At 67.8% G+C, this 100,876-nt stretch carries 92 protein-coding genes and 2 pseudogenes (1 of these 94 cut by a window edge); 30 read left to right on the forward strand and 64 right to left on the reverse strand.

Going from position 1 to position 100,876, the window contains the following annotated elements; genetic code table 11:
* From RCH12_RS06500 to RCH12_RS06535, 8 genes are all read right to left on the reverse strand, one after another.
* Positions 1-858 carry the 5' portion of an NAD(P)-dependent alcohol dehydrogenase gene (locus RCH12_RS06500; protein ID WP_327016376.1) on the reverse strand. Its footprint begins 111 nt before the window's first position, so only the first 858 of its 969 coding nucleotides appear in the window; the start codon lies at positions 856-858; its stop codon lies beyond the left edge, outside the window.
* Positions 855-1,103 (reverse strand): helix-turn-helix transcriptional regulator, encoded by a 249-nt coding sequence (locus RCH12_RS06505; protein WP_103431556.1) that lies wholly within the window; start codon positions 1,101-1,103, stop codon positions 855-857. Before RCH12_RS06505 ends, RCH12_RS06500 begins: the two co-directional genes overlap by 4 nt.
* The gene (locus tag RCH12_RS06510) at positions 1,097-1,525 is read right to left on the reverse strand and encodes a hypothetical protein (RefSeq protein WP_327016377.1); all 429 of its coding nucleotides are present in this window, start codon (positions 1,523-1,525) and stop codon (positions 1,097-1,099) included. The genes RCH12_RS06505 and RCH12_RS06510 overlap by 7 nt, the downstream gene beginning before the upstream one ends.
* A gap of 202 nt (positions 1,526-1,727) precedes the next feature.
* Positions 1,728-2,636 (reverse strand): alpha/beta fold hydrolase, encoded by a 909-nt coding sequence (locus tag RCH12_RS06515; RefSeq protein WP_327016378.1) that lies wholly within the window; start codon positions 2,634-2,636, stop codon positions 1,728-1,730.
* 49 nt (positions 2,637-2,685) lie between these two features.
* The gene (locus RCH12_RS06520; RefSeq protein WP_327016379.1) at positions 2,686-6,150 is read right to left on the reverse strand and encodes an ATP-binding protein; all 3,465 of its coding nucleotides are present in this window, start codon (positions 6,148-6,150) and stop codon (positions 2,686-2,688) included.
* Positions 6,147-6,890, reverse strand: coding sequence for a DUF4194 domain-containing protein (locus RCH12_RS06525; protein WP_165789128.1), 744 nt, complete (start codon positions 6,888-6,890; stop codon positions 6,147-6,149). The genes RCH12_RS06520 and RCH12_RS06525 overlap by 4 nt, the downstream gene beginning before the upstream one ends.
* Positions 6,883-8,409: a DUF3375 domain-containing protein gene (locus RCH12_RS06530; protein ID WP_327016380.1), complete on the reverse strand. Its 1,527-nt coding sequence runs from the start codon at positions 8,407-8,409 to the stop codon at positions 6,883-6,885. Before RCH12_RS06530 ends, RCH12_RS06525 begins: the two co-directional genes overlap by 8 nt.
* Before the next feature lie 121 nt (positions 8,410-8,530).
* On the reverse strand, positions 8,531-9,112 hold the full coding sequence (locus RCH12_RS06535) for a hypothetical protein (RefSeq protein ID WP_133163876.1): 582 nt from the start codon (positions 9,110-9,112) through the stop codon (positions 8,531-8,533).
* A gap of 175 nt (positions 9,113-9,287) precedes the next feature.
* On the opposite strand from RCH12_RS06535, the gene RCH12_RS06540 reads away from it, so the two are divergent.
* Positions 9,288-13,115 carry an SCO7613 C-terminal domain-containing membrane protein gene (locus RCH12_RS06540; RefSeq protein ID WP_327016381.1) on the forward strand — a complete coding sequence of 1,276 codons (3,828 nt, stop codon included), beginning with the start codon at positions 9,288-9,290 and terminating at the stop codon, positions 13,113-13,115.
* Positions 13,116-13,188: 73 nt separating this feature from the next.
* On the opposite strand, the gene RCH12_RS06545 is transcribed toward RCH12_RS06540, so the two are convergent.
* From RCH12_RS06545 to RCH12_RS06555, 3 genes are all read right to left on the reverse strand, one after another.
* Complete coding sequence (locus RCH12_RS06545) at positions 13,189-14,862, reverse strand: FAD-dependent oxidoreductase (RefSeq protein WP_327016382.1); 1,674 nt, start codon at positions 14,860-14,862, stop codon at positions 13,189-13,191.
* Positions 14,863-15,039: 177 nt separating this feature from the next.
* Positions 15,040-18,294 carry a lamin tail domain-containing protein gene (locus RCH12_RS06550; protein WP_327016383.1) on the reverse strand — a complete coding sequence of 1,085 codons (3,255 nt, stop codon included), beginning with the start codon at positions 18,292-18,294 and terminating at the stop codon, positions 15,040-15,042.
* Between the two features lie 99 nt (positions 18,295-18,393).
* Positions 18,394-18,987, reverse strand: a complete 594-nt coding sequence (locus RCH12_RS06555) for a hypothetical protein (protein WP_327016384.1) — start codon at positions 18,985-18,987, stop codon at positions 18,394-18,396.
* A gap of 121 nt (positions 18,988-19,108) precedes the next feature.
* Here RCH12_RS06555 and RCH12_RS06560 point away from each other — a divergent pair, with 121 nt between their 5' ends.
* Positions 19,109-19,771, forward strand: a complete 663-nt coding sequence (locus tag RCH12_RS06560; protein WP_103432314.1) for a histidine phosphatase family protein — start codon at positions 19,109-19,111, stop codon at positions 19,769-19,771.
* Between the two features lie 8 nt (positions 19,772-19,779).
* Here the strand turns inward: RCH12_RS06560 and RCH12_RS06565 are convergent, their stop codons facing one another.
* From RCH12_RS06565 to RCH12_RS06580, 4 genes are all read right to left on the reverse strand, one after another.
* Positions 19,780-20,139 carry an MmcQ/YjbR family DNA-binding protein gene (locus RCH12_RS06565; RefSeq protein WP_327016385.1) on the reverse strand — a complete coding sequence of 120 codons (360 nt, stop codon included), beginning with the start codon at positions 20,137-20,139 and terminating at the stop codon, positions 19,780-19,782.
* Positions 20,140-20,189: 50 nt separating this feature from the next.
* Complete coding sequence (locus RCH12_RS06570; protein ID WP_327016386.1) at positions 20,190-21,188, reverse strand: LLM class flavin-dependent oxidoreductase; 999 nt, start codon at positions 21,186-21,188, stop codon at positions 20,190-20,192.
* Between the two features lie 41 nt (positions 21,189-21,229).
* Positions 21,230-21,691, reverse strand: a complete 462-nt coding sequence (locus tag RCH12_RS06575) for a methyltransferase family protein (protein ID WP_103432317.1) — start codon at positions 21,689-21,691, stop codon at positions 21,230-21,232.
* Positions 21,692-21,838: 147 nt separating this feature from the next.
* On the reverse strand, positions 21,839-22,753 hold the full coding sequence (locus tag RCH12_RS06580; protein WP_327016387.1) for a hypothetical protein: 915 nt from the start codon (positions 22,751-22,753) through the stop codon (positions 21,839-21,841).
* Positions 22,754-23,367: 614 nt separating this feature from the next.
* On the opposite strand from RCH12_RS06580, the gene RCH12_RS06585 reads away from it, so the two are divergent.
* Entirely contained in the window at positions 23,368-24,540 is a 1,173-nt protein-coding gene (locus tag RCH12_RS06585) for a globin domain-containing protein (RefSeq protein ID WP_327016388.1), read from the forward strand.
* Here RCH12_RS06585 and RCH12_RS06590 read toward each other — a convergent pair.
* The 5 genes from RCH12_RS06590 to RCH12_RS06610 form a co-directional block, all read right to left on the reverse strand.
* Positions 24,537-26,210, reverse strand: coding sequence for an alkaline phosphatase D family protein (locus RCH12_RS06590; RefSeq protein ID WP_327016389.1), 1,674 nt, complete (start codon positions 26,208-26,210; stop codon positions 24,537-24,539). The genes RCH12_RS06585 and RCH12_RS06590 overlap by 4 nt on opposite strands.
* On the reverse strand, positions 26,207-26,785 hold the full coding sequence (locus tag RCH12_RS06595; protein ID WP_327016390.1) for an SRPBCC domain-containing protein: 579 nt from the start codon (positions 26,783-26,785) through the stop codon (positions 26,207-26,209). Before RCH12_RS06595 ends, RCH12_RS06590 begins: the two co-directional genes overlap by 4 nt.
* Positions 26,786-26,804: 19 nt before the next feature.
* Entirely contained in the window at positions 26,805-27,446 is a 642-nt protein-coding gene (locus RCH12_RS06600) for a PadR family transcriptional regulator (RefSeq protein ID WP_442784563.1), read from the reverse strand.
* A 283-nt stretch (positions 27,447-27,729) separates the two neighbouring features.
* Positions 27,730-28,176, reverse strand: a complete 447-nt coding sequence (locus RCH12_RS06605) for a DUF6325 family protein (protein ID WP_088455864.1) — start codon at positions 28,174-28,176, stop codon at positions 27,730-27,732.
* A gap of 144 nt (positions 28,177-28,320) precedes the next feature.
* Positions 28,321-30,009 carry a long-chain-fatty-acid--CoA ligase gene (locus RCH12_RS06610; protein WP_327016391.1) on the reverse strand — a complete coding sequence of 563 codons (1,689 nt, stop codon included), beginning with the start codon at positions 30,007-30,009 and terminating at the stop codon, positions 28,321-28,323.
* Between the two features lie 189 nt (positions 30,010-30,198).
* Here RCH12_RS06610 and RCH12_RS06615 point away from each other — a divergent pair, with 189 nt between their 5' ends.
* The 4 genes from RCH12_RS06615 (at position 30,199) to RCH12_RS06630 (ending at position 35,129) form a co-directional block, all read left to right on the forward strand.
* Positions 30,199-31,023: an alpha/beta fold hydrolase gene (locus RCH12_RS06615; RefSeq protein ID WP_327016392.1), complete on the forward strand. Its 825-nt coding sequence runs from the start codon at positions 30,199-30,201 to the stop codon at positions 31,021-31,023.
* Positions 31,024-31,086: 63 nt separating this feature from the next.
* On the forward strand, positions 31,087-32,925 hold the full coding sequence (locus RCH12_RS06620) for a DEAD/DEAH box helicase (RefSeq protein WP_088455861.1): 1,839 nt from the start codon (positions 31,087-31,089) through the stop codon (positions 32,923-32,925).
* A gap of 116 nt (positions 32,926-33,041) precedes the next feature.
* Positions 33,042-34,031 carry a serine hydrolase domain-containing protein gene (locus tag RCH12_RS06625; RefSeq protein ID WP_327016393.1) on the forward strand — a complete coding sequence of 330 codons (990 nt, stop codon included), beginning with the start codon at positions 33,042-33,044 and terminating at the stop codon, positions 34,029-34,031.
* 75 nt (positions 34,032-34,106) lie between these two features.
* A complete protein-coding gene (locus RCH12_RS06630; protein ID WP_327016394.1) occupies positions 34,107-35,129 on the forward strand; it encodes a TerC family protein in 1,023 nt (340 codons plus the stop codon).
* Positions 35,130-35,232: 103 nt separating this feature from the next.
* Here RCH12_RS06630 and RCH12_RS06635 read toward each other — a convergent pair whose 3' ends face one another.
* Genes RCH12_RS06635 through RCH12_RS06650 form a run of 4 tightly spaced genes read right to left on the reverse strand, consistent with a single transcriptional unit; the run spans position 35,233 to position 37,646 of the window.
* Positions 35,233-35,919, reverse strand: coding sequence for an NUDIX hydrolase (locus RCH12_RS06635; RefSeq protein WP_103432325.1), 687 nt, complete (start codon positions 35,917-35,919; stop codon positions 35,233-35,235).
* A gap of 41 nt (positions 35,920-35,960) precedes the next feature.
* Positions 35,961-36,185 carry a response regulator transcription factor gene (locus tag RCH12_RS06640; RefSeq protein ID WP_327016395.1) on the reverse strand — a complete coding sequence of 75 codons (225 nt, stop codon included), beginning with the start codon at positions 36,183-36,185 and terminating at the stop codon, positions 35,961-35,963.
* Between the two features lie 40 nt (positions 36,186-36,225).
* Entirely contained in the window at positions 36,226-36,564 is a 339-nt protein-coding gene (locus RCH12_RS06645; protein WP_327016396.1) for a response regulator, read from the reverse strand.
* The gene (locus RCH12_RS06650) at positions 36,561-37,646 is read right to left on the reverse strand and encodes a sensor histidine kinase (protein ID WP_327016397.1); all 1,086 of its coding nucleotides are present in this window, start codon (positions 37,644-37,646) and stop codon (positions 36,561-36,563) included. Before RCH12_RS06650 ends, RCH12_RS06645 begins: the two co-directional genes overlap by 4 nt.
* Before the next feature lie 287 nt (positions 37,647-37,933).
* Here RCH12_RS06650 and RCH12_RS06655 point away from each other — a divergent pair, with 287 nt between their 5' ends.
* From RCH12_RS06655 to RCH12_RS06665, 3 genes are all read left to right on the forward strand, one after another.
* Positions 37,934-39,796 carry a glycoside hydrolase family 15 protein gene (locus RCH12_RS06655; protein ID WP_327016398.1) on the forward strand — a complete coding sequence of 621 codons (1,863 nt, stop codon included), beginning with the start codon at positions 37,934-37,936 and terminating at the stop codon, positions 39,794-39,796.
* Positions 39,797-39,975: 179 nt separating this feature from the next.
* The gene (locus tag RCH12_RS06660) at positions 39,976-42,315 is read left to right on the forward strand and encodes an arylsulfatase (protein ID WP_327016447.1); all 2,340 of its coding nucleotides are present in this window, start codon (positions 39,976-39,978) and stop codon (positions 42,313-42,315) included.
* A 94-nt stretch (positions 42,316-42,409) separates the two neighbouring features.
* Positions 42,410-42,913: a SixA phosphatase family protein gene (locus RCH12_RS06665; RefSeq protein WP_207795551.1), complete on the forward strand. Its 504-nt coding sequence runs from the start codon at positions 42,410-42,412 to the stop codon at positions 42,911-42,913.
* 18 nt (positions 42,914-42,931) lie between these two features.
* Here RCH12_RS06665 and RCH12_RS06670 read toward each other — a convergent pair whose 3' ends face one another.
* The 4 genes and pseudogenes from RCH12_RS06670 to RCH12_RS06685 form a co-directional block, all read right to left on the reverse strand.
* Positions 42,932-43,873 carry a pseudouridine synthase gene (locus RCH12_RS06670; RefSeq protein WP_327016399.1) on the reverse strand — a complete coding sequence of 314 codons (942 nt, stop codon included), beginning with the start codon at positions 43,871-43,873 and terminating at the stop codon, positions 42,932-42,934.
* 175 nt (positions 43,874-44,048) lie between these two features.
* The gene (locus RCH12_RS06675) at positions 44,049-44,537 is read right to left on the reverse strand and encodes a heme-degrading domain-containing protein (RefSeq protein WP_327016400.1); all 489 of its coding nucleotides are present in this window, start codon (positions 44,535-44,537) and stop codon (positions 44,049-44,051) included.
* 68 nt (positions 44,538-44,605) lie between these two features.
* Positions 44,606-45,805, reverse strand: a complete 1,200-nt coding sequence (locus RCH12_RS06680) for an MFS transporter (protein ID WP_327016401.1) — start codon at positions 45,803-45,805, stop codon at positions 44,606-44,608.
* Positions 45,805-46,818: pseudogene (locus RCH12_RS06685) on the reverse strand (zinc-dependent alcohol dehydrogenase family protein). Before RCH12_RS06685 ends, RCH12_RS06680 begins: the two are co-directional and overlap by 1 nt.
* 131 nt (positions 46,819-46,949) lie before the next feature.
* On the opposite strand from RCH12_RS06685, the gene RCH12_RS06690 reads away from it, so the two are divergent.
* A complete protein-coding gene (locus tag RCH12_RS06690) occupies positions 46,950-47,816 on the forward strand; it encodes a helix-turn-helix transcriptional regulator (RefSeq protein WP_327016402.1) in 867 nt (288 codons plus the stop codon).
* Positions 47,817-47,838: 22 nt separating this feature from the next.
* Here the strand turns inward: RCH12_RS06690 and RCH12_RS06695 are convergent, their stop codons facing one another.
* Both RCH12_RS06695 and RCH12_RS06700 read right to left on the reverse strand, forming a co-directional pair.
* A complete protein-coding gene (locus RCH12_RS06695) occupies positions 47,839-49,986 on the reverse strand; it encodes an MMPL family transporter (RefSeq protein WP_327016403.1) in 2,148 nt (715 codons plus the stop codon).
* Positions 49,983-51,251 (reverse strand): MFS transporter, encoded by a 1,269-nt coding sequence (locus RCH12_RS06700; protein ID WP_103432332.1) that lies wholly within the window; start codon positions 51,249-51,251, stop codon positions 49,983-49,985. Before RCH12_RS06700 ends, RCH12_RS06695 begins: the two co-directional genes overlap by 4 nt.
* Positions 51,252-51,428: 177 nt before the next feature.
* Here RCH12_RS06700 and RCH12_RS06705 point away from each other — a divergent pair, with 177 nt between their 5' ends.
* A complete protein-coding gene (locus tag RCH12_RS06705; RefSeq protein WP_327016404.1) occupies positions 51,429-52,865 on the forward strand; it encodes an ATP-binding protein in 1,437 nt (478 codons plus the stop codon).
* A 37-nt stretch (positions 52,866-52,902) separates the two neighbouring features.
* Here the strand turns inward: RCH12_RS06705 and RCH12_RS06710 are convergent, their stop codons facing one another.
* From RCH12_RS06710 to RCH12_RS06725, 4 genes are all read right to left on the reverse strand, one after another.
* Complete coding sequence (locus RCH12_RS06710; RefSeq protein ID WP_103432333.1) at positions 52,903-53,604, reverse strand: DNA alkylation repair protein; 702 nt, start codon at positions 53,602-53,604, stop codon at positions 52,903-52,905.
* 85 nt (positions 53,605-53,689) lie between these two features.
* A complete protein-coding gene (locus tag RCH12_RS06715) occupies positions 53,690-54,292 on the reverse strand; it encodes a hypothetical protein (protein ID WP_327016405.1) in 603 nt (200 codons plus the stop codon).
* A complete protein-coding gene (locus RCH12_RS06720; RefSeq protein WP_327016406.1) occupies positions 54,292-55,836 on the reverse strand; it encodes a hypothetical protein in 1,545 nt (514 codons plus the stop codon). The genes RCH12_RS06715 and RCH12_RS06720 overlap by 1 nt, the downstream gene beginning before the upstream one ends.
* A gap of 588 nt (positions 55,837-56,424) precedes the next feature.
* Positions 56,425-57,027 carry a J-domain-containing protein gene (locus RCH12_RS06725; protein ID WP_327016407.1) on the reverse strand — a complete coding sequence of 201 codons (603 nt, stop codon included), beginning with the start codon at positions 57,025-57,027 and terminating at the stop codon, positions 56,425-56,427.
* Positions 57,028-57,125: 98 nt separating this feature from the next.
* On the opposite strand from RCH12_RS06725, the gene RCH12_RS06730 reads away from it, so the two are divergent.
* Entirely contained in the window at positions 57,126-58,076 is a 951-nt protein-coding gene (locus RCH12_RS06730) for an NAD(P)-dependent alcohol dehydrogenase (protein ID WP_327016408.1), read from the forward strand.
* A gap of 10 nt (positions 58,077-58,086) precedes the next feature.
* Complete coding sequence (locus RCH12_RS06735) at positions 58,087-58,749, forward strand: alpha/beta hydrolase family protein (RefSeq protein WP_327016409.1); 663 nt, start codon at positions 58,087-58,089, stop codon at positions 58,747-58,749.
* A gap of 6 nt (positions 58,750-58,755) precedes the next feature.
* Here the strand turns inward: RCH12_RS06735 and arfB are convergent, their stop codons facing one another.
* From arfB to RCH12_RS06765, 6 genes are all read right to left on the reverse strand, one after another.
* Positions 58,756-59,178: an alternative ribosome rescue aminoacyl-tRNA hydrolase ArfB gene (gene arfB, locus RCH12_RS06740; RefSeq protein ID WP_327016410.1), complete on the reverse strand. Its 423-nt coding sequence runs from the start codon at positions 59,176-59,178 to the stop codon at positions 58,756-58,758.
* Positions 59,179-59,243: 65 nt separating this feature from the next.
* Positions 59,244-60,011: an SCO1664 family protein gene (locus tag RCH12_RS06745; RefSeq protein WP_327016448.1), complete on the reverse strand. Its 768-nt coding sequence runs from the start codon at positions 60,009-60,011 to the stop codon at positions 59,244-59,246.
* A gap of 2 nt (positions 60,012-60,013) precedes the next feature.
* Positions 60,014-60,559 carry a DUF3090 domain-containing protein gene (locus RCH12_RS06750; RefSeq protein ID WP_103432341.1) on the reverse strand — a complete coding sequence of 182 codons (546 nt, stop codon included), beginning with the start codon at positions 60,557-60,559 and terminating at the stop codon, positions 60,014-60,016.
* 9 nt (positions 60,560-60,568) lie between these two features.
* Positions 60,569-61,276 carry a histidine phosphatase family protein gene (locus RCH12_RS06755; protein WP_327016411.1) on the reverse strand — a complete coding sequence of 236 codons (708 nt, stop codon included), beginning with the start codon at positions 61,274-61,276 and terminating at the stop codon, positions 60,569-60,571.
* A gap of 9 nt (positions 61,277-61,285) precedes the next feature.
* Entirely contained in the window at positions 61,286-61,774 is a 489-nt protein-coding gene (locus RCH12_RS06760; protein WP_327016412.1) for a hypothetical protein, read from the reverse strand.
* A 99-nt stretch (positions 61,775-61,873) separates the two neighbouring features.
* Positions 61,874-62,524: an endonuclease domain-containing protein gene (locus RCH12_RS06765; RefSeq protein ID WP_327016413.1), complete on the reverse strand. Its 651-nt coding sequence runs from the start codon at positions 62,522-62,524 to the stop codon at positions 61,874-61,876.
* 111 nt (positions 62,525-62,635) lie between these two features.
* On the opposite strand from RCH12_RS06765, the gene RCH12_RS06770 reads away from it, so the two are divergent.
* Positions 62,636-62,842: a hypothetical protein gene (locus tag RCH12_RS06770; protein WP_327016414.1), complete on the forward strand. Its 207-nt coding sequence runs from the start codon at positions 62,636-62,638 to the stop codon at positions 62,840-62,842.
* Positions 62,843-62,909: 67 nt separating this feature from the next.
* On the opposite strand, the gene RCH12_RS06775 is transcribed toward RCH12_RS06770, so the two are convergent.
* The 6 genes from RCH12_RS06775 to RCH12_RS06800 form a co-directional block, all read right to left on the reverse strand.
* Entirely contained in the window at positions 62,910-65,174 is a 2,265-nt protein-coding gene (locus tag RCH12_RS06775; protein ID WP_327016415.1) for a glycoside hydrolase family 3 N-terminal domain-containing protein, read from the reverse strand.
* A 10-nt stretch (positions 65,175-65,184) separates the two neighbouring features.
* The gene (locus RCH12_RS06780; RefSeq protein ID WP_442784564.1) at positions 65,185-66,234 is read right to left on the reverse strand and encodes an ABC transporter permease; all 1,050 of its coding nucleotides are present in this window, start codon (positions 66,232-66,234) and stop codon (positions 65,185-65,187) included.
* A gap of 3 nt (positions 66,235-66,237) precedes the next feature.
* A complete protein-coding gene (locus RCH12_RS06785) occupies positions 66,238-67,221 on the reverse strand; it encodes an ABC transporter permease (RefSeq protein ID WP_327016416.1) in 984 nt (327 codons plus the stop codon).
* Positions 67,218-68,027 carry an ABC transporter ATP-binding protein gene (locus RCH12_RS06790; protein WP_103432347.1) on the reverse strand — a complete coding sequence of 270 codons (810 nt, stop codon included), beginning with the start codon at positions 68,025-68,027 and terminating at the stop codon, positions 67,218-67,220. Before RCH12_RS06790 ends, RCH12_RS06785 begins: the two co-directional genes overlap by 4 nt.
* Positions 68,024-68,905, reverse strand: a complete 882-nt coding sequence (locus tag RCH12_RS06795) for an ABC transporter ATP-binding protein (protein ID WP_327016417.1) — start codon at positions 68,903-68,905, stop codon at positions 68,024-68,026. The genes RCH12_RS06790 and RCH12_RS06795 overlap by 4 nt, the downstream gene beginning before the upstream one ends.
* A gap of 97 nt (positions 68,906-69,002) precedes the next feature.
* Complete coding sequence (locus tag RCH12_RS06800; RefSeq protein ID WP_327016418.1) at positions 69,003-70,655, reverse strand: ABC transporter substrate-binding protein; 1,653 nt, start codon at positions 70,653-70,655, stop codon at positions 69,003-69,005.
* Between the two features lie 237 nt (positions 70,656-70,892).
* Here RCH12_RS06800 and RCH12_RS06805 point away from each other — a divergent pair, with 237 nt between their 5' ends.
* The 4 genes from RCH12_RS06805 to RCH12_RS06820 all read left to right on the forward strand — a co-directional run bounded on the left by RCH12_RS06805 (position 70,893) and on the right by RCH12_RS06820 (position 73,164).
* Positions 70,893-71,537, forward strand: coding sequence for a TetR/AcrR family transcriptional regulator (locus RCH12_RS06805; RefSeq protein ID WP_327016419.1), 645 nt, complete (start codon positions 70,893-70,895; stop codon positions 71,535-71,537).
* The gene (locus RCH12_RS06810) at positions 71,534-71,965 is read left to right on the forward strand and encodes a VOC family protein (protein WP_327016420.1); all 432 of its coding nucleotides are present in this window, start codon (positions 71,534-71,536) and stop codon (positions 71,963-71,965) included. The genes RCH12_RS06805 and RCH12_RS06810 overlap by 4 nt, the downstream gene beginning before the upstream one ends.
* Positions 71,966-72,056: 91 nt before the next feature.
* A complete protein-coding gene (locus tag RCH12_RS06815) occupies positions 72,057-72,434 on the forward strand; it encodes a hypothetical protein (RefSeq protein ID WP_103432351.1) in 378 nt (125 codons plus the stop codon).
* A gap of 46 nt (positions 72,435-72,480) precedes the next feature.
* Positions 72,481-73,164, forward strand: coding sequence for a DNA alkylation repair protein (locus tag RCH12_RS06820; protein WP_327016421.1), 684 nt, complete (start codon positions 72,481-72,483; stop codon positions 73,162-73,164).
* 39 nt (positions 73,165-73,203) lie between these two features.
* On the opposite strand, the gene RCH12_RS06825 is transcribed toward RCH12_RS06820, so the two are convergent.
* From RCH12_RS06825 to RCH12_RS06840, 4 genes are all read right to left on the reverse strand, one after another.
* Positions 73,204-74,040, reverse strand: coding sequence for a M20/M25/M40 family metallo-hydrolase (locus RCH12_RS06825; protein WP_327016422.1), 837 nt, complete (start codon positions 74,038-74,040; stop codon positions 73,204-73,206).
* A gap of 43 nt (positions 74,041-74,083) precedes the next feature.
* Complete coding sequence (locus tag RCH12_RS06830; protein WP_327016423.1) at positions 74,084-74,428, reverse strand: hypothetical protein; 345 nt, start codon at positions 74,426-74,428, stop codon at positions 74,084-74,086.
* 250 nt (positions 74,429-74,678) lie between these two features.
* The gene (locus RCH12_RS06835) at positions 74,679-76,385 is read right to left on the reverse strand and encodes an ABC1 kinase family protein (protein ID WP_327016424.1); all 1,707 of its coding nucleotides are present in this window, start codon (positions 76,383-76,385) and stop codon (positions 74,679-74,681) included.
* 3 nt (positions 76,386-76,388) lie between these two features.
* Positions 76,389-76,934 carry a PadR family transcriptional regulator gene (locus tag RCH12_RS06840; RefSeq protein WP_327016425.1) on the reverse strand — a complete coding sequence of 182 codons (546 nt, stop codon included), beginning with the start codon at positions 76,932-76,934 and terminating at the stop codon, positions 76,389-76,391.
* Positions 76,935-77,066: 132 nt separating this feature from the next.
* Between RCH12_RS06840 and RCH12_RS06845 the strand changes: the two genes are divergently transcribed.
* Together RCH12_RS06845 and RCH12_RS06850 are read left to right on the forward strand one after the other, a co-directional pair.
* Positions 77,067-77,690, forward strand: coding sequence for a LysE family transporter (locus RCH12_RS06845; RefSeq protein ID WP_327016426.1), 624 nt, complete (start codon positions 77,067-77,069; stop codon positions 77,688-77,690).
* Between the two features lie 49 nt (positions 77,691-77,739).
* The gene (locus tag RCH12_RS06850; RefSeq protein ID WP_327016427.1) at positions 77,740-78,648 is read left to right on the forward strand and encodes an isoprenylcysteine carboxylmethyltransferase family protein; all 909 of its coding nucleotides are present in this window, start codon (positions 77,740-77,742) and stop codon (positions 78,646-78,648) included.
* Between the two features lies 1 nt (position 78,649).
* Here RCH12_RS06850 and RCH12_RS06855 read toward each other — a convergent pair whose 3' ends face one another.
* The gene (locus RCH12_RS06855; protein WP_327016428.1) at positions 78,650-79,003 is read right to left on the reverse strand and encodes a VOC family protein; all 354 of its coding nucleotides are present in this window, start codon (positions 79,001-79,003) and stop codon (positions 78,650-78,652) included.
* Positions 79,004-79,117: 114 nt separating this feature from the next.
* On the opposite strand from RCH12_RS06855, the gene RCH12_RS06860 reads away from it, so the two are divergent.
* Positions 79,118-80,011, forward strand: coding sequence for a DUF808 domain-containing protein (locus RCH12_RS06860; RefSeq protein ID WP_327016429.1), 894 nt, complete (start codon positions 79,118-79,120; stop codon positions 80,009-80,011).
* A 94-nt stretch (positions 80,012-80,105) separates the two neighbouring features.
* Here the strand turns inward: RCH12_RS06860 and RCH12_RS06865 are convergent, their stop codons facing one another.
* From RCH12_RS06865 to RCH12_RS06885, 5 genes are all read right to left on the reverse strand, one after another.
* The gene (locus tag RCH12_RS06865) at positions 80,106-81,014 is read right to left on the reverse strand and encodes a PRD domain-containing protein (RefSeq protein ID WP_103432360.1); all 909 of its coding nucleotides are present in this window, start codon (positions 81,012-81,014) and stop codon (positions 80,106-80,108) included.
* Between the two features lie 10 nt (positions 81,015-81,024).
* Positions 81,025-81,495, reverse strand: coding sequence for a PTS sugar transporter subunit IIA (locus RCH12_RS06870; RefSeq protein ID WP_103432361.1), 471 nt, complete (start codon positions 81,493-81,495; stop codon positions 81,025-81,027).
* Positions 81,496-81,507: 12 nt separating this feature from the next.
* A complete protein-coding gene (locus tag RCH12_RS06875; RefSeq protein WP_327016430.1) occupies positions 81,508-83,049 on the reverse strand; it encodes a PTS transporter subunit EIIC in 1,542 nt (513 codons plus the stop codon).
* Between the two features lie 68 nt (positions 83,050-83,117).
* Complete coding sequence (locus RCH12_RS06880; protein WP_327016431.1) at positions 83,118-83,810, reverse strand: N-acetylmannosamine-6-phosphate 2-epimerase; 693 nt, start codon at positions 83,808-83,810, stop codon at positions 83,118-83,120.
* A 159-nt stretch (positions 83,811-83,969) separates the two neighbouring features.
* Positions 83,970-84,794, reverse strand: coding sequence for an MBL fold metallo-hydrolase (locus RCH12_RS06885; protein ID WP_327016432.1), 825 nt, complete (start codon positions 84,792-84,794; stop codon positions 83,970-83,972).
* Positions 84,795-85,006: 212 nt separating this feature from the next.
* Between RCH12_RS06885 and RCH12_RS06890 the strand changes: the two genes are divergently transcribed.
* Together RCH12_RS06890 and RCH12_RS06895 are read left to right on the forward strand one after the other, a co-directional pair.
* Positions 85,007-86,422 (forward strand): MFS transporter, encoded by a 1,416-nt coding sequence (locus RCH12_RS06890; RefSeq protein WP_327016433.1) that lies wholly within the window; start codon positions 85,007-85,009, stop codon positions 86,420-86,422.
* Positions 86,423-86,562: 140 nt separating this feature from the next.
* Entirely contained in the window at positions 86,563-87,330 is a 768-nt protein-coding gene (locus RCH12_RS06895) for an alpha/beta fold hydrolase (protein ID WP_327016434.1), read from the forward strand.
* A gap of 4 nt (positions 87,331-87,334) precedes the next feature.
* Here the strand turns inward: RCH12_RS06895 and RCH12_RS06900 are convergent, their stop codons facing one another.
* The 4 genes from RCH12_RS06900 to RCH12_RS06915 form a co-directional block, all read right to left on the reverse strand.
* Complete coding sequence (locus tag RCH12_RS06900) at positions 87,335-88,315, reverse strand: SRPBCC family protein (protein WP_327016435.1); 981 nt, start codon at positions 88,313-88,315, stop codon at positions 87,335-87,337.
* A gap of 14 nt (positions 88,316-88,329) precedes the next feature.
* A complete protein-coding gene (locus tag RCH12_RS06905; RefSeq protein WP_327016436.1) occupies positions 88,330-88,683 on the reverse strand; it encodes an ArsR/SmtB family transcription factor in 354 nt (117 codons plus the stop codon).
* Positions 88,684-88,822: 139 nt separating this feature from the next.
* A complete protein-coding gene (locus tag RCH12_RS06910) occupies positions 88,823-89,479 on the reverse strand; it encodes a response regulator (protein ID WP_327016437.1) in 657 nt (218 codons plus the stop codon).
* Positions 89,479-91,149, reverse strand: coding sequence for a sensor histidine kinase (locus RCH12_RS06915; RefSeq protein ID WP_327016438.1), 1,671 nt, complete (start codon positions 91,147-91,149; stop codon positions 89,479-89,481). The genes RCH12_RS06910 and RCH12_RS06915 overlap by 1 nt, the downstream gene beginning before the upstream one ends.
* 216 nt (positions 91,150-91,365) lie before the next feature.
* Here RCH12_RS06915 and RCH12_RS06920 point away from each other — a divergent pair, with 216 nt between their 5' ends.
* Complete coding sequence (locus RCH12_RS06920) at positions 91,366-92,844, forward strand: CitMHS family transporter (RefSeq protein WP_442784565.1); 1,479 nt, start codon at positions 91,366-91,368, stop codon at positions 92,842-92,844.
* Between the two features lie 52 nt (positions 92,845-92,896).
* Here the strand turns inward: RCH12_RS06920 and RCH12_RS06925 are convergent, their stop codons facing one another.
* Positions 92,897-93,550: a DUF1801 domain-containing protein gene (locus tag RCH12_RS06925; protein ID WP_327016440.1), complete on the reverse strand. Its 654-nt coding sequence runs from the start codon at positions 93,548-93,550 to the stop codon at positions 92,897-92,899.
* Positions 93,551-93,635: 85 nt separating this feature from the next.
* On the opposite strand from RCH12_RS06925, the gene pdxY reads away from it, so the two are divergent.
* Positions 93,636-94,487 (forward strand): pyridoxal kinase PdxY, encoded by an 852-nt coding sequence (pdxY, locus tag RCH12_RS06930; protein WP_327016441.1) that lies wholly within the window; start codon positions 93,636-93,638, stop codon positions 94,485-94,487.
* A gap of 19 nt (positions 94,488-94,506) precedes the next feature.
* Here pdxY and RCH12_RS06935 read toward each other — a convergent pair whose 3' ends face one another.
* From RCH12_RS06935 to RCH12_RS06945, 3 genes are all read right to left on the reverse strand, one after another.
* Positions 94,507-96,006 (reverse strand): alanine/glycine:cation symporter family protein, encoded by a 1,500-nt coding sequence (locus tag RCH12_RS06935; RefSeq protein ID WP_327016442.1) that lies wholly within the window; start codon positions 96,004-96,006, stop codon positions 94,507-94,509.
* A 70-nt stretch (positions 96,007-96,076) separates the two neighbouring features.
* Positions 96,077-96,733, reverse strand: coding sequence for a histidine phosphatase family protein (locus RCH12_RS06940; RefSeq protein ID WP_103432476.1), 657 nt, complete (start codon positions 96,731-96,733; stop codon positions 96,077-96,079).
* A gap of 95 nt (positions 96,734-96,828) precedes the next feature.
* Positions 96,829-97,350 carry a ClbS/DfsB family four-helix bundle protein gene (locus RCH12_RS06945; RefSeq protein WP_327016443.1) on the reverse strand — a complete coding sequence of 174 codons (522 nt, stop codon included), beginning with the start codon at positions 97,348-97,350 and terminating at the stop codon, positions 96,829-96,831.
* A gap of 333 nt (positions 97,351-97,683) precedes the next feature.
* Between RCH12_RS06945 and RCH12_RS06950 the strand changes: the two genes are divergently transcribed.
* From RCH12_RS06950 to RCH12_RS06965, 4 genes and pseudogenes are all read left to right on the forward strand, one after another.
* Positions 97,684-98,541 (forward strand): pentapeptide repeat-containing protein, encoded by an 858-nt coding sequence (locus RCH12_RS06950; protein WP_327016444.1) that lies wholly within the window; start codon positions 97,684-97,686, stop codon positions 98,539-98,541.
* A 55-nt stretch (positions 98,542-98,596) separates the two neighbouring features.
* The gene (locus RCH12_RS06955) at positions 98,597-99,058 is read left to right on the forward strand and encodes an AAA family ATPase (RefSeq protein ID WP_207795554.1); all 462 of its coding nucleotides are present in this window, start codon (positions 98,597-98,599) and stop codon (positions 99,056-99,058) included.
* Between the two features lie 199 nt (positions 99,059-99,257).
* Complete coding sequence (locus tag RCH12_RS06960) at positions 99,258-99,776, forward strand: hypothetical protein (protein ID WP_327016445.1); 519 nt, start codon at positions 99,258-99,260, stop codon at positions 99,774-99,776.
* A gap of 133 nt (positions 99,777-99,909) precedes the next feature.
* Positions 99,910-100,308, forward strand: a pseudogene (locus RCH12_RS06965) (dihydrofolate reductase family protein); the annotation flags it as partial.
* Positions 100,309-100,876 lie beyond the last annotated feature (568 nt).

Below are 100,876 nucleotides of genomic sequence, written 5' to 3' on the forward strand. Positions count from 1 at the left end.
GCTCTCGAGCAGGCCCGCGAGGGTGTGCAGGTCCTCCTGACGCATGACCGAGACCAGACCGGTGAGTTTCTGGGATACGAACGGCGACAGCAGCAGCGCCCGCAGGGCCCGCTCGAAACCGCCGGTCACCCGGCCGCCGCCTTCGCCGCCGACGAGTACCAGGGTGCCGCGGGGCGCGAGCAGTTTGCGCAGCGAGGAGACCGACCGGTTGCCGCCGGTTTCGAGCACGAGGTCGTAGCGCTCGCCCGACCGGGTGATGTCGCCGCGGGTGTAGTCGACGGCCGCATCCGCCCCGAGCGAGAGAACGTAGTCGAGCTTCGCGGTGCTGGCGACGCCCGTCACGTGCGCTCCGAAGGTCTTGGCCAGCTGCACGGCATAGCCGCCGACGGCGCCGGAGGCCCCGATCACCAGCACCCGCTCCCCCGGGCCGGCGTCCCGCAGCGGGGCGAGGGCCTGCAGGGCTGTGACGGCAGAGGTCGGCACGGCCGCGGCCTGCTCGAAGCTCAGGGCCGCCGGCTTGGGCTCGAGTTTGTCTGCCCGGGCGGTCGTGTATTCGGCCAAGGAGCCCTCACCGACACCGAACACCTCATCGCCCGGTGTGAACCGGGTGACGTTGGCGCCGACGGCCTCGACGCGACCCGCGACATCCATGCCCCGCACCCGGCTTTTCGGGGCGCGCAGGCCGACGGCGGGCCGCACGAGGTAGGGCAGACCCGCCATCAGATGCCAGTCACCGATATTGAGGCTCGCGGCCTCGACGCGGAGGAGAACGTCGTCGGCGCCGACGGCCGGCCGCTCGATCTCGGCGGGGTGTAGAACGTCAGCCGAGCCGTAGCTGTCGTGGACGATGGCTCTCATGATGTGCCTCCAGGTCGAGTGAGGATGGGAGTTGCCGGGTACTGGAACACGTCGTCGAGTGGTCGATTGAACACCCGGGCGATCTGGAACGCCACCTCGAGAGAGGGCGAATAGCGGCCCTGCTCGATGGCGATGATGGTCTGCCGGGTCACGCCCACCCGGTCGGCCAACGCGGCCTGGGTCATCTCTCCGTGCGCGAAGCGGAGCCCGCGAATGTTGTTGGTCACGCTCGTCGCCTTCACCATGACTGGAATCCACGGCGGTAGGCGATGATCTTGGCAATGGAGGCCAGGATCGACGAGAGCACGAAGGCCAGGTAGATCACGTTGGCGATCCAGAACGCGTCCAGCCCGGTGATGGCGAAGACCAGCGCGAGTACGGCCCCGATAATCACGAAGGACTGGCCGATGTGTTCACCGAGCCGGTTGATCTCCTTGTCGCGCTGGTCCTTCCGGCCGGCCTCGTGGGGCGACAGGATGGCCGCGATGATGTTCAGCAGGATCCCCGCGACGATCGAGCCGACGATGGTCCACAGCATCGCGGGAATGTAAGCCGCCTGCTCGAGAGGGGCGCCGTCTGCGCTACCCAGCACCAGAACCAGATAGATGCCGTACGCCACTACCGCGACGACGACCATGATCCAGGCGCGTTGTTCTTCGCGTGCCATTTGCGGCTCCCTGCCTCGATGCCGGACGGTGTGCCGCGTCCGGCGTGTAAAAGATTGTTGACACGATGAATGTATGCCCGACCAGACACCGTGTCAAGTATTTTTTACTTACCCTTTCGCGACTTGCCGAGAAATGCACCCTCACGGGCGCCGAAGGGCTACTTTGCGGCAACTCACGCAACCGGGCTCGGACGCGCCGGGCTCAGGAGTGCGCGAGCAGCCAGTCCAGCGCCGGCGCGCACTCGGTGAGGATCGAGATGTGGCCGTCATCGGCACAATCCCACAGCTCGGCGTTCGGGATGGCGTGGGCCAGCCAGGCCCCGTGCGCGGGCGGCACGACCCGGTCGCGGCCGCCCTGCGCGATGAGCACGGGCACCGAGATCGCCGTCACGTCAAATCCCCACGGCACCACGAACGCCATATCGTCATCGATGAGCCCGTCGGGGCCGGCCGCCGAGGCCTCCCCCACGTCCGCTCCCAGCGGCGCCCAGTCACCCTTCAGGGCGGCGTAGTCCCGCTCGACGAAGCTCGCCGGATCGAACTCCGCGGTCGCCTGGTAGTGCGCACGGGCGGGCCGGCCTGAGCAGGCGGCGCGCAACGCGCCGTCCGACGCCATGCCGGCGAAGAAGTCGAGGCCCTCGGCGTCGAAGGGCGCGATCGCGGCCAGGCAGGCGGCGGCGGTCACCCGCTCGGGCAGCAGCGCAGCGCAGGCCAGGGCGTGCGGGCCGCCGCCGGAGGCGCCCATCACCGCGAACCGGTCCAGCTGCAGGGCGTCGGCGATGACCGCCACATCCGCCGCCGCCGACCCGACGGTGCGGCCGGGCAGCGGCGTCGACCCGCCGTAGCTGGGCCGTCCGTACGAGATCAGCCGGATGCGCCGCTGGGCCGCCGCCGCGAGCAACGGCTCGAGCAGGGCCCCGGTCTGCGGCGAACCGTGGTGCCACAGCACGGTGAGCCGGGCCGGGCCAGGTTCGCCGACGGGGTCGTAACCGTCGAGACCGCCGTATTCACCCGTGGCAGCGGAATCCCCGGCGAGGCCGGTACTCCCAGCACTGTCGTGCACCCTGAGCACACGTCCATCGGAGCGCCGCAGATCCTGCACTGACACCATCGGGCCAGCGTAAGCCGGATTCAGGCGCCCGGCCAGCACGGCGCGCGGGTCAGGCCACGCTTCGGTCAGATGCCGCCCGGTCCGGTTCGGCCTGCTCGGCGTCCCTTGGTACCGGCGACATCAACGGGGTGATGTAGGAGAAGCCCGTCGCGGTGTTCTTGGTCATCGACAGCACGAGGTCCATGTACGGTTCGAGCGCGGTGACCTTGTCGAGCGGCGATCCCACGATGAGCTGGAAGCCGAGGCCCTTCCAGGCCGCGACGGCCCGGCCGGCGAACTCGGAGTCCGACTTCACGAAGCCCTCGTCGAGGAAGACCGGGGCGAACCGGGGCCGGGTGCGGCTTTCATCGCCGAGCTGGAACCGCAGGGCGGCGCCGACGACGAACGCGACGAGCTCCTGGGATTCGCCACCGCTCTTGCCGCCGAGCGACGAATAGGTGCTCACTTCCACCCCGTCCGGTGTGGTGCGCACCGCGGTGATCTCCACGTGCCTGCGCACGTCCAGGAGCAGGTCGCGGTCCGAGTCGGCCCTGGCGGCATGGCGGGCGGCACCGGCCCGCCCCGGACCGGCGATGTCGAACTCGTCCGGTCGGCGGATGAGATTCATGAACGCCTGCAGCCTGGTGAACCGGCTCTCGGTCTGCTCGTCGGTGAATTCCTCGGTCGACCCCGAGGAGAGCAGCTTGAGTTCCTTGCGGAACGCCGAGGCATCGTCACGGTGCAGCCGGCGCAGCGAGATCTGCAGCCGGTCGCGGCCGGCGCCGAACGGCAGCGTCCGCAGGATGTCGTTGATCGGCCGCAACCGGTCTTCGATCTCCTCGATCGAGGTGGTGAAGGCGCCGACGAGAGGAACGAGGTCCTGTCCGCTCCACGCGGAGAGGCGCCGCTTCCATTCCTGCCGGCGCTCGTAGAGGCCGAGCGTATAGACGGCGTCGAGGATGTCGCTGTAGCTGGAGTAGGACTCCATTGCCACGCCGATGTTGGGGTCGGGCCAGCGACTCTGGAAGGTCTCGAAGATGCCGATCAGGGTGTCCCTGGCACTGCGGGCGGTGTCCCGGTCCTGGCTGGACTGCTCGGTGAGCCGCTCGCGGAGGCGCTTCACGCCGTTGGCGAAGGTGGCCAGCTCGGCGCTGTCGCTCACGGCGGCGAACTGCGCGTCGAGGACGGCGGCGTGTTCGTCCGGCAGGCTGACCGACTCGTCGGCGGTGATGCGCTCGAGCCTGTCGTTCACGATGTCCTGGCGGTCCACGATCGCGGCGTGCTCCTCGCCGAGCACCGCGGCCTCCCGCTCGGTCTCGTGCTTGTGCTTCTGGGCGGTCTCCAGTTCGGCGGACAGCCGCGCCTCTTCGTCCTGGAGCCCGCGCAGCACGTCGCTGCCGGCGAGCAGACGTTCCCGCTCGGCCTCCTTGGCGGTGATGCGTGCTTGGGCGCCGGCCACGTCGATGGCCGCCCATACGGTGTCGAGCACGTGTTGGTGGGCATCCTTGAGGCGCCGCAGGGCGATGATCCGGCCGGCCATGGCGGAGGCCTGCCCCGCCAGGTCGTCGGCGCGCTCCTTGAGCGCGGCGAGCTCGTCGGCGATCTCCGCCAGGCGCACCCCGCTGGAGAAGCCGATGATCGAGCGCTGGTCCTTGTTCCAACCGTGTGCGCCGCGCTTGCCGTTGCGGGTCTGTCCGCTCTGGGTGACCCTGGACCCCTCACCGGCGAGGTCGGCGGGGCCCGTGACGCAGAGTGCGTCCAGGCTCGGGGTCTGCACGCGGTCCTGCACCCAGCGGCTGAACAGGGAGTCCTTGAAGACCAGCTTGCCGGAGACGTAGCGGGGGTCGGGGTGCACCTGCTGGTGCGGGTGCAGCGGCACGCCTTCGAAGTGGATGCGCACGGGAATGTGCAGAGGGTCGATGGCCGCGCCGAGGGCAGCGAGGCGCGTCTCGTCAACGAGCAGCACCCGAACGACAGAGGCGAGGGTGACCTCGGCGGCCTGTCGCCAGGCGTCCTCGCCGGGAGCGATGTCGATGAGCTCGGCCACGAACGGCAGCTCCTCGGCGGGGATCCCGGCCGCCTCAGCGATCATCAGGCGGGCGTTGTGCAGGTGTTGGGGAACCAGGCTGGCCCGGCCCTTGAGGAAGCTGTGCTCCTGCTTGAGGGTGCGGATCTGTTCCTCGAGCGGGTAGGCGGTGCGCTGCAGGCCGACCCTCTGCAGGTCGAGTTCCTGCTCGGTGGCGGTGAACCCGGCGAGGAACGACTCAGCCTGTTCTTGCGCGGCGGAGAAGGCGTCCGCCGACTCGATGGCCGTGTCGATCAGCGCGATGCGCTCATCGAACCTGGCCCGTTCGGCGGCCACGTCGTCGCGCTTGCTGGCGAGCACGTCGAGGTCGTTCTGCAGGCCGGCGAGGGCGTCGCCGCCGTTGTCGCGCTGCTGGTGCACCAGGTCGGCGATCCGCACCTTCAGGTCGGTCTCGGCTTCCCTGGCGGCACTGTGCGTGGCCTGGTTGTCGCGCCGGCGGGCGCGGTTGGTGTCGGCGGCGGTGTCGAGCAGACCGTGCTCGGTGAGCAGCTGCCAGAGCACGAAGGGGGTGTCACCGTCGCGGTGCACGCCGAAACGGTCGATGAGGTCGGCCTTCTCAGTCGCGGTCTCGTAGTCGCGGTGCAGTTCGGGGAGGCGTTCGAGGACCTTGGCCTTCTGCGCCTCGGTGACCATGGCGCCGTAGGAGCGTTCGAGGTCTTCGAAGTGGTCGACGGCTTTGTCGGCGGCGGCGTAGGTGGCGGGCTCCTCCAGCACCATCGACTTGTACAGGCCGTCGACGGTCTTCACCTGCTGGCCGGCCTGGATGCGGGCCAGCAGGCGCAGCGCCTTGCCGCCCTCACCGTTGGCGCCGATGCCGAGCCGCGTGTACAGGGTCTGCGAGAACGCGGCATAGGTGTCGAACACGTCGAGGTCGGCGAACCGGTTCTTCAGGGCGCGTTTATCGAAGCGGGCCTCGGTGACGTCGGCGAGGTCGCGCAGGTCGAGTCGGCCGTCGCGGGTGGCCATCTTCATGGTCACGTCGGCGAACTTGGTGGCGCCGCGCGGCACGAAGTAGGCGCGCAGCACCGTGAACCGGCGCTGGTTGTCGTCGATGAAGGTCATCGCTATCGCACCCCAGGTGGCCGAGTCGGCGCCGCGAAGCACCTGATCGTGCATCTGCCCGGTTTCGGCCTCGCGGCTGGAGTCGGTCTTGCCGCGCAGGTACGTCATCAGGTTGCGCTGGTCGACGCTGCGGGCCCGCCCGGAACCGGCGTCGTTGGACGCACCGTTGAACGGGGTGTCCGAGGGCATCATCAGCGCCAGGTAGGCGTCGAGCAGGCTGGACTTGCCGGTACCGGATGCGCCGGAGACCAGCGTCGCGCTGGCGGCGAAGTCCACCTCGTGGTGACCCTGGAAGCCACCCCAGTTGACCATCTGGAAGGACTCGGCACGCCACTGGGTGGTTCCCTCGGTGGCACCGTCCATGTGGAACAGCGGGGAATCGGTCATGAGACGGCCTCCAGGGCGGGGTCGGCAGGGTCGGATGTCTCGGGTTCGGGCTCACGGAGCTCCTGGCCGTTCTGCTCCACCAGCCATTCCCACAGCTCGCCGAGTCGCTCGATGGGCAGCAGCACCTCGATCACGGCCGAGATGCGGAACCGGTCCGGATCGCTGGTCTTGAGCAGCACCCGCGCCTTCGCCAGGCTGTCCACGGCCGCGGCGGCGCGACGAGCGTCACCGAACCTGTCGGTGGCGTGCTCCGGCCGGAAGTGCGCGACGTTCTCGACCAGGTTGTCCCGGTCGACGATGACGATGTCGACGCCGCTGGCGCGTTCGCTGCGGAACCGCTGGCGCAACAGCACCAACAGGATGGTCTCCTCGCGGGTGTACGCCACGTCGTGCAGCAGGGTCGGGAATCTGTCCCCGCCCTCGCCGACGGCCTGGCGCTTGAAGGCCACCTCGTAGTGCAGGTCGACGTGCAGATCGAGGAACAGGTCGTTGAGGCGCGACTTGAGCAGGCTCTGCGAGGCGAGCAGGGTGCGCCACTCGGCCGGCTGCAGGGCGGCGGAGATGTAGCGGTGTTTGAGGAGCAGCACCAGGGTGCGGCGCTGCTCAACGGTCAGGCCGCCCTCGTCCCCCTCGAACAAAGAGAAGCTCTGGGCGCCGTCCTGCTCTTCGGTCGTCTCGGCGCCTTCGACAGTGTCGTCGGTCACGTCGTCGGTCACGTCAGCGGTCACGTTGTCAGTCATGATCAGATCCATAGTTCATGGCGGCCAGGGCCGCGGTGTCGTCGTCGGTCAAGATGATGCGGGGCACCCTGAAGGTGCGGCGGGAGCCGTCGGGTCGCACGGTTTCGAAGGCCTCGGTGTCAGACCCCGCTGTCGCGGCCTCGGCATCCGTGCGGTCGATGGCGTCGACCTGGGTGGCGATCTGCAGCAGCCCGAGGATCTCGACGGGCCGGCGCATCGCTGGGTCGAGGCTGTTGAACGCGTCACCGACGGATGCGGCGCCGTCGATGCTGAAGGCCGTCACCATGGCATCGCGAAGCTCGGCCAGCAGCGGGCCGCCCTGGGTGCGCATCGCATCGAGGGTGGGCGGTTCCGGGGCGAGCGCCGAGACGTCCTCCAACGGCGGCGGCGCCTTGTGGGCGCCGGGGTCGTAGAAGCGTTCGCGCAGGTGCTCGAGCTCCAGGGTGCCCGGCATCAGCTCGGCGGTCACCGTGGAGCGGGGCCCGGCGGTTTCCATCCAGATCGCGAGTTCCTTGTTGATCTCCCGCAGCAGCCGTTCCAGTTCGCGGTCCTTGACAACGTCGTGGTTCACGATGTGCTCACGCAGCGTGGTGGTCAGGCCGTTGCGCTGGGTGAGCACGTCGTCGACACCCTTGCGGATCAGGCTGACGGTGCCCATGAAGCTGCGCCGGTCGGCGGCGCTGAGCTGGAGGGCGAACGGGTGCAGCATGATCGACTCGAGGTCGTTCTTGAGCTCGGCAAGCAGGGCGTCGTTGCGCAACAGCACGAACGCGCCCTCGAAGGCGCGGCCCTCCGCGGTCGACGACATCAGGGTGTCGGTCTTGGAGAGGTATTCGTCGAGCACCTCGCTGATCGGCCGCTCCTCGGCGCGGAAGTCGTTCACGATCTGCCGGTGCATGCCGGCGACGGACTCCTCGACACGCTTGAAATCACTGGGCAGCTGAGTGATCAGGTCGATCAGGTTGGCGTAGCCCTCGTGCATCGCATCGTTCGAGGCCGCGGCGATCTCCCCGCCGGTGGCGAGTCGGTCACGCTCGGCGGTCTTCTGGGCGATCTCCAGGTCGAGCCGGCGGATGCGTTCGTCCCGGTCCGGATTCGCCTGGGTGGCGCGGTGCCGCACGGTGTCGACGATGGTGGTGAGGCGGGATTCGCTGATCAGCGCCCGGTCGCGGGAGAGCCCGTCCACGAGCAGCAGGGCCTCGAGGGCGTGTGAGGTGAGCGAGTACTGCTCCTCACCGTCGTCCCCGGTCTCGCGGTAGAGCCACTGGTCGTTCATCCACTGCACACACAGGGCGCGACCGTTCTTGCCTGGAACATCGCTGCCCACGGAGCGGAGGTCGGCGAGGTAGGCATCCACCTGGGTGTGCAGCCTGTCGGCCTGAACGCTGCGGCGGTCCCGGCTGAACGAGGACTTGAACACCGCGAGCACAAACGGCGCCCACTTGCGGTCGAGCAGACGCAGGGTGGGTCGGTCGAAGGCGCTGTGCACCCGCGCTAATTCGGCCGCTATGTCGCTCACTCGTGCCCGATCCTTTCTCACCGGTCCGTCCCCGGACCTCCTCAACCGTAGTCGCCCCGGCGACCGCGAATCGGCGGCGTAGGTGTGCCGTGCGGTCGCCGGGCTCGGCCGGCCGAGACGCTCAGTAGTCGCTGAGGCCCTGACCGGCTGCTTCGTCGGCCTTGAGCTTGAGCAGGGCCAGATCGACGAGAACGAACATTTCGGTGCGTTCGGCCCGGCGGAGCTGATACTCGGGGTCGAGTGCGTCGATCGACAGGCGCATCAGGCGGGTGTGCATGGCGTCCTGGAGCTCATCGCTGGCCGCGTGCTGGGCGTCGCGCACGAGGAGGGCGACCTGGTCCTCGTCGCCGGCCGCGGCGACCAGGGCGAGGGCGAGGAGTTTGTGCACTTTCCGGCGCAGTTTGAGCTTGTGGAGGTCCATCAGCTGGTCCTGGGTGAGGTCGTACCGCCAGGTCGACGAGGTCAGTTCCTTGCGCTGCGCGCGCACCCTCTCGCCGGACTCCTGGTTCTCCCGGGCGAGGGCGAGAAGCTCCCGGCGGGCCGAATCGGCGAACCTGGCCAGGTCGTAGTCGGCATGCTCGGCCAGGCCCGCGACGATGATGTCGTTCTTGACGGCCATCCGGACCGAGGACAGTGCGATGAGCAGCCCCTCATCGACGATGCGGGATATCGGCACCCTGGCGTGCTGCGTCGCATCCGTCACAGGCCCATTTTAGTGAGTGAGAGCCACTTAGACTGCGGCCATGGGGAAAATCTGGAACGATGCTGCCGTTCGATATCTGCAGGACCGGCGGATTTGCCCCCGATGTGACGCGCGACTGACCGGCGAATGGTGCCCGGGCTGCGGGGCGGACCTGAGCGGTCCGCTCGGCGGTGAGATGGTTTCGGCCACCGGCCGGGTGGTCAAGGCGTTGCGGGCGCGGGACCGCCTGATCGAGCGGATACCGACGGTGTGGCCGGCCGGCACGACGGATGGCACAACGCCGGCAGGTATCACGCCGACACGCACAGCGCCGGCAGGCACGGCATCGACCGTTGCTCCGTCAGAACCGACACCGACAGAGTCGCCCCGGGTCCCCGCGGGTCCGGCCCGTGCCACGGCCGTCCCGGACGCGGGTGCCCAGGTGAGCGTGCAGTCGGTGCTCGCCTTCGCCGGCGCGGCCCTGCTCGCCGTGGCCGCACTGGTCTTCACCTTTTTCAATCCCGACCTCACGAGCTTCGCCGTGCGCACGAGCATCGTCGCCGTCATCACGGTGGTCTTCCTCGGCGGCGCCTGGCTGTTCGCCCGGCGGGGCCTGCGCTTCTCGGCAGAATCCGTGGCGGGCCTGGGCGTGGTGTTCATCGCCCTCGATGTCTGGGCTTTCGTGCAGCTGGCGCCGGCGTCCGTGAGCGGCTGGACCTTCGCCGCCCTCGGCACCCTGCTCGGCTCCGCGCTGCTGTTCGGGCTGGGCGCCCGCTCCGGCGTGCGGGTCTGGCTGTGGGCGGCGGTCGTGGGCCTGGCCCTGTCCCCCGGGCTGTTGGGCAGCGGCGGCGGCACCTGGAGCGCAATTCTCGGCAGCCTGGGCGTGGCCGTCGTCGCTCTCGGCCTGCACCCCGTGCTCGCGCGCCTCTCCCCGGGGCTGGGCTCCGCGCTGGGGTTCGAACGCAACACCATGACCACCCTGCAGGCGGTGGCGGTGCTCGCCGCCCTGCTGCAGTTACTGCTGCTGTCGCTGACCACGATCACCTCACAGATCCTGGGTTATGCGGGCATCTTGGTGGTGCTGGCCGTGGTGGCGGCGCTGGGCAGCCGCAATGGGCTGCCCCGGCTCTGGAGCTTCGCGGCGGGCGCCTTCGCGGTGGCCGCGGTGGCGATCCTGCCGCTGGCCGTGCCCTTCGGCGATTCCGCCTGGTACCTGGCGTTGATCCCGGTGGCGGCCGGGGTCGCCCTGGTGGGGCTGGCCGCGTTGCGCTCGAGCCCGGTCGCCCGCCGCAGCGCCCTGACGTCCGGCGCCGTCACGGTGCTGGCCCTGGGCGCGAGCCCCGCCCTGGTGACCGCGGTCACGCAGCTGTCCGGCGCGCTGTTCGCGCCCCTGCGCTGGGCCGGCTACCGCACCGGCGGCTACCCGGGCACTGCCTCGCCCTACCCGGCCAGCGGTGACTTCGCCTTCGTCGCCGGCTCGGCAACCCCCTCGGGGTACGGGGCGGGCCTCGTCGCCCAAAACCTCGGCCTGGCCTCGATCGTCGCGCTGGCCGCCCTCGCGCTGACGGCCTGGGCGGTCGCGCTGGTGAGCCGTGAGAGCGTCGCAGCCGAGGCATCCGTGCCCGCACCGACCCAGACGACGGCGGGTGCGCCGTCGACGCCGATCCGCCTGGCACTGTGGATGGGCGTTTTCACCCTGCTCACCGTCGCCGGCTGGGCCGGCTTCTCGCTGACCGGCCAGGCCGTCGTTGGCCTCGTTCTCGCCGGCCTGCTCATCGCCGGTCTGCTGTTCGTCCCCGCGCTCGCCTCGGCACCGACGACGATCAGGAGCGTGCCGGTCATCGGCGCCCATCTGCTGTTGCTGCTGGCGGCGGTCACCGGCTGGCTGCAGGAGTCGACCACCGTGTGGGTCGGCGCGGCCGCCGTACTCACCCTCGCCGCGCTCGCCCGCACCCTGCCCGAACGGTGGCGGCCGGTGTACCTCGGTCTCGGCTACGCGTACGCGTTGGTGATCGTGGCCACCGCGCTCACCCTCGCCCGCGTCGACGGCATCGCGGTGCTCTGCCTCACCGCCACCCTCGGCCTACTCTGCGCCCTCGCCGCCACCGTCACCACCTGGCTCACCCCGCGCAGCTGGTACGCGGTCCTCCTGGTGAGCGCGGTGCCGTTCGTCGCCGGGGTGGTGGGAGTGCTGCTGGTGCGCAGCGGCTGGACGGCGCTGTCGACCGGTGTGGCCTTCGCCCTGGCCCTGACCCTGATGACCAGCCGGCGGCCGGGTCTGACCTTGCCGCTGCGATCCTTCGCGGCCGGCCTCCTGGTGCCCTCGCTCGCGGTGGTCGTGGTGTGTCTCGGCGCGCAGCTGTTGGCCACCAGCGGATCACCGGTGGTCCTGCCGCTGATCGCACTGATCGTCGCCGGCACCTTCGCGGCCACCGGCCCGATCACGCAGGCGCTCGAGAGGCGCGGCCTGGCGGCCCTCGAAGCGGACGCCTGCCGCCGCTGGATCGAGGCCTCCGCCGCGGTCACCGGGCTGCTGGCCGTGCTGCTCGCCCTCGTGCGCACCGCGGCCGGCCTGTCCACCACGGTGCTCGTACTCGTGATCCTCGGCATCGGGGCGGCCGTCAACGCGCTGCAGACCGGACGCCGGTCTGCCTGGTGGGCGGCCGGCGCCAGCTGGACCGGCGCCCTCTGGTGCATCTGGGCCATCCGTGGCATCGAGGTGATCGAACCGTACGTGCTGCCGCCGGCGCTCGCGATGGTGATCGTCGGCGCGATCCTCGTGACCAGGGGGCGGGCCGGCCAGACGCTGGCCACCACCGGTCTGGCCCTGGCCGTGGTGCCGAGCCTGCTGGTGCTCAGCACGAACGGGTCCGCGGGTTTCGGGGCGGCCGGTTTCGGGGCCGCCGCGTTCGGGCCGGTCACGCCGTGGCGGGCCTACGGCCTGCTGGCCGCCGCCCTGGTACTCGTGGTGATCGGGTACACGATTGTCCGCGCCACCGCAGTTAGCGGGGCGGCTTCGACCGGAACGTCTCCGGCCGGCCAGACCCAGGCCGGCCAGGCACAGACCGGCCCGGCCCCGACAGGTCTGATCGGGCTCCGCAGCCTCATCGGCGCCACTGCGGTGGTGGCCACCCTGGCCGCGGCGGCGGGCGCCGTGCAGGCCATGCGCTGGGGCCTCGGTCTCGACGACCTCACCGCCACCGCCCAGACCGGCGTTATGGTGCCCGTGCTGTTGGCCAGTGCCACGGCCACCCTGCTCGCGGTCTTCGCCGGACTCCTGGCCCAGGGCGACGCGGCACCGCACCCGAACGCCCCGTCGCGGTGGCGCTACGCCGCGGCCACGGCGTTCCTGGTCGCCGGCCCGATCACGGCCATCCGGCCGGACGCCTTCTCGATCGGCACCCTGGTGCTCCTCATGGTGATGATGCTGGGCTTCATGCTCGTGGTGTCGGCCAGGGCCCGCACCCGTGCGGTGTCGTTGCCGCCGGTGTGGTTCCTGTTCGTGCTGGCCTGGTGCACGGCCGTGGCGGGTTGGAGCGAACGGGAGCTCCGGGTCGAGGCGTTCTCGATCCCCCTGGGCCTGGCCCTGCTCGGTGCCGGCGTCATCGGGATGCGCTCGGGCGCACGCGCCGTGCCGGCCACCCTCGGCTCCTGGCCGGCCGGTTTCGCCGGCTCGTGGCGGCTGCTGGCTCCGGGCATCATCGTCACGTTCCTGCCGTCGGTCCTGGCCACCGGCACCGACCCGCAGACCTGGCGCGCCATCCTGGTGATGTCCCTCGCGCTCACCGCGATCCTGATCGGCTCGACCCGGCGCCTGGCCGCCCCGTTCCTGATCAGCCTGGGCGTGCTGCCCATCGAGGTCATCGTGGTGTTCACGGTGCAGATCGGGCAGACGATCAACCCGCTGCTGTGGTGGATCACCCTGGCCACCATCGGTGCGGTGATGCTCGTGATCGCGATCACCTCCGAGCGGAAGGGTGCCGCGGGAGGCGGCCTCTCGGCGCGCCTGCGCGACCTCACCTAACTCCCCGCGAACTGTGACTCAAGCACCAGGAACTCCGGGTCTTTGGGGCCTTTATTGCCGGCGGTGGGGGTGGTTAGGCCGACAGCAGGGCGGCGGCGCTGTCGCGGGCGGTGCGCGCCGCATCCGTGCCCGCGGCCCAGGTGAGGTAGCCGCCGTCGAGATTCACAGCGTCTCGGCCCAGCTGGGCGAGCAGCCGCACGGCGGTGTGTCCGCGCTGGCCCACCTTGCAGTGCACGATCAGCCGACCCTCGGGCAGCTCCGCCTGGCGGGCGCGGATGTCGTCGAGCGGGATGTTGACCGAGCCGGGGATGGCTCCCTCGGCGTACTCCCCCGCCGTGCGCACGTCGATCAGGGTGGCGCCGGCCGCGCGGGCCGCGTCGAGTTCGTGCCACTGCACCGACGGGGTCAGCCCTTCCGCGGCATTCAGCGCCACGTAGCCGAGCATGTTCACCGGGTCCTTGGCCGAGGAGAACTGCGGCGCATAGGCCAGTTCGAGGTCGGCGAGTTCGGATGCCGTGATGCCGCCGGCCATGGCCGTCGCGATCACGTCGATGCGCTTGTCAACACCGTCACCGCCCACACCCTGGGCGCCGAGGATCGCGTCGGTGTCGGCGTCGACGACGAGCTTGAGCGCCATAGACTCCGCCCCGGGGTAGTAGCCGGTGTGCGAGGCGGGGTGGGTGTGCATCACCCGGATGTTCCGGCCGCGGGCTGCGAGCAGCTTCTCGTTCCAGCCGGTGGCGGCGATGGTGAGTCCCATCATGCCCACGACGGCGGTACCGAGGGCCGGGCGCACCCAGATTCTCTTGCCGGTGATCACGTCGGCGACCAGACGACCGTGGCGGTTGGCCAGGCCGGCGAGAGCCACCAGGCGCTGCTCGCCCGAGATCGCGTCGGTCTTCTCCACGGCGTCGCCGATGGCGTAGGTGTCGGGGTCGCTGGTGCGCAACTGGTCGTCCACCGCGATGCCGCCGCGTTCGCCGATCGTGAGGCCGGCGGCCTGGGCCAGCGCGGTGTCCGGCCGCACACCGATGGCAGCGAGCACGAACTCGGCCGCCACGACGCTGCCGTCGTTGAGAGTGGCGGTGTCCGCGCCGATCTCGGCGACCTGGGTGCCCAGACGCACGCTGACACCCGCGGCGCGCAGCCGCTCGGCCACCGGGCCGGCCATCTCGGGGTCCAGCGGCGGCAGAACCTGGTCACCGAGCTCCACCAGGGTGACGTCCAGGCCCCGGTGCACGAGGTTCTCCACCATCTCGAGGCCGATGAAGCCGGCGCCGATGACGAGGGCGCTTCGCGGCGCCACGGACAGGGCCGACATGGCCGCGTCGACGTCGTCGATGTCGCGCAGGGTCAGCATCCGCTCGCCACCGGGCAGCGGCGGGCGCACGGGCGAAGCGCCGGGCGAGAGCACGAGGGCGTCGTAGCCCTCGGTCGACTCCCGGCCGGTGGCGAGGTCGCGTACGGTGACGGTCTTGGCCGCGCTGTCGATGCCGATGACCTCCGTGCGCACCCGCACGTCAAGGTTGAAGCGGCTGGCGAGCGAGGCCGGCGTCTGCAACAGCAGGCTGGAACGCTCTTCGATGACACCGCCGAGATAGTACGGCAGGCCGCAGTTGGCGAACGAGACATGGCCGCCCCGTTCGAACACCGTGATCTGGGCGTTCTCGTCGAGGCGACGGAGGCGGGTGGCAGCGGACATGCCGCCGGCGACGCCGCCGATGATGAGGTATCGGTTCTGGGTCATGACTCCAGTGTGCTATACCCCAGGGGGTATGCGCAAGTCGAGGGTTGAGGGTCGCGCCGCTGCCGGCACGAAAGCGTCCGGCGGCCGCACCTCACGGGTGCGGCCGCCGGACGGATGTCGCTGCTCTGGCCGGTCTCACCGGCAGCCGTCAGCGGATGTTCGCTCCGCGCACCGTCGTTACGCCGCCACACCGCGCCGGCGCAGCACCAGCACGGCGCCGCCGGCGAGCACGAGGAGTAGCGCGAGCAGTCCCGGCAGGGCGGGGTTCACGCCCGTGCTCGCCAGGGCGCCCGGCGCGGCCTGCGACGACGTCGCCGCAGCGCTGACGAGGATGTCGTCCCAACCGATCAGCGTGCCGTCCTCGGCCGCCACAACCACGCGGTGCACGCCGGGCACCGTGCCGTTCGGGATGACGACCTGCACGGTGCCCGCGGCGGTGACCGTCGTGGATGCCAGCAGCGTCGGAGTCGAGTGAAGCCACACGGTCACCGCGTCACCCGCGAACGCGCGGCCGACGGTGACCGTGATGGTGTCCCCCGGCTTGGCGGTGGCGGGCACCGATACCGGTCCGCGCGCGGACTCGACCAGAGCGGCCGTCGCCACAGGAGACGGTGCGGCCGGCCCGGTCGGGGCCGCGGTGGGCTGGGTCGTCGGAACCGGAGTCGGCTCAACCGTCGGAACCGGAGTCGGCTCAACCGTCGGAACCGGAGACGGCTCAACCGTCGGAACCGGAGACGGCTCAACCGTCGGAACCGGAGACGGCTCAACCGTCGGAACCGGAGTCGGCTCGACCGTCGGAACCGGAGTCGGCTCGGTCGGTGTCAGCGGGGTGCACTCGATGCTGCCCACCCGGATCGCGTGGCCGCCGGTGTTGGAGTCGTCTGCCCAGAAGACGGGCTTGGCTCCGGAGACGCAGGCACTCTGCGGGGCCAGGGCGAAGCCCTCGTTGTTGAGGTTGGGCATCGACGCCGGTCGCTCGTACACCGTCGTGACTCCGAATCGCCCGTCGGAGGCGCCGGACTGCGCGATCTCCAGGACCGCGGAACGGCCCGTGCAGGTGTCATCGCAGACGGCCCAGAACCGGCCGGTCGAGGCCTCGAACTCCAGGTCCATCACACCGGAGAATCCGCTCGCGATGGTGGCGACGCGGGTGTAACCGCCGCTGGCCTGGTCCAGCGCGTAGGCGTAGATGGCTCCGTTGGCCTCCAGTCCGACGAAGAACAGGCCGGTGCCGTGACCGGCGTAGAGAGCCGGGTCGTAGGCGGCGTTGGTGCGCTCATCGAGCATCCCCTGGGCCACCAGAAAGCTGTCCGGCACCCAGGCGATGGCCTCGAGGCCGGCGTTGGCGCCCACAACGGGCAGGTCTGCGGTGAGGTTCCATTCCATGCTCGCGGTGAGCTGGGTTCCGGTGGCGGATGCGTCATAGCGCAGCACCGCGGGCCGGCTCACGCCGCTCACGGCGTTGTTGCGCTCGCTGGCGATGAACAGCCCGCCGTCGGCGCCTGCCGAGGTCAGAGTGACGCCCTCGGCGTCCACGTCGCCGGTGCCGTCGGTGTAGTGCAGCGGCTTGCCCGCGCCCCAGCCGGCGGTGGTGTCCGGCACCCAGCCGGCGCCGTCGGCGACGAGCTTGTAGAGCGCTCCGGTGCCGTTCTTGGCGGCCCAGAGCACGTCACCGGCGGTGCCGGCAGCACCGGCAGCCTCGTAGGCCAGCCCGCTCATGTTGCCGCCGAGCACGCCGGCCGGGTCCACGGTGCGAACCTCGGCCGAGCCGGGCCAGGCCGCGGTGACCAGGTCGCCGGCGCAGCTGTTCGCGGCGCCCTTGGTGCTGGCGGTCGTCGCGGCGAAGTCGCCCGTGCCGTCGGCGCAGCGGCCGTAGCTGGTCGCAGCGTGCGCGGTCCACGCGTAGCTGTCCAGCAGGGTGCTGCCGTCGGCGGCGAGGAGGCGGGCGGTGTCGGCGCCGCCCAGTCCGAATCCGCCGGCCGCGTCGACGTCGATGGCGAGGTATCCCCCGGCCGCGATGCTCGTGCCGGTCGGGAGGATGACGGAGTGCGTGTCGTCGTTGTCCTTCAGGACGAAGCCGGAGACATCCGCGGCGGTCGAACCGTTGTTGATCAGCTCGAGCCAGTCGCCGGGCGTGCCGCCGTTCGACTCGATCTCGTTGAGGCGCACGGGCGAGCCACAGTCGTTCGCGGCGCCCTTGGTCGAGGAGGTCATCTGGGTCAACTCGGTGCCGCCGGGGCAAATGCCCCAGGTGGTGACCGCGTGGCTGGTCCAGCTCACCGAGCTGACCAGGGTGAAGCCGTCCGGGGCGAACAGGCGGGCGGAGTCGGCCGAGCCCAGGCCGAAGCCGAGCAGGCCCTCCTCGACCACGAAGTAGCCGCCGGCGACAATCACGGAGCCGGACGGCAGCACGGCAGTGTGGGTGTCGTCGTTGTCGCGCACGATCCAGCCGGTGAGGTCGACATCATTCGCGCCGGGGTTGAACAGCTCAACCCAGTCGCCGGGCGTGCCGCCGGTGGACTCGGTCTCGGTTATGCGCACATCCGCTGTCTCGGGCACGACGCAGTCGTTGGCCGCTCCCTTCGTTGCGGTGGCCGTGTCGGCGAATTCGCCGACGCCGTCGGGGCAGCGGCCGTAGCTGGATGCGGCGTGCGCGGTCCACGCGTAGGAGTCGATCAGGGTGACCCCGTCGGTGTCGAACAGTCGGGCTGCGTCTCCCCCGCCGAGGCCGTAGTCCATGGTGGGTGCCTCGACGACGAGGTAGCCGCCGCCGGCGATGGTCGAGCCGACGGGCAGCACGGCCGCGTGCGTGTCGTCACTGTCCTTGAGCACCAGCCCGGAGGCGTCGACGGGAGCCGTGCCCACGTTGACGAGCTCGATCCAGTCACCGCGGGTGCCACCGTTGGACTCGACCTCGTTGAGGCGCACGTTGTCGGCGACGGACACGTCGCAGTCGTTCGCCGCACCGCGGGTGGCTGCCGTGGTCTCACGGAACTCTCCGGTGCCGTCGGGGCATCGGCCCCAGCTGGTGGTCGCGTGGGCGGCCCAGGCATAGGAGTCGACCAGGGTGGTGCCGTCAGCCAGGAACAGGCGGGCGATGTCGGCCTTTCCGAGGCCGAAGCTGGTGGCGCCGGCGCCGTCCACATCAACGGCCAGGAACGCGCCGGGTTCGAGAACCGTGTTCGCCGGCAGCGCGAAGGTGCGCTCGTCCTTGTCGTCCTTGACGACCCAGCCGGAGACATCCGCCGCCACCTGGCCGATGTTGGTCAGTTCGATCCAGTCGCCGGGCGTGCCGCCGTCGGACTCGACTTCGTTGATGCGAACCGAGGGTGCCGGGGCCGCCATGGCCGGGCTCAGGGTGGCGGCGAGTGGAACCGCCAAGGCGAGGGTGAGGATGGCGGCCAGGCTTGGCCGACGCCAGTGAGTGCGCACAGGAATGCCCCTTCGAGGCTGTGGGTGACGAGCCTCGGATGGGCCCGATCCACTGTGGCGATGCCAGGAAAACTTCCGGTGAACGGCGAGCGAACGCTCCTACCCGGCACTCTGCCGGAGCACCCGGCGGAACGGGATCGACGATGCGAGGACCAGCACGAGCAGGAACGACACGCCCAAAACGGCGACCCACGCGCCACGAGGTTCGGTGAGGGTGAGCATCGCCCCACCGATCGCGGCAGGCGTGAAGACTGTCGCCGCCAGCGACGCCCCGACGAGCACTCCGGCCGCGATTCGCCCCCACAGCCGCCCGCGGCCGGAGATCGCATAACCGCCGCCGATGCCGATCAGGGCCACGCCCACCGCGGCTCCACCGATACCGGTGGTGACGAGCTCCATGAACGCGCCGGGCCGGAATAACGGCACCACCGCGAGAACCAGCGGCGACAGGGCCAGCCACCGCCAGTGCGGGGCGCCCCCGACCCTCCGCAGCGATTCGGCCCAACCGAGCAGCCCACCGGTCAGGGCGCCGGGCAGCAGAATGACGGCGAAGGTGCCGACCCAGTCGAATCTGGATGCGAACCCGACGAGCTCGGCCATATAGGCGCGCAAGCCTGCCGCCCAGGCGAGCCCGCAGATCGCACCGATCACGATGAGGGACGCGGCCGCCGGTTCGGCGCTCTTGTCGTCCACGCTCGCCTCCACCCCGGTTGCCCCGGTCAGGTGTTCGCCGCCGACTCTAAGAGGCTTCCGGGCAATCGGCAAGGCCAACCGGCTATTGCTCCGTGCGCCTCGTGCCTATGCTGGAACGACCATGCGACTCCTCCTGATCCGTCACGGCCAGACGCCCGCCAATGTGCTCGGGCAACTCGACACCGCTCACCCGGGCCCGGGCCTGACCGAGCTCGGCGAACGACAGGCGGCCGTCATCCCCGAGGCCCTCAGGTTCGATTCCATCGACACCATATTTGCGTCGACGCTGCATCGCACCCAGCTCACCGCCCGTCCGCTCGCGCTCGACCGCGGCCTGGACATCCAGGTGGCCGACGGCCTGCACGAGATCGAGGCCGGCACGCTCGAGCGACGCAGCGATCACGCCTCCATCCGCACCTACATGGAGACAGTGTTCGCCTGGGGAGCCGGCAACCTCGATGTGGGCATGCCCGGCGGGCCGGATGGCCACGCCTTCTTCGCCCGGTTCGACGCCGACATCGCCGTGGCGGCCGCCAGCGGAGCGACGGCGGCGGTGTTCAGCCACGGCGCCGCGATCCGGGTCTGGGCGGCGGCTCGGGCCACCAACGTGCCGCCGATGTTCGCCGGGCTGCACGACCTGGACAACACCGGCGTGGTCGAGCTGATCGGCTCACCCGACGAGGGCTGGACGCTGCTGTCCTGGGCGGGGGTGCCGCTGGGCGGGATGCCGCTGGTCGACACCTCCGCCGTGGATCCGACCGGCGAAGCGCTCGACGCCTCTTAGCGGGCGCCCTACTTCGCGCTATCCCGGGGAACCTGGGGAACCTTGGGCCGCACGAGGGCATGACTGTCGCGCAGAAGCTGCTCCACGAGCTCGTCCTCCACGAACCCGTCGAGCACGATGGTGATCCAGTGCTTCTTATTGAGGTGGTAGCCGGGGTGGATGTGCCCGGGAAATTCCTCCCGCAGCGCGCGCCCTTCTTCGGGGTCGCACTTCAGTGACACGCTGAACGGGTCACCGGCCAGCGCGCTGAGCGCGAAGATCTTGCCGTTGCCGCTGGTCTTGAAGACGCTGATCTCGTCGCCGAACGGAAACGTCTCGGTGGCCTGGGGCAGGCTGAGGCAGAACTCGACGAGGGCGTCCGGGGTCATGTCTGTGACACTAGCGACTTCTCCCGGACCAGTCAGCACTCGGCGAGGTCTCAGGCCGGAACGCCGACCATTGCGCCGGCGGTCAGCTCCACGGACCGCAGCCGGTCACCGATCTGCTGCGACGCGTGGGCGAGGATCAGTTCGTCGGCCTGGGTGGCGGTGGTCAGCTCCTCGAGGAAGGTGCGCACGTCCGCGGGGGTACCCACGGCCGTGTATCGCATCATGTCGGCCAGGCGGCGTCCCTCCGTGGTGGTGAGGAAGGCATCGATCTGGTCGTCGGAGTACTCCGGCGATGCCGGTCCGCGGGCGATCATGCTGCGCACCCTGGAGCGACGCATGATCTCGAACTGCTGCGTGGCATCCGCCCCGTCGTCTGCCGCGATCACGTTGGCGGCCACCATCAGGTAGGGCTCGGCGAGCTGCGCCGACGGCCGGAAGTCGCGCCGGTAGGTGGCGACGGCCTCAAACAGCGAGTCGGGTGCGAAGTGCGATGCGAACGCGTACGGCAGGCCCAGCGCGGCCGCGAGGCCGGCACCGAACAGGGAGGACCCCAGGATGTAGAGCGGAACGTTGGTACCGGCTCCCGGCACCGCCCGCACCCCGGGGATGATCGATTCATCGCGCAGGTACGCGGCCAGCTCCATCACGTCCTGCGGAAACTGGTCGGAGGCGCGCGGGTCGCGGCGCATCGCCCTGGCGGTGGTCTGGTCGCTGCCGGGAGCCCGGCCCAGGCCCAGGTCGATGCGGCCGGGGTACAGCTCCGCGAGGGTGCCGAACTGCTCCGCGATGGTGAGCGGCGAGTGGTTGGGCAGCATCACGCCGCCGGATCCGAGCCGGATGGTGGAGGTCTGGGAGGCGACGTGACCGATGAGCACGCTGGTGGCCGACGACGCGATCGTCGGCATGTTGTGGTGCTCGGCGTACCAGACCCGCTGGTACCCGTGCTTTTCGGCGGTCTGGGCGAGCGCGACACTGGCGGCGAAGCTTTCCCTGACGGTCTGCCCGGGGGCGATAGGGGCGAGGTCAAGTATGGAGAGCGGTGTCGTCATGTTGGGGGTAACGGTTTTCGGGGCCGAATCGATACCCGCATTCACCGAATCCGACCGACACCCGGCAGGAACCGGCCGACCCTGGCCGCGTAGTCCGAGTAAGCAGGATGCTCTTCGAAGAGCATTTGCTCCTCCCATCGGGTCTTTCCGGCCAGGAGCCCGATCAGCGCCACCCACACCACGACGTGCATGAGGGAAGAGCCGATCACGACGAGTCCCAACCCTCCCGACATCAGCCCTGTGTAGATGGGATTGCGCACCACCGCGTAGACCCCGTTGGTGGCCAGCGGGGCGTCGTCGCGCGGTATCGGGCTGGCCGTCATGGCGGGGCCGAGCGTTGTGGATCCCTGCACCGCGAGAGCCACCCCCACCGCGATAAGCGCGATCGCCGTGGCGACGACAAACCCGTTCACCGGCCACACTGTGCCATGCGGGAGGACGAGAAGGCCTACCAGCAGCAGGATCTGCACAAAGACGAGGCCGGAGGCGAGCGCACGTTTCATGCACCGAGAGTACGCCCGCCGACCCGTGCTGGGCAGGGCACCCGACGCATCCCGCCCGCACGAGAAACGGCCCGCGGATCAGGTTCAGGGAGCAGTGCCCCCCGACCTGGCCCGCGGGCCGTTCAGATGATGATGGTGCGTGGTCGGTTAGTACCAGCCCACGGACTCGGACTTGGCCCAGGCCGCGCACGGCGTGCCGTAGGTACCTGAGATGTAGCCCAGGCCCCAGGAGATCTGGGTGGAGGCGTTTGTCGCCCAGTCCGATCCGGCCGAGGCCATCTTGCTGCCGGGCAGCGCCTGCGGAATGCCGGTGGCACCGCTCGAGGCGTTGTAGGCGTTCACGTTCCAGCCGGACTCCTTATCCCACAGGCTGACGAGGCAGCCGAACTGGTCGGCGCCCCAGCCGTACTTGGCGCTCATCATGTCGCGGGCGACGGCCTGAGCGCCGCTCGGGTTGGTCGGCGCCGACGGAACGGGAGCGGTGTTGGCCTTCGGGGCGGCCTTGGCGGCCTGGGCAGCCTGGGCGGCGGCGGCAGCCTCGGCGTCGGCGGCCTCCTGGGCGGCAGCGGCGGCAGCAGCCTCTGCGGCAGCGGCAGCCTCAGCGGCAGCCTGCTCGGCGGCGATCCGGTCGAACTCGGCTGTTGCGGCCTGCAGGGGCGGCAGCTCTGCGTTGGTTTGCTCGACGAGCTCGTAGATGCGCTCTGGTGCGAGGTACTTGAAGTTGGTGAGCATCGCCACCGGAGTCGCCACCTGCGTGGCATCGGCCTTGTTCTCGGCCGCGGTGATCACGGTGCTCGCGCCGGTGATGGTGTCGGTGGCGGCCTTCTCGGCCCGGGCCTGCTTGATCTCGCTGTAGGCCTGGAGCTGCTCCACGTGCGCGGCCGAGACGGCCGCCGTTTTGACTGCGCGATCGTTCTGGGCGGCCATCGCCGGCTCCAGCACAAATCCCGTACCGACCATCGCTCCGATGGAGAGCACCGCGAGCGCGGCGGCGGAGCGACGGGTGACGCGCGTGCGATGGGTCTTCGACGCGCGGGTCTCAAGGGGGGTTGCGGGGATCACGGCTGTTGCGGATGTAGCGGGTGTCTCGGGTGTTGCTGGAGTGCTGGAAGTCACAGTTATGTATGTCTCTCACTGAGCGAATCGCATATACGAGGGCGCAAAGCGGTTCTTATTCGACGTTCCACAGGCGGGGGCCCGCCCGGGCGAAGTGACCACCCTGCAATATGTTTCTGCATGGATCCTCACCTTTTGCCGGGAAGTTCCCCCCAATGCGGGTACCCCTGTTGCGTCAAGGGCGGTGCACTGGATCACTTCTCGATGCCTGATGAGGAGTCGATTCGGGCCCCAGAAAGCCGGTCAATCCGGTCACAGGAGGGGCCCACCGTGACCCAAAAACCCGTTAAAGAATTTCCGCAACCCCCTTGAAATCTCAGCCGCGAGGTGGATAAAAGTCATGAATCGTGGGAGAAAACAGGCCGCAGGAGGAACAGACGCACCACTCGTGCACGACGGTGGACATGCGTCCGGTCTGGCCCCGGAGCCGCCGGCGACCCGCGTCCGGTATCGGTCGTCGGTGTCACTAGAGGCTTTGGACTCCCCCGAACGGGGGTAGCGATTGTTACCGTGAGACTCCCCGTCCACCCGTACTGCGTCCCCACCCACCAGGAGCCTGCATGCTGTCCCCCCAATCCCACCCCCTCATCGAAGCAACGCTCCCCCTAGTCGGCGAACGGCTGCCCGCCATCGCCACCGGGTTCTATGCCCGCATGTTCACCGCGCATCCCGAACTCTTCGACGGCTTGTTCAGCCGCTCGAACCAGAAGAGCGGTGTGCAGCAGCAGGCCCTCGCGGGCAGCATCGCCGCGTTCGCCGCGCATCTCGTGAAGGACCCCACCAGTGCGCCGGAGATCATGCTCTCCCGCATCGCGCACAAGCACGTCTCCCTCGGTATCCTGCCCGAGCAGTATGACGTGGTCTACACCTACCTCTTCGAGTCCATCGCCGCCGAGCTCAGCGACGTCATCACGGCCGAGATCGCGGATGCCTGGACCGAGGTCTACTGGCTGATGGCGCACGCCCTGATCAAGCAGGAGAGGGGCCTGTACGCCGCCGCGGCCAGTGACAAGCCGCTGGCACCGTGGACGGTCACACACCGGGAGCCCGCCGGCAGCGACGCCGTGACGTTCACGCTCGTGCCGTCCGACGACACCCCGGCGTCCGCCTCCCGGCCCGGCCAGTACGTGGGCGTCACGGTGCGGATGCCCGATGGGATCCGCCAGGTGCGCCAGTACTCGCTCTCGGCCGGCACCGGCACCACGACCCGGGTGTTCACGGTGAAGCTGGACAACGACGGGGAGGTCTCCCCCGTCCTGCACCGTGACGTGCAGGTCGGCGACCAGCTGACCCTCTCCAACCCCTGCGGCGACATCACCCTGAGCACGGGCAACGGCCCCCTGGTGCTGGCGTCGGCCGGCATCGGCTGCACCCCGCTGGCGTCGATCCTGCGCTCGCTGGTGGAGACCGGGTCGGACCGGAAGGTGCTGGTGCTGCACGCCGAGAGCACCATCGAACGCTGGGCTCTGCGCGAACAGATGCGCGCCGACGTCGCCATCCTGGAAACGGCCGAGCTCGAGCTCTGGCTCGAAGCCCCGAGCGCCCTGGACACCGCTCATGACGGCTTCATGTCGCTGGATTCGGTGACCATCCCCGACGACGCCTCGGTCTACCTGTGCGGCCCGCTGCCGTTCATGCGGGCGATGCGCGCCCAGGCACTGGCGTCCGGGGTCCCGGCCGCCCGCATCCACTACGAGGTCTTCGGCCCCGACCTCTGGCTCGCGAGCGCCTAGCCACCGTTGTTCCGGCGCGGCGCCACGGTGAGGGCAGCAAGCTCCTTCACCCGGGGCCGCGCCCGGCCGTCTCCCCGAACGACGCCCGTGATCCAGCGGAACCGCAGCCCCGCCGGCGTCGCCGAGACGCTGGCAAGGCAGTTCTCGAACCACGGTCCCCGGATCCCCCGCCACCGAAGCGGCGACACGGGCACCCCGGCCGACCGGGCAAGCATCTCGCTGGGCCGGTTCGCGATGGCGTAGGACAGCACGGCCGAGAACGACCGGAGTGGCAGGGCCAACGGGTTGCGGATCGGCGAACAGACGGCCTGGATGATGCGGCTGCCCGAACTGCGCTCCACCTCGGCGACATAGGAGTAGTGCACGTCGCCGGAGAGGAACGTGATGGTGTCGGGGGCCGGGCCACGTTTGCCGTCGGCCAGGTCGGTGGCCATCTGCGCCACCCGGCGAAAGCTCGACTGGAAGGCGGCCCAGTGTTCGAGGTCGAGGGCCTGGCGGAGCTTCTCGCTGACGGCGGCCATCGGAGCGCCCCAGGCGCCCTCGGTGGTCGCCTCGTTCCAGGCCTCCAGATGGTGCAGCCCCGTCGGCAGCAGGAAAGGCAACGAGGTGCCCACCAGCAGATGGCGGAACCCGCCGCGCATCCGCTCGTCTAGCCAGCCGGATTCGTCGTCGTCGATCAGGGCCCGGTCTTCGGGGTCGAGCCGACGCGCGATGCGGGAATCGATCACGATCAGCCGGCTGTCACCGTAGTCCCGGCAGTAGCTCCAGCGATAGCTGGCCGGCTCGGCGGCGGCGCGCTCGACGAAAGCGTCGAGCCTCTGGCTGAGGTCGAGCTCGGCGTCGCCGTCGTGGCCGGCGACGAACCGCCAGATTTCGTCGACCGCCCGGTCGGCGGGCGACAGGTTGCCCAGGTGCTGGTACACCCAATACGAGGCCAGCCCGGAAACCAGCCTCCCGTGCCACCAGGAGGTCTGTTCCATCTCGCGCTGCCAACTGAGCGACGCGTTCCAGTCGTCGCGGATATCGTGATCGTCGAAGATCATCGCGGTGGGCACCGTCGACAGCAGCCACCGGTTCGCCGGGTCGGACCAGGCCAGGCCGTAGAGGTGCGCGTACTCCTCGAAGTCGGCCAGCTCTTCGCCAGGCGGCTCGGTGAGGTCTCGCCGGGCGCGGATGAACTCCTGCATCTGCCCGCTCGTGGTGTCGGCGTAGACCTGGTCGCCCAGGAAGAGCACGAGGTCGGGCCAGGAGAATTGGCCGGGCAGCGCGGCCATCTGCAGCGCGTAGCTGCGAAGGGCATCCACACCGTGGCTGCGGTTGCCTTTCTCGTCGTGCGGCACGCTGGTGCGGCAGGATCCGAATGCCAGCTTCAGGGGCGCGCCTGGCGTGAGCGTGCTGATGACGGATGCTGGAAAACGTGATGGCAGCGGCGGCCAGACCTGCACGCCGTCGATGTCGACCGCATACGGAGAGGTTGTGCCCGGCGCCAGGTCGTCAACCTGCACCAGAGCGTAGTGATGCCCGTGCACGGCGAAGGTTCGCGCCGACCACATCCTGGCATCGGCCCGCACCGTGACCTGCCCGGCCCGCGCGGTCTCGACCCACACACTGGCGGAGTCGGTATCGACGTAGCGCAGCATCGGACCGAGGATCAGCGCCGAGGCCGTCATGGCAGAGGCGTAAATCGCCGAGTGTAGCTCTCGGCCAGAGCGGTGAAGAAGGCTGATCGCGCCGGGTAGTAGTCCGCGAACGCGGGCGCGGTGCGGGGCCCTGCAGCCGCCCGCTCAGCCGTACTCTGCACAGCCGCAGCGAAGAGGTCCAGGTAGTACTCCCAGCCCGGGCCGATCTCCCCCAAGCTGTCCACCCCACTGAGATGGTGGATCAGGCTCAGGCGGGTCGAGCCGGCCGTCTCGGCGAGCAGCAGTTCCAGCCGCCAGCCGCCCTGGTCCTCGGGCATCGACAGGGCCAGGCGGGCGGGCCGCTCGCACACATCGACGCGCATCGGTAACCACGGTTCGCCGTCTTCGAAGCGCATCTGCACGCGGATGGAGTGGCCTGCGGCACCCTTCCCCTCCCAGGGGCCGTACCACTCCGTCGTTCGGGCGGGGTCGGTCAGGGTCGTCCAGACGTCATCGATGTCGACCGCGAAGCTGCGGCTCAAGACGAGATCCGGGCCGCTGTCCCCGCGCACCAAACGCGGATCGTCCGGGCCCGCCTGCGCCCTGTCCACGTCGTCGGTTGTCATGTCGTCAGGCCTCCCTCATTCAGTCGGCGAGGATCAGGTACAGCGCGCGGCGCACCTCGTCGAGCTTCTCGGTGGCGGCGGCACGCTGGGTGTCGGTCGCCGAGGAGCGGAACTGGTGCACAACACCGAAGAGCTTGCCGACGCTCTCGTGGAAGGCGGCGTCGGAATCCGACTGCCCGGGGGTGGCCTCCCAGGCCTTCTTGAGGTCGTCGGCGTGTTCGGCCAGGTAGGCCCGGCCGGCTTCAGTGAGCTCATAGTCCGTGCGGCGTTCGGTGCCGGTCGGTGAGATGAGCTCCTCGTCGACGATCTGCTGCAGGGTCGGGTAGATCGAGCCGGGGCTGGGGCGCCAGGCGCCGCCGGTCTTCTCCTCGATGGCCCGGATGAGCCCATAGCCGTTGGAGGGACCGTCGGCCAGCAGGGAGAGGATCGCGGAGCGGACGTCGCCCTTGTTGGCGCGACGTGAGCCACGGGGACCGCCGGGGCCGAATCCCGGGCCGAAACCGCCGAAGCCGGGCCCGCCGGGCCCGAATCCCCGGCCGAAACCACGACCGTGGCCCTGGGGCGAGTCGTGGTGGGCGCGGCTCATCCCCGGGCCGCAATCAGGGGCACCGAACTCGGGGTTGCCGGACTCTGGCTGGTGGGTGTGGTGAAAGCGCTTCATGATCGTTTTCGTCCTTTTCGCGAGGTCGTGCGTCGCGGGTGTCGCGAGCACGTGTCGCGGAACTTCCACGACACTCAACGATATATCGCTGAGTGTCGCGGAGTCAAGGAACTCAGCGGATCAACGGCGGTCGCGCCTGTCGTCGCGCCGGTCATCCCTTCGGTCGCCGCGGCGGCGTACTCCGTGGGCGACGACGGCCGCCGTTCCCACTGTGGCCGCGGTGCGGGCCACGGGTGCACCGATCACCCCTGGGCGACCGACCCGTCTGCGTGCGAGTGGCATGTCAGGCTCCTTCCGTGTCATCGGCTTCAATGGCGGCGAGCAGAGCCTGCACCGGAATGCGCCCGCTGGCCACCAGCTGACCGCCGGCGTGACGCACCGACGCGCCGAACGGGGCGGCCCAGAGGTTCTCCCAAACCAGGAGCGCCGCGGTGCTGCCTGGCTCGATGGCCTCGGCCGCGGAGATCACATCCTCCTCGCTGAGGAGGGTGGCCAGTTCGGTTTCGAAGGCGCGGAGTTCACCGAGTTGGCCATCCTCGAGATCCGAGAGTTCGGCGATTTCCAGAGCGCCGTCCGCGTCCTTCGTCAGGATCAGCAGGTCCAGGATCTTCACCAGGCCCCGGTCCACGAGCGACGTGATCTCCGGCGCGATCGACCCGTTGAAGGTGCTGCCCGGAAACTCCACGACGATCCAGTCCACCGGCCCGAGTTCATCGATGGTGTCAGTCATAACCCACTCCATTTCGCTTGGATGATGCGAACGATGAGCACAGCCGGGCAAGGAACCGGTGTGCGCCGTCGTCTCCGGCTGCCGGAGGTGTCAGTGTCCAGCCCTCCGGCAGCGCTCGCGTCACCCGCGATGGGTGAAGGTGGGTCAGAGGGTCGGCAGCACCTGCTCGCGCACCTTGCGGCGCAGCACCTTGCCGAGCATTGTGCGCGGGGTGTCGGTGATCTGCACGATCCGGCGGGGAATCTTGTATGCGGCCAGGTGCTCCCGGCAGTGATCCTGCAGGGCCTTCTCGTCCAGCGTCGCGCCGGGTTCGAGCTCGACCGCGGCGACGACCATTTCGCCGCCACGTTCCAGCGGCTTGCCGAACACGGCGGCATCCGTCACCGACGCGTGCAAGCGCAGCACCGTCTCCACCTCGGTGGGCGCCACGTTGAAGCCGCCGGTGATGATCAGGTCCTTGGCCCGGTCGACGATGGTGGAGAACCCGTCTTCGTCCACGGTCACGATGTCCCCTGTCCGCAGCCAGCCGTCCGGCGTCAGGGTCTTGGCGGTCTCCTCAGGGTTGTTCCAGTAGCCCTTGAACACCTGCGGGCCCTTGAGCAGCAACTCTCCGGGCTGGCCCTGCTCCACCTCGACGGTCGGGTCATCGGGGTCGGTGACCTTCATCAGGGTCGAGGAGAACGGGATGCCGACGGTACCGGGGCGGCGGGTCGGGTAGAACGGGTTGCCCATCGCCACCGGCGATGCCTCGGTCATGCCGAAGCCCTCCACCAGCAGTCCGCCCGACACCGATTCCCACAGCTCCACGACATGGTCGGGCAGGTTCATCGCTCCCGAGATGCAGAAGCGACAGGAGCGCAGCGAGATGCCGCGTTCCTTCGCGGCGAGCGCGGTGCGCTCGTAGATCGGCGGCACCGCGCAGTACACAGTTGCCGGGGTCTTCTTCATGGTGTCGAGCACGGTCTTCGGATCGAACTTGGGGAACAACACGATCAGGGCCTGCTTGTGGATGCCGTAGGTCAGGTACAACGTGAGGCCGAACGAGTGGAACATCGGCAGGATCGCGTAGAAGACCTCTTTGCGGTACTCGGCGCCGTGCATCCAGGCCTCGCCCTGCAGCGCGTTGCAGTGCAGGTTGTAGTGGGTCAGCATCGCACCCTTGGGGCGACCGGTGGTGCCGGAGGTGTACTGGATGGCCGCCAGGTCGTGCAGCGCCGGACGGGGGTGGGTCGGGTCGATGCGTCCGTGGCTGAACAGGTCCTTCCACGGGGTCGTACCGGCCGCCGAGCCGGTGAGAGCCGCCCGGGACTCGCGCAGACTCTTCACGGGAAGGTAGAGCGCCAGCCGTTTCACGGTGGGGAAGGCCTGCAGCAGGTTGACCGAGACGATGTGGTCGATCTCGATGTCGGCCGGGAACGCGCGCACTGTCGGGGCGACCTTGTCCCAAGCGATCACGATGCGGGCCTGGTGGTCTTCGAATTGGTGCCGCAACTCCGGAGACGTGTAGAGCGGGTTGTGTTCCACGACCACGCCGCCCAGGCGCAGGACGGCGTAGAACGCCACGACGTGCTGCGGGCAGTTCGGCAGGATCAGAGCGACCCTGTCGCCGGCCCGCACCCCGAGCAGGCGCAGCCCCTCGGCAGCCTTGTCGATCTGGGCGCCGAGTTCCGCGTAGCTGGTGCGGCGTCCGAAGAATTCGAGTGCCGGATGGTCGCCGGCCTCCGCGACCGCGTGCTCGAGCATCTCCACGAGCGAGGTGGTGGGGTATTCGATCTCGGCGGGCACGCCCGGCTGATAGTGCTTAACCCAGGGCTGTTGCTCAGTAGTGGCCATGCAGACATCCTCCCGCGATCCGCTCCAGAGGTGTGGGCACAACACGGCCCAAGGCTGAGCACGTCCGTGCAGACCCGACAGATATTCCGGCGCCAGCGGTTGACCGCCGCCCTCACCCGGTGGCACGGTGTGAGCGAGCAGCGGCGCGGTCAGTGACAGCCGACCCGTCGAGACATCGAAGGAGACACCATGCCCACGGTCAGATCGCGCGATGGCACCACGATCGCCTTCGACAGTCTCGGTTCCGGGCCCGCCCTGATCCTGGTGGACGGCGCCACCTGTTACCGCGACGCCGGGCCGATGCGCCCTCTGGCCGCCCTGATGGCCGACAGCTTCACCGTGTACGTCTACGACCGACGCGGCCGCGGCGCCAGCGGCGACACCGTGCCGTTCTCGGTCGCCCGGGAGATCGATGACATCGCCGCCTTGACCCGGTCGGCCGGCGGTCACGCGGCCCTCTTCGGCATGTCCAGCGGCGGCGCCCTGGCCCTCGCGGCGGCCGCCCAACTCGGTGCGGCGGTCAGCGAGCTGGCCGTCTACGAGGTGCCGGTGAGCATCGACCTGGATCCCGTCGCCACCACCTACTCCCGGAAGCTCTCCACTGCGCTGGCCGCGGGGCGCCGCGGAGACGCCATGGCCCTCTTCCTGGCCCGGGTGGGCATGCCCGCCGAGCAGATCGAGGGGATGCGGCAGACGCCGATGTGGGCCGGGTTCGAGGCGATCGCCCCGACTCTCGCCTACGACGATGCCGTTCTCGGCGACGGCCTGCTCCCCTACGACCGGATCGAAGCCGTCCAGGTCCCCGCGGTGGTGCTCAGCGGCGAATTCGCACCGGAGTTCATCCGCGAGTCGGCCAGGGCCCTGGCCACCGCCCTGCCGAACGGTAGGCACGTGGAACTCCCCGGCCAATCCCACGACGTGGACATTGCCGTTCTCGCCGCCGCACTGCACGGGAGTCTGGACTCCCAGGCCAGGCGGACCGACAATGAGCCCGAAATGCCATCGGCGACGTGATCAGACGGCACGGATTTCTCGCTCCCGAACGGGGTGAGCACTTCGACCGGCTACCGTAGTACTATGACGCCTCCTGATTCAACTGCACCGACCGAGGCAGCCACTGCCCGCCCGACCATCACGTTCTCCGAGCTTGGGCTCAGTGACTCCGTACTCAAAGCCCTCAAAGACGTGGGCTACGAGACTCCGTCGGCCATCCAGGCTGCCACCATTCCCCCGCTCCTCGACGGCCGCGACGTCGTCGGACTCGCCCAGACCGGCACCGGCAAGACGGCCGCCTTCGCGTTGCCGATCCTCTCCCGCCTCGACATGTCCCAGAAGAGCCCGCAGGCCCTGGTGCTCGCCCCCACCCGCGAACTCGCCCTGCAGGTCTGTGAGGCCTTCGAGAAGTACGCCGCCCACATGAAGGGCGTGCACGTGCTGCCCGTCTACGGCGGACAGGGTTACGGCATCCAGCTGTCGGCGCTGCGTCGCGGCGTTCATGTTGTCGTCGGTACTCCCGGCCGCATCATGGACCACCTCGAAAAGGGCACCCTCGACCTCACCCAGCTCAAGTACCTGGTGCTCGACGAGGCCGATGAGATGCTCAAGATGGGCTTCGCCGAAGACGTCGAGACGATCCTCGCCGACACCCCGGACGACAAGCAGGTGGCCCTGTTCTCCGCCACCATGCCCGCGCAGATCCGTCGCATCTCCAAGCAGTACCTCAACGACCCCGAAGAGATCACGGTCAAGAACAAGACCACGACCTCGGTCAACACCACCCAGCGTTACCTGCTGGTCTCCTACCCGCAGAAGGTGGACGCGCTCACCCGCATCCTCGAGGTGGAGAACTTCGAGGGCATGATCGTCTTCACCCGCACCAAGAACGAGACCGAGACGCTCGCCGAGAAGCTGCGTGCCCGCGGCTACTCCGCCACCGCCATCAACGGCGACGTGCCCCAGGTGCAGCGTGAGCGCACCGTGGAGCAGCTCAAGAGCGGCAAGCTGGACATCCTCGTCGCCACGGATGTCGCCGCCCGCGGCCTCGACGTGGAGCGCATCAGCCACGTCATCAACTACGACATCCCGATCGACACCGAGTCCTACGTGCACCGCATCGGCCGCACCGGCCGCGCCGGCCGCAGCGGCGCCGCGATCAGCTTCGTCACCCCTCGTGAGCGTCACCTGCTCAACGCCATCGAGCGGGCCACCCGCCAGCCGCTCACCCAGATGCAGCTGCCCAGCGTCGAAGACGTCAACGTCACCCGGCTCGCCCGGTTCGACGACGCGATCACCGCTGCGCTGGAGGAGACCGCTCGTATCGCCGCGTTCCGCGACATCGTGGGCCACTACGTGGAGCACCACGACGTGCCCGAGGCCGACGTCGCCGCCGCGCTCGCCGTGGTCGCCCAGGGCGAGACCCCGCTGCTGCTCAACGCCGACGACGTGCGCGCTGCGGCGCGTTTCGACCGGGAGCGCACCGAGCACCGCGACCGCGACCGGCCCGCACGCAACGACCGTCGGGACGACCGGGGCAGCCGCGATGACCGCGGCAGCCGGGATGACCGCCCGCTGCGCAGCGAACGCCCCGAACGCCGCTCACGCGACAGCAGCCGGGCCATGGCCTCGTACCGCATCGAGGTCGGCAAGCGTCACAAGGTGGAACCACGCCAGATCGTCGGCGCCCTCGCCAACGAGGGTGGCCTGAGCCGGGAAGACTTCGGCGCGATCCAGATCCTGCCCGAGTACTCCCTGGTGGACCTGCCCGCCGACCTGACCAGCGATGTGCTGGGCCGCCTCTCGGCGACCCGCATCAGCGGCAAGCTGATCGAGATCCACGCCGACAACGGCGCCTCGGCCGGCCGCAACGACCGTCCGCAGCAGGGCGACCGCTCCGAGCGCCCGCCGCGCCGCTACTAGGTCGCACCAGCTCACCCACGGGCGGGGATTCTCCCGACACCCCTCATCCGCTCGCCGGATTGACGGTGTGTCGCGAGAATCCCCGCCTTTCGCCATAGCCGCCCTATCATCAACCCATGACGAGGGCAGCGACGGATGGTGACGCCGGGCTGGCCGCACGGCTGCGGCAACATTTGGGCCCCCGGCATCCGGTGGCCGCCGTCGCCCTGGTTTCGCCCGGCGGAGTGGTGCTGGCGAGCGTGGGCGCCGGGCTGGACGCCGACTTCGAAATCGGGTCCATCTCGAAGGGCCTCACCGGCCTGCTCTACCGTCAGGCCTGCGAGCTCGGCGAGATCGGGGCCGAGTCCACGCTGGGCGATCTGCTCCCACTGCAGCAGGGCCCGGCCGGGCCTCTCCGGCTCGCTGCCGTGAGCCGGCACGAGTCTGGACTACCCCGCCTGCCACGCTCGGCGCAGCCGCTCCGCCGCGCCCTGCGGTTCTTGCGCACCGGGGAGAACCCCTACGGGGAGGATCTCACCGAACTGTTGGCGCAGGCGCGCACCGTGCGACTCTCCTCCACGCGCCGGCGCTACTCCAATTTCGGCTTCGAGCTGCTCGGCCATGCCGTCGCCCGCGGCGCGGGCCTCGACTACGCAACCCTGCTGCGGGAGCGACTGACCGAGCCGCTGGGTCTCACGTCGATGTACGCACCCGCGACACGGGCCGAGCTGCGTCCCGGCGCGCTGCCCGGTACAAGCCGGTCGGGCCGCCCGCGGCCGCCCTGGACTGGAGAGGCGGTGGCACCGGCCGGCGGCATCCGTTCGTCGATCACCGATCTGGCCCGGCTCACCCAGGCGTTGCTGGACGGATCCGCGCCCGGGATCTCGGCTCTCGATCCGGTGGCGCCGATCGCCCGCCGGGGGGTGAACATCGGCGCGGCCTGGATCACCCTGTCGGTCAGGGGCCGATCGATCACCTGGCACGACGGCGCCACCGGCGGCTTCCGTTCCTGGCTGGGCCTGGACCGGGCCGCCGGCACGGGGGTGGTTGTGCTCACCGCCACCTCACGCTCGGTCGACCGCCACGGCTTCGCACTGCTGACGGAGCTCACCGACGCGCACTCTTAGCGGGTTAGTGAGCAATGCTTTAGTCTGGAAGGTGCACGGGGAGCACCAAGCGAACCCCCTGTCATGGAGCCTTCCTTGAATATCACTCCTCTGACCTGGATCATCACCATCGGCGTGACGATCGCCTTCTTCGCCTATGAGTTCTTCGCGCACGTGCGGAAGCCACACGAGCCCACGGTGGGCGAGTCCGCCCGCTGGTCGGCCTTCTACATCGGCCTTGCCCTGCTGTTCGGTGTCGGCATCGGCGTGGTGTCCGGCTGGCGGTACGGCGGCGAGTACTTCGCGGGCTATCTCACCGAGAAGGCGCTGTCGATCGACAACCTCTTCGTGTTCCTCATCGTGATGGCCGCGTTCTCGGTGCCCAAGGCGTACCAGCAGAAGGTGCTGATGTTCGGCATCATCATCGCCCTGATCATGCGTGGCGGGTTCATCGCCGTGGGTGCGGCCCTGATCGAGAACTTCTCCTGGGTGTTCTACCTCTTCGGAGCGCTGCTGTTCGTGCTGGCATACATGCAGGTGCGCGGCCACGACAGCAACCCGGCCGACAACCTCTTTGTGCGGCTGGCCCGCCGGGTTCTGCCGGTCACCGAGGAGTACGACCGCGACAAGCTCACCACCAAGATCAACGGCAAACGGTACGTCACCCCGATGCTGCTCACCATCATCGCGATCGGCTTCATCGACCTGGTCTTCGCGATCGACTCGATCCCCGCGATCTACGGGCTCACCTCGGAGGCCTACATCGTCTTCACCGCCAACGCCTTCGCGCTGATGGGCCTGCGCCAACTGTTCTTCCTCATCGGCGGACTGCTCGAGCGCCTGGTCTACCTGTCCCAGGGCCTGGCCGTGATCCTCGCCTTCATCGGCCTCAAGCTCGTCTTCCACGCCCTGCACGTCAACGAGGTGCCGTTCATCAACGGCGGCGAACCGGTGCTGTGGGTGCCCGAGATCCCGATCTGGTTCTCGCTGGTCTTCATCGCCGCCACGGTCACCGTCGCGACCGTCGCGAGCCTGGCCAAGACCCGAGGGGACGCCGCCAAGGCCGACCGCGGCCGGGTCGACGGCGAGCAGATCACCAAGGCCGAGGACTCGCACTAGTCGAGCATGATCACGTCGAGGGTGTCACGCCGTCGGCGCCGTAGATCGGCACCCGCCCAGCAGCGCCACCACGATCAGCATCGCCTCGGACACCACCGGCCGTTTACCGGCCGGGATGGACGATCCGATCGTGCTCCCACGGCTCGGCCCAGCCGAGTTCGTCGAACATGCGCGAGAGCACGATCGCGGTGAAACCCCAGACGAGCCGGTCACCCACGGTGAACGCCGGCGCCCGATAGACGGCGTCGCCCACGGTGTGCTCGGTGTTCGCCCGGTTGGCCGGGTCGAGCAGATCCGCCACGGGCACCCTGAAGACATCCACGGTTTCGGCATGGTCCATCGCGGCCACCTGGGAGGGTCGGGTCCACCAGGCCGGCACCGGGGTGACGAGATGGTTGCTCACCGGCACCGGCATTGCGGGCAGCGTGCCGAGGGGTTCGAGGCCGGCGGCGTCCAACCCGGTCTCCTCGACGGCTTCCCGCAGTGCCGCCGCGATCGGGCCCGCATCGGATGCTTCGAGCCGGCCGCCCGGGAAGGCGATCTGACCCGGGTGACTGCCCAGGGTGGAGGCGCGGCGCAGCAACAGCACGTCGAGATCCCCCGGAACCCGGTCTGTGCCGGCGGGCGCCTGCGACGGCACCGCATCCAGCACACCGAACAGCACGAGAACCGCGGCCCGGCGAGCGCTGCGCAGATCGGGGAGGTCGCGGCTTCGGCCGGTCCCCCAGTCCAGCCCACGCTCGCAGAGCGCCGCGAGTTCGGCGCGCGGGTCGTTCGAGGTGACGAGCATGCTTCCACCATACGCACCCGGTCCGTACCGGGGCTTCGGCCCTAACCCAGCAGGCCGAGGGTGACCGCGTGGCGCACGGCACCCATGCGGGAGGTCGCATCGAGCTTCGTGAAGATGTTGGACACATGCCGTTTCACGGTCCCCTCGGCCAGCGAGAGCTGCAACCCGATCTCCCGGTTCGAGTAGGCCAGGGCCACCATGCGCAGCACCTCGAGCTCCCGCGACGTGAGGATCAGCGCTGAGGACTCGGTCGTGGCGTCAGCCACCGGACGCGCAGCCTGAACCGTCCTCATGACCGAGAGGAGATCAGCCGACGCAACGGTCTTCTGGAGGTATCTGGCTGCCCCAGCCGCCGTCAGCTGTGCCTCGAGGATCCGGTCGGCATGCATTGTCAGAATCACGATGGCCGTGCCCGGGTGCATCCGGGTCACCCAGCGCACCGTCGTTTCGGAGGGGCGCACCGGGGATCTCCACGTCCAGCAGCAGCACATCGGGGCGCAGCGTCGCGACCAGCGCCGTCGCATCCGCACTCGTCGCTCCCTCTCCCACCACGTCGAGCGCCCCATCCCTGGCGAGGATGCTGTGCAGGCCCTCGCGGAACAACCCGTGGTCGTCGATGATGACGACGGTCCGTGGCACGGTCACGCGCTTTCCTCGACGATGGGCAGGTCCAGGGTCACCACGGTGCCCGAGCCGACCGTGGTGACGATCACGAGTTCGGCGCCGATGGCCTCCGCTCGTTCGCGCGCGCCGATGAGCCCGAGGGCTCCCGGGCGCACGTTCGTGCGCACGAATCCGATGCCGTCGTCCCGCACCGAGACGGTCACCGACGTGGGCGTCCAGGTCAGGTCGATGCGGATGGAGGATGCCTGGGCATGGCGTCGAGCATTGTGCACGAGTTCCCGCACCACGATGAAGGCCTCCTCCTGCACACCCGTGGTCAGTCGTCGCGGGCTCCCGGTGTTGGAGACGATGACCGGTGCCACTTCGTCGGCTGCGTCGTCCACGAAGTCGATGAGGGCCTCGTGCAACTGTTTCGATCCCACCTGGTAACGCAGTTCGGTCGCGATGGCCTGCGTTTCGTGCAACGCCAGCTGCAAGGCCTCCAGCGCGGCACGGATGTCCGCCGAACCGTCGTTGTCACGCTCGGTGTCCGCGAAGCCGGAGAGTTGCAGGCGCTGGTGGGCGACGGCGATGCCATGGGCGACCCTGTCATGCAGGTCCCTGGAAATGCGAAGCCTCTCTTCGGTGTGGGCTCCGGACAGGCGCCCGAGGAGAACGTTGACATAGCTGGTGGCGGCGGGCACGACATTTTCCATGATGGCGTGGTGCAGGCTCAGCGCCACGGCGGCGGGTTCCCAGCGGCCGGGCAACACCTCGGTGATGACCGTCAGCGACACGTCGAAGAGCACATTCGCGGCGGCGAGGCTCTCCGCCGGGTGAATGTGCTGGTCCGCTCTGCGGCGTCCGATGTCGGCCCCCGCGGTCGCGGTGATCACCGGCCCTCGGCCGGGCGGGCGGCCAGGCGCGTCGGCGGCCGCGAGGCTGCTGAAAACGCGCACCAGAATGCCCTCGACCTGCACCATCAGTTCGTCGCCCACCGTGCGGTCCGAGACCAAGGGACTGGCCTGGCTGGCAAGCCGAGCCTTCAGCTCCTCGACCACCCGCATCAGGACGGTGCTGAATCCGGCGTCCGACAGTTCGGGTGGTTGCGATGCAGCGGGCACAGTCGTCCATTTCGTTCGGTAGGTCCCCAGCCTCCCACGCGCCGCTACCGGCGCAGGAGCCAGTCGGCCCCTGCGCACGCAACGCCCCCCGCGTTGCCCGGTAGTTCCCCCGCTGTCGACGGTACGGTGCGGACGGGCCAGGAACAATGTGTCGAAGGACACATACCCGGGATCGACGTTGACAGTGCCGCCATCGGGGACAACTGTGGTGCAGAGCCACGCCCGCACCCCGGCGCCCCGCGCCCCGCACCCCGGCACCGTCGCCCAGACCCGGAGGTCACCCGCTCATGAGATTCCCACCGATCGCCGAATACGCGTTCCTCTCCGACTGCGAAGTGAGCACCCTGATCGCCCCGAACGGTGCCGTGGAGTGGTTGTGTCTGCCCCGGCCGGACAGCCCGAGCGTCTTCGGCGCTCTGCTCGACCGCACCGCCGGCCTGTTCAACTTCTCTCCCACCAACACCGCGGTGCCGGAACAGCGACGCTATCTTCCCGGCACGACGGTGCTGGAGACCACCTGGCACACACCCACCGGCTGGATGACGGTCAAGGACGTGCTGGTGATGGGGCCGCTGGCAGACCACCGCCGCGCGGGCTTCCGTCGCTCCCCCGGAGACTCCATTGCCCAGCGCACCCTGTTGCGCATCGCCACCTGTTTCGACGGCCGTGTGGAGCTCCAGGTGAACTGTTTCCCCCTGTTCGACTACGCCAGGCAGCAGGGCGTCTGGAGTTTCGACGGTCCCGGCTACACCAGGGCGAAGGTCGTCAACGGGGACATCTCGCTCGTCCTCAGCGGCAGTGTGCCCCTCGGGGTGGTCGGCGGACGATGCACCGGACGCACCACCCTGGAGACCGGTGAATCCGCGTTCGTGGCCCTGAGCTGGGACGACGCGATTCCGCACGACCTCGCCGAGGCTAACCGCCAGCTTGAGCAGACCGAGAAGTATTGGCGCAACTGGATGAGCATGGCCACCTTCCCCGATCACAGGTTCCGCCCGTACATCGAGCGCAGCGCCCTGGCCCTCAAAGGCCTCAGCTACGCGCCGACCGGGGCGATCATGGCCGCCGCCACGACGTCGCTGCCCGAGACGCCGGGCGGTGAACGCAACTGGGACTACCGGTACAGCTGGATCCGGGACACCGCATTCATGCTGCGGGCGCTGCACGGCCTCGGCTTCAACGGCGAGGCCTACGACTACTTCGCGTTCATCATGGATGCCGTCGTGGCCGGCAAACCGAAAGGGCCGTGGGACCTGCAGATCATGTACGGCATCGGCGGCGAACTGGACCTCACCGAGCAGACCCTCGATCACCTGTCCGGGTACCGCGGATCCCGGCCCGTGCGCATCGGCAACGGTGCCTTCAACCAGCACCAGCACGACGTCTGGGGCATGCTGCTCGACTCGGTCGAGGAACATCTGCGCGGCGGCGGCCAGATCGCACCCGTGGTCTGGGAACGGTTGGCCGACCTGGTCGACACCGCCATCAGGCGAAGCGCCGAACCCGACCAGGGCATCTGGGAGATGCGCGGCGCACCGCAGCACTTCGTGGCGTCGAAGGTGATGTGCTGGGTCGCCGCCGACCGTGGGGCGCGCATCGCCGAGAGCCGCGGGGATGCCGGTCGCGTCGAGAAATGGCGCCTCGCCGCCAGACGACTGAAGGCCGAGATCTGCGAACGCGGGGTGAGCGAACGCGGGGTGTTCACCCAGCACTACGACAGCACCGATCTGGATGCGTCGCTGCTGTTGCTGCCGATCATGGGGTTCCTGCCACCCGACGATGAACGCGTGCGTGCGACAGTGCTCGCGATCGCCGACGAACTCACCGAGAACGGGCTGGTGCTGCGCTACCGGGTCGCCAGCACCGACGACGGTCTCAGCGGTGAGGAGGGCACCTTCAGCATCTGCTCGTTCTGGCTGGTGTCGGCGCTGGTGATGATCGGCGAACACGACGCCGCGGAAGCGTTGTTCGAGAAGCTGCTCTCCTTTGCCGGACCGATGCTGCTCTACGCCGAGGAAATCGACGCCACCACCGGGCAGCACCTGGGCAACTTCCCGCAGGCGTTCACCCACCTGTCCCTGATCGATGCCGCCACCCGGCTGATCGAGGCCGAGCGGCGGACGGACGAGGCGACGAACGGTCTCGGCTAGGAGCAATTCAGCGTGAGGGCTCGGCGCACTCGCGGACCGGTCTGATGGGGCGGTTCGACGCCGACGAGTGGACTGACCTCATCACTAAGGGGTGATGTCGCCGCCACCTCCGCCGGGCTACTTTCACCCGAGAGACCCAGGAGGCCCCCGTGACCAATCCCGACCGCCATGCCCGCTCGATGCTGCCGATTCCCGACCGCCCGGCACCCGGACTCACCACCTACGACGCGAAGGACCCCGACACGCAATACCCGCCGATCGAGCCGTTGCGGCCGCCGGCGGGCGCACCGAACGTGCTCGTCATCCTCATCGACGATGCCGGTTATGGTGCGTCGAGCGTCTTCGGCGGCCCCTGCGCCACGCCCAACGCCGAGAAACTCGCCGCGAACGGGCTCATTTACAACCGCTTCCACACCACGGCACTGTGCGCACCCACCCGGCAGGCGCTGCTGACCGGACGAAACCATCACTCGGTGGGGATGGGCAGCATCACCGAGACGGCCACCTCGGCGCCGGGCAACAGCTCGTTGCGGCCGAACACCAAGGCGCCGCTGGCGATGACCCTCAAATTGAACGGTTACTCAACCGCCCAGTTCGGCAAGTGCCACGAGGTGCCCGTGTGGCAGTCCTCTCCGATGGGCCCGTTCGACGCCTGGCCGTCGGCCGGTGGCGGATTCGAGACCTTCTACGGCTTCATCGGCGGTGAGAACAATCAGTGGGATCCCGCGCTCTACAACGGCACCACCCCGGTGGAACCTCCGGCGACCCCCGAGGAGGGTTATCACCTCACCGAGGACCTGGCCGATCACGCCAGCAACTGGATCCGTTCGCAGAAGGCCCTGATGCCCGACAAACCGTTCTTCGTGTACTTCGCACCCGGCGCCACGCACGCGCCCCACCACGTGCCCAAGGAGTGGGCGGACAAGTACGCCGGGAAATTCGCCGACGGCTGGGATGTGCAGCGCGAACGCACCTTCGCCAAGCAGAAGGAACTCGGAGTGATCCCCGCCGACGCGCTCCTCACCCCGCGGCACGCGGAGATTCCCGCCTGGGCCGACATGCCCGCCGAGCTCAAGCCCGCGCTTGAGCGGGAAATGGAGGTCTACGCCGGGTTCATGGAGCACACTGACCACCACGTCGGCCGGGTGATCGACACCGTCGCCGAGCTCGGCATCCTCGACGACACCATCATCTACTACATCATCGGTGACAACGGAGCATCCGCGGAGGGCACGGTCAACGGGGCCTTCAACGAGATGGCGAACTTCAACGGGATGGCGGCGCTCGAGACGCCGGAATTCATGGCCGCCAAAATCGACGAGTTCGGCAGCCCCAGCTCCTACAACCACTATGCGGTGGGATGGGCGTGGGCGATGGACACCCCTTTCCAGTGGACCAAGCAGGTTGCCTCGCACTGGGGCGGCACCCGCAACGGCACGATCGTGCACTGGCCCACCGGGATCGCCGAGAAGGGCGGGCTGCGCGAGCAGTTCACCCACTGCATCGACATCGCCCCGACAATTCTCGAGGCCGCCGGCCTGCCCGAGCCGACGATGGTCAACGGCGTGCAGCAGTCACCCATGGAAGGTGTGAGCATGCTGTACACCTTCGACGACCCGGCCGCCGCGGAACGCCACGACCTGCAGTACTTCGAGATGTTCGGCAACCGTGGCCTGTATTACAAAGGCTGGAGCGCGGTCACCAAGCACCGCACCCCCTGGATCATGATCGGCGGCGAGATTCCCGCCTTCGACGACGATGTCTGGGAGCTCTACGACGGCCACACCGATTACAGTCAGGCCCGGAACCTGGCCGCCGACAATCCGGAGCTGCTCGCCAAGCTGCAGAGGCTTTGGCTGATCGAGGCCACCAAGTACAACGTGCTGCCGATCGACGACCGCGGCGTTGAACGGGCCACCCCGGAGGTGGCCGGCCGGCCGACCCTGATCAGGGGGAACAGCCAACTCCTGTTCGCCGGCATGGGCCGGTTGTCGGAGAACAGCGTGGTCAGCATCAAGAACAAGTCGTTCTCGGTGACGGCCGAGTTGGTCCTAGCCGAGGGTGGGGCGGATGGTGTGATCATCGCCCAGGGCGGCCGGTTCGGGGGCTGGAGCCTCTATGCCCAGGCCGGCCGCGCCACGTTCGTGTACAACGTCCTCGGCATCCAGGAGTTCAAGACCGAGGCCGAGCTGCCGATCCCCACGGGACAGTGCCAGGTGCGGATGGAGTTCGCCTACGACGGCGGTGGGCTCGGAAAGGGCGGCGATGTGACTCTCTACTACGACGGCAAGCCCGTGGGTACCGGCCGGGTGGGCGCGACCCAGGCGAGGATCTTCTCGGCCGACGAGACCACCGATGTGGGCTACGAATCCGGCACCCCCGTCACGGCCGACTACACCACAGCGAGCAGCCGGTTCAGCGGCCGGATCAACTGGGTGCAGATCGACCTGGGCGACGACAACAACGACCACTTCATCGACCCGGAGGAGCGGTTCCGCATCATCATGGCCCGGCAGTGAGCGTCCCTATGCGGCAGGGAGCACCGCCTCCACAGTGCAGCAGGTCGTCATCCGGGAGCTCACGGGTCTGACCACTGCGGTGCAGACTATGGGAATGACCCCACGCAGTGAGCGAACCCTCATCGTGCTCCGGCACGCCAAGTCCGACTGGTCGGGCGGCGAGGCCGACATCGACCGCACCCTCAACCCCCGCGGGCAGAGCCAGGCACCGGATGCCGGCAGCTGGCTGGCCGAGAACGTTCCAGCCATCGACCTGGCCATCGTCTCCCCCGCGACTCGGGCTCGCGCCACCTGGGCGCTGGCCTCGGCAGAACTCAGCGACAGTCCCGAGGCGCGCATCGATGACCGTGCGTATGCCGCGTCCGTCAACGATCTGCTTCAGATTGTGCGGGAACTGCCCGACGAGCTTCAGAACGTGATTCTCGTGGCTCACAATCCCGGACTCGAAGACCTCGTCTACGTGCTCACCGGCGAGAGCGTCACACTGTCGACGTCGGCCCTGGCCGTGCTGGGTGTGCCGGGCCCTTGGGCGGATCTTGTTGCCTCGACGGCCGTTCTTGTGACCAGCGGCCGGGCCAGTCGGGCGGGACTGGCCTAGGCCCATGCCCCACCGGGGTCAGTCCGTTCCGGCATCCTCCGCCGTCAGCGGGAGCCGGCGCACACTCTCGAACCGGTGCGCCCCGCCGTCGATCGGATCGGTGAAGGCCAGTTCGCTGGCCAGGAGCTGGAGCGGCCGCCCGAAGTCGTGCACGGGGACATCCTGCACGACGGGGTAGAGCGGATCGTCGATGATCGGGATGCCCAGACCCAGCATGTGCAGGCGGAGCTGGTGGGTGCGCCCGGTGCGGGGTGTCAGCCGGTACTGTCCCGCGTCCCCGTGAGCGCCCTCCAGTTCGATCAGTGACTCGGCGTTGACCGGGGCGCCGGGCACCACTTCGCCCTGCCACAGACCCGGCCGGGTGCGGAGGTGGTTTCGCACGGTGACGGGAAGCCCGAGGTTCGGCCCGATCGGAGCCAACGCCCGGTACACCTTCCTCACCTCGCCGCGCTGAAAGAGGGTCTGGTAGGCGCCTCGCCAGCGGCGTTCGGTGGCCAGGACCAGCAGGCCGCTGGTCACCCGGTCCAGGCGGTGCAATGGGGAGAGTTCGGGCAACTCCAGTTGGGCGCGCAGGCGAACCACAACGCTCTGGACCACATGCCGTCCCCGCGGGATGCTGGAAAGGAAGGGCGGCTTGTCGATCACCACGATCCGCTCATCCCGGTAGATCAGGTGGAGAGGGCCAGGAACCACCGGTTCGTCGGCCAGATCGCGGTGAAACCAGACGAAGGTGGTGGGCCGGTAGCGGTCCGCGCCGGCAACCGGCGCGCCGTTTCCGTAGACGAACCGGCCGTCGGAGAGGAACTCGGCCACATCCACGGACTCGGCCAGCCGGTCCTCGAGCCAGGCGCCCATGTTGGACCAGGTCGGCTTCGGAAAGCCGGGCCGGTCGCGCTCCGGGGTGCACAGCCACGCCGCAGCGAGCCCGTGTCGTTCGGGAAGGGGCGAGCGCGGGGGCATCCCCCGATCGTACGTGCTGGGCGGCTCCGGGGTCCCCAGCCAGCCCGTAGGTCTTCACTGCACCTCTGGTGGCGCGCCGCGCCTGTTATAGCGGGTGCCGCGAGCCATCAGAGGTGCAGCGAACGCGAGCCGGGCGTTTCTCTCCGCGAAGGGCGGGCGCGACCGACATCGGTGCTCAGACCGCGGCGGCCCTGGCGGCCTCGAGCGCCCAGACGACCAGGTCGTGGTCGAGGTTCTCGGCCAGGCCGGACACCCCGACGGCGCCGATGAGGGAGCCGTTCACCCGCAGCGGGAAGGCGCCTCCGGCGGCCACGTACTCGGCAACAGGCAGACCGGTGACCTCGTTGAAGTCCTGGCCCCTGGCGCGGTATTTGGTGCTGATCAGGAAGGACGGCGCGCTGTACAGGGCCACGACGCGGAACTTCCTGTCGAGCCAGTAGTCGTTGTCTGCTGTCGTGCCCGGCCGTGCTGCGTGGAAGACGCGCTGCTGGCCGAAGGACATCGCCACCGTGATACTCAGGTCATCGGCGACCGCCCGGGCCATGATCGCGCTGCCGAGCCTGAAGGCATCGTCATGATCGAAGGAAGCGAACCCGATGCTGGTGTTCTGTGCCTCCAGCAGGGGCAGGAGGGCCTGGGCGGCGGGGTCAGGGGCGAGCGACATGGCAGAGTCCGGTTTCGTTGGAGTGTCGACAGCGGCGCCGCACTACCGAGCACGATACCGGTTGGCGATCACAGGCGGGCGGGAAACGCGGACCGGCGCCCGTACACCGTCAGCAGTAGTGCGGCCAGGCCGAAGACGACCATGACGACGGGCAGTACGAGGCCGTCGAACGGGGTCAGCAGCGCGGCACCGAGGATCCCGGCGGCGAAAATCGCGAGGTTGAACGCCACGGGCAGGAATGCGTTCGCGACATCCGAGTCGGCTCCGCCCGTGCTGGTCAAAGCGGCCTGGAGCTGAGCGGATGCTCCGCCGAAGGAGAGCCCCCAGAGCACGGTGGCGGCGATGATCGCGGGCGTCGACGCGTGGCCGGCCCAGAGGATCACGGCGGCCACGATGAACAGTAGAACGCTGCCGTGCAGCAGCGGGCGCGGATGCCGGTCGAGAAGCGCGCCGGTGAGAACGATGCCGACGATCGAGGCGACACCGAAGAGGAACAGCTGCACGTCCACCGCGAGGTCGCTGCCGGTGGCCCGCAGGTAGGGGGCGATGTAGGTGTAGATGGTGTTGTGGGCGATCATCCAGGTGAAGATCACCGCCAGGATCACGGTGATGCCGGGGATCCGGAGCACCCGCACCAGGGGCAGTCTGGCGGTTCCCGGCTGGCCGTCGGCATCCGGGGCGCACAGCGCGATCAGGAGACCGGCGATGACCGCCACAACGCTCAGACCGACGAACGCCCAGCGCCAGTCGAACGCGGACCCTAGCCAGGACCCGAGCGGGGTGCCGAGCGCGAACCCGACGGGCGCTCCGGCGGACACTATCGCCAGGGACAGGCCGGCCTGCCGCGGCGGGCTGATCTTCCGCCCGTAGGCGGCGAGCATCCCCCAGACGATCCCCGAGAACGCCCCGGCGACAAATCGTGACCCGAGCGACAGGGTGACGTCACTGGAGACCGCCGTGACGGTGTTGGCCACGATGAGCCCGAGGATGGCGCCGAGCAGCAGCGGCTTCCGGCGCATCCCCCTGGTCAGCGTGATGGCGGGAATCGTCACAACAACCGTGCCCAGCGCGTACGCGCTGACGAACAGGCCCACGGTGCCCTCGGTGGTGCCCAGGCCGCCGGCGATCGCCGGCAACAGGCCGGCCGGCATGGTCTCCATCGCCACGAGGACGAAGCCGATGGCGGCCAGCATCAGCAGGGTGAAGATCGGTAGGCGCTGCGTTGTCTCGGCGCTCGCCGGAGCCGGCCCTGTCGTGACGATGTCCATCAGAACGTGAGCAGGACCTTGGTGGCGCGGCGCTCGTCCATGGCCCGGTAGCCTTCGGCGGCTTCCTCGATGGGGAGGGTGAGGTCGAAGACCTTGCCGGGGTCGATGGTGCGGTCCCAGATCAGCTGGATGAGGTCGGGTAGGAACCGGCGTACCGGGGCAGGTCCGCCGAGGGTGTGGATGCCGGCGAAGAACAGCTGGATGCCGGGGATCTGCACGTCGTGGTTGACCCCGACGTAGCCCAGGTGCCCGCCGCCGCGGGTCGCGCCGACGGCCTGCATGAACGACTCCTGCGTGCCGACGGCTTCGACCACGGAGTGCGCGCCGAGCCCGCCGGTGAGTTCCTTGATCCTGGCCACTCCCGCGTCGCCGCGTTCCTCGACGATGTCGGTCGCCCCGTAGAACCGGGCGAGCTTCTGCCGTTCGGGGTGGCGGGACATGGCGATGATGCGTTCGGCGCCCAGCTGTTTGGCGGCGAGGATCGCCATCAGGCCCACGGCGCCGTCTCCGACGACGGCGACGGTCTTGCCCGGCCCGGCCTCGGCGGCCACGGCGGCGAACCAGCCGGTGCCGAGCACATCGGAGGCGGCCAGCAGCGACGGGATCAGGTCGGCGTCAGGCTGGCCGGGGGTCGCGACGAGGGTGCCGTCCGCTAGTGGGATCCGCGCCTTCTCGGCCTGCATGCCCGAGGCGAACTCGGCGTGCACGCACGTGGACTGGAACCCGGACCGGCAGATCTCGCAGGTGTTGTCGGAGAGCACGAAGGATCCCACGACGAAGTCACCCACCTTGACAGAGCGCACCGCGTCGCCGATCTCTTCGACGATGCCGACGTACTCGTGGCCCATCGCGGTGTGGTCGACGGGCTCGACACCCCGGTACGGTCACAGGTCCGACCCGCAGATGCAGGTGGCCGTGAGACGGATGATCGCATCGGTCGGTTCAAGAATGGTCGGGTCCTGACGGTCTTCGATCCGGACGTCGCCGGGCGCGTACATGATGACTCCACGCATGTGGATGCTCCTTCGGTCGCTGTTGGTACCTTCTCAAGTGAACCGTCGACGCTCTGTGGGCGGGAGTCCCTGCGCAGGGGTGTACCAGCAGAGCACCCCACGTCGTGTCAGGGGGACGTACTGTCGTGGCTATGGACAATCAAGCCGAGGTGCGCGAATTCCTCATGTCGCGGCGCGCGAAGATCACCCCCGAACGGGCCGGCCTGCCCGCCGGAACGAATCGGCGGGTGTCCGGGCTGCGGCGCACCGAGGTTGCCACCCTGGCCGGCGTCAGCGTGGAGTATTACGCGAAGCTCGAACGCGGTGCGATCGCGGGAGCGTCCTCGTCGGTGCTCGACTCCATCGCCCGGGCGCTGCAGCTCGATGACACCGAACGCAGCCACCTGTTCAATCTCGCGCGGGCCGCCGACGGCATCCCGCTGTCCGGACGCGTCCGCCGGCGCGCGAGCCGGAACCCGGTGAGCCGGCCGAGCCTGCAGTGGGCGCTCGGCACGATCACCGAAGGCATCGCGTTTGTGCGCGACCAGCACCAGGATCTCCTGGCGACCAACGACCTGGGCCGGGCCTTCTACTCCCCTGTCATCGGCGACGCCGGGCGCACACCCAACCTGGCCCGGTTCCAGTTCCTCGACCCCGCCTCCCGCGATTTCTACCCGGACTGGCAGGTGTTCGCCGAGATGTGCGTGTCGATCATGCGCGCGGAGGCCGGCCGGGACCCGAACGACAAAGGGTTGCAAGACCTCGTCGGCGAGCTGTCCACCCAGAGCGACACGTTCCGCACGCTCTGGGGCGCCCACGATGTGCGCACGCACGGTGCCGGCACGAAGCGGTTCAACCATCCGGTGGTCGGCGAGCTCACCCTGGCCTATGAGGAGCTCGCCATCACCGCCGATCCGGGCTCGGTGCTGATGATCTACACCGCCGAGCCCGGCTCGCCCAGCGCCGATCGCCTGCGCCTGCTGGCCAGTTGGGCGGCCACCAGCGTCGCCGCCGACTGACCCGAGGGGCGCCGGGGCCGGGTCAGCCTTCGATGGTGAGGTGCGGCATCCGTTTGTCGAGCCAGGCCGGCAGCCACCAGTTGGCGCGGCCGAGCACCGTCATCACGGCGGGCACCAGCACCCCGCGCACGAGCGTCGCGTCGACGAGCACGGCCACCGCCAGGCCCACGCCGAACATCTTGACGACGGGGTCGGGGTTGGGCACGAACGAGATGAACACGCTGACCATGATCAGCGCGGCCGAGGTGATCACCCGGCCTGTGCTGCCGATGCCGTGCACCACGGCGCGCCGGTTGTCGGCGAAGCTGTGCCAGGACTCCTGGATGGCGCTGAGCAGGAACACCTCGTAGTCCATCGACAGCCCGAACAGGACGGCGAACAGCAGCAGCGGCACGTACGCCTCGATGGGCACCGGCGCGTCCAGACCGGTGAGCTGGATGCCGTTGCCCTCCTGGAAGACGAACACCAGCACCCCGTAGGCCACCAGGATCGACACCACGTTCATGGCCGCGGCGGTGAGCGGGATGGCCACGGAGCGGAACGCGAAGAACAGCAGCACGGCGCTGGCCGCGATGACGGCGATGATCACCGTGAGCAGGCTCGCGTCGATGATGCCGGCGAAGTCGGCCTTCGCCGCCGTCTGCCCGCCGACGAGCGGATCCAGGTCGCCCTGGGCGCCGGGGATCACCGTGTTGCGCAGTTTCTCGACCAGTTTGGCGGTCTTGGGGTCGCTCGGGGCGGTCGTGGGGATCACCGACCACTGCGCGGCGGTGCCGTCGTCACTGACCGTCGCCCCGACCACGCTGGCCACGCCGTCGGTGGAGCCGAAGGCCGTGGTGAGATTCGCCAGCGCCGGGTCGGCGGGCACCGACTGGCCGCTCGGCTCCGGCGTCGGCAGGGTGGCGATCACCAGCAGTGGGCCGTTGACCCCGGCCCCGAAGGCATCGCTGAGCACGTCGTAGCTTTGCCGGGTGACCTGGCTCGTCGGCGCGTTGCCGTCGTCGGTCTGGCCGAGCTGCAGCGCGGTGACCGGGAAGGCCAGCGCTCCGAGTACCAGGAGGCTGCCGGCCAGGGAGAGCCAGGGCCGCTTCGAGGTGGCCGCGCCGATCCGGTGCCAGACACCGGGTTTCTCCCGTCGTGCGGAGCGTTTGGGCAGCGCCAGACGCTCGATCCGGTCGCCGAGCAGACCCAGGACGGCGGGCAGCAGGAGCAGGCAGGTGAGCATGGCGCAGGCCACGCCGGTCGCGGCGACCCAGGCCAAAGAGTTCAGGTACGGCACCCCGGCCAGAACGAGGCCGGCCAGGGCGACCATAACCGTGACCCCGGCGAACACGATGGCGGAGCCTGAGCCGGCCATGGCGCGGCCGGCTGCGACCGGCACCGGTGCTCCCGTGGCCCGCACCGACCGGAATTTGGTGACCAGGAAGAGGGAGTAGTCGATGCCCACGCCGAGGCTGAGCATCGCCGCGATGGTTCCGGACACCGTCGGGATGGCATCCAGCAGGCTGAGCAGGGCGATGGCGCCGAGCCCGAACACCAGGCCGAGGAGGGCCGACAGGATCGGCAGGGCCATCGCCACCGCGGTGCCCAGCGACAGCAGCAGGATGATCGCGGCCGCGATGAGCCCCACCACCTCGGCACCGTGGGTGGGCTCGGCAGCGAGGGTCTTGGCGATCTGACCGCCGGGCAGCACCGTTGCCCCGGACGGTGCTCCCTTCGTCGCGGTGTCCAGCACCGGCTGGGCGATCTCCGGAGTGACCTCCCGCGTTTCCACGTCGAACGACACGCTGAGGTAGGCCACGCTGCCGTCGGAGCTGATCGCCGTCGGCACGAGCACGGCCTGCGTCACGTGCGGGTCGTCGCTGATGCTGGCGGCCAGGGACTGTAGGGCGGCGGTGCCGTCCGGGGACGAGAACGCCCCAGCGTCGCCGGAGAGCACGATCGTGCCCGATCCCTTCGCGGTGTCGGGGAACGCCGAGTTGAGCAGGTCCTGAGCCGCGGTGCTCTCGCTGTCGGGCAGCGTCACCGTGTCGTCGGTGGATTGCCCGATGCCCAGCCCGAACCCCGCCACCAGCGCGACGGCCGCGAGGAACAGCGCGATGACCCGCCAGGCATGGCCGGCCGCGAAGACGCCGTATCGCTCGAGCAATGTGTGCATGTCGACCGTCACGGCGCCTCGGGCGCGGGCGCACCCGTCTGCACGGTCCTGGAGTCGGCGGGATCGTTCTGACGCCGGCTGGCGAGCATGATCGGCACACCGATGAGTTCCACCAGGCCGCCGATCATCAGGGAAGCGCCGTAACCCCAGAGGTCGGCGGAGCGGCCCAGCGCCGGCTGGATGAACACGCCGCCCAGGCTGCCGAACAACGAGTCGAACGAGAGCACCGTGGCGCGTTGCTTGGACGGGATCATGTCGTTGAGGTAGGCCTGCCGCACCGGTTCGGCGACCGCGAACACGAACCCCCAGATCATCAGGAACACCACCGCGAGCCAGAACAGGTTGTTCAGCCCGAGTACCACGAGCGAGACCACGCTGAGCAGAGAGGCGCCGATCACGGTGCTGGTGCGCTTGGCGAAGAGGGTGCGGATGCGGGGCGCCACGACGCCGCCGACCACCTGCGCCAGCGAGAGGATCGCGGCGGCCAACCCGGCGATGGAGTATGCCGACGGGTCGCCGTACAGTTCGAGCAGGTAGGGCTGCAGCGCGTAGAAGGCGTAGAAGCCGACCCCGGAGGCGAACGGGGCGGAGAGGATCATGTATCGCACCGACCGCCGTTTCAGCCCGTGCTCGACCGACTCCGTGAGCACCAGCCGGGTCGCCTTCAGCGGGCCCCGCGAGCGGTCCGGCGTGAAGCCGAGGTCTCTCATCGCCAGGAACGCATAGACGAACATGACCACGAGCACCCCGGCGCGCACGAGGAACGGCACACCGAGATTGGTGGCCTGGGCGATCACCCCGCCGAGCACCGAGCCGGCGAACATCGCGATACCGGTCACCACCAGCCCACGGCCGAACACGGCCTCCAGGCTGCCGGCGTATCCGGTCGATGTCAGCGCGTCGACCAGCCAGGCCTCCACCGCACCGGAGAAGAAGGTGAAGCCCAGGCCGAGCAGCACCGACACGACGGCCCACCAGACGAACGGCGACTGCCAGACCCAGAGCATCCAGTACAGCGCGGTGGTCACCGACAGGGTGATGGTGCCCAGCAGGTAGGAGGCCTTGCGTCCCACGGTGTCGGCGACCACCCCGGTGGGGATCTCGAAGATCACCATGCCCGCGGTGAAGAACGCGTTCGCGGCGAACGCCTCGAAGTTGCTCAGCCCGGCGTCGAGCAGGAACAGCGTGTTGATGCCCCAGATGAACGAGGCCGCCAGGGTATTGCCGAGCAGCAGGATCAGGTAGGTGCGCTGGACGCGCCGGGACGCCGGGTTCACGACCCGGGTCCGATCAGCGCACCCCGTCCCGTCACGATGCAATCATCGACCCGGGCGGGGCGGATGGCTAGGTCGGGCCTTTCGAAACCAGCGACCCCCTGAGACCGGAAATGGCACTACGCTGCCGCTGAACGCCGCGAGATTCTCCGGCCGGAATCCCCGATGAAGGGTCACACCATGGGTGAAGTTGAGAGCGCAACACTCGAAAAGGCCGCCGCGGTGTCGATCGACGGCCGGCATTTCCAATTCGTCGGCGCCACCGGCTCCCGATTCGAGCCGGGCGGTCTGGTGATCCTCCGGTCCACGGATGAGGGCGAGGAGGAGACGGACCAGCTGGGCCAGGTTGAGGAGGTCACCGTCACGATCGGCGGCGCCCCGCACGGCTCCGGACGCATCCTGGGTCTGCTCAATGGAGATGGCCGGCACCTCGATGTCCGGCGCTCCGTCGCATTCGGATCGGCCACGCTCCGACCGGCGGATGCCCGCACGACCGAACTGCTCTACGGCGATGCCACGGCGTCCCTGCCCATCGGTTCCTTCCTGGCCTCCCAGCACATCCAGGCCCGGCTCCTTGCCCAACGCTTCAACCGGCACACCTTCTGGTGCGGGCAGAGCGGATCGGGAAAGACCTACGCCCTGGGGGTGGTGCTGGAACAACTGCTGATCCACACGGCCCTGCCCATGGTGATCTTCGATCCGAACGCGGACTTCGTGCACATGCGGCAGGCCCATCCGGCGGGTGAGACGACGGATGCGCAACGGGCGTTGGCCGAGCGGGACATCCGGGTGCTGCGCCCAGCGGCTGCCTCCCCCGATGCTCTCCGGGTGCGGTTCCTGGACCTGTCGTTGCGGGCGAAGGCGGCCGTCTTTCGGCTCGACCCGCTCGATGATCGTGCCGAACACAACGAGCTGATGCACATCGAGGACACCGTGGGTCTGATCGAGCCGACGAGGGTCGTCCCCGGCCTGCTGGACCGGGGCACCGCGGCGGCGCGCGAACTGGCGGCGCGCACCGAGAATCTTCGGGTGACCGACTGGAGCGTCTGGGCGCAGGGCCTGGCGGCCGTGACCGACATCCTGGAGACCCGGCCCGACGCCACGGTGCTCGACCTCGGCGGCTTCGCCTACCCCGAGGAGTCGCTGGTGGTGGCGTTGGCGGTGCTCGATGACCTGTGGGACAAACGGGAGCAACGCCGTCCGCTCCTGATCGTGATCGACGAGGCGCACAACTTCTGCTCACCCGACCAGACCAGCCCGTTACACGTGGCGGTGCGGGAGAGGATCGTGCGGATCGCGGCGGAAGGACGCAAATTCGGCCTCTGGCTGCTGCTGTCCACCCAGCGACCGTCCCGGGTGCACCCCAGCATCATCTCGCAGTGCGACAACCTGGCGCTGATGAAGATGACGTCTCCGGTGGACCTCGACGAGCTCGCCACCATCTTCGGTTTCGTGCCGCCCGCCATGTTGGCCCGGGCGTCACGGTTCCGACAGGGCGAGGCCCTCTTCGCGGGCGGTTTTGTGCCCGCTCCCACCATGGTCACCATGGGACCTCGTCTCACCCGGGAGGGCGGCGCCGACGTGGCCGTGCCCCTGCGCCAGGCCCGCGAACCGTGAGAAAAGCCCCGAAAAACCGAAAACTCTGGGGCTCTTTTCACAGCTCGCGGGCCAGATAACCGGCTCGTACCGGCTTGTCGAGCTTCTCGGTCGCGGCGCGCAGGGTCAGCCTCGGCAGGCCGGCTGCGCTTTGGTCGAGGAAGCCGAGGAGCGCGTCCCGGTCGACGTCGCCGAGGTAGCGCAGCATCCAGCCGGTGGCCTTCTGCACGTAGTCGTTCTCGTCGCTGCCGAGAATCCGCGCCAGCTGCAGGGTGTCGGTGATGTCGCCCCGGCGCAGGAATGCGGCTGTCGCGACGATGGCGGTGCGGCGCTCCGGCCAGAACGACGACGCCGCGAGGGCGTAGAGCGGGTCACGTGGCTTGTCGATGAGCCAGCCGCCGACCACCTGATACGCGACGAGGTCCACAAGATCCCAGGTGTCGATCCGGTCGTGGCGGCGCAGGCACAGCTCGTAGAGCTCCTCACTTCGTTCGACGCCGGTCTTACGGTGCGTCGCCGCCTTGCCCATGATCGAGCACGCGCCGACCCGCACCTCGTGGGTCGGGCTCTCCAGCAGCGTCTCGATGTCCGGCACCGGCATGGCGAGCGCCCGGCCGGCCAGGGCGAAGACGTCGCCCATCCGTACGCCGATGAACGAGTCGTCGCCCGGGAAGTACCGGGTGTACTTCTGCTGCTGCTCCGGGGTGGCCAGGGCCACCAGGCTCCTCTGGAAGTGGGCAGCGGTGGTCTCGTCCGTCATGCAGTCAGGATGCCACCGGTCTCGGCAGAGTGGAGGGTCGCGGTGCGAAGCCTCTCCGGCAAATTTGACCCAGTGCCCCGTGCGCTCATTCGACTGCGTCACTCCTGGGAACGGCCGGCGGGAGGTTACTGGGCTTCGGTGTCGGGAACGTGCCGGGACCGGTGTCGCCGTTGAGGACGCAGTGACTTGTCGCGCTGACGGCGACTCGGGGAGCGGTCGGATCCTCGCCGTTCAGGAAGACGTTCACTGACATGTCGGGCCCGTCGTAGTCGTAATCCCTCTTCTGGGCTCCGGTGCGACTGTCGTCCGACGGCCGCAGCACCCACTGGTCACCCACCGGCGCCAGCAGGGTCAGAAGCGTGTCATTGGACACCGGTTCGGTCAGGTCGTAGAAGACCGCGAACGTCCACGTGGCGCTGCCCCTCGGACCAGCGTCAATGGTTGAACCGCAGTAGGAGGAATTGTTGGTCGGCGTGAACTCGTCATCGCCGACAAGCCACTCGACCGGCACGTCAGAGACTATGGACGTGACCTCGTCCTGGGTCAGGAGAGCCGCGTCCAACAACGTCAGGTCGGTTCTGACACCGTCCGGCGAGCATCCAGACAGCGCAAGCACCGCAGCGACACCGATGAGGAGCAGAGTGTTCGTGCGTACGCCGGCCCGCGAGACGGGCGTCGATGTGAGCATCAGTCGCGCCCCTCGAGCGTGAGGACGTCGTACAGTTCGTTCCACGCATCGGTTCCGCGCACGAAGACACCGTCGTGAGCCCCAGGGTCGAAGGTCGCCGTGCGCCCGGAGTCCAGGACGGTGACTCCTTCGAGACCGTCGGGATCAACACCCATTTCGCGTGTGCCCTGAGTCAGCTGGATGGGATCCCCCGGGGCGGTCATGACAAATCTGTCCTTGTTCGGTTCGGCATAGTCCTGGATGGACGTCACGCCAGGGCCCGCCCCGGCGCTCTCTATGTGCACAATGTAGTCGGCCGGCATCCCGATCTTCTCGGCGCTCCCTCCGATGAGGCCTCCCGCGCTGTGCAGGAAAACCCCGATGCCAGGCGACGGTTGGCCGGCGACGGTCGCAATCTCGTCCACTCCCCTGACGAACTGGGCCAGCCGTGCCCCGCCTTCGTCGGCCATCCCCTCGATGTCGCCGGTGACGTAGGTCTCCCAGTCGGGGAAGTCCGTGCCCATCCAGGTGATGGTCACCAGGTCGGTGTCCTCGGCAACGCTTTTATCGTAAAAATCGGCGGCCCTGTGGTCGTATTGAAGGACGGTATCCATGGCGAGCGTGGTGCCGTTCACGATTATCCCGACGTTTGTGGTTTCCGCGCTCAGCGTTCCGTGGACTTCCGCATAGCGGCCGTTACCGGCTGGGTCGAACAGAAGCACCTGACGGGCGCTCGACCCCATATCCCGAAGGGTCGTTGCTCGAGCGATCGCCGCGGCGAGGGCGCTCGCGAGAGCCACCCCGGCCTGGGAGTCCCCTCGGTTCGGCTTAGCGTGGAGTGCGGAGATCTCCTCGCGAAGACCGGCGACGACGGCATCCTGGTCGTCCTGGGCGGCAGCGATGTTGGCACGGTTGGCTGAGAACCGCACGTCCCAGGGCACCCCGTCGAGCCCGCCGACAACCTCGGGCGCGCCCGCAGCGAGGGCAAGCTGCTGGTCGCTTGCGAGCGCACTCCACCACTCCGCCACCACGTGAGCGCTCGGCGGGTTCTTCTGCAAGCGGCCGACAAGTTCCGGGTTCAGTTCCAGCAGCACCTGCAGGTCGGCGGAGCTCAGGGTCGCGAATCGGGACAACAGTTCCGTCGAGGTGTCGAACCGGATGGCCGTGGCTGTGAAAGCGGCGAGCGGCCCCAACGCCTGGACCGAACTCAAGTGTTGGGCGCACATCGAATCAGCGGCCCGCCGATGCGCGACGAGGTCTTCCCACTGGGCTTCGCAATTGCGCAGTATCGAGAGGTCCGAGTCGATCAGATCGTCCAACCGGGACCGTTCGCCGACCTGGGACTGGTCCACCAGCCAGAGCCCGTCGCCCACGGCGAGGTTGGAGCGCTGCCGTTCGTGGTTGCCGAGCAGGATCTGCGCATCGCCGCGCTGGTGTGCGAGCACGCTCTGTTGGTCTTGGATCTGCTCAATCTCGCCGGCGTAACGCTGCAGAGCAGCGGCATGCGTATCCAGTCCTTGGATCAGAAGGTCAAGACTGGGGCCCAGAGCATCCAGGTGGGCCACGAACGCGTCACGCGACTTCGCCGTCCAGTCAGCGCTCCCTGCGTCGATCCTGGCCGAGGCCAAGGTGCCTTGCACTGCGCGCAGGTCATCTGAGCGGCTGGTGCGTCGGTTGGCCTGGTCCCGGATGCCCCACGGCTCCCCCGCACCCGGATTCTCTCGCGCCCACGTCATCGACGGTCAGCTCCCGCCGCGAGTCGTGCGTCGGCGGCCAGCATTTCCCGGGCGGCGGTTGCCGGGAAAGCCCCGAGGTCGCTCACCTGATCGGCGAGGAGGGCACTCCGCGCTGACTGCTGGGCCAGGCCGGACGAGAGCGCATCGCCGACCACAGCGGATTGCACGGAGGAGTCGGCCGAACCGAATCCAGGGTCAGCCCGAATCGCATCGGCAGCCTGAGTTACCGTCGTCGTCAATCTGTGGAGCAAAGACTCGCTCACCTGCAAACCTGACACAGTGCCCCCGCCCCGCCGTTGAAGTCAGCCTACTGACAGACCCGGCCCTGTGTGTCGCGTTCGGGCCCCAGTGTGGGGGACGTCCCGGTCTGCTGCATCATTCCCTGGCGTCGACCAGCGGGCAGACGTCGGCCGGGACTCAACGCTCGCGTTTGGCCCGGCGGCGTTCCCGCCAGGTCATCGCGGCCAGCGCCGCCTCCTGGCGTTCCCGCGCCGCGTCCCGCTCGATGCGGGCAGCGGTGCGGCGTTCCTGCCAGCGGGCAACCTCCGCGTCGACATCGCGAAGCGCCGTGACGACGGGCGGGCCGCCGCGCAGCTGCCGGCGGGCGTCGATCACGCGCCGGTTGAAGTCGTCGAGGATCTCCCGCACCGCTCGCTCGGCGACCACGGCGTCGAGGCGGGCGTCGAGTCCGGCGTCTTCGGAGCGCAGGGTGAGGGCAGCCGGACCCAGTCCGGTGATCTGCTCACGCTCGATCTTCTGGCGGATCCACCAGTCCGGGTCGTACGGGGCGGTGAGGCCCGGGATCGGTTTGCCCGTGCCGGGCAGGTTGTCGAAGTCACCGCGACGCATCGCCTGCTGGATCGAGATCTCCACGTACTGGGCGCGGGCATCCATCATGGCCTGGCCGGCCTCGTTGGTGTCCGGCTCGGCCTCCGGGCGTTCGGATGCGGGAATCTCGCGGTTGATCTTGTACCGCGCCACATTGAGCGGCGTATCGCTGGGTTCGCGTGGACCAGTCATGACACCAGCCTAGGTTCACCCACACGCTGACGGGCCGCTCCGCGTACACTGACCGGCATGTTCCGACACCCGCGCCGCGCGCTCGAAGGCGGACCACTGTGAAGGCCGTTGTCTACGACCGGTACGGGCCGCCCGACGTGCTCAGGGTCGAGGAGATCCCGAAGCCCTCGCCGGGCCCGAACCAGGTGCTTGTCGAGGTCGCCGCGACGTCCCTCAATCTGTCCGACTGGGAGGGCCTGACCGGCTCCCCGGGGTACGCCAGGATCGGCGGGTTGCGCGCCCCCCGGCGCCGGGTGTTGGGCTCCGACATTGCCGGGCGGGTCGCCGCGGTCGGCTCCGGCGTGACCCGGTTCCGCGTGAATGATGACGTGTACGGCGACAACATGGGTCTGTTGGGCGGCTTCGCCGAGTTCGCTGTGGCACCGGTCTCGGCCCTCGCCCACAAACCTGCGGAGTTGACCTTCGCCGAGGCGTCGACCCTGCCCCAGGCCGGAGCGATCGCGCTGCAGGGAACCGCCCGTGTTCGCCGCGGACAGCGCGTGCTGATCAACGGGGCGGGTGGCGGGTCGGGGTCGTTCGCGATTCAGCTGGCCAAACGCTCCGGAGCGCACGTGACCGGCGTGGACAACGCGCGAAAGCTCGACTTCATGCGCGGGTTCGGCGCCGACGAGGTCGTCGATTACACCACCTCGGACTTCACCCGGCTGGAACCGTTCGACCTGATCCTCGACCTCGTGGCGCACCGGTCGGTGTTCGCCTACCGTCGGGCGTTGGCCCGCGGCGGTCGATACCTCTGCGTCGGCGGCACCGTGCGCAGCGTGTTGCGGGTCGTGACCGTCGGCGCGGCGCTCGGCCTGGTGACCGGGCGCCGGCTGGGGCTGCTCATCGCCAGGGAAGGTCCGGCCTACTTCGAGCCCGTCGCCGAGCGGTGTGTCGCCGGCGAGCTGAGCATCAACATCGACCGCACCTTTCCGCTCGACGAGGCGGCACGGGCGCTCGCCTACCTCGGTGAGGGACGTGCTCTCGGCAAGATCGTCGTCACCGGCTAGGCGGACACCCATGCAGTCGACGGAGAATATGCGCATCGTGGTGGAGGACGGGACGGTGTCGGCCGCCTTCACCCGACCGGCGGACGCGTTTGCCACGCTTGTCGTGGCACCGGGAGCGGGGTCCAGCTTCGACCATCCGTTCCTGGTCGGGTTCAGCGAGGCGCTGAACACCGCCGGGTTGGCGACCCTGCGGTTCAATTTCCCGTACCGGGAGGCCGGCCGCCGGCTCCCCGACCGGGCGCCCCGGGCGATCGCCGCCTGGCGGGCGGCGATGGACGCTGCGACTGCCCGGTCGGCGGGTCAGCCCGTTTGGGCGGCCGGTAAGTCCTTCGGCGGGCGGATGGCGTCCATGGCGGTGGCCGCCGGCATGCCGGCAGCGGGCCTGGTCTTTCTCGGTTACCCGCTGCATCCGCCGGGCAAGCCGGAGAAGCTGCGCGATGAGCACCTGTACGGGATCGACCGGCCGATGCTGTTCGTGCAGGGCACGCGTGACCCGTTCGCCGCCCCGGACGAACTCACCCCGGTGCTCGATCGAATCGGCACGGCGACACTCGAGCTGATCGACGCGGCGAACCACTCTTTCGAGGTTCGGGGCGCCAAGCGCCCGGCCGCCGATGTGGGGGCAGGGCTTGCACCGGTGGTCGCCGGGTTCGTGCGCGCCAGCGTGGCCTAGGCGGCGCTACTCAGCGGATGGCCGCTGCCGTTGGGCTTTCGTCGCCGAGCGCTGCTGCTTGGCGGCGAGGTGCCGGCGGCCGGAACCCCGGGTGGGTTTGGTCGCCCGGCGGCTGGGCCCGTCGGGGGCCAGGCCCGCGGCCACGAGCTCCGCGAGCTTGGTCAGCGCGATCTCGCGATTGCGCAGCTGGGAACGCTGTTCGGAGGCGGCCATGGTGACCACCCCGTTGATCAGGCGCCGGTCGAGTCGGGTGAGCAGCATCATCCGCTGCTCGTCGGTGAGAACCGCAGACTCGACGACACTCCAAGACACCTGCACGCGGCTGTCCGAGGTGTTCACGTGTTGCCCGCCGGGGCCGGACGACCGGGAGAACCGCCACCCGAGTTCCGTCGCCGGAATCGTGAGCGTGGGCGATACCTCGAGATCCATGCTTCAAGGGTCCCACGATGTGGGCACGGTCGGCGCCGTTCTGCGGGAATCGGTGGCCGGGACCGTCAGAACAGCGGCCAGGGCACCGCGGGCATCCGGCCCTCAGGGGCCGGGAAGCGGGCTTCGGTGCGCAACCGGTCGCAGCGGGCGGTCAGGGCGACGATCTCGGCGGGAGTGAGCAGGCCGGCGAGTTCGTGCCCGAGCCCGGCGGTGAGATGGGCGCTGACCCTGTCGATCCCGGCCAGCTCGTCGATGCTGAGCTCCTCGCCCAGCCACCCCCAGAGCACGGTGCGCAGCTTGTGGTCGGCGTGGAAGGTGAGCCCGTGGTCGACGCCGTGCCGGTGCCCGTCGGGCATGGCCAGGATGTGGTCGCCCTTGCGGTCGGCATTGTTCACGATGATGTCGAACACGGCCATCCGGCGCAGTGCCACGGAGTCCTCGTGGATGAGTGACACCAGCCGGTCCTGCTCGTCCTGGCCGTCGAGCACGTGCCGCCAGCCCTGCTCAGGCATGGCCTCGGCCGGGATCAGGTCCACGGCATCCTGGCCGGGGTCCCGCTCCTGCCAGAGCTGCGCCATGCCGGGGCCCATCGGGCCGTCCCGCAGCCAGGTGCGGGGCACGACGTTCCAGCCGAACGCCTCAGAGACCAGGTACGCCGCCGCCTCCCGGCTGGCCAGGTTGCCGTCGGGGAAGTCCCACAGCGGGTTCTCCCCCGCGATCGGCTTGTAAACCACCGTGACGCCGTCGATGCTGCCCAGGAATGTCGCGTTGGACGCCGTCGTGATCCGCCCGGTGAGTTCGAGGTCACCGTCGACGAGGTCGGCGTCCGGCATGTTCACGCGCCGGGGAGGGTGCAGGTGTGCCCGTCTGCGTCGATGGGATAGCCGCAGAGCGGGCAGATGGGCCGGCCGGCGCCCACCACCTCGCGGGTACGTGTGGCGAACGCCCGTGCGGTGCCGACGGGCATCCGCACCAGCAGCATTTCGGCCGGTTCGACGGCAGCGACGTCGAGCAGCTCGTCGTCGTCTTCGTCCACGATCGGGAAGGCCTCGAGAACGATCTGCACCGTCGTCGGATCCCAGCCCAGACTCATCGAGCCGGTGCGGAATTCCTCGTCGACGGGCTCCAACGGGTCGTTGTCGACCAGTTCGATGGGGGTGCCGGTGGGGATGCTGAAGGGGTTGCCCTCGTAAGCAATCAGCTGGTCGAGGATCTCGTCGATCTTCTCGGCGAGCAGCGCGGATTGTTGTTTCTCCAGGGCGATGCTGACGATCTGGGCGCCGGTGCGCACCTGCAGGTAGAAGGTGCGGGAGCCGGGCAGACCGACGGTGCCGACGACGACACGATCCGGCCAGGCGAACTCATGGACGATTGTAGGCATGCGAGTATTTTAGGCGCGCGATGGGTGCGGAGCCTGATGACCCGCCCCGCCGCCGACCGGGGCGTCCGCCGTGGGGGCGCTCGCCGCGAGCCAGGACAGGTCCCCGGCGTCGGTATTGGTGGCGTGCACGGTCGGCCGGCTGCTGCCGTACCGCACGATCGACACGGATGCCGGACCCACGTTGATCCGCTGGAACAGGTCCAGGTGCATGCCGAAGGCGTCGGCCAGGATCGACTTGATGATGTCGCCATGGCTCACCGCCACCCAGACCGCGCCGGGTCCGTGTTCCGCCTCGAAGGCGGCATCCAGGCGGCGGATCGCGGCGACCGATCTGGCCTGCATCGCGGCCATCGCTTCCCCGTTCGGGAAGGTGACGGCGGACGGCTGGGTCTGCACCACCGACCAGAGCTTCTCGGCCGACAGGTCCTGGAGGGTGCGGCCCTGCCAGTCGCCGTAGTCGCACTCGGAGAGTTCGTCGTCGATCGGCGTCAGCAGCGTGCCACTCTGGCGGTCGATGATGTGCTGCGCGGTTTCGCGGCAGCGTTCCAGGGGGCTGGAGACCACTCCGACCAGCGGCACCGCGGCGAGCCGCTCCCCCGTGACGACGGCTTGGTCCCGCCCGATCTGGTCGAGCAGAACCCCGGGGGTGCGTCCGGCCAGCAGGCCGGTGGCGTTTGCGGTGGTGCGGCCGTGCCGCACGAGGATGACAGTGGCCATGGCTACAGCCTAGACAGCGGGCGGGGTGGGCACGGCGCCGGGCCAGTCGCCGAGGTACTCCGCCGGATTCAAGTGCACGCTGTACAGGCCTGAGGCTGCCGGTTGGTCGACGCCGGCGATGGCGTTTCCCTCATCCTGAAGGTCCAGCGTGGTGCCGTTGTACCGCACGGTTAGGCTGATTTGGTTGGGCTCGTTGGACACCTCGGTTGCCCAACCGACCCGCAAGACGTAGTCCAGCACGCCCTCGGCCAGGATCGATGCTTCGTCGTCGACGTAAACCTCCACGACGACCTCATAGCTCAGACCAGAAATGTGCGAACCGACGCTGGAGAGCCTGAGTCCCGGCACCGCGTTGAGGAGCTCTCCGGCGGCCTCGCGGCTGATTCCGGGCTCCGCGGGCGGCTCGGATGCCTGGGGCCTGGCCGTGGGGAGGAAACACGAGGACAGCATCGTCGCGACGCCCAGCGCCATGCCGAGCGCGACCAGCGAGCGCCGCATGGATGTCCTCGTTGTGCGCTGGCGTCGCGCCCCCGACAATGCCGTCGACTCCATGCGTTCCCCCGTATGTTGACTCACAGCCTACCGAGGCTCGCCGACTCAGCTTTGCCGCTGGGCGAGGTGAAGGCCTTGGGCCATAGCGTGGAGGATCTCCGCCTCGACCCGTGGCCAGTCGAACAGGATCTGCCGATAGTCGTAGCGCAAGACCGTGTAGCCCAGCAGAGCGAGCCGCCGATCGTGAGCGATGTCGGACCCCCGCTGCTCGGCCGTGGAGTGGAAGCTGAAGCCATCGGTCTGCAGCACCAGCCGGTCTCCGATGAGCCTGTCGACCCTGTGGCCGTCGAGCATGACCTGCTGATTCACCCGGATGCCGCTGGCCGCCAGCCGGGATACTGGCAGCGTCTCCAGACCAGAATCTGCGAGCCCCGACGCGACCGCTCGCGCGGCGCGGGCCGCGGCGCTTCGCAGGGGAAGCCTCGCGATCGAGGCCTCCGTCACGAGCTTCTTGTTCAGGGCGGAGTCCCAGACGACGAGGGCGTTCTCGAACGGTTGGCACTCGGCGATGTGCACAAGGGCGTTCTCGACCGGTTCCACCAGAGAGAACCGGGCCACGGGAATCGGTCCGGCTCCCCAGCGCACCCGCAGGGCGCTCGATGCCGGTACCACGGCATTCCTCACCACGCTGACGTGGTTCATCCCGTCAGCGAGGTTCCACAGCTCGAGTCGCCGGGCCACGCTGAGGCACGCCACCCGCCCGCCGAGAGCAGCCGCGGCGCGCAGATCGGCCGGGGCTGAAGGCAGAGCCAGCCAATTCCGCCGAACACGGGCGCACTCACCTCTGGCGATACTGTGCCTGATCGCATGACGCGTGAAGCCGGCGCGTACGGCCTGCTCGGAGTGCGCAATACCCCCGTGCTGGGCAAGCCAGATGTCAAGTTCCATGCGCCCAGTGTCGTAGCCCGCATCCCCCAGCTCGCCCAGAATCTTCTCGCCTGGACACAACTGGCCCAGAACCGCCCCTGTGCACACGTCACGATGAGCCCGCACCCCGAAATAAGGACCAAGTGAGGTAAAAAGGACGGAATCGGACGTGGCGTCCTTATTTGGGCACTTTGTCCTTATTCCGTGCGCGCGGTCAGTCGATCACCCGGAAGTCCGCCGCCAGCAGCACCTCGGCGCGCGACGACGGGCCCACCAGAAGCGTGAACTCGCCGGCTTCCACCACCCGGTCGCCGCGCGCATCCACCAGGCTGCAATCGGCCACGGGTACATCAAGGGAAACCGTGACCGTCTCCCCCGGAGCGAGAGCCACCTGGCTGAAGGCCTTGAGCTCCTTCTCCGCCCAGCTCACTGAGGTGACCCGGTCGCTCACATAGGCCTGCACCGTTTCCACGACCGGCCGCTCGCCGGCATTGCGCAGGGTGACTTCGGCGGTCACGGTGTCGGCCCGAGTCAGCTCGGTCTGCTGCAACCGCAGGTCGGAGTACTCAACCCGGGTGTACGAGAGTCCTTCACCGAAGGCGTAGGCGGGGTCCTGCGTCAGGTCCGCATAGCGGTCGCCGTGCTGCCCGCGGATCTGGTTGTAATAGGTGGGCTGCTGGCCCACGTGCCGGGCGAACGAGATCGGCAGCCGGCCGGATGGCTCGGTGAGGCCCAGCGCGACCTCGGCAATTGCCCGGCCACCTTGCATACCGGGGCTGGCGACCCAGATCACCGCCGCCGCGTTCAACGCCGAAGCCGGCAACACCAGAGGCTTCGACGCCATCAGCACCACGATCATTGGGGTGCCGGTCGCCGCCAGAGCATCCAAGAGAGCGATCTGGCCGCCCATCAGTTCGAGCGTCGCGGTTGAGCGGCCCTCGCCGACGAGCTCGATCCGGTCGCCGACGACGGCCACCACGTAGTCTGCCGCCCGCGCGGCCGATACGGCCTCACTGATGAGGTCGGCGTCGGGCTCGCAGGGGATGACCACCGGATGCCGGGGCTGTCCGTCGGGGAAGAAGTCCCCGGCCGGATCCGGCACCTGTCGCAGGATGTCGGCGCCACGCGCCTGGGTCAGCAGCCATTCCGCAGGCAGCAGCTCGCGCAGCCCATCGAGCACCGTCGTGATCTGGTGCCGTGGGTGGCCATCCGGCAGCCAGCCGGCCTGGCCCGAGGAGCCGGCCCAGTCGCCGAGCTGGGTCTGGGCGTCGTCAATCAGCGGCCCGACAACGGCGACCTTCTTCGCCGCGGACCCCCCGATGGGCAGCGGCAGCACGCCGTCGTTGCGCAGCAGCACCACCGAGCGGCGGGCGATCTCAAGGTTCAGGGCCGTGTGCTCGGCACTGGCGATGACCGAACGCTGCACCTCCGGGTCGGGCAGCCGGGGGTTCTCGAACAGGCCCAGTTCGAACTTCAGGGTGAGGATGCGCGAGACGGCGGCGTCGAGATCGCTGTCGGCCAGCAGGCCCAGCTCGATGGCTTCGAGCGCGCCGGCGAAGAACCCCGGGGTGGTCATCACCATGTCGTTCCCGGCCGCCACGGCGGCCGCGGCCGCGTGGGCGTAGTCGGGTTGCACCTGCTGTTCCCACACCATCCGGCCTACGTTGTCCCAGTCGGTGATCAGGGTGCCGGTGTAGCCCCATTCGCCGCGGAGCACGTCGTTCAGCAGCCAGTCGTTCACGGTGATCGGCACGCCGTCGATGGACTGATAGCCGAGCATGAACGTGCGGCAGCCCTCCCTGGCCACCCGTTCGAACGGCGGCAGGAACCAGGACCGCAGTTTCCGCTGCGAGATATCGGCCTCGCTGGCGTCCCGGCCGCCCTGGGTCTCCGAGTAGCCGGCGAAGTGCTTGGCGGTGGCCAGGATCGCGGTCGGGTCGCTCAGCCCGTCACCCTGGTAGCCGCGCACCATAGCCGAGGCCAGCTCGCCGATCAGATGCGGGTCCTCGCCGAACGTCTCGCCGACCCGGCCCCAGCGCAGGTCACGGGCGATGCAGAGTACCGGTGAGAAGGTCCAGTGGATGCCGGTCGAAGCGACCTCGACGGCCGTGGCCCTGGCCACCCGTTCGATCAGGTCCGGGTCCCAGGAGGCGGCCATGCCCAGTTGGGTGGGGAAGACGGTGGCGCCGATCCAGAACGAGTGCCCGTGGATGCAGTCCTCCCCCACGATCAGCGGGATCCGCAGCCGGGTCTTGGCGGTGAGCGCCTGCGCCTGGATCAGCCGCTCCGGTGAGGCGTGCAGGACCGAGCCAACGTGTTTGGCCCGCACGTGATCGTCGATGTCGTCCCGGGCATCCAGTTGCATCATCTGCCCCACCTTCTCCTCCACCGTCATACGGCCGAGCAGGTCGGCGACGCGGTCGCCGAGGGGAATGGTCGGGTCGAGGTACGGGACGAACGGGGTGACGACTGCGCTCACGATGAATCTCCTACTGCTTGGTGCCGGCGTGGGTCACGCCTGGATCTGTTGAGGTGCTGGGGGCCGCGACCGTGCGGGGGCGCACGGCCGTGGTGGTGTCGGAGAGAACGAAGCCCTTCTTGCGCATGGCGCGGGCCCGTTCGCCGGCCGAGCGCAGGCGGGGATTGACGTACTCGTCGATGCCGAAGTTGATCAGCGAGAGTGCCATTCCCAGCAGGGCGATGCACAGGCCGGCCGGCACGTACCACCACCAGAAATCGGGGAAGGCCCCGTTCTGCTGGGCCCAGAACAGGATCGTTCCCCAGTTCAGGTTGGTGATCGGGATGACACCGATGAACGCCAGGGTGGTGAGACCGAGGACCGCGGCGATCACGGTTCCCACGAAACTCGACGCGATGATCGCCGTGAGGTTGGGCAGCATCTCCACCGCAATGATGCGGTACAGCGGTTCCCCGTTGGCGCGGGCGGCCTGGATGAAGTCACGGTTGCGCAGCGACATGGTCTGGGCGCGCAGCACCCGGCCGCCCCACGCCCAGCCGGTGATGGCGAGCACTGAGGAGATCAGCAGCAGGCTGGGGTTTTCATACTGCGAGGCGATGATGATGATCAACGGCAGTCCGGGGATGACCAGGAACACGTTGGTGAGGGCAGATAACGATTCGCTGCGCCAGCCGGTGACGTAACCGGCCGTCACGCCGATGGCGACGGCGATGACTGTGGCGATGACGCCGGCGGTGAAGCCGACCACCAGCACCCCGCGGGTGCCGTAGATGATCTGGCTGAGCACATCCTCGCCCATGTGCGTCGTGCCCAGCCAGTGCACCCACGACGGCGGTTGGCGCAGCGCCGTGAAGTCCTTGTCGAGCGGACCGTACGGGGCTATCCAGTCGCCGAAGACGGCAATCAGCACGAAGACGCCGAGGATGCTCAGCCCGGCAAGCGACTTGCCGTTGCGGAACATCGCGAAGGTCTGACCCAGCCGGCGCAAGGCCGTGCGCTTGCGGGTGCGGCCGGGCAGGAGCGCGGGAACCTGTGTGGCTACGGGGTTCGGGAACGTCATGGCTCAGGCCTCCATCTGGCGAGTGCGCGGGTCGAGGATTGCGTAGGCGACGTCGGCGAGGATGTTGGCGACGAGCACCGCCAGCGTGATCACGAGGAACAGCCCCTGCATCAGCGGGTAGTCCTTGGCCGTCGTGGCGTCCAGGAGCAACTTGCCGGCACCCGGGTACGAGAAGACGAGTTCCATGACCAGGGTGCCGCCCACGATGAAGCCGAGCGACATCGCGAAGCTCGACAGCTGCGGCAGGGAGGCGTTGCGGGCGGCGTAGTTCACCAGCACCCGGGAGGGCTTGAGGCCCTTGGCCTGCGCCACGGTGACGTAGTCCTCGTCGAGCACGGTGATCATCATGTTGCGCATGCCCAGGATCCAGCCGCCGAGTGACCCGATCACCAGGGTCAACGCGGGCAGGAAGCCGTGCTGGATCACCTGGCCGGCGAACTCCAGCGTGAGGCTGGGCTGGGTTCCCTTGTCATAGGCGTGCGAGGCCGGGAACCAGCCGAGGGTCGTGGAGAAGATCGCGATTGCGATCAGGCCCATCCAGAAGTACGGCACCGTGGAGAAGAAGGTGGCGACCGGCACGATGCCGTCCGCCCGACTACCGCGGCGCCAGCCGATGAACGCACCGATCGCGGTGCCGACCACGAACGAGATCACGGTGGCAATCCCCACCAGGCCCACGGTCCACGGAATGGCCGAGGCGATCACATCCGTCACCGGAGCCAGGCCCTTCGAGAACGAGCGGCCCAGGTCACCCGAGAACAGCAGCTGCCAGTAGTCGAGGTACTGCTCGAACATGCTCTTGTTCGAGTCGAGCCCGAACAGGGTGCGCAGCGAGTCGATGGCCTCCGGGCTGATGCGTCCCTGGTTCTTCTGCAGGTAGGCAGAGACCGGGTCGCCCTTCATCATGCGCGGAAGGAAGAAGTTGATCGTGATCGCGGCCCAGGCGGTGAAGGCGTAGAACGCGGTGCGGCGCAAGAAGAATCTCACGAAGTGGCTCCCGGAGGTGTGGTGGACGCCGCGAAGTGCTTCTCCGGGTCTGGAGAGGCGTCACGCAGAGCCAGGGTGTACGGATGTTTCGGGTGCAGAATGACGTCGTCGGCCAGGCCGTGTTCGACGACTTTGCCGTGGTGCAGCACCATGATCTCGTCGCTGAAGTGGCGGGCGGTGGCCAGGTCGTGGGTGATGTACAGCACCCCGAGGTTCGCTTCGCGCTGCAGTTCGGCGAGCAGGTTGAGCACCTCTAGCCGGATGGACACGTCCAGCATGGAGACGGGTTCGTCGGCGATGAGCAACTTAGGCCGGGAGGCGAGTGCCCTGGCGATAGCCACCCGTTGGCGTTGGCCGCCGGAGAGCTCGTGCGGGCGCCGGTCGATGGTCTGCTCGGGTGCGAGCCGGACCCGGTTGAGCAGCCTGAACACCTCTTCTTCGACCTGGTCGGCGGGCACCACTTTGTCCAGCCGCAGCGGCCTCTCGATGTGGTGACGGATGGTGTGCGCGGGGTTGAGGGACGCGAACGGGTCCTGGAACACCATCCGCACCGTCTGCCGGTAGCGCCGCAGCGGGCGCCCCCAGGTAGGGATCGGGATGCCGTCCAACAGCACCTGCCCGGAGCTGACCCGTTCGAGCTGCGTCAGGATCTTGGCGATGGTGGACTTGCCGCTGCCGCTCTGGCCGACCAAAGCGATGGTCTGCCCGGAGGTGAGGGTGAAGTTGACCTTGTCGAGGGCGATCAGTTCACCGGACCCGCGTACCCGGTACTTCTTGGTGACGTCTCGAAATTCCAGTGTGGTCATTGCAGGGCGCTTTCTGGTTCGGCGGCGAGGGCGGTTTCGCCGGGCCGCCGCACGAAGCCGCCGCGTTCGCCGGTCAGGCTCGGGAAGGAGGCCAGCAGCCGGCGGGTGTAGTCGTGGGTGGGGTTCTGATAGAGGTTCAAGGCGGTGTCGATCTCCACGATGCGGCCGTCCCGCATCACCGCAATCCGGTCGGAGATCTCCAGGAGCAGGGGAAGGTCGTGGGTGATGAAGATCACCGAGAAGCCGAATTCCCGGCGCAGGTCGGAGATCTGCTCGATGATCTCCCGCTGCACGAGGACGTCCAGCGCGGTGGTGGGCTCGTCCATGATCATCAGCTGGGGTTTGAGGGCCAGGGCCAGGGCCATGGCGATCATCACCCGTTGACGCATTCCGCCGGAGAGTTCGTGCGGGTAGGACCGCAACCGGGCGCTGCCGACGCCGACGATGTCGAGCAAGCGTCCGGCCTCCGCTCGGCGCTCGGTGCGCGACATCGCGGGTCGGTGGGTGGAGAAGACGTCTTGCAGCTGCGCGCCGATGGTGATGATCGGGTTGAGGGCGTTCATCGCCCCCTGGAAGACCATGGAGGCCTTCTCCCACCGGAAGGCGCGCATCTGGGTTTCGTCCATCGTGTTGATGTCGAAATCCTCGCCGGATTCATCGTGGAAGACGGCCGAGCCGGAGGTGATCACGGCGGGCGGTTTGAGCAGCCGTTGGATGCCGTAGGCGAGGGTGGTCTTGCCGCAGCCGGATTCGCCGGCGAGACCGAGGATCTCGCCGCGGCGCACGGTGAGGGTCACGTCTCGCACGGCCTCCACCGGTGGAGTCACGTCGTACGAAACACTGAACTGGGAGACCGTGAGTAGGTCGTCGGTAGTCATGGCTGGTTGCGGCTCTTTCGTGGTGTGGGAACGCCCGAGTGAGGTCACCGGGCGGAGGACGAATTCCCCGCCCGGTGGTGTGCGAGATGCGGCCGGGCTACTCGGCGGCTTCGAGTTCGGTCAGGATCAGCACCGATGTCGGCTGGGTCGGGTCGGCCGGCGCGTACGGGTTGTCCTCGCCGGGCCATCCGACGTAGCTGCGGGTGTTGTAGGCACCGATGAAGGGCCGGGTTCCCACGGGCATCGACGGCACTTCGTCCACGAAGATCTTCTGGACCGTCGCGAGCGCTGCGGCCCGAGTGGCGTCGTCAGCGGCGTTCGTGTACTCGCTCAGCGCTGCCGTGGCCTCGGGGCTGTCGAAGCGGCCGAAGTTGAAGTCGGCGCTTTCGCCCAACGGCTTGAGCCACCGGCCGTCCATGATGTCGCTGTACAGGTCGTACGGGGTGGCGCCGGTGTCGGTCCAGTGCAGGATCGCCTGGAAGTCGCCGGTGCCCTTGGCCTCCCACCAGCTGTCGGAGTCCGGGGTGTCCACGGTCGCTTCGACGCCGAGGGTCTTGGCCGCGTCGGCGATGAGGCTGATGCCGGTCACGTAGTCGTTCCAGCCCTGCGGAACCGAGAGGGTGAAGGTGACCGGTGCGCCGGCCGGATCGATCAGGACTTCGTCGCTCCAGGTGTAGCCGGCATCCGTCAGCACGGTGGTGGCGGCATCCAGGTCGACTTCGTAGGACACGTCCTCGTACTCGGCGGAGATGAACGGGTCGCCGACCGGGGTCGGCAGGCCGGTGACGGAACTGACGATGGGAACGCTGCCCTCTCGGGCGATCTCGGCGTACTGGTCCCGGTCGATCACCAGGTTCATCGCCTGGCGGAAGGCGAGATCATTGATCGGCTTGGTCTCGGTGTTGACGAACATCGTGTCGACGGCCAGTCCGGCGGCCGCCCAGTAGACGTTGTGCTCCGGGTCCTTGTCCACGTACGCGGACTGCACGTTCGGGATGAAGGCCTGCGCCCAGTCGGCATCGCCGTTGGCGAGGGCCGTGGTGAGGGCCGTGTTGTCGTTGTACGACACGTAGTACAGGGTGGGCACGGCCAGTTCGCCGCCCCAGTAGTCGTCGCGGGCGGTCAGTTCCACACTCTGAGTGTCGAACTGGCTCAGCACGTACGGTCCGGTACCCACCGGGGTCGGGTTCTCGAAGGTGGCCGGGTCATCCACGCTCTCCCAGATGTGCTGGGGAACGATGAGCTTGTGCAGCACCTTGTCCTGCTTGGAGAACATCGAGCCGGTGAAGCTGATGGTCACGCTGGACCCGTCCAAGGCCACATCCGTGATGCCCAGGGCCGCGGTGTCCAGCTCGGGGTTGTCCTTGAACAGGCCGAAGGTGAACGCGATGTCTTCGGCGGTGAAGTCCTCACCGTCATTCCAGGTCACGCCGTCACGGGCGACGAGGGTCACGGCCTTGTAGTCGGCCGCCCAGGTGATCTCGGACGCGAGCCACGGCTTCACCTCGTCACTGGGGCTGATGAGGTTGACGATGCCGAGTGGTTCCAGGATGGCGTTGATGTACCCGAGCTTGTTTCCGGACGATTCACCGATCCACGGATTGTTGGACTCGGTGGCGATCGCTCCGTCCGGCTTCGCGATCGTCAGCGACGCTCCGCTTTCGGGAGTGCTGCTGTTGGCGCCTGAGCAACCCGTGACCGCGAACGCGGCCACCAGCCCCATGGCGACCAATGTGGTTTTCACCCTCATGAATCTCTCCTTCGAGATTAGGTGTCTGGCAGAGCTGCCACGACACAGATAACGCTGTGTGAATGCAGGAACCCAGGGCACCGGGGGTCCCCCGGCGGGCAACTTGTCTCGCCCTTGAGTTGGTAGCAGGTAAAACTTACCGCCTTGTCAGTAAGTATTCAAGAGCTGATTTTCCGGGGCGCCGCAGTGCGTAGAATTCGGTACACAGACTCTGAAACGGCATAGGTGATGACCCGGATGGTTACGGCACGACGACAGTCACACCCCCGCCCGCAGACTCTCGCGCGCCGCCGGGAGATTCTGGAAGCCGCCGCCGAGATCTTCGGCAGCAAGGGCTACACCAACGGCACGCTCTCCGACATCGCCGAGCAGGTCAACATGACCCACCCGGGCATCCTGCATCACTTCGGCTCCAAGGATCAGCTCCTCATGGAGGTGCTGCGCTTTCGCGATGAGACCGATGTGCAAAACCTGGTCGGGCAGCACATACCCGACGGCATCGAATTCTTCCGGCACCTGGTCACGACGGCGTTCACCAACGCCCAGCGGGCCGGCATCGTGCAGGCCTTCGTTGTTCTGTCGGCCGAGTCGGTCACCGACGACCACCCCGCCCGCGAGTTCTTCATGGATCGCTACCGCACCCTCAGGGCCGAGGCTCGGCACGCGTTCGAGATCATCTGCGCCGAACGCGGCACCGTGCCGCCCGACACCATCGCTCTCGCGTCTGCCGCGGTCCTCGCGGTGATGGACGGGCTCCAGGTGCAATGGCTACTGGATCCCACCGACGTCGACCTCGCCAAGGCGAGCGAGTTCGCGATCGAGGCCATCGTCGCGTCGGTGCTCGAGCCGCGCGACCCGATCCTGGCCCAGGACTTGCCGTGAACCAGAACGTGCACGTCATCACGTTCGCCACACCGAGCCTGGATGCCGCGCGCGACTTCTACGTCACGAGCCTGGGCTGGACCCCGCTCATTGACGTGCCGGACGAGATCATCTTCTTTCAGATCGCCCCCGGCGTCGTGCTTGGCCTCTTCAACGCCGAGAAGTTCAACCAGGACCTCGCTACCGGCGCGGACCACTCCCCGGTCTCCGGGGTCACTCTCTCCCACAACGTCGGCAGTCCGGCCGAGGTTCGTGCTGTCGTCGACGCCATGACCGGCGCGGGCGGCCGGGCGCTCAAGAACCCGCAACCCGGCGCGTTCGGCGGCATCTTCCACGCACTCGTGCAAGACCCCAACGGAATCATCTGGGAGATCGCGCACAATCCCGGCTGGCAGATCGCCCCCGACGGTGCCGTCAGCTTCGGCTGAATCCGCCGCCGCCCGCTCCCTGTCCCGGCCGCACCTCGAGGCGGCACCTCCTCGGCTATCCGGAAACCGTGAACCCGCGTACGGTCGCTCCATGGCGAACATCATCGAGAAACTGACGGAATCGGTGCCCTCCTGGGGCGCGAAGTTGGCGTACGGCGAGAAGACCACGTTGGGCGGGCACGACCTCATCCCGGTCGCGCTCGTCGGCTTTGGCTTCGGCGGCGGTGAGGGCTCCAGCGAGATGCCCGACGGAGGCCTGGGGCCGGCGGGCATGGGGGTCGGTGAAGGCCGAGGCGGCGGCGGGGGCGGCTACTCGGTGCCGATCGGCGCCTACGTCGGCGGTCCGGACGGCTTGGAGTTCCGCCCCAACCGCATCGCCCTGATGGTGGTGACAGTCCCCGTGGTCACTGCCGTAGGTCTGGCGCTCGCGCAGATCATCCGCGCGTTCCGAGGCGCCGCCCCGAGCTGAGTGCGTCTCGTAGGCTGGATGCCAACGAGACGGACCGGAGAGTGCGATGGCTCAGACAGTATTGACCGACACGGCCGTTGCCGAGGTGATGGCCGAGCTGGCCGCGCTCGAGGACCCGCAGATCCGCGCGGTGAACGTCAACCACGGTGACGACCACGGCGTGAACCTCACCAAGCTGCGCGCGGTCGCCAAACGGCTCAAGACCCAGCAGGAACTGTCCCGCGAGCTGTGGGCGACCGGGGACACCGCGGCACGGCTGCTCGCCCTGCTGATCTGCCGCCCGAAGGACTTCGAACGGGACGAGTTGGATGCCATGCTGCGCGAAGCCGGCACACCCAAGGTGCAGGACTGGCTCGTGAACTACGTGGTGAAGAAGAACCCGCACGTCGAGGAGCTGCGCGTGCTCTGGTTCGCCGACACCGACCCGGTGGTCGCCAGCGCCGGTTGGGCGCTGACCACCGACCGGGTGGCCAAGTCTCCCCAGGGCCTCGACCTGGATGGGCTGCTCGAGCACATCGAGGCCGAGATGAAGGATGCGCCGGCGCGCCTGCAGTGGGCGATGAACCACTGCCTGGCGCAGATCGGGATTGAGCATCCCGAGCACCGCGCTCGCGCCCTGGCCATCGGCGAGCGCCTGGAGGTGCTCAAGGACTACCCGACTCCCCCTGGCTGCACCTCACCGTTCGCGCCCATCTGGATCACCGAGATGGTCAGCCGCCAGAAGGGCTGACGACAGCAGGCCCGACGACAGCCGGCTTCGAGCTGCGAGTCAAGCCGTCGGCAGCCAGGTTCGCGCTGCGGTGACCAGCGCCGTCACCCCGATCGCGAGAGTCGGGTCGATGACCGGAGCGTAATGCGGGGAATGATTCGACGGAACTGTGCGCAGAGCCGGGTCGGTCATGTCCCCGGTACTGAACAGCTTCGGGTCGGTGCCGCCGAGGAGCCAGTACGACAACGGGGCATCCGCGCTGGTCGCGAGGATTCCGACATCCTCGCTGCCGGCGCCGGCACCCGGGTCAAGAATCTGGTCAGGTCCGAGCCACTCGGCGAAGGCGCGAAGTGTCTTCCCCAGCGCATCCGCATCGTTGACCACGATGGGGAACCGCTCGATCTCGGTGATCGTCGGTTCTTCCGGGGCGCCTGCCGCCTGCGCCTCACCTTTGGCGATGCGCTCGACGCTGTCGAGGATGTGTTGACGAACCCCACTGGTGTAGCTGCGGATGTTCAACTGCAGCTCGGCCTCGCCGGGAATCACATTGGCCGCATCACCGGCGTGGATCGAACCGACGGTGAGCACCGCAGTGTCGGTGCTCGGAATCTCCCGCGAGACGATGGTCTGCAGGCGAGGCACGGTCGCCGCCGCCATCACCACAGGGTCGATGGAGTTCTGCGGCATCGAGCCGTGTGCTCCCTCGCCGACAAGACGAACGCGCAGGGAGTCCGACCCCGCATACGATGCACCGGCGTGCCCGGCGATCTTGCCGGCCGGCAGCGGGGCCACATGCTGGCCCAACACGATGTCGGGCTTGGGAACCTTCTCGTAGAGGCCGTCGTCGACCATGGCCTGAGCGCCCGCGCCGAGTTCTTCGGCGGGTTGGAAGACCACGACCAGCTCGACCGGTCCGAGGACAGCACCTCGGCTGCACCGATCAGGCAGGTCGTGTGGAGATCGTGCCCACAGGCGTGGGCCACGGGACGACCGTGCCGTTCGCGTTGGGTGCGGTAACGGTACTGGCGTAGGCGAGCCCGGTGTCCTCCCGGACCGGCAACGCGTCCATGTCGGCGCGCAACAGCGCGGTCGGGCCCGCACCGTTCTGCAGGACACCGGCCAGTCCGGTGCCGCCGATGCCGGTGGTGACCTCGAACCCGAGTGTCGTCAGGCGTTTCGCGACGATCTCGGCGGTGCGATGTTCCTGGAAGCCGAGTTCGGGGTGGGAGTGCAGATCCTTGTAGAAGTCGGCCAGGGCCGAATCGGCGGTCAAATTTTCCTTCACGGTACTCACGAGCATCCCTCCTGGAGATCGCTCCAGAGATTTTCGAGAGCGATGAAGGCGCCACTTATCGCGTCTGGCGCCTTCAATTTAGCGCCGCTCGGAACCGATCGGAAGGCTGCACACCTCAGCGCTGATGGCTTCGTGACGGTCGCCGATCACGGCCCCGCAGGCCACCGGATCGGTTCAGGGTTCGGCAGCGCCCAGCAGGGTGAAATCGCCACCGAACACACCCGCGTGGAAGCCGCAGATCCTATCTGCGCCCCGTGAACAGGGCGTGCAGCAGCGGAATGACCGACCCGATCATCAGGACCGCGGCGAGTACCGCATCGTCACCGCGGAGCACCGCGCCGGCGATGAGCAGGGCACCGAACAGCACCGCCGACACCACCCGGCCCGCGGTGCGCTCCAGCCGCGCGACCCGCCGCTCAAGGCCCGGGCTCGTCACCGCCACAGTGCCGTCCTCGAAGCGGGTGACCAGCCCGTCCAACCGTTTGGGCAGACGCCAGGCGATACCGGCGTTCTCGAGAGCCTGTTTGCCGAGGTCCTGCACCACGTTGCCGCCCTCGTCGCGGATCAGCTGCGAGGCGTAGGGCTCCACCGAATCCCAGAGGTTGAAGGCGGGGTTCAGCGAACTGCAGACCCCGGAGGTGAGCGACATCGCCCGGATGATCAGCAGAAAGTTCTCCGGCAGCTGGAACGGCAGCGCCCGCACGACATCCCCGAACTGGATGGCGAAGTCGCGGAACTCCCGCGGGTCCACCTCGCGCAGCTCAGCGAAGCCCATGCCACCGAAGCGGGCGAAGAGCTGCTTCATCGCCTTCTCCAGCTCGGAGGTTTCGGCCGAGGGCAGCAGCACGCCCAGGTCGCGGGCCGCATTGACCATGCCCGTGCCGTCGCGCGAGGCGGCCGCGATGAGCATCTTGCGAAGGCCCGCCCTGGTGGTCGGCGGCACCTCGCCCATCATGCCGAAGTCGATGAAGGTGAGCTTCCAACCGCGCCCGCTCGGGTCATCCGGCACCGGGGTGACGAAAATGTTGCCCGGGTGCGGGTCGGCGTGGAAGAAACCGGTGTTGAACAGCTGGTCGAACATCACCGCGGCGAAGACCGGGGCCACCTCACCGGGATCGATGCCGGCCAGGCCGAGCCCCACGGTGTCGGTGATCTTGATCGCCGTCACGTCCTCGAGGGTGAGCACACGCCGGGTCGAACGCTCCCACACCACGGCGGGCACGCTCACCCTGTCGTCGTCCTCGAATTCCTCCGCGAACCGCACCGAGCTGGCGGCCTCGTGCAGGTAGTCGATCTCCTCCAGGCTGGTCTGGGCGAATTCCTCCACCAGCGCGGGCGCATCCACCCGGTCGGAGACCAGCCGCACGTGGCTGAGCCAGCCGCCCACCTTGCGGAGCGCCGCCAAGTCCACGTCGACGATGGTGTCGATGCCGGGCCGCTGCACCTTGATCACCACACCGGTCAGCCCGGTATCGGCGGCGTCGAGCGGGCCGAGCCTCGCGCGATGTGCCTGACCCAGGGATGCCGCCGCCAACGGCGTCTCCTCCACCCAGGTGAACGCGCGCTCCAGCGGCATGCCCAGCTCGGCCTCGGCGAGCACCCGGATCGCCGCGAACGGCACCGGCGGCACCTCGTCCTGTAGACCCTCGAGCTCGGAGGTGATCTCGGGCGGCAGTACGTCCAGGCGCGAGGACATGAACTGGCCGACCTTGATCATCAGCCCGCCCAGGTCCACCGCGAGCACGTGGAAGCGTTTAGCGAAGCGGGTCATCCGCTTCGCCCGGGTGCGCTCCGCGACCTTCGCGAGCCCGATGCGCGGAAGCAGCAGCTCGTAGAACCAGGTAACGGCCAGATTCCAACCGGCGAAGCGCAGGATGCGACGGTAACGGGCTCGCGTGTCCCCCGCGCCGGGATTCACGCTCGGTGATTCCCGGCGAACCGATGGCACCCGTCAGTCCTGGGCGAGGATCGAGTAAATCCGCCGACGTGCCTCGTCGATTGCGGCCACGGCCTGCTTGACCTGCTCGGGAGAGCCGGTACGGCCCACCTGCGCGGCGGCCTGGGCGAGCTCGATGCCGGCCTTGGGCAGCGCAGTGAACTTGGCGTCCTCCGTGTCGCTCTCCGGTGCCCACGGCGTTGATCCGGCCGAACCGGCAACTTCCTCGCGGCCCGCGTCCGTGAGCGAGTAGGTCTTGCGACCGTTGGATTCCTCGGCGCTGATCAGACCCTCGTCGGCCAACAGCTGCAGGGTCGGGTAGACCGAGCCGGCGCTGGGCTTCCAGTGGCCGCCGCTGCGCTCCTCGATCTCGTGGATGATCTGGTATCCGTGCATCGGCTGCTCGGCGAGCAGCGCGAGCACGGCCTGGCGCACGTCGCCGCGACCCATTCGGGTGCCCACACGCTTCTCGAACTTCGAACGCAGCTGGTCCATCGCCTGCCACATGCCGTCGGCGTTCATGCCGCTGCCGAACCCACTGGTGGGGAATGAAGTGCCCATGATGATCTCCTCAATGACTCGCTAACGATACTCAACGATATAGTCAGACGCGCGGGATCGAAAGGGATTGCGGGCTGCGGCCCGCGACTCTCAGCGAACTGTCGTCAAACGCCAAGAACCTAGGATGATCCCATGCAGTTTTCCCTGTGGGTGGCGCTGGTCGGCGCGGGCACCTTGATCAGCTTCACGCCGGGAGCAGGGGCCATCAACACGATGAGCAACGCCCTGAACGCGGGCTTCCGCCGCTCGATCTGGGGCATCCTCGGCCAGCAGGCCGCCTTGCTCATCCACATCGTCGTCGTGGCACTCGGTGTGGGTCTGCTCGTGGCCAGTTCGCCGCTCGCGTTCAACGTCATTCGTTACGCGGGTGCCGCCTACCTGGTGTACCTGGGCATCCGGCAGTTTCTGGCGAAGCCGGAGTTGGATACCGAACAGACCAGGGCTTTGAGCGATGAGCCGCGTTGGTCGATGTTCCGACGCGGGCTGTGGGTGAACATGCTCAACCCCAAGGCGATCGGTTTCTTTCTGGCGTTCCTGCCCCAGTTCATCCGGGTCGACCGGCCGTTGCCGGGCCAGTACCTGATCGTGGCCGCCACCGTCGTTGTGATCGACATTCTGGTGATGTGGTTCTTCTTCGCCGTTGCGGCACGCTCATTCCAGCGGTTCACCCGCGACGCTCGGGGTCAGCTGGTGGTGAACCGGGTCTTCGGTGTGCTCTTCGTGGCCGTCGGCGTGCTGCTCGCGGTCATCCACTGAGGTCTCGGGCCGTCGGCGGTTGATGCCGGCCCGCCGTTAGGGTGAGCACATGCGATGGGGTCGAACATACTTCGCCGTGCAGGCGATTGCCGGTGCCGCGTGGTGGTTCGCCGTGTTCGCGTCTCCCCCGGTGCGCGACGTGACCCTCGGCGGCCTCAACCCGATTGTTGTCGCCGCCGTCGACATCCCCCTCTTCGTCGGAGCCTCGGCGCTGGCGGCGCTGGGCGTGCAGGGCGCCGCGGTGGTGAGCACCGCGTGGACCGGCATCGTCGCCATCGCGTTGGCGGGGTATGCCACCGTCACCACGGAAGCCGGCTGGGGCGTGGTCATCATGGCGGCGGCCACCGCCGGGTCCGCGTTCGCGCTGTGCCTCGTGGTGCTCGGGCGCATCCCCACCGAGTGGATGATTCGGGGCCCGTTCGCCTTCCGGCCCGCCGCCGTGCGCTCTGCCGCGGCGTCCCACGTGGTCTCGACCTTCTCGCAGATAGCGGTCTTCTGGGGTCTGTTCCTCGTGGTGATCCCGCTCATCGCCGCGGTCCTCGAGCACCGCTGGGCAATCGCCCTGCAGTTCCCTGCGTTCAACGTCCCCCTCGGCGTCGTCGTGTTGACGGCCGCCAGCGCTCTGGGCATCTGGTCGGCCATCGTGATGTCGACGCTGGGAGACGGCACACCGTTGCCCTCGGCGATGCCGAACAGCCTGGTCATCGCCGGACCGTACCGCTGGGTGCGCAACCCGATGGCGGTCTCCGGCATCGTGCAGGGTGTTGCGGTCGGCCTCATCCTCTCGTCGTGGCTGGTCCTTAGTTATGCGGTCGCCGGCTCGCTGCTCTGGAACTACGCCATCAGGCCGCACGAGGAGGCCGACCTCGAACAGCGCTTCGGCGCCGACTTCCGCCGGTATCGGGACGCGGTGCGGTGCTGGCTTCCCGGAGCGCCGGTGTCGCCGTCCAGCCCGTGACTTAGGAAGGACGGGCGGCGAGTACGCAGAATTCGTTGCCCTCGGGGTCGGCGAGGACTATCCAGGAGGCACCATCCTGGCCGACGTCGGTACGGCTCGCACCCAGGGCGATCAGCCGCTCGACCTCGGTTGTTTGATGGTCGGGCACGAAGTCCAGGTGCAGGCGGTTCTTCACCCTCTTCTCTTCGGGCACGGCGGCGAACAGCAGTGTCGGATGGGCACCCTCCGCGGGTGCGATCTCCAACTCATCGTCGTTCTCGCCCACCACAACCCAGCCCAAGGCGTCTCGCCACCACAGCCCGAGCGCCTTCGGGTCGCGGCTGTCGATGACGACTTCTTCCCACATCAGTGACATGCCCACAGAGTACCCGGGCGGTTACTCGACGCGCCGGCACCCCGCTGCGCAGTAATGTGGACTCCATTGCCGTCGCCCTGCACCAGGACGACACCCCGATCCAAGGAGAACCAGATGTCGGTCGGCTTGCTCGCCGTAGTCGATGACATTCTTACCGCCGCCCTCAAGGCGAGCGCTAAGACCGCCGGCGTCGTCATCGACGACGCGGCCGTCACCCCGCAGTACGTTCAAGGGCTGACACCCGCGCGGGAGCTGCACGTTGTCTGGCGGATCGCCCTGGGCAGCCTGTTCAACAAGTTCGTCATCATCATCCCCCTCGCGCTCCTGCTCTCCGCGTTCGCGCCCTGGGTGTTGCCGTTCCTGTTGATCCTCGGCGGCACCTACCTGTGCTTTGAGGGTGCGGAGAAGGTCACCGAGTGGTTCGGCGTGCATCACGCCGTCGCCGAGACCGAATCGCGGGATGAGAAAAAGCTGGTCTTCGGCGCCATCCGCACCGACCTCATCCTCAGCACCGAGATCATGCTCATCGCCCTGGCCAGTCTCGACCCCGACTTCGGCATCTGGATGACGCTCGGCGCCCTGGTGGTCATCGGCCTCGGCATGACGCTGCTCGTCTACGGTGCTGTCGCGTTGCTGGTGAAGATCGACGACATCGGGCTGTCCATGATGAAGAACTCCGCACGCCAGGTGCGCCGCACCGGCGCCCGCATCGTGGCAGCGATGCCCGCCGTGTTCAAGGCGATCAGCATCATCGGAACCGTCGCCATGCTGTGGGTCGGTGGTCACCTGGTGATCACCAACCTGGCCGAGACCTTCTGGCACGGCCCCTACGACGTGCTGCACGCCGTGACGCACGCTGTCGAAGCCGCAGGACCCGTCATCGTCTGGGTCACCGACACGGCGATGTCGGCCGTGTTCGGGGTCATTCTGGGCATAATCGTTGTCGGAATCGTTCTCGGTCTGTCGCGCTTGCTCAAGCGGAACCAGCCGGAGAGCGTCGCGCACTGAGCAAAGTCAAAGATGTCCCGCGGGTGCGAGCAGGACGGATGGCCGCTAGGTCACGAGAGCTGACGCGCACAGTCAGAATCCGTGCCGGCCGCGGTCAGTGTGATTCGTCCAATTCGGCGTAGAGCCGCGTGGTGTGCAGGGCGAGATAGGAGATTTCGTCGGTGGTGATGACCCGGTTGATCGCCGTGCCGATCAGCTCGGCGATATCCACCGCGGCCTCGGCCGCTTCGGGATAGGCCTGCTGCACCGCGCTGAGCACGTCCAGGCGGGATGTCTTCAGTTGTTTGTCACTGGCGGCCCGGGCGAACACATAGCGAAGATGCGTCACGAAACGCGTGGCACTGCTCGCGTTCTCATCAATGGGTCGGCCCCAGCGCTGCGCCAGCCGCAGGAAGACCCGGCTGATGGTCTCGGTCATGGCGACGGTCTTCGAGAAGTCACCCTTCGTCCACTGCTGGTTGACGAAGTGCAGTGCAAACGCGACCCATTCGTCATCCTGCAGCCGCACGCCGAGCCGTTCGTTCACCAGGATCAGCACCTGCCGCCCCAAGGCTGCTTCGGCGGGATAGAGCTGGGCCACCTCCCACCGCAGCGGGAAGTCGATGAGGGTACCTTCTCGCGCCCGGTGCACCGCGAAGGTGAGGTGGTCAAGCACCGGGATCATCAGCGACTGTCGCGGCTCCAGGCCCAGCGCCGCATGACCCAACTCGGTGATCGTCTGGGCCAAGGCGATGTGGTCGGAGGGTGCGTCGCTCAGCAGTCCCGCCAGCTGAGGGGCCCGGTAGAGCCCCTCAGCCACGAATCGTTGATCGGCCAAGGTGATGTCGACGGTTTCTCCCGGGCGGCGTTGGAAACCGATTCCTTTACCCAGCAGCACCACCTCGGTGCTGTCTGCTTCGACGGCGAGCAGCACGTTGTTGTTGTAGACGCGTTTGATGCTGGCCTGTTTCGACGAGATCAGGTCGGACTCCTCGGAGTGTCCGCTCCCTGCGGTTACCGCCATGGACAGCCCCCTATTTCTGACGGACCGTGATCACGGAGGCGCCGTTGGCCTGCAGATCCGGCTCACTCATGGAGAACTTGGCCCCGTTGGTCAGCAGGACGGGGGTGACCATGGACGGTACCTTCGTCTTGATGTCGAGCAGGTCGCAACTGATGATCACGTCACCGCGGGAGACCGTCTCGCCGGCCTGCCGGTGACCGGTGAATCCCTTGCCCTTGAGGGTCACGGTGTCGATGCCGATGTGGACCAGGATCTCCGCCCCGTCGTGGGTGCGGACGGCGAACGCGTGCAGCGTTTTTGCGACCAGGACCAGTTCGCCGTCCACCGGGCTGCGGAAGAATCCGCTCGTCGGCATGACGGCGAATCCGTCGCCGACCGAGCGCTGTGCGAAGACGGGGTCCGGAACCTCGTCGAGGGAGACGATGCGCCCTGACACGGGGCTGTAGACGGACTCGCTCTTTTTCTTGAATGGGTTGAGCATGTGCGTGTTCCTTTAGTCGTCGAGGCCGAGGCTCTCATTAATTGCGCTCTTGTACAAAATGGCTTTGCCGCCGTAGACCGCCTGAACGCCGCCCCGGACTTCGAACACGTCCGTGGCTCCCAGCTTCCGCAGTGCGGGCTTGTCGACTTTGCTGGGGTCCTTCACCGAGACGCGCAACCGGGTGATGCAGGCGTCCACCTCTTCGAGGTTGGTCGCTCCACCGAGGGCGTGCAGGATCTGTGCGGCTTCCTTCTCAATCGTGCTTTCGCCGCGTCCGCCGACCGTGACCGGCACGAGGGCGGATTCGTCCTGGGTTTCCGGCTCGGCCACGCCGATGGTGTCTTCGAGGTGACCGGGAGTGCCGATCTTGAACCGCTTGATCGCGAAGCGGAAGGAGAAGTAGTACAGCGCGAACCAGACCGCGCCGATCGGCAGCACGAGCAGCCAGTTGGTCTGGTCATTGCCTTGCAGGATGCCGAAGAGCGTGAAGTCGATCGCGCCTCCGGAGAAGGTGTTGCCGAGACGGATGTCCAGGATGTCGGCGAGGAAGAACGAGACACCGTCAAGGAAGGCGTGGAACACATACAGCAGGGGTGCGACGAACAGGAACATGAACTCGATCGGTTCGGTGATACCCGTGATGAACGAGGTCAGCGCAACGGAGAGGAACAGGCCCGTGTACTTGGCGCGGCGGCCCTTGGGGATGCAGTGCCACATGGCGAGGCAGGCGGCGGGAAGGCCGAACATCATGGTGGCGAAGCGGCCGGAGAAGTAGCGGGTGCCCTCGGTGTACAGACCGACGTGGTTGGGGTCGGCCAGTTGCGCGAAGAAGATCTTCTGGGCACCCTCGACCATTGTTCCGTTGACCAGCTCCGTTCCGCCCAGCGGGGTGTACCAGAACAGCGGGTAGATCATGTGGTGCAGGCCGACCGCGCCGCTCAGGCGCATCCCGAACCCGTAGAAGAACGTCCCCACCGGCCCGAGGCCGGCCATCCAGGTGCCGGCGGAGAGCATGCCCTGCTGGATGGGCGGCCAGGTGAGGAAGAAGAAGATGCCCACGAAGATCGCGGCGAAGGCCGTCACGATCGGCACAAATCGAGATCCGCCGAAGAAGCCGAGAACCGCCGGCAGTTCGATGTTGCGGTAACGGTTGTGCAAGAACACGGCCGTGGCGCCGATGACCAGTGCGCCGACGACACCGGTGTCGACGGGTTCGGCGTCGGGCTTGAAGATGTCCAGCATCGCGGTGATGGTGGCCGTCATGACCAGGTAGCCGACGATTCCGGCCAGGGCAGCGGTGCCCTTGTCCCGCTTCGCCAGGCCGATGCAGAGACCGATCGACAGCAGCAGGGCCAGGTTGGTGAAGATGGTCGATCCGGCGGCGGACATGACGCCAAAGATTCCCTGGAGAATCGTGTTGTCCAACGCCGGGAAGGCCTGGACAGTGTTGGGATTGGACAGCGCGCCACCAATGCCGAGCAGGAGCCCGGCGGCTGGAAGGATCGCGATCGGCAGCATGAACGCTTTGCCGATCTTCTGGAACTGCTTGAACATGATGACTGCTCTCATTTCAGGCGCGGCAACAGAGGCGCGCAGGAAGGAAGGGGTTGACGGAGAAGTTGTTAGGCGAGGGCTTCGACGAACTCGGTGGCGATTTCCAGGGGCCTGGTGATCGCACCGCCGACCACGACGCAGAAGGCGCCGAGATCGATCATCTGTCGGGCCTGATCCGGGGTACGGATCCGGCCCTCGGCAATGATGGGAACCGCGGTCTGGGCGACCAGCTGTTCGACCAGGCCGAAGTTCGGCGCCGGTGCGGCCAGGGACTGGGGCGTGTAGCCGCTGAGGGTGGTGCCGACGAAGTCGACCCCAGCCTCAGCCGCGGCCAGGCCCTCCTCGAGGGTGGCGATGTCCGCCATCAGGGCGAGTCCCGGGTGTGCGGACCGGATCTGCTCGACGAAGGCGGCCGGGCTCAGGCCGTCGACGCGCTCACGGTGGGTGAGATCCACAGCCACGATGTCCGCGCCCGCAGCGACGAGGGCATCCACCTCGGCCATCGTCGCGGTGATGTAGGGCTCGAACGGCGGGTACTGCTTCTTGACGAGCCCGATCACCGGAAGCTCGACGGCGGCCTTGATCTCACGGACATCGCGGGTGGAGTTGCTGCGAATCGCCACCGCACCTGCTTGGGCAGCCGCTGTGGCCAGAAGCGGCATCACACCGCCATCGGCGACGAACAGCGGCTCGCCCGGCAGCGCCTGGCAGGACACGATAAGACCGCCACGCAGGCGGTTCAGAAGGAGGGGGCTGGTCATGGACGTACCTCGGTCACTGAAAGACGGGATAGTCATGCACAGAGCAGTGCATGGACTTTCGTCTCAGGTTTTGCCGTAAGTTACAATCCCGATGACTCTGGCGAAATGATCGCGCTCGTATAACGTACAGGTTTTTCGCCGGTTCGTCGAGAACGACCTTCAGTCAGAGGTGCCGTCGTGCGCTCGGTGCTGGGCGAGCTGCTGGAGTTGCCAGTTGTGCACGTCGGGCAACCACTCCAACGGGGCCGCCGGGCCGACCCGCGGGTCGTCGGGAACACCGCCATCACGCAAGGCCTGCACGTACGCGCGATCCTGGGTGATGCGCGTTCGAAGCTGAACAGCCCCGCCGATTGAGCCGTGACCGGGGATGACGACAGCCATGTCGTCCGCCACCCCCTCGAACAGCCGCAGCGCTGCGCGGTAGTCCTCGATCGGATTCGTGGCCTGCAGGTCGAGGAACGGCATCAGGATGTCCGAGAGCATGTCGCCGGCAATAAGAACACCGCGCTCCTCGATCACCAGCGCCGCATGGCCCGGCGCATGCGCCTGATGCTCGATGATGCGAATTCGGGGGCCGTCCCAGGGAATCTGCGCGGCTTGGGCGGGCAGACCGGTGATGAAGCCGAGTAGATCCATCGGGATCTCGTCGGCGTACTCCGGCGGCAGCCCCTCGGCGATCTGGTCCTTCCAATCCGCGCTGGACAGCACACCCCGGATGGAGGTCGCGCAGCGGGCGGTGCCATACCGGGGCACCACACCGAAGCTCGGGTGCCAGAGCACGTGGTCCCAATCCGGATGCGTCGAGAAGCCGGCCACCACGGGCTGGCCCAACGCGCGAAGGTCGTTCGCAAGGTCGGTCATTTCGTTCGTGGTGATGCCGGGGTCGATGAGCAAAACGCCGGCCCGGCCCTGCACAACAACGGAATTGCTCTGGATGAACTCGCTCACGTGAACCAGCACACCCTCCGCGACCTCCGTCAGCATGGGAGTCCTTCCGCTTGAGTTTGCGATCGATTGTCGAAACGGTACTACTGGCGGAAGTGGAGCACCACGGGCGAAGCGGGTGAGCCGTGACATGTCCACGGGGTCTCCCTACAATGGGGTTCAACAGTCTTCATTCGGCTGAGACTGTCGATTCGAGCGGCGGCCGTTCGAACTCGCGACGCGACTCTGAGCGCACCGGGGAGGACGATCGCATGGGCAGCACGGACGACGCACCCACCGCATCCCAGGCTCACACCGACCCACCACCCGGTGGCGCGCGCACGTTCGCGCAGGTGCTGGTGAACACGGCGGTCGCGAACGTCACGACGAGTTTTCTCTGGTTCGCCCTCACCTTCTGGGTCTATCTGGAGACACGGTCGGTGCTCGCCACGGGCATCATCGGCGGAGCGTACATGCTGCTCGTCGCCGTGTTCTCGATGGCGTTCGGCACGATCGTGGACCGGCATCGCAAACACCTGGTGATGGTGTTCGCGGGCCTGGTCACCCTGCTCGCGTTCGGCATCGGCGGCGGGTTGTATCTCGTGTTCCCGGAGTCCACCCTGCTCGACATCACCGGGCCGATGTTCTGGCTGTTCAGCGGAATCATCCTCTTCGGTGCGGTCATCGAGAACATGCGCAACATCGCACTGTCAACGGTCGTCACGCTGCTGATCCCGACCGAGCGGCACGCGAACGCGAACGGGATGGTCGGCACGGTGCAGGGGCTCGCCTTCATGGTGACCAGCGTCTTCAGCGGGCTCGCGATCGGGTTGTTGGGCATGGGCTGGACGCTCCTCATCGCGATCATTCTGTCGGCGGCGGCCCTCCTGCACCTGCTTTTCCTCCGCATCCCCGAAGACCAACCGAAGCAGGACGGCGAGCGGCGTCCGTTGATCGACCTGCGCGGCAGCATCACGGCGGTGCGAGCGGCGACGGGACTCTTCGCGCTCATCATCTTCTCCACGTTCAACAACTTCATCGGCGGCGTGTACATGGCGCTCATGGACCCCTACGGTCTCGAGCTCTTCCCCGTCGAGGTGTGGGGAATCGTGCTCGGCGTCTCGTCGACCGGGTTCATCGTCGGAGGACTGCTGATCGCGAAGTTCGGGCTCGGACGCAACCCGGTGCGCACGATGCTGCTGATCGTGATCCTCATGGGCGTGCTCGGGGCGCTGTTCACGGTCCGCGACTGGTGGTGGCTGTACGCCGCGGGCATCTGGCTCTACATGACGCTCATCCCCGCCGTCGAGGCGTCCGAGCAGACCGTCATCCAGAAGGTCGTGCCGTTCCAGGTGCAGGGGCGGGTGTTCGGGTTCGCTACGGCGATCGAGTCGGCATCGGCCCCGATCACCGCGTTCCTCATCGCGCCGATCGCCGAGTTCGTCATCATCCCGTTCATGAACTCGGATGCCGGGCGCTCCAGCTTCGGTGCGCTGCTGGGCGACGGCCAGGCCCGCGGTATCGCGCTGGTGTTCCTCATCGCGGGGATCGTGATGGTGCTCGCGGCCATCGGGGCGTTCTTCACAAGGTCGTACCGCCGCATTTCGGCGCAGTACCTCGACCAGGCCGAGTCGGTCTCGGCCGAGGGCGCTCACGATCCGACCGCGGAAGCGCAGCTACGGCACTGACCCGCACTAGGTCCCCAGCTACGGGCACCTAGCCGGAATCCGCTCACCCCGGCTATCGTGGCGTCCAGCGTCTGGCGCAGCACAGGACGTGACCCCAAACAGATGAAGTCGCTTTCGCGACGTTACGGATTGGAAGTCAAATGCCAGAAAGCAGCAAGCCGACCATTGTCCTTGTTCACGGTGCCTGGGCGGATGCGTCCAGCTGGAATGCCGTGAGCGCACCCCTTCAAGCCGAGGGCTTCACGGTGTTGGCCCCGCCCAATGAGCTGCGGGGACTGACATCGGATGCGGCATACATCGCGTCCTTCCTCGCACAGCGCACCAGCGGGCCGGTGGTGCTCGTCGGGCACTCGTACGGTGGCGCGGTGATCACCAACGCCGCCGCACAGGGCGGCGACGTGCGGGCTCTCGTCTTCGTCGACGCCTTCATCCCGGACGAGGGTGAGACCGTCGTCGGCCTCCTCGAGGGATCGGGTTCCGCGCTCGCGGTCGCCGACCCGACGACGGTGTTCGATGTCGCGGGCTATCCGGGTGCCCCGGAAGGCGCCGCCGAGGCGTTCCTCAAGCCCGAAACCGTGCACGACGCGTTTGCTCAAGACCTGCCCGAAGCTGATCGGTGGACGATTGTCGCCACCCAGCGCCCGGCCTCCTTCGTCGCGAACGTGACCCCGTCGGGCCCTGCGGCGTGGAAGACGATCCCCAGTTGGGCGGTTCTGGGCACCGACGACAGAGTGATTCCGATTGCCACGCAACGCCGGATGGCGGAGCGTGCCAACTCGACGATCACCGAGGTCGACGCCTCCCACGTCTCGATGGTTTCGCATCCGGAGGCCACTCTCGCCGCAATCCACGCGGCGGTGGAAAACAGCGTCACCCCGGCCGGAGTCGAAGCCGGCCGGGCACGCTAGCCGGCTAGGCCAGCGTCGGCTGCAACAGCCCCTCCAGGCGTCGGTAGCTGGTCTCCATGCCGTCGGTCATGCCGGTCGCCAGCACGGCGTCACGCTGCTCAGCGTTGGCGTAGGTGATGACGAGTGCGAGCAGAGTTCCGCCCTCCACTTCCGTGAGGGTCAGCTCGTTGAGCGTTGCCGGGAAATCCATCCCGATCATCGCTTCTGTCGTGACCGCGCGGTGCGGTGCCTCCGACTCGAGCAGCTCGCCGGTGAAGCCGAAACGCTCGTCGCCACCATCCCGCTGCCACTCGTAGCGGTAGCTGTCGCCGACGCTGGTCGCGATCTCGCACACGGGCATCGACCAACCGTCCGGTCCGAGCAGCCACCGCTGCATGAGGGCCGCATCGTTGTGTGCCCGCCACACCTGGTCGACGGTGCCGCGGATGACCCGCGCCACCCGCACCTGGGTGTCGCTGAGGATTTGCGCCTCCACCGCGCGCTCGGCGGCGAAGGATGCCAGGTCGGCCAGCACCTGATCGATCTGAGCCATCGCCTCGCGGGTGCCTTCGAGCATGCCCATGTCGATGAGCTGCTGCATCTGCTCGAGCGAGTCGAAGCGCGACGTCGTCGTGAGGCGGCTGCCGGTGTCCGTCTCCTCGAACGCAAACTCCACGCGCGTGGCCGGGAGCTCGGTGTTCGGCACTCCCGCCGCATCCGAGAACCGGTCGAGCACGGCAAACGAGCGCGGAGCGTCGGCTGAGGTCCACTCCCAGCAGCCGTAGTGCACGTCTCCTTCTGGCCCGGTCATGGCATAGACGCTGCGTCCGCCGGCTACGGCGTCGTGTCGGAGGAACGCGGCCGGATAGGTCGGCGGGCCCCAGAACCGCTCGATCTGGCGCGGGTCGGTGTAGGCATCCCAGAGCCGGCGGAGTGGGGCCGTGAAGTCGGCGACGATCGTGATGGTGAGCTGGTCGAGGTCTTTCTCGACAGTGGTGACGGGCATGATGTTCCCTTCGGTTAGGTGTCGGGTGGAGCCGGGTCGTCTTCAGCGAGCAGGATGTCGAGGCGGTCGATGCGCGACCGCCAGAGGTCTTCGAAGCGGTCGAGCAGGCGCTGCGCCTCGCGGATACGGTCCGGGTTTGCCCGCACCATCCGCTCACGACCACGTGGTTCTTTGGTCACGAGCCTGGCCTCCTCCAACACTGCAACGTGCTTCTGAACTGCCGCGAACGACATTTCGTAGGAATCCGCCAACTGCGATACCGAGACATCGGCGACCAGCGTGCGCCGCACGATATCCCGCCGCGTCGCGTCCGCGAGGGCGCGGAAGAGGCGGTTTACGTCCTGATCGGAATACTCTAATACAACCATTTGATTGTATGATATGCGCCGAAAATGAATCGCGCAACTACTCGGGCCTGCTGAGCCGAATCGGACGGTCCGCTGCGATTTCGGCCGCGAGGTCCGCCACACCTGCGAGGATTTCCTACCGGACCTGAGAACGGTACGGTCAGCGTCGGACGCTGTATTGGTGCTCGGGGCGCCCCGTCGACCCGTAGCGGAGGGTCACTTCGACTTCACCGCGGGTTGCCAGGGCCGCGAGGTGCCTCTGCGCCGTGGCGCGAGACAGACCGGCGCGACCGGCGATCACGCTGGAGGACGATTCGCCGTCCTGGAGCATTTCAATAATCAGCTTCTCGGTGGTGGAACGCGAGGTGGAGGCCACTCCCCCGTCCCGGCCATGCAGCACCCGCTGAGCCCGTTCGATGGCGTCCTGGTCAAGTTGGCGGTCTTCTGCCACCAGGTTGCGGAACCGGCGATAGGCATCCAGCCGCTCGTTCAGCCTGGCGGGCTCGAACGGTTTGATGAGGTAGTCCAACGCCCCCGCGCGGAACGCACGGCGGACGGTGGCGCCATCGGACGCCGCACTGATCATGACCGCGTCGACGTCGATCTCGGCGACGAAGGCGATGCCGTCGCCGTCGGGGAGGTAAACGTCGCAGAGGACGAGGTCGGGCCGAAAATCACGCATCGCCGCGCGGGCGGCGCGCACTCCCCGCACTGGTTCAAGAGCGGTATAGCCGGGGCGCGCCGCGACGATGTCGCGATGAAGGCCACCGACATGGAAGTCGTCGTCGATGACGAGCACGTGAATCGTATCGGGCATCAGTCTTCTCCTTGTCGGGGGCGGGTCGGTGCCCGCATGACCGCGGGCAGTCGGGCGCAGAACACGGCACCGCTTCCGTCGTGACCGCCGGCGTCGGCAAGCCATACCTCTCCGCCGAGACGCGCGGCGATGTCGCGGACCAACGGCAGACCGATGCCCCGCCCATGCACCGCGTCCGGGTCGAGGTCGGTTCGCGGAACGTCGCTGAACACGCGAGCCCCGTTCGCCACCCCCTGCCCGGAGTCGGACACCGTCATGACGAGAGTGTCGGCGTCGTCGAGCAACTCCACGTCTACCCAGCGCGGCTGCTGACCGTACACAGCCGCGCTCACGGCGTTGTCCACGAGGTTGGCGAGCACGGTGGCCACATCCTCGGGCAGAGAGACGACTCCCCGCACCAGCGAGTCCGCCCCCACGGTCAGGTGCACGCCACGTTCACCGGCTTGCGCGGTCTTCGCCTCCAGAAGCGACACCAGGAAAGGCTCGGTCAGGTGCTCACCGGTGGACGGACCGCCGGCGGTGCGGGACGCCTCCAACACGTCGTCGAGGTAGTCCCGTGCGTCGGGCACGCGGCCCGCATCCATCAGACCGGCCGTCACGTGCAGCCGGTTCGCGAACTCGTGGCGCTGCACCCGAAGAGCATCCGTCATCGACGCCACGGTTTCGAGGCGATCCGTGAGGGTCACGACGTCGGTCCGGTCGCGGATCACCGCGATCAGGCCCAGGTCCCGATTACCGTGCGACACCGGGTGGGTGTCGATGTAGACCACATGGTCGGCGAGCACGACCGGTTCGGCCGCATCCGGTCCCCGTCCACCCGTCGCCGACAGCTTCCGCTCACCGGTCAGGGCAGCGATCACCGGCCCGGGCAGGGCGAGGTCGTGGATGCGGCGGCCGACCAGGTCGGGGATGCCCAGCAATCGCGCGGCCGTTGTGTTGGCGACGGTCACGACGTCGTCCGGGCCCCACGCGAGCACCCCGTCACCGACGCCGTCGAGCACCGCAGCCTGGTTCTGGACCAGCGCGGACATCTCTTCGGGCTGAAGGCCAAGGGTGAGGTGCTCGAGGCGGCGGCGGAGGACGAACGACACGACAGCGCCCAGTGCCAGGGCAACGACGGCGGCCAGCGCGACGCCCCCGAGCAGGAGGGGAAGCTCTTTGAAGACACTGCTCGGGGCGAACCCGACGCTCACCTCACCGGTCGGTTCATCGGTGTCGGGGTCGCGAACCGGCACTTTGGCGCGCGCGGACTCGCCGAGGGTGCCGGCTTCCCAGGACACCGTCTCGCGTCCGGCCAGAGCTTCGGCGAAGTCCGTGCTGACCTCCGCTCCGAGCAGCTGCGGATCGGGATGTGCGAGTCGGATTCCGTGATCATCGGTGATCACGATGAACAGCGCGCCGGTGTTGGCCTTCGCCGCTGCCGCCAGAACGGACAGCGGTCCGCCGCGGAGGCTCGCGTTCGTCGGCGTTCCGATGTCGGCAGACGCGAGGGCGACATCGGCGCGCACGTCGGAGTCGGCGGCGACCGTGCGTGCGATCGACAGCGCGGAGGTCTCGGCCTCGGCCCGGAGCTGTTGCACGCCGATGGAGACGAAGACACCGGTGCAGATCGCGACGATGACGGTCACGCAGGCGAGCTGCCACAGCAGCATCTGCGTCGAGAACCGCACCTTCGCCTCCTTGCGACGCATCGAGCACAATGCGCAGAACTAACGATATGCGCAATACGTGCAGCAAAGCGACTTACGGCGCGTGGCGCCGGCGGCCTACCTAAGCTTCACACTCATCGTCATACGCTTCGGCAATGACTGCCGAGTGGGATTCGCCCGACTCGGCCGCACAATTCAGACAAAGGAGTCGATGTGCTCGTCATCCTCGGATTCACCATGATCCTCACCTTCATGGTGCTCATCATGACCAGGCGGCTCACGCCGATGGTCGCCCTCATCCTCGTCCCCACGATCTTCGGTCTCTTTGCCGGCGCCGGTCTGGGTCTCGGCGACATGATCATCGAGTCGATCGGGGATCTCGCCCCGACGGCGGCGCTGCTCATGTTCGCGATCATGTTCTTCGGCATCATGATCGATGTCGGGCTGTTCGATCCCCTCATTCGGTTCATCACCCGCTTCCTCGGCAATGACCCGGCCAAGGTCGTTCTGGGCACGGCGATCCTGGCCGGCGCGGTGTCGCTCGACGGCGACGGGTCGACGACCTTCATCATCACCACCTCGGCGATGCTGCCGATCTACCTGCGGATGGGCATGAGCCCGGTCGTGCTCACCTGTGTTGCCGGCCTGATGAACGGCACTCTCAACATCGTGCCGTGGGGTGGCCCCACCGTGCGGGCCGCCTCGGCTCTCGGCGTTTCACCGACCGACATCTTCGTGCCGATGCTGCCCTCTCTGGCGACGGGCCTCATCATCGCGCTGGCGTTCGCCTGGTTCCTGGGCCTCGCCGAGCGCAAGCGCATCGGCTCGCTCGAGTACTCCCCCACTGCCCTGGCGGATGCCGCACCGATGGCGGCACCGAGTTTCTGGCGCGGACTCTTCGGCGGCAACCGCGTCGTACGCGGCACTGAGGTTCGGCCGGGGGCAGCGGCAACGCTCTCGACGACCGGCATCCTGACGGTGCGCCCAGGCCAGCGGATGCCGGCAGGGCAGACCGCCCTGGCCGAGCAGAAGGTTCTCGAAGACGAACACGACACCATGATGGCCGACACGATGCTCAGTGCAGATCGGCCGACGCTGCGGCCCAAGCTGATCTGGGTGAACTTCGCGTTGACCGTCGCCGTCATGGTGCTGCTCGTGCTCGATGTCATGCCCCTGGCCTACATCTTCATGGTCGGCACCGCTGTGGCCCTGATGATCAACTTCCCCAAGCTCCGCAGCCAGGCCGACGAGATCGTCGCGCACGCCCCCAGCATCGTCGGCGTCGTCTCGATGGTGCTTGCCGCCGGCGTCCTGGTCGGTGTGCTGAACGGTACCGGAATGGTGACGGCCATGGCCGACTGGGTGGTCCAGGTCGTACCGGCCTCGATGGGTGAGTACCTGGCGGTCATCACCGGAGTGCTCTCCATTCCAATGACCTTCTTCATGTCCAACGACGCGTTCTACTTCGGCATCCTGCCCGTGCTCGCCGAGAGCGCGGCGACCTACGGCATCGACCCCGTCGAGATGGCCCGCGCCTCGATCATCGGTCAGCCTGTTCACCTGCAGAGCCCGCTGGTGCCGGCCATCCTGCTGCTCGTCTCGCTCGCCAACGTCAACCTCGGCGACCACCACAAGAAGGTGCTCTGGCGGGCGTGCGTGGTGTCGCTGGTGATGCTGCTCGTCGGCGTGCTCGTCGGCGCGGTGCCGTTCGGTTAGGGGCGCCTCCCGGCGTTGGCGGGCGAGGTGCAAGCCCCAGGATTAATCCAGGCTATTCCGCTCCCGAAACCGGGGGTGTCTTCACTCGATGCTCGCTGTGATCCTCAAGGTCTGGCTCGGCCCGCAGAGCGTCGGCGATCTCTTCCTCCGGACGCGGCGCGATTGTCTGGTCGGCCTCGAGCTCCGGGACGGAAGGCTCATCGGGGCTGGGAATGTGAGTCTTCTTGCCTCCCAGACCCGGCACCGACGTGACTTGTGTCATCCAGGCCGCGATCTGGCGTTCGTCGAGGTCGTCCACTGATGCAAGCTCCACACCCCGCGTTGACTTGCCCATCCCCACCGGCGTCACCGGCGGTACCGGCTCGAGCGCCGCGCCATTGATGAACATGAGCTTCACATGGCCGGCGAAGCCGCCGGAGCTGAAGCACCAGCCGTCGCCGACGCCGTAGTACGCCATGCCCCACTTCACGGAGCGCTGGAGGTTGGGCAGCGTCGTGGCCGCCAGTGCGTCGACTGCTTCGGCGATGCCGCGCTGTGGCTGCGGCAAGCTGGCGAGGTAAGCGAACACCGGTTTGTCGCCGACCGCCGCTTTGGCGGGGCTGGCCCGGCCGGTCATGGCATCCGGGAGTGTCCAGGCGGACTCGTCGGGTGCCGACGTGCCCGTCGCCGGTTGGGCGTCGCTCTTGCCAGAGTCCGTACTGTCCATGGCGCGATGATAGTCCTCCCACCAACGGCCACACAGACGAGCTCTTCGGCGGCCCGCACTGTTCGAAGGGAGGAAGATTGACGTTGTGAAGATTCTCTCGATTCAGTCGGCCGTCGCGCACGGCCACGTTGGCAACTCCGCAGCGGTATTCCCCCTCCAGCGCATCGGGGTCGAGGTGCTGCCGGTCAACACCGTGAACTTCTCCAACCACACGGGGTACGGTGCGTGGCGCGGATCCCTCATCACCCCCGAGGACGTGCACGACGTCATCCTCGGCATCGAAGAACGTGGGATCCTCCCCCAGATCGACGTCGTGCTCTCCGGTTACCAGGGGGGCACCGGCATCGGCGACGTCATCGTGGATGCGGTGCAGCGGGTGAAGGCGGCGAACCCCTCGGCCATCTACGCGTGTGACCCCGTAATGGGCAACGCGAAGTCCGGGTGCTTCGTGGCGCCCGAGATCCCCCACCTCCTGCGGGATCGTGTGGTCCCCGTGGCCGACATCATCACTCCGAACCAGTTCGAGTTGGGATTCCTCACCGGAACCGAACCATCGACGATGGACTCGACCCTCGACTCCGTCGACCTCGCCCGGGCCATGGGACCAAGCACCGTGCTCGTGACGAGCGTGGAGCGGCCCGACCGTGAGGCCGGCACCATCGAAATGCTCGCAGTGGATGCCGCGGGCGCGTGGATCGTGCAGACTCCCCATTTGCCTTTCAAAGCGAACGGATCGGGTGACGTCACCGCGGCACTCTTCTCGGCACACTACCGCGCGACAGGTGACGCCGCCGTAGCGCTGGAACGCACCGCGTCCAGCGTCTTCGATCTCATCGAGCTGACGTATCGGTCGGGTGAGCGTGAACTGCAGCTCGTGCAGGCGCAGAACTTCTACGCGCATCCGCGCATGCAGTTCTCCGCCCAGCGCGTGCGCTGACGAGGCACACGAGCAGGCTCTATCGCGGGGTGCGGATGCCGTCGCGGCGCTTGATGGTCTGGCCGCCGGTCGGGTAGACGCGGATCGGACCGGTGACGCTGAACTCGTCCTCCCAGCACTCGATGCCGGCCACGTCGGGAAAGAGCGCGCGGGTGAACACCGGGTCGCGGCCCTCTCGTCCTTGGCGGGTGTAGTCCTTGAGCAACCGGAACGCGATGCCGGAGAGCAGACCGATGGCGATGAGATTCGTGAGTGCCATGAGACCCATGACGCCGTCCGCGAAGTTCCAGATCAGGTCGGCGCCCGATACCGACCCCACGAGCACCGCGCCCACGACGAGCACCCGGTACGCGGTGAGCACCCCGCGCCGCTTGGTGATGAACTGGATATTCGACTGGCCGTAGTAGTAATTGCCGAGGATCGAGGAGAACGCCAGCATGAAGATGATCACGCTCAGCGCGATGTTCGACCACGCGCCCAGAGTGCCCACCAGCGCGCCCTGAGTGAGACCGATCCCTCGTTCTGCTCCCGCCAGGTCTGGTACCGACACGAGGATGATGAACGCCGTGATGGAGCACACCAGGAAGGTATCGAAGTAGACCCCGAGGGTCTGCACGAGGCCCTGCTTCACGGGATGGGTGACCGCGGCACTCGCCGCCGCGTTCGGCGCAGACCCCAGGCCCGCCTCGTTGGAGAACATGCCGCGCTTGACACCGGTGAGGATGATGTACCCGAATGCGGCACCGACGACCTCGTTGAACCCCCACGCCGATGTGAAGATCTCGGCGAAGACCGGGCCGACTCGGTCGAGATGCAGAGCCACGACCACGAGTCCGAGCAGCAGATACGCGAGCGCCATGATGGGCACGAGCACCTGGGTGACGTGGGCGATCCGCCTGACTCCACCGAAGACGACGAGGCCGGTCAGTACCGCGATCCCCACGCCGATCGCCCACGGCAGCCAGGGCACATCCCCGCCGATGCTCGCGGTCACCGTCGCCGAGATCGTGTTGGCCTGCAACGAGCTGAACGCGAACGGGAAACAGACGATGAGGATGACCGCGAACCACACGCCCAGCCAGCGGGCCTTGAGTCCACGTTCCATGTAATAGGCGGGCCCACCGCGAAAGCCCTCGGCGTCCCGCACCTTGAAGAGTTGTGCCAGCGAGGACTCGATGAAACTCGACGCTCCCCCGACGAACGCCATCATCCACATCCAGAACACCGCCCCGGGTCCTCCGACCGCGATCGCCGTGCCGACACCGGCGATGTTGCCGACCCCCACTCGCGACGCCGCCGAGATTGTGAAGGCCTGGAACGCCGAGATCGACTGCGGCTCACCCGCCGCCGTCTGGGGCGTCTTATCGGTCAGCGTCCGGAACATGTCCGGAATGAGCCGGAACTGCACCACCCCGGAGCGGACGGTGAAGTAGATCCCCAGGCCCACAACGACCGGCAACACGATCCAGGTCCACAGATTGTCGCCCCAGGTCAGCAGCCACTCGTTCACAGAATCCATCTGGCAAGTATGGCGAACATGCCCCCCAAACGGGAAACCAGGTCCCAACCAGTGGATTCGGTGGAACGTGCTAGGACTCCGAGGGCTCCATGGGCAGTTCGGCTCCGTAGTTCCACGACAAGATGGCCGGCTGCTCGCGGTAGTAGCTGAGCACGGAGACTGATCCAGCATCCAGCGTGATTTGAGCACCGAATCGAGGGGCCAATCTCAGGTATACGGCGGTCAGGATGCGCAGGAAATGGCCGTGCGCGATCAGGGCGACATCTCCCTCCACCATCGCAGGCAGCACCCGCGTGAGCACCCGCGATGCGCGGGCGGCGACCTCCTCGACCGTCTCCCCGGGCGTCTCACCACGAATCACGCCGTGGGTGAATGCGCTCCAGTTGTAGCCGAGCTCGCTGCGGATGTCGCGCGTCGTACGCCCCTCGTACCCGCCGTAGTCCCATTCGACGAGAAGCGGATCGACGTCGGCATGCAGGCCCGCGAGCTCGGCAGTGCGTCGCGCACGCTGCAGCGGCGAGGTCAGCACGAGCGAGAAATCGTAGTCGGCCACCAACTTGCCCGCGCCGCGGGCAAGTTCCTCTCCCCGGGCCGTGAGCGGAACATCCGTGAGCCCTGTGTGTTTGCCGCTCTTCGACCAGTCCGTTTCCCCATGGCGCAAGAGAATCAGCTTCCCTGACGGGTTATCCGGAGCGGGGTGGTCGGGCAGCGGATCGATTGTAGACATACGGCCACAGTAGTATCGCTCCCCGGATTTGATGCCGAGCTGGTGCGTGACGACGTGGGACAAGCGGTTCAACGGCTCATACAGGAGCCAGGCGCTTAGCTCGGGGGCGTGAGGGATGCAGTCCGGAGCCAAGCACGAAGGCGCCCGCGGGCGTTCACGTAGGGCGAGGATGAGTTCAGCGAAATCATGCGTCCCATTGTCCATTTGCCGTACCACTGGCGCCCATACAGCTCGGCGTCGGTGTAGTTCTCGATGAGTGCCAGGAGATTGTCCTTGGCACCGACCAGGTGGGCCCTGAGCTCGTCCCACGTCTCGTTGCGGTAGGCGTCGTAATAGCGCTGGGCGAGCAAGCCAAGCTCGTTCCATGTGATGCCGGCGGCGGGCAGCTCATCGGGTAGCCCGGCTGCGCGGCGTGCGTGCCAGGTGGCGACCTGCTCGTTCCAGCCGATCAGGTAGGAAACCAGTTCAGCAGGACTCATCATCGTGCCTTTCGCATGCCCCGGAAGGACCTGGTCGTAGACGAGCGACGGTGGGACCCGATCGAGATCGGCCTCGAGCTGTGCGAACGTGGTGCCGATCGCGGCCACAAGATCTGCCTTCGAGGTCGGAACGGCCATGGTTTCCCTCTCGCAGATACGCCTGTGGTCATACGGTAAAGAGTTACAACTGCACTCTTTCACGAGAATTCGCCGTGGCGAGAGGGTCTAAGGACCCGCTGCGTGCCGACTAGCGCTGCGTTGTAACAGTCCGCGTTTCCGCCACAGGCGCAAGGCGTTAGCCTGCCATCAGTGATACTTCCTTTCTCTCTGTGACCCAGAGACCTTTCAGCGACACCAGTTCGCTCCTCGAACGAGGGACGGTGTTTTCGTGCGCCCGGAAAGGGAGCTCCTTGCGGAGTTCCCCTGCACCCTGGCCCCCTCTCGAAACCACCTCAGAAAGACCGTTCACTCATGACGTCCACCGACTCTTCCGACGCGACCGCTGACGACCGCTCAACCCTCCGCGCGAACTGCGCTGACTGCTTCGCACTCTGCTGCACAGCTCTCGGCTTTCACAGGTCCGCCGACTTTCCGATCGACAAGCCGGCGGGCACCCCGTGCCTGAATTTGGCAGACGATTTTTCCTGCTCCATCCACCACTCCTTGCGCGCACGGGGCTTTCGCGGGTGCACCGTATTCGATTGCTTCGGTGCGGGCCAATACGTGTCGCAGAATCTGTTCGGCGGAACAAGCTGGAGGGAACGCCCCGACACGAGCGCCGAGATGTTCAGTACTTTCGCCGTTATTCGGCAACTGCACGAGATGCTCTGGTACCTCGCCGAGGCCGCAGAACGGGCTCCGTCCCCGGAACTCTCAGGGCCGGTGGCCCACCTTCGGCGCGAAATCCAGCGAGCCCTGGACGGCGACGCGTCAGAGATACTCGCGACGGATGTCGAGCGGATTCGCTTAGAAGTCCGGCAAACGTTGATCGATGTGAGCGAGGAGGCGCGCGGCGGCTATGCCGCCGGTGCCGAAGCCGACCTGAGCGACTACCTGCATCCGTCCGCGGATCTGGTCGGCGGCGACTTGCGATCGATTCGTCTGTGCGGAGCTGATCTCCGCGGCGCCTACCTCATCGCCGCGGATCTTCGACGAGCCGATCTGGCGGGGGTTGACGTGCTCGGTGCAGATTTGCGCGACGCGCGGCTCGAGGGTGCGGACCTATCGAGTGCTCTGTTTCTCACCCAATCACAAGTCGATGCAGCTCAGGGTGACGGGACAACCATCCTGCCGGCTGCGCTCAGTCGGCCGCGGCACTGGCTCGCCTAGGCGCTCGGACGTATTGCGGCTCTGAGAAGTGGGTGGGCGACATAGGATCGACGACATGACCCGTGTCATCTTCATGTGTGGCCCGGCTGGGTCGGGCAAGTCCACGGTTGCTCGCCAACTAGAGTCCGGCGGCATGACACGGCTGTCCTTCGACGAGGAGGCTTGGCGCCGGGGAATTCGTTCCCAACCCTTGGCCGAGGATGTCAGGCGCGAGATCGAAAGCCACCTGATGCAGAAGCTTCTCGACCTAGTGAGCACCGACTCAGACGTGGTGCTGGACTATTCCTTTTGGTCACGGCGCATGCGCGAGGAATACCGTGCCATCATCCGTCCGTTGGGTGTCGAGCCGGAGACGTTCTATCTCGCGACGCCACGAAGTGTGGTCCTGGCTCGTGTCTGTGCTCGAGCGGGATACGAAGCGAATGACGTTCAGCTGCCCGATCATTTGGCGGCCGCCTACTTCGATAACTTCGAGATCCCCACCCCTGATGAGGGGCCTTTGACCGTCATCACCTAAGCACGATGCCTTCACCTGGATGGCGGTTGAGGACCCTTGTTGGAGTTCCAAACTAGCCCGCAGGCTCGTCCGTCTGCGTCGACCGCGACGCCGCGCACGTCAGAGGTATGCCGAGTTTTTCAGAGTACGTGTTGCCGAATATCGGCACGGTTGGGGAGGTGTGTTTCGAGTCGAGCAGTGGTTTAGTCCGCACCTGAGTGTGACGCAGAAGATCGTGGTTGACCACGACCGGGATGTTTCGCTGTACCGTGCCGCGAAACAGAAGATCGTGGTTGACCACGAGCGGGATGTTTCGCTGTACCGTGCCGCGAAACAGAAGATCGTGGTTGACCACGAGCGGGATGTTTCGCTGTACCGTGCCGCGAAAATGGGGCGCATACCCGGTGACGGGTTCCTTCTGACTTGGGGCGATCGTCAGATCCCGTTCGAATCGCTCTCTTCGCAAGTGAGTGACCCCGTGGGTGGCGAGTCATATTACTTGGTCAAGTTCACGGCTTTCGGTGTCAGCGCGGCGGTCGAATTGCGCACGAAGGTGAACTTGTACAGGTTCGGCAGCGATGAGGAACTGGCGACGGCGAGGCGGCTCGCTGCGGAAGCGCTGCTGGTCTACGGGTTAAGCTGCAACGGCCCAACCTACCCCGACGGGGAGAACCGGGTTGAGCTCCATGGGGTCGAGTTACGGCTGATCGATTTTGGCATTGAGGGTGCGTCCGCGTGAGCCACGTGATTGATCGAGGGGATAAGTGATTGCAAACTTTCGTTGGTAGACGCAATTGAGCAGCTCAGCAAAATGATCCAGAAGCAGAAAATCACTCCTGAGAATCCTCAGGAGCGACTTCTTTTGTTACGACCGGACGGCCACAGGCACGTGGCCTGACTGGATGGATGAATGGCAGATCCCGTTCGCGGAGACCATCGACCGGGCGAAGAAGTACGTGGTGTCGAGCACACTGCGCAGGGTCGATTGGAATGCCGAGCTGGTGCGAGGCGACTTGGCACAATCGGTTCAGCAGCTCAAGGAGGAGTCAGGCGAGGGCATATGGGGCGGTGGCATAACGCTCCCCCTGGCGTTGGCAAATCTGGGGTTGATCGACGAGTACGAGTTCCTTATGCAGCCGGTCCTTGCCGGACATGGGCCGACGTTGCTTGCCGGTCCGCGTGAGCGAATCCAGCTCGAACTCGTGGACGGCCATAAGCTCCGATCGGGAGCAGTCGCCGTGCACTATCGGCTCACGCGAGTATCGGCTTGACCCGAAGATCTTGTCGCCCGACGACGGTACTGTCGGCATAACGCTTGTCTCACCCGACTGGAGCACCCACCGAGAGCTCAGAAAGATGTCCCTCCCACAAATGCCCTACTCAGGATGGCATTGGCAGCTTCGGCCAAATCGCAATCAGCAGATCTCGGTCGAGGATCTGGACCTGGTCGACGGTGCGCCCCTCCTGGATGGTGGCCTACGCCAATCAAGTCCCCCTCGTTGGACACGTCGAAGTTAGGCTTCGGCACGCAGTACACCCACGGTGGCAGCTGCACACTGCCATTGGCCGATGCAGCTCGTCGAAACCCGCTGGCGCGTCGTACGGGTTGACGTTTTGGGTGCGGACCTTCTTCGCAGGCGCGGGGAGCCAGGTCGGTGACATGTGTCCAGCGTATCGAGGTGGGTTAAAAGCTTCGATAACCAGCTTTCGGTCACTAAGATCTCGGCAACGAGTTTTGAACAAGTGAGTATTTGAGGCTTTGAGAGCCACCCGATCGTGCCGTTCAGAGCCAGCGATCGTGCGGAAGAGAGCCAGTGGCGGTGTGTCTGGGAGCCACCG

Origin of the sequence: Cryobacterium sp. MP_3.1 (genome assembly GCF_035984795.1) — a bacterium.
Taxonomy (GTDB): Bacteria; Actinomycetota; Actinomycetes; order Actinomycetales; family Microbacteriaceae; genus Cryobacterium; species Cryobacterium zongtaii.

What these genes read in the sequence shown, in the direction of transcription:
- RCH12_RS06505 (WP_103431556.1), bottom strand. Translation starts at nt 1,103, where the DNA reads ATGGTGAAGGCGACGAGCGTGACCAACAACATTCGCGGGCTCCGCTTC.
- RCH12_RS06510 (WP_327016377.1), bottom strand. Translation starts at nt 1,525, where the DNA reads ATGGCACGCGAAGAACAACGCGCCTGGATCATGGTCGTCGTCGCGGTA.
- RCH12_RS06515 (WP_327016378.1), bottom strand. Translation starts at nt 2,636, where the DNA reads ATGGTGTCAGTGCAGGATCTGCGGCGCTCCGATGGACGTGTGCTCAGG.
- RCH12_RS06520 (WP_327016379.1), bottom strand. Translation starts at nt 6,150, where the DNA reads ATGACCGATTCCCCGCTGTTCCACATGGACGGTGCCACCGAGGGAACC.
- RCH12_RS06525 (WP_165789128.1), bottom strand. Translation starts at nt 6,890, where the DNA reads ATGACTGACAACGTGACCGCTGACGTGACCGACGACGTGACCGACGAC.
- RCH12_RS06540 (WP_327016381.1), top strand. Translation starts at nt 9,288, where the DNA reads ATGGTTTCGGCCACCGGCCGGGTGGTCAAGGCGTTGCGGGCGCGGGAC.
- RCH12_RS06545 (WP_327016382.1), bottom strand. Translation starts at nt 14,862, where the DNA reads ATGACCCAGAACCGATACCTCATCATCGGCGGCGTCGCCGGCGGCATG.
- RCH12_RS06560 (WP_103432314.1), top strand. Translation starts at nt 19,109, where the DNA reads ATGCGACTCCTCCTGATCCGTCACGGCCAGACGCCCGCCAATGTGCTC.
- RCH12_RS06565 (WP_327016385.1), bottom strand. Translation starts at nt 20,139, where the DNA reads ATGACCCCGGACGCCCTCGTCGAGTTCTGCCTCAGCCTGCCCCAGGCC.
- RCH12_RS06570 (WP_327016386.1), bottom strand. Translation starts at nt 21,188, where the DNA reads ATGACGACACCGCTCTCCATACTTGACCTCGCCCCTATCGCCCCCGGG.
- RCH12_RS06575 (WP_103432317.1), bottom strand. Translation starts at nt 21,691, where the DNA reads ATGAAACGTGCGCTCGCCTCCGGCCTCGTCTTTGTGCAGATCCTGCTG.
- RCH12_RS06585 (WP_327016388.1), top strand. Translation starts at nt 23,368, where the DNA reads ATGCTGTCCCCCCAATCCCACCCCCTCATCGAAGCAACGCTCCCCCTA.
- RCH12_RS06590 (WP_327016389.1), bottom strand. Translation starts at nt 26,210, where the DNA reads ATGACGGCCTCGGCGCTGATCCTCGGTCCGATGCTGCGCTACGTCGAT.
- RCH12_RS06595 (WP_327016390.1), bottom strand. Translation starts at nt 26,785, where the DNA reads ATGACAACCGACGACGTGGACAGGGCGCAGGCGGGCCCGGACGATCCG.
- RCH12_RS06600 (WP_442784563.1), bottom strand. Translation starts at nt 27,446, where the DNA reads ATGAAGCGCTTTCACCACACCCACCAGCCAGAGTCCGGCAACCCCGAG.
- RCH12_RS06605 (WP_088455864.1), bottom strand. Translation starts at nt 28,176, where the DNA reads ATGACTGACACCATCGATGAACTCGGGCCGGTGGACTGGATCGTCGTG.
- RCH12_RS06610 (WP_327016391.1), bottom strand. Translation starts at nt 30,009, where the DNA reads ATGGCCACTACTGAGCAACAGCCCTGGGTTAAGCACTATCAGCCGGGC.
- RCH12_RS06615 (WP_327016392.1), top strand. Translation starts at nt 30,199, where the DNA reads ATGCCCACGGTCAGATCGCGCGATGGCACCACGATCGCCTTCGACAGT.
- RCH12_RS06620 (WP_088455861.1), top strand. Translation starts at nt 31,087, where the DNA reads ATGACGCCTCCTGATTCAACTGCACCGACCGAGGCAGCCACTGCCCGC.
- RCH12_RS06625 (WP_327016393.1), top strand. Translation starts at nt 33,042, where the DNA reads ATGACGAGGGCAGCGACGGATGGTGACGCCGGGCTGGCCGCACGGCTG.
- RCH12_RS06635 (WP_103432325.1), bottom strand. Translation starts at nt 35,919, where the DNA reads ATGCTCGTCACCTCGAACGACCCGCGCGCCGAACTCGCGGCGCTCTGC.
- RCH12_RS06655 (WP_327016398.1), top strand. Translation starts at nt 37,934, where the DNA reads ATGAGATTCCCACCGATCGCCGAATACGCGTTCCTCTCCGACTGCGAA.
- RCH12_RS06660 (WP_327016447.1), top strand. Translation starts at nt 39,976, where the DNA reads ATGCTGCCGATTCCCGACCGCCCGGCACCCGGACTCACCACCTACGAC.
- RCH12_RS06665 (WP_207795551.1), top strand. Translation starts at nt 42,410, where the DNA reads ATGACCCCACGCAGTGAGCGAACCCTCATCGTGCTCCGGCACGCCAAG.
- RCH12_RS06670 (WP_327016399.1), bottom strand. Translation starts at nt 43,873, where the DNA reads ATGCCCCCGCGCTCGCCCCTTCCCGAACGACACGGGCTCGCTGCGGCG.
- RCH12_RS06675 (WP_327016400.1), bottom strand. Translation starts at nt 44,537, where the DNA reads ATGTCGCTCGCCCCTGACCCCGCCGCCCAGGCCCTCCTGCCCCTGCTG.
- RCH12_RS06680 (WP_327016401.1), bottom strand. Translation starts at nt 45,805, where the DNA reads ATGGACATCGTCACGACAGGGCCGGCTCCGGCGAGCGCCGAGACAACG.
- RCH12_RS06690 (WP_327016402.1), top strand. Translation starts at nt 46,950, where the DNA reads ATGGACAATCAAGCCGAGGTGCGCGAATTCCTCATGTCGCGGCGCGCG.
- RCH12_RS06705 (WP_327016404.1), top strand. Translation starts at nt 51,429, where the DNA reads ATGGGTGAAGTTGAGAGCGCAACACTCGAAAAGGCCGCCGCGGTGTCG.
- RCH12_RS06710 (WP_103432333.1), bottom strand. Translation starts at nt 53,604, where the DNA reads ATGACGGACGAGACCACCGCTGCCCACTTCCAGAGGAGCCTGGTGGCC.
- RCH12_RS06715 (WP_327016405.1), bottom strand. Translation starts at nt 54,292, where the DNA reads ATGCTCACATCGACGCCCGTCTCGCGGGCCGGCGTACGCACGAACACT.
- RCH12_RS06725 (WP_327016407.1), bottom strand. Translation starts at nt 57,027, where the DNA reads ATGACTGGTCCACGCGAACCCAGCGATACGCCGCTCAATGTGGCGCGG.
- RCH12_RS06735 (WP_327016409.1), top strand. Translation starts at nt 58,087, where the DNA reads ATGCAGTCGACGGAGAATATGCGCATCGTGGTGGAGGACGGGACGGTG.
- arfB (WP_327016410.1), bottom strand. Translation starts at nt 59,178, where the DNA reads ATGGATCTCGAGGTATCGCCCACGCTCACGATTCCGGCGACGGAACTC.
- RCH12_RS06745 (WP_327016448.1), bottom strand. Translation starts at nt 60,011, where the DNA reads ATGCCGGACGCCGACCTCGTCGACGGTGACCTCGAACTCACCGGGCGG.
- RCH12_RS06750 (WP_103432341.1), bottom strand. Translation starts at nt 60,559, where the DNA reads ATGCCTACAATCGTCCATGAGTTCGCCTGGCCGGATCGTGTCGTCGTC.
- RCH12_RS06755 (WP_327016411.1), bottom strand. Translation starts at nt 61,276, where the DNA reads ATGGCCACTGTCATCCTCGTGCGGCACGGCCGCACCACCGCAAACGCC.
- RCH12_RS06760 (WP_327016412.1), bottom strand. Translation starts at nt 61,774, where the DNA reads ATGCGGCGCTCGCTGGTCGCGCTCGGCATGGCGCTGGGCGTCGCGACG.
- RCH12_RS06770 (WP_327016414.1), top strand. Translation starts at nt 62,636, where the DNA reads ATGACGCGTGAAGCCGGCGCGTACGGCCTGCTCGGAGTGCGCAATACC.
- RCH12_RS06780 (WP_442784564.1), bottom strand. Translation starts at nt 66,234, where the DNA reads ATGACGTTCCCGAACCCCGTAGCCACACAGGTTCCCGCGCTCCTGCCC.
- RCH12_RS06790 (WP_103432347.1), bottom strand. Translation starts at nt 68,027, where the DNA reads ATGACCACACTGGAATTTCGAGACGTCACCAAGAAGTACCGGGTACGC.
- RCH12_RS06795 (WP_327016417.1), bottom strand. Translation starts at nt 68,905, where the DNA reads ATGACTACCGACGACCTACTCACGGTCTCCCAGTTCAGTGTTTCGTAC.
- RCH12_RS06800 (WP_327016418.1), bottom strand. Translation starts at nt 70,655, where the DNA reads ATGAGGGTGAAAACCACATTGGTCGCCATGGGGCTGGTGGCCGCGTTC.
- RCH12_RS06805 (WP_327016419.1), top strand. Translation starts at nt 70,893, where the DNA reads ATGGTTACGGCACGACGACAGTCACACCCCCGCCCGCAGACTCTCGCG.
- RCH12_RS06815 (WP_103432351.1), top strand. Translation starts at nt 72,057, where the DNA reads ATGGCGAACATCATCGAGAAACTGACGGAATCGGTGCCCTCCTGGGGC.
- RCH12_RS06820 (WP_327016421.1), top strand. Translation starts at nt 72,481, where the DNA reads ATGGCTCAGACAGTATTGACCGACACGGCCGTTGCCGAGGTGATGGCC.
- RCH12_RS06840 (WP_327016425.1), bottom strand. Translation starts at nt 76,934, where the DNA reads ATGGGCACTTCATTCCCCACCAGTGGGTTCGGCAGCGGCATGAACGCC.
- RCH12_RS06845 (WP_327016426.1), top strand. Translation starts at nt 77,067, where the DNA reads ATGCAGTTTTCCCTGTGGGTGGCGCTGGTCGGCGCGGGCACCTTGATC.
- RCH12_RS06850 (WP_327016427.1), top strand. Translation starts at nt 77,740, where the DNA reads ATGCGATGGGGTCGAACATACTTCGCCGTGCAGGCGATTGCCGGTGCC.
- RCH12_RS06855 (WP_327016428.1), bottom strand. Translation starts at nt 79,003, where the DNA reads ATGTCACTGATGTGGGAAGAAGTCGTCATCGACAGCCGCGACCCGAAG.
- RCH12_RS06860 (WP_327016429.1), top strand. Translation starts at nt 79,118, where the DNA reads ATGTCGGTCGGCTTGCTCGCCGTAGTCGATGACATTCTTACCGCCGCC.
- RCH12_RS06865 (WP_103432360.1), bottom strand. Translation starts at nt 81,014, where the DNA reads ATGGCGGTAACCGCAGGGAGCGGACACTCCGAGGAGTCCGACCTGATC.
- RCH12_RS06870 (WP_103432361.1), bottom strand. Translation starts at nt 81,495, where the DNA reads ATGCTCAACCCATTCAAGAAAAAGAGCGAGTCCGTCTACAGCCCCGTG.
- RCH12_RS06875 (WP_327016430.1), bottom strand. Translation starts at nt 83,049, where the DNA reads ATGTTCAAGCAGTTCCAGAAGATCGGCAAAGCGTTCATGCTGCCGATC.
- RCH12_RS06880 (WP_327016431.1), bottom strand. Translation starts at nt 83,810, where the DNA reads ATGACCAGCCCCCTCCTTCTGAACCGCCTGCGTGGCGGTCTTATCGTG.
- RCH12_RS06885 (WP_327016432.1), bottom strand. Translation starts at nt 84,794, where the DNA reads ATGCTGACGGAGGTCGCGGAGGGTGTGCTGGTTCACGTGAGCGAGTTC.
- RCH12_RS06890 (WP_327016433.1), top strand. Translation starts at nt 85,007, where the DNA reads ATGGGCAGCACGGACGACGCACCCACCGCATCCCAGGCTCACACCGAC.
- RCH12_RS06895 (WP_327016434.1), top strand. Translation starts at nt 86,563, where the DNA reads ATGCCAGAAAGCAGCAAGCCGACCATTGTCCTTGTTCACGGTGCCTGG.
- RCH12_RS06900 (WP_327016435.1), bottom strand. Translation starts at nt 88,315, where the DNA reads ATGCCCGTCACCACTGTCGAGAAAGACCTCGACCAGCTCACCATCACG.
- RCH12_RS06905 (WP_327016436.1), bottom strand. Translation starts at nt 88,683, where the DNA reads ATGGTTGTATTAGAGTATTCCGATCAGGACGTAAACCGCCTCTTCCGC.
- RCH12_RS06910 (WP_327016437.1), bottom strand. Translation starts at nt 89,479, where the DNA reads ATGCCCGATACGATTCACGTGCTCGTCATCGACGACGACTTCCATGTC.
- RCH12_RS06920 (WP_442784565.1), top strand. Translation starts at nt 91,366, where the DNA reads ATGATCCTCACCTTCATGGTGCTCATCATGACCAGGCGGCTCACGCCG.
- RCH12_RS06925 (WP_327016440.1), bottom strand. Translation starts at nt 93,550, where the DNA reads ATGGACAGTACGGACTCTGGCAAGAGCGACGCCCAACCGGCGACGGGC.
- RCH12_RS06935 (WP_327016442.1), bottom strand. Translation starts at nt 96,006, where the DNA reads ATGGATTCTGTGAACGAGTGGCTGCTGACCTGGGGCGACAATCTGTGG.
- RCH12_RS06940 (WP_103432476.1), bottom strand. Translation starts at nt 96,733, where the DNA reads ATGTCTACAATCGATCCGCTGCCCGACCACCCCGCTCCGGATAACCCG.
- RCH12_RS06945 (WP_327016443.1), bottom strand. Translation starts at nt 97,350, where the DNA reads ATGGCCGTTCCGACCTCGAAGGCAGATCTTGTGGCCGCGATCGGCACC.
- RCH12_RS06950 (WP_327016444.1), top strand. Translation starts at nt 97,684, where the DNA reads ATGACGTCCACCGACTCTTCCGACGCGACCGCTGACGACCGCTCAACC.
- RCH12_RS06955 (WP_207795554.1), top strand. Translation starts at nt 98,597, where the DNA reads ATGACCCGTGTCATCTTCATGTGTGGCCCGGCTGGGTCGGGCAAGTCC.